This window comes from Massilia sp. DWR3-1-1 (genome assembly GCF_049898325.1).
In the GTDB taxonomy this organism is placed as follows: domain Bacteria; phylum Pseudomonadota; class Gammaproteobacteria; order Burkholderiales; family Burkholderiaceae_D; genus JAFCUW01.
The window spans coordinates 1-114,323 of sequence record NZ_JAFCXL010000009.1 but is presented as its reverse complement, the minus strand read 5'-3'; the positions used below and the strand labels follow the sequence as shown (position 1 = coordinate 114,323).

At 65.7% G+C, this 114,323-nt stretch carries 99 protein-coding genes (1 of these 99 running past the window's edge); 43 read left to right on the top strand and 56 right to left on the bottom strand.

Features of this window, described 5'->3' with window-relative positions:
• Positions 1–7, bottom strand: the 5' portion of a protein-coding gene (cspE, locus tag ACP7EY_RS11615) for a transcription antiterminator/RNA stability regulator CspE (protein WP_426193824.1). The gene continues 197 nt to the left of window position 1, outside the view; only the first 7 of its 204 coding nucleotides appear in the window; the start codon lies at positions 5–7; its stop codon lies beyond the left edge, outside the window.
• A 322-nt stretch (positions 8–329) separates the two neighbouring features.
• Here cspE and clpS point away from each other — a divergent pair, with 322 nt between their 5' ends.
• Positions 330–632: an ATP-dependent Clp protease adapter ClpS gene (clpS, locus tag ACP7EY_RS11610; protein WP_073217831.1), complete on the top strand. Its 303-nt coding sequence runs from the start codon at positions 330–332 to the stop codon at positions 630–632.
• Positions 629–2,932, top strand: a complete 2,304-nt coding sequence (gene clpA / locus ACP7EY_RS11605; RefSeq protein ID WP_426193616.1) for an ATP-dependent Clp protease ATP-binding subunit ClpA — start codon at positions 629–631, stop codon at positions 2,930–2,932. Before clpS ends, clpA begins: the two co-directional genes overlap by 4 nt.
• Before the next feature lie 84 nt (positions 2,933–3,016).
• On the opposite strand, the gene ACP7EY_RS11600 is transcribed toward clpA, so the two are convergent.
• From ACP7EY_RS11600 to prpR, 4 genes are all read right to left on the bottom strand, one after another.
• Positions 3,017–3,718 (bottom strand): anti-sigma factor, encoded by a 702-nt coding sequence (locus ACP7EY_RS11600; protein WP_426193614.1) that lies wholly within the window; start codon positions 3,716–3,718, stop codon positions 3,017–3,019.
• Positions 3,715–4,281, bottom strand: coding sequence for a sigma-70 family RNA polymerase sigma factor (locus ACP7EY_RS11595; RefSeq protein WP_426193612.1), 567 nt, complete (start codon positions 4,279–4,281; stop codon positions 3,715–3,717). Before ACP7EY_RS11595 ends, ACP7EY_RS11600 begins: the two co-directional genes overlap by 4 nt.
• A gap of 86 nt (positions 4,282–4,367) precedes the next feature.
• Positions 4,368–4,940, bottom strand: a complete 573-nt coding sequence (locus ACP7EY_RS11590) for a DUF3455 domain-containing protein (protein WP_426193610.1) — start codon at positions 4,938–4,940, stop codon at positions 4,368–4,370.
• Positions 4,941–5,039: 99 nt separating this feature from the next.
• The gene (gene prpR, locus ACP7EY_RS11585) at positions 5,040–6,656 is read right to left on the bottom strand and encodes a propionate catabolism operon regulatory protein PrpR (RefSeq protein ID WP_426193608.1); all 1,617 of its coding nucleotides are present in this window, start codon (positions 6,654–6,656) and stop codon (positions 5,040–5,042) included.
• 227 nt (positions 6,657–6,883) lie between these two features.
• Between prpR and prpB the strand changes: the two genes are divergently transcribed.
• The 5 genes from prpB (at position 6,884) to ACP7EY_RS11560 (ending at position 15,864) form a co-directional block, all read left to right on the top strand.
• Positions 6,884–7,768, top strand: coding sequence for a methylisocitrate lyase (gene prpB, locus ACP7EY_RS11580; RefSeq protein ID WP_426193606.1), 885 nt, complete (start codon positions 6,884–6,886; stop codon positions 7,766–7,768).
• 39 nt (positions 7,769–7,807) lie between these two features.
• Positions 7,808–8,974 carry a bifunctional 2-methylcitrate synthase/citrate synthase gene (gene prpC, locus ACP7EY_RS11575; protein ID WP_426193604.1) on the top strand — a complete coding sequence of 389 codons (1,167 nt, stop codon included), beginning with the start codon at positions 7,808–7,810 and terminating at the stop codon, positions 8,972–8,974.
• A gap of 30 nt (positions 8,975–9,004) precedes the next feature.
• Positions 9,005–11,605 (top strand): Fe/S-dependent 2-methylisocitrate dehydratase AcnD, encoded by a 2,601-nt coding sequence (gene acnD / locus ACP7EY_RS11570; RefSeq protein ID WP_426193822.1) that lies wholly within the window; start codon positions 9,005–9,007, stop codon positions 11,603–11,605.
• A gap of 2 nt (positions 11,606–11,607) precedes the next feature.
• Positions 11,608–12,810, top strand: coding sequence for a 2-methylaconitate cis-trans isomerase PrpF (gene prpF, locus ACP7EY_RS11565; RefSeq protein ID WP_426193602.1), 1,203 nt, complete (start codon positions 11,608–11,610; stop codon positions 12,808–12,810).
• A gap of 147 nt (positions 12,811–12,957) precedes the next feature.
• Positions 12,958–15,864: an EAL domain-containing protein gene (locus ACP7EY_RS11560; protein ID WP_426193600.1), complete on the top strand. Its 2,907-nt coding sequence runs from the start codon at positions 12,958–12,960 to the stop codon at positions 15,862–15,864.
• Here ACP7EY_RS11560 and xth read toward each other — a convergent pair.
• Positions 15,845–16,609 (bottom strand): exodeoxyribonuclease III, encoded by a 765-nt coding sequence (gene xth / locus ACP7EY_RS11555; protein WP_426193598.1) that lies wholly within the window; start codon positions 16,607–16,609, stop codon positions 15,845–15,847. The two genes, ACP7EY_RS11560 and xth, sit on opposite strands and share 20 nt — an antisense overlap.
• Positions 16,610–17,080: 471 nt before the next feature.
• Between xth and ACP7EY_RS11550 the strand changes: the two genes are divergently transcribed.
• The 4 genes from ACP7EY_RS11550 to ACP7EY_RS11535 all read left to right on the top strand — a co-directional run bounded on the left by ACP7EY_RS11550 (position 17,081) and on the right by ACP7EY_RS11535 (position 18,654).
• Entirely contained in the window at positions 17,081–17,383 is a 303-nt protein-coding gene (locus ACP7EY_RS11550; protein ID WP_426193596.1) for a hypothetical protein, read from the top strand.
• Entirely contained in the window at positions 17,383–17,586 is a 204-nt protein-coding gene (locus ACP7EY_RS11545; protein WP_426193594.1) for a DUF1653 domain-containing protein, read from the top strand. Before ACP7EY_RS11550 ends, ACP7EY_RS11545 begins: the two co-directional genes overlap by 1 nt.
• 44 nt (positions 17,587–17,630) lie before the next feature.
• The gene (locus tag ACP7EY_RS11540) at positions 17,631–18,107 is read left to right on the top strand and encodes a CreA family protein (protein ID WP_426193592.1); all 477 of its coding nucleotides are present in this window, start codon (positions 17,631–17,633) and stop codon (positions 18,105–18,107) included.
• A gap of 94 nt (positions 18,108–18,201) precedes the next feature.
• A complete protein-coding gene (locus ACP7EY_RS11535; protein ID WP_426193590.1) occupies positions 18,202–18,654 on the top strand; it encodes a hypothetical protein in 453 nt (150 codons plus the stop codon).
• An 80-nt stretch (positions 18,655–18,734) separates the two neighbouring features.
• Here ACP7EY_RS11535 and ACP7EY_RS11530 read toward each other — a convergent pair whose 3' ends face one another.
• A complete protein-coding gene (locus ACP7EY_RS11530) occupies positions 18,735–20,231 on the bottom strand; it encodes a leucyl aminopeptidase (RefSeq protein ID WP_426193588.1) in 1,497 nt (498 codons plus the stop codon).
• Between the two features lie 87 nt (positions 20,232–20,318).
• Here ACP7EY_RS11530 and lptF point away from each other — a divergent pair, with 87 nt between their 5' ends.
• The 4 genes from lptF to ACP7EY_RS11510 all read left to right on the top strand — a co-directional run bounded on the left by lptF (position 20,319) and on the right by ACP7EY_RS11510 (position 23,594).
• On the top strand, positions 20,319–21,434 hold the full coding sequence (gene lptF / locus ACP7EY_RS11525) for an LPS export ABC transporter permease LptF (protein ID WP_426193586.1): 1,116 nt from the start codon (positions 20,319–20,321) through the stop codon (positions 21,432–21,434).
• Complete coding sequence (gene lptG / locus ACP7EY_RS11520) at positions 21,431–22,597, top strand: LPS export ABC transporter permease LptG (RefSeq protein ID WP_426193584.1); 1,167 nt, start codon at positions 21,431–21,433, stop codon at positions 22,595–22,597. The genes lptF and lptG overlap by 4 nt, the downstream gene beginning before the upstream one ends.
• Positions 22,597–22,968: a sirohydrochlorin chelatase gene (locus ACP7EY_RS11515; protein ID WP_426193582.1), complete on the top strand. Its 372-nt coding sequence runs from the start codon at positions 22,597–22,599 to the stop codon at positions 22,966–22,968. The genes lptG and ACP7EY_RS11515 overlap by 1 nt, the downstream gene beginning before the upstream one ends.
• A gap of 137 nt (positions 22,969–23,105) precedes the next feature.
• Complete coding sequence (locus ACP7EY_RS11510; protein ID WP_426193580.1) at positions 23,106–23,594, top strand: hypothetical protein; 489 nt, start codon at positions 23,106–23,108, stop codon at positions 23,592–23,594.
• On the opposite strand, the gene cobA is transcribed toward ACP7EY_RS11510, so the two are convergent.
• From cobA to ACP7EY_RS11480, 6 genes are all read right to left on the bottom strand, one after another.
• The gene (gene cobA, locus ACP7EY_RS11505; protein WP_426193578.1) at positions 23,583–24,326 is read right to left on the bottom strand and encodes a uroporphyrinogen-III C-methyltransferase; all 744 of its coding nucleotides are present in this window, start codon (positions 24,324–24,326) and stop codon (positions 23,583–23,585) included. The genes ACP7EY_RS11510 and cobA overlap by 12 nt on opposite strands.
• 9 nt (positions 24,327–24,335) lie before the next feature.
• Complete coding sequence (locus ACP7EY_RS11500; protein WP_426193576.1) at positions 24,336–25,679, bottom strand: sulfate adenylyltransferase subunit 1; 1,344 nt, start codon at positions 25,677–25,679, stop codon at positions 24,336–24,338.
• A complete protein-coding gene (gene cysD, locus ACP7EY_RS11495; RefSeq protein ID WP_426193820.1) occupies positions 25,679–26,590 on the bottom strand; it encodes a sulfate adenylyltransferase subunit CysD in 912 nt (303 codons plus the stop codon). The genes ACP7EY_RS11500 and cysD overlap by 1 nt, the downstream gene beginning before the upstream one ends.
• A gap of 70 nt (positions 26,591–26,660) precedes the next feature.
• On the bottom strand, positions 26,661–27,377 hold the full coding sequence (locus ACP7EY_RS11490) for a phosphoadenylyl-sulfate reductase (RefSeq protein ID WP_426193574.1): 717 nt from the start codon (positions 27,375–27,377) through the stop codon (positions 26,661–26,663).
• Positions 27,378–27,384: 7 nt separating this feature from the next.
• A complete protein-coding gene (locus ACP7EY_RS11485) occupies positions 27,385–27,942 on the bottom strand; it encodes a DUF934 domain-containing protein (RefSeq protein WP_426193572.1) in 558 nt (185 codons plus the stop codon).
• Positions 27,935–29,620, bottom strand: a complete 1,686-nt coding sequence (locus tag ACP7EY_RS11480) for a nitrite/sulfite reductase (protein ID WP_426193570.1) — start codon at positions 29,618–29,620, stop codon at positions 27,935–27,937. The genes ACP7EY_RS11485 and ACP7EY_RS11480 overlap by 8 nt, the downstream gene beginning before the upstream one ends.
• A 204-nt stretch (positions 29,621–29,824) precedes the next feature.
• Between ACP7EY_RS11480 and ACP7EY_RS11475 the strand changes: the two genes are divergently transcribed.
• Both ACP7EY_RS11475 and ACP7EY_RS11470 read left to right on the top strand, forming a co-directional pair.
• Positions 29,825–30,766, top strand: a complete 942-nt coding sequence (locus ACP7EY_RS11475; RefSeq protein ID WP_426193568.1) for a CysB family HTH-type transcriptional regulator — start codon at positions 29,825–29,827, stop codon at positions 30,764–30,766.
• A 12-nt stretch (positions 30,767–30,778) separates the two neighbouring features.
• Complete coding sequence (locus ACP7EY_RS11470) at positions 30,779–31,429, top strand: class I SAM-dependent methyltransferase (protein WP_426193566.1); 651 nt, start codon at positions 30,779–30,781, stop codon at positions 31,427–31,429.
• Between the two features lie 28 nt (positions 31,430–31,457).
• Here the strand turns inward: ACP7EY_RS11470 and ACP7EY_RS11465 are convergent, their stop codons facing one another.
• The 6 genes from ACP7EY_RS11465 to ACP7EY_RS11440 form a co-directional block, all read right to left on the bottom strand.
• Positions 31,458–32,495, bottom strand: a complete 1,038-nt coding sequence (locus tag ACP7EY_RS11465) for a porin (RefSeq protein ID WP_426193564.1) — start codon at positions 32,493–32,495, stop codon at positions 31,458–31,460.
• A 123-nt stretch (positions 32,496–32,618) separates the two neighbouring features.
• Positions 32,619–33,758 carry a sensor histidine kinase gene (locus ACP7EY_RS11460; RefSeq protein ID WP_426193562.1) on the bottom strand — a complete coding sequence of 380 codons (1,140 nt, stop codon included), beginning with the start codon at positions 33,756–33,758 and terminating at the stop codon, positions 32,619–32,621.
• 121 nt (positions 33,759–33,879) lie between these two features.
• Positions 33,880–34,641: a LytR/AlgR family response regulator transcription factor gene (locus tag ACP7EY_RS11455; RefSeq protein WP_426193560.1), complete on the bottom strand. Its 762-nt coding sequence runs from the start codon at positions 34,639–34,641 to the stop codon at positions 33,880–33,882.
• Between the two features lie 63 nt (positions 34,642–34,704).
• A complete protein-coding gene (locus tag ACP7EY_RS11450; protein ID WP_426193558.1) occupies positions 34,705–36,081 on the bottom strand; it encodes a sensor histidine kinase in 1,377 nt (458 codons plus the stop codon).
• A gap of 236 nt (positions 36,082–36,317) precedes the next feature.
• Complete coding sequence (locus ACP7EY_RS11445) at positions 36,318–37,583, bottom strand: nitronate monooxygenase (RefSeq protein WP_426193556.1); 1,266 nt, start codon at positions 37,581–37,583, stop codon at positions 36,318–36,320.
• A 162-nt stretch (positions 37,584–37,745) separates the two neighbouring features.
• Complete coding sequence (locus tag ACP7EY_RS11440) at positions 37,746–38,231, bottom strand: YajQ family cyclic di-GMP-binding protein (protein WP_426193554.1); 486 nt, start codon at positions 38,229–38,231, stop codon at positions 37,746–37,748.
• 136 nt (positions 38,232–38,367) lie between these two features.
• Here ACP7EY_RS11440 and murB point away from each other — a divergent pair, with 136 nt between their 5' ends.
• A complete protein-coding gene (gene murB, locus ACP7EY_RS11435) occupies positions 38,368–39,399 on the top strand; it encodes a UDP-N-acetylmuramate dehydrogenase (protein ID WP_426193552.1) in 1,032 nt (343 codons plus the stop codon).
• Positions 39,400–39,442: 43 nt separating this feature from the next.
• Here murB and ACP7EY_RS11430 read toward each other — a convergent pair whose 3' ends face one another.
• The 15 genes from ACP7EY_RS11430 to ACP7EY_RS11360 all read right to left on the bottom strand — a co-directional run bounded on the left by ACP7EY_RS11430 (position 39,443) and on the right by ACP7EY_RS11360 (position 55,611).
• Positions 39,443–40,462, bottom strand: a complete 1,020-nt coding sequence (locus ACP7EY_RS11430) for a diguanylate cyclase (RefSeq protein ID WP_426193550.1) — start codon at positions 40,460–40,462, stop codon at positions 39,443–39,445.
• Positions 40,463–40,532: 70 nt separating this feature from the next.
• The gene (gene cheB / locus ACP7EY_RS11425) at positions 40,533–41,552 is read right to left on the bottom strand and encodes a chemotaxis-specific protein-glutamate methyltransferase CheB (protein ID WP_426193548.1); all 1,020 of its coding nucleotides are present in this window, start codon (positions 41,550–41,552) and stop codon (positions 40,533–40,535) included.
• Entirely contained in the window at positions 41,549–43,759 is a 2,211-nt protein-coding gene (locus ACP7EY_RS11420) for a hybrid sensor histidine kinase/response regulator (RefSeq protein ID WP_426193546.1), read from the bottom strand. Before ACP7EY_RS11420 ends, cheB begins: the two co-directional genes overlap by 4 nt.
• Positions 43,756–44,436 carry a chemotaxis protein CheW gene (locus ACP7EY_RS11415; RefSeq protein ID WP_426193544.1) on the bottom strand — a complete coding sequence of 227 codons (681 nt, stop codon included), beginning with the start codon at positions 44,434–44,436 and terminating at the stop codon, positions 43,756–43,758. The genes ACP7EY_RS11420 and ACP7EY_RS11415 overlap by 4 nt, the downstream gene beginning before the upstream one ends.
• On the bottom strand, positions 44,433–45,737 hold the full coding sequence (locus tag ACP7EY_RS11410) for a CheR family methyltransferase (protein ID WP_426193542.1): 1,305 nt from the start codon (positions 45,735–45,737) through the stop codon (positions 44,433–44,435). Before ACP7EY_RS11410 ends, ACP7EY_RS11415 begins: the two co-directional genes overlap by 4 nt.
• Positions 45,734–46,207 carry a chemotaxis protein CheW gene (locus ACP7EY_RS11405; RefSeq protein WP_426193540.1) on the bottom strand — a complete coding sequence of 158 codons (474 nt, stop codon included), beginning with the start codon at positions 46,205–46,207 and terminating at the stop codon, positions 45,734–45,736. Before ACP7EY_RS11405 ends, ACP7EY_RS11410 begins: the two co-directional genes overlap by 4 nt.
• A gap of 4 nt (positions 46,208–46,211) precedes the next feature.
• Entirely contained in the window at positions 46,212–48,026 is a 1,815-nt protein-coding gene (locus ACP7EY_RS11400; protein WP_426193538.1) for a methyl-accepting chemotaxis protein, read from the bottom strand.
• A 143-nt stretch (positions 48,027–48,169) separates the two neighbouring features.
• Entirely contained in the window at positions 48,170–49,402 is a 1,233-nt protein-coding gene (locus ACP7EY_RS11395) for an argininosuccinate synthase (protein ID WP_426193536.1), read from the bottom strand.
• 33 nt (positions 49,403–49,435) lie between these two features.
• Entirely contained in the window at positions 49,436–50,371 is a 936-nt protein-coding gene (argF, locus tag ACP7EY_RS11390; RefSeq protein ID WP_426193534.1) for an ornithine carbamoyltransferase, read from the bottom strand.
• 248 nt (positions 50,372–50,619) lie between these two features.
• Positions 50,620–51,198 carry a PEP-CTERM sorting domain-containing protein gene (locus ACP7EY_RS11385; RefSeq protein WP_426193532.1) on the bottom strand — a complete coding sequence of 193 codons (579 nt, stop codon included), beginning with the start codon at positions 51,196–51,198 and terminating at the stop codon, positions 50,620–50,622.
• Between the two features lie 262 nt (positions 51,199–51,460).
• A complete protein-coding gene (locus tag ACP7EY_RS11380; protein ID WP_426193530.1) occupies positions 51,461–52,330 on the bottom strand; it encodes a hypothetical protein in 870 nt (289 codons plus the stop codon).
• On the bottom strand, positions 52,327–53,031 hold the full coding sequence (locus ACP7EY_RS11375) for a tetratricopeptide repeat protein (RefSeq protein ID WP_426193528.1): 705 nt from the start codon (positions 53,029–53,031) through the stop codon (positions 52,327–52,329). Before ACP7EY_RS11375 ends, ACP7EY_RS11380 begins: the two co-directional genes overlap by 4 nt.
• An 80-nt stretch (positions 53,032–53,111) precedes the next feature.
• The gene (gene rsgA, locus ACP7EY_RS11370; protein WP_426193526.1) at positions 53,112–54,020 is read right to left on the bottom strand and encodes a ribosome small subunit-dependent GTPase A; all 909 of its coding nucleotides are present in this window, start codon (positions 54,018–54,020) and stop codon (positions 53,112–53,114) included.
• The gene (locus tag ACP7EY_RS11365) at positions 54,017–54,358 is read right to left on the bottom strand and encodes a 4a-hydroxytetrahydrobiopterin dehydratase (RefSeq protein WP_426193524.1); all 342 of its coding nucleotides are present in this window, start codon (positions 54,356–54,358) and stop codon (positions 54,017–54,019) included. Before ACP7EY_RS11365 ends, rsgA begins: the two co-directional genes overlap by 4 nt.
• Positions 54,355–55,611, bottom strand: coding sequence for a M48 family metallopeptidase (locus ACP7EY_RS11360; protein WP_426193522.1), 1,257 nt, complete (start codon positions 55,609–55,611; stop codon positions 54,355–54,357). Before ACP7EY_RS11360 ends, ACP7EY_RS11365 begins: the two co-directional genes overlap by 4 nt.
• 47 nt (positions 55,612–55,658) lie before the next feature.
• Here ACP7EY_RS11360 and orn point away from each other — a divergent pair, with 47 nt between their 5' ends.
• Together orn and ACP7EY_RS11350 are read left to right on the top strand one after the other, a co-directional pair.
• Positions 55,659–56,240 (top strand): oligoribonuclease, encoded by a 582-nt coding sequence (gene orn, locus ACP7EY_RS11355; RefSeq protein ID WP_426193520.1) that lies wholly within the window; start codon positions 55,659–55,661, stop codon positions 56,238–56,240.
• A gap of 79 nt (positions 56,241–56,319) precedes the next feature.
• Positions 56,320–56,493 (top strand): hypothetical protein, encoded by a 174-nt coding sequence (locus ACP7EY_RS11350; protein ID WP_426193518.1) that lies wholly within the window; start codon positions 56,320–56,322, stop codon positions 56,491–56,493.
• A 52-nt stretch (positions 56,494–56,545) separates the two neighbouring features.
• Here the strand turns inward: ACP7EY_RS11350 and ACP7EY_RS11345 are convergent, their stop codons facing one another.
• The 5 genes from ACP7EY_RS11345 to ACP7EY_RS11325 form a co-directional block, all read right to left on the bottom strand.
• Positions 56,546–57,493, bottom strand: a complete 948-nt coding sequence (locus ACP7EY_RS11345; RefSeq protein ID WP_426193516.1) for an MBL fold metallo-hydrolase — start codon at positions 57,491–57,493, stop codon at positions 56,546–56,548.
• Between the two features lie 82 nt (positions 57,494–57,575).
• Entirely contained in the window at positions 57,576–58,451 is an 876-nt protein-coding gene (locus ACP7EY_RS11340; RefSeq protein WP_426193514.1) for a peptidase, read from the bottom strand.
• Positions 58,452–58,484: 33 nt separating this feature from the next.
• Positions 58,485–59,297, bottom strand: a complete 813-nt coding sequence (locus ACP7EY_RS11335) for a transglutaminase family protein (RefSeq protein WP_426193513.1) — start codon at positions 59,295–59,297, stop codon at positions 58,485–58,487.
• A gap of 2 nt (positions 59,298–59,299) precedes the next feature.
• On the bottom strand, positions 59,300–60,235 hold the full coding sequence (locus ACP7EY_RS11330; RefSeq protein WP_426193511.1) for an alpha-E domain-containing protein: 936 nt from the start codon (positions 60,233–60,235) through the stop codon (positions 59,300–59,302).
• Entirely contained in the window at positions 60,229–61,641 is a 1,413-nt protein-coding gene (locus ACP7EY_RS11325) for a circularly permuted type 2 ATP-grasp protein (RefSeq protein ID WP_426193818.1), read from the bottom strand. The genes ACP7EY_RS11330 and ACP7EY_RS11325 overlap by 7 nt, the downstream gene beginning before the upstream one ends.
• A gap of 247 nt (positions 61,642–61,888) precedes the next feature.
• On the opposite strand from ACP7EY_RS11325, the gene ACP7EY_RS11320 reads away from it, so the two are divergent.
• Positions 61,889–63,106, top strand: a complete 1,218-nt coding sequence (locus ACP7EY_RS11320) for an HPP family protein (protein ID WP_426193509.1) — start codon at positions 61,889–61,891, stop codon at positions 63,104–63,106.
• A 4-nt stretch (positions 63,107–63,110) separates the two neighbouring features.
• Here ACP7EY_RS11320 and nhaA read toward each other — a convergent pair whose 3' ends face one another.
• The 4 genes from nhaA to ACP7EY_RS11300 form a co-directional block, all read right to left on the bottom strand.
• On the bottom strand, positions 63,111–64,301 hold the full coding sequence (nhaA, locus tag ACP7EY_RS11315; RefSeq protein ID WP_426193507.1) for a Na+/H+ antiporter NhaA: 1,191 nt from the start codon (positions 64,299–64,301) through the stop codon (positions 63,111–63,113).
• Positions 64,302–64,408: 107 nt separating this feature from the next.
• Positions 64,409–65,386, bottom strand: a complete 978-nt coding sequence (locus ACP7EY_RS11310; protein ID WP_426193505.1) for a DUF535 family protein — start codon at positions 65,384–65,386, stop codon at positions 64,409–64,411.
• Between the two features lie 262 nt (positions 65,387–65,648).
• Positions 65,649–67,166, bottom strand: coding sequence for a helicase HerA-like C-terminal domain-containing protein (locus ACP7EY_RS11305; RefSeq protein ID WP_426193503.1), 1,518 nt, complete (start codon positions 67,164–67,166; stop codon positions 65,649–65,651).
• A gap of 28 nt (positions 67,167–67,194) precedes the next feature.
• Complete coding sequence (locus ACP7EY_RS11300; protein WP_426193501.1) at positions 67,195–67,911, bottom strand: UPF0149 family protein; 717 nt, start codon at positions 67,909–67,911, stop codon at positions 67,195–67,197.
• Between the two features lie 86 nt (positions 67,912–67,997).
• On the opposite strand from ACP7EY_RS11300, the gene ACP7EY_RS11295 reads away from it, so the two are divergent.
• From ACP7EY_RS11295 to ACP7EY_RS11280, 4 genes are all read left to right on the top strand, one after another.
• Positions 67,998–69,005 (top strand): serine/threonine protein kinase, encoded by a 1,008-nt coding sequence (locus tag ACP7EY_RS11295; RefSeq protein WP_426193499.1) that lies wholly within the window; start codon positions 67,998–68,000, stop codon positions 69,003–69,005.
• A 68-nt stretch (positions 69,006–69,073) separates the two neighbouring features.
• Positions 69,074–71,209 carry a putative bifunctional diguanylate cyclase/phosphodiesterase gene (locus ACP7EY_RS11290; RefSeq protein ID WP_426193497.1) on the top strand — a complete coding sequence of 712 codons (2,136 nt, stop codon included), beginning with the start codon at positions 69,074–69,076 and terminating at the stop codon, positions 71,207–71,209.
• 162 nt (positions 71,210–71,371) lie between these two features.
• Positions 71,372–73,663 (top strand): hypothetical protein, encoded by a 2,292-nt coding sequence (locus ACP7EY_RS11285; RefSeq protein ID WP_426193495.1) that lies wholly within the window; start codon positions 71,372–71,374, stop codon positions 73,661–73,663.
• Between the two features lie 161 nt (positions 73,664–73,824).
• Positions 73,825–74,592 carry a substrate-binding periplasmic protein gene (locus tag ACP7EY_RS11280; protein WP_426193493.1) on the top strand — a complete coding sequence of 256 codons (768 nt, stop codon included), beginning with the start codon at positions 73,825–73,827 and terminating at the stop codon, positions 74,590–74,592.
• Positions 74,593–74,613: 21 nt separating this feature from the next.
• On the opposite strand, the gene ACP7EY_RS11275 is transcribed toward ACP7EY_RS11280, so the two are convergent.
• Complete coding sequence (locus ACP7EY_RS11275; RefSeq protein WP_426193491.1) at positions 74,614–75,657, bottom strand: DUF475 domain-containing protein; 1,044 nt, start codon at positions 75,655–75,657, stop codon at positions 74,614–74,616.
• A gap of 155 nt (positions 75,658–75,812) precedes the next feature.
• Between ACP7EY_RS11275 and ACP7EY_RS11270 the strand changes: the two genes are divergently transcribed.
• The 3 genes from ACP7EY_RS11270 (at position 75,813) to ACP7EY_RS11260 (ending at position 80,853) form a co-directional block, all read left to right on the top strand.
• Entirely contained in the window at positions 75,813–76,235 is a 423-nt protein-coding gene (locus tag ACP7EY_RS11270) for a divergent PAP2 family protein (RefSeq protein WP_426193489.1), read from the top strand.
• A gap of 237 nt (positions 76,236–76,472) precedes the next feature.
• Entirely contained in the window at positions 76,473–77,621 is a 1,149-nt protein-coding gene (locus ACP7EY_RS11265) for an efflux RND transporter periplasmic adaptor subunit (RefSeq protein WP_426193487.1), read from the top strand.
• Between the two features lies 1 nt (position 77,622).
• Positions 77,623–80,853 carry an efflux RND transporter permease subunit gene (locus ACP7EY_RS11260; RefSeq protein WP_426193485.1) on the top strand — a complete coding sequence of 1,077 codons (3,231 nt, stop codon included), beginning with the start codon at positions 77,623–77,625 and terminating at the stop codon, positions 80,851–80,853.
• A gap of 682 nt (positions 80,854–81,535) precedes the next feature.
• Here the strand turns inward: ACP7EY_RS11260 and ACP7EY_RS11255 are convergent.
• From ACP7EY_RS11255 to ACP7EY_RS11240, 4 genes are all read right to left on the bottom strand, one after another.
• Entirely contained in the window at positions 81,536–81,964 is a 429-nt protein-coding gene (locus ACP7EY_RS11255; protein ID WP_426193483.1) for a hypothetical protein, read from the bottom strand.
• A gap of 399 nt (positions 81,965–82,363) precedes the next feature.
• Complete coding sequence (locus ACP7EY_RS11250; RefSeq protein ID WP_426193481.1) at positions 82,364–83,128, bottom strand: histidine phosphatase family protein; 765 nt, start codon at positions 83,126–83,128, stop codon at positions 82,364–82,366.
• Between the two features lie 80 nt (positions 83,129–83,208).
• Positions 83,209–84,609, bottom strand: a complete 1,401-nt coding sequence (locus ACP7EY_RS11245) for an L-cystine transporter (RefSeq protein WP_426193479.1) — start codon at positions 84,607–84,609, stop codon at positions 83,209–83,211.
• Between the two features lie 106 nt (positions 84,610–84,715).
• Positions 84,716–85,225: an arsinothricin resistance N-acetyltransferase ArsN1 family B gene (locus tag ACP7EY_RS11240; protein ID WP_426193477.1), complete on the bottom strand. Its 510-nt coding sequence runs from the start codon at positions 85,223–85,225 to the stop codon at positions 84,716–84,718.
• Between the two features lie 399 nt (positions 85,226–85,624).
• Here ACP7EY_RS11240 and ACP7EY_RS11235 point away from each other — a divergent pair, with 399 nt between their 5' ends.
• The 6 genes from ACP7EY_RS11235 (at position 85,625) to ACP7EY_RS11210 (ending at position 91,808) form a co-directional block, all read left to right on the top strand.
• Positions 85,625–87,538, top strand: a complete 1,914-nt coding sequence (locus tag ACP7EY_RS11235; protein WP_426193475.1) for a PKD domain-containing protein — start codon at positions 85,625–85,627, stop codon at positions 87,536–87,538.
• 189 nt (positions 87,539–87,727) lie between these two features.
• Complete coding sequence (locus ACP7EY_RS11230) at positions 87,728–88,150, top strand: hypothetical protein (protein ID WP_426193473.1); 423 nt, start codon at positions 87,728–87,730, stop codon at positions 88,148–88,150.
• 72 nt (positions 88,151–88,222) lie between these two features.
• Positions 88,223–89,173, top strand: a complete 951-nt coding sequence (locus ACP7EY_RS11225) for a hypothetical protein (protein ID WP_426193816.1) — start codon at positions 88,223–88,225, stop codon at positions 89,171–89,173.
• Between the two features lie 75 nt (positions 89,174–89,248).
• Positions 89,249–89,770 carry a hypothetical protein gene (locus ACP7EY_RS11220; RefSeq protein WP_426193471.1) on the top strand — a complete coding sequence of 174 codons (522 nt, stop codon included), beginning with the start codon at positions 89,249–89,251 and terminating at the stop codon, positions 89,768–89,770.
• Positions 89,771–89,878: 108 nt separating this feature from the next.
• On the top strand, positions 89,879–90,502 hold the full coding sequence (locus ACP7EY_RS11215; protein WP_426193469.1) for a glutathione S-transferase family protein: 624 nt from the start codon (positions 89,879–89,881) through the stop codon (positions 90,500–90,502).
• Between the two features lie 160 nt (positions 90,503–90,662).
• Positions 90,663–91,808, top strand: coding sequence for a dienelactone hydrolase family protein (locus tag ACP7EY_RS11210; protein ID WP_426193467.1), 1,146 nt, complete (start codon positions 90,663–90,665; stop codon positions 91,806–91,808).
• A 22-nt stretch (positions 91,809–91,830) separates the two neighbouring features.
• On the opposite strand, the gene ACP7EY_RS11205 is transcribed toward ACP7EY_RS11210, so the two are convergent.
• Together ACP7EY_RS11205 and kdgD are read right to left on the bottom strand one after the other, a co-directional pair.
• Positions 91,831–93,414 carry an aldehyde dehydrogenase (NADP(+)) gene (locus ACP7EY_RS11205; RefSeq protein ID WP_426193465.1) on the bottom strand — a complete coding sequence of 528 codons (1,584 nt, stop codon included), beginning with the start codon at positions 93,412–93,414 and terminating at the stop codon, positions 91,831–91,833.
• A 70-nt stretch (positions 93,415–93,484) separates the two neighbouring features.
• The gene (gene kdgD, locus ACP7EY_RS11200; RefSeq protein WP_426193463.1) at positions 93,485–94,399 is read right to left on the bottom strand and encodes a 5-dehydro-4-deoxyglucarate dehydratase; all 915 of its coding nucleotides are present in this window, start codon (positions 94,397–94,399) and stop codon (positions 93,485–93,487) included.
• Positions 94,400–94,671: 272 nt separating this feature from the next.
• On the opposite strand from kdgD, the gene ACP7EY_RS11195 reads away from it, so the two are divergent.
• Positions 94,672–96,078, top strand: a complete 1,407-nt coding sequence (locus tag ACP7EY_RS11195; protein ID WP_426193461.1) for an MFS transporter — start codon at positions 94,672–94,674, stop codon at positions 96,076–96,078.
• 667 nt (positions 96,079–96,745) lie between these two features.
• Here ACP7EY_RS11195 and ACP7EY_RS11190 read toward each other — a convergent pair.
• On the bottom strand, positions 96,746–99,451 hold the full coding sequence (locus ACP7EY_RS11190; RefSeq protein ID WP_426193459.1) for a TonB-dependent receptor: 2,706 nt from the start codon (positions 99,449–99,451) through the stop codon (positions 96,746–96,748).
• Positions 99,452–99,872: 421 nt separating this feature from the next.
• Here ACP7EY_RS11190 and ACP7EY_RS11185 point away from each other — a divergent pair, with 421 nt between their 5' ends.
• The 3 genes from ACP7EY_RS11185 to ACP7EY_RS11175 all read left to right on the top strand — a co-directional run bounded on the left by ACP7EY_RS11185 (position 99,873) and on the right by ACP7EY_RS11175 (position 102,877).
• Entirely contained in the window at positions 99,873–100,637 is a 765-nt protein-coding gene (locus ACP7EY_RS11185; RefSeq protein ID WP_426193814.1) for an aldolase/citrate lyase family protein, read from the top strand.
• Between the two features lie 68 nt (positions 100,638–100,705).
• The gene (locus ACP7EY_RS11180; protein ID WP_426193457.1) at positions 100,706–101,602 is read left to right on the top strand and encodes a 2-hydroxy-3-oxopropionate reductase; all 897 of its coding nucleotides are present in this window, start codon (positions 100,706–100,708) and stop codon (positions 101,600–101,602) included.
• Positions 101,603–101,617: 15 nt separating this feature from the next.
• Positions 101,618–102,877 carry a glycerate kinase type-2 family protein gene (locus tag ACP7EY_RS11175; protein ID WP_426193455.1) on the top strand — a complete coding sequence of 420 codons (1,260 nt, stop codon included), beginning with the start codon at positions 101,618–101,620 and terminating at the stop codon, positions 102,875–102,877.
• Positions 102,878–102,892: 15 nt separating this feature from the next.
• On the opposite strand, the gene ACP7EY_RS11170 is transcribed toward ACP7EY_RS11175, so the two are convergent.
• A complete protein-coding gene (locus ACP7EY_RS11170) occupies positions 102,893–103,642 on the bottom strand; it encodes a FadR/GntR family transcriptional regulator (RefSeq protein ID WP_426193453.1) in 750 nt (249 codons plus the stop codon).
• A 135-nt stretch (positions 103,643–103,777) separates the two neighbouring features.
• On the opposite strand from ACP7EY_RS11170, the gene ACP7EY_RS11165 reads away from it, so the two are divergent.
• The 3 genes from ACP7EY_RS11165 (at position 103,778) to ACP7EY_RS11155 (ending at position 106,116) form a co-directional block, all read left to right on the top strand.
• A complete protein-coding gene (locus ACP7EY_RS11165) occupies positions 103,778–104,698 on the top strand; it encodes an SMP-30/gluconolactonase/LRE family protein (RefSeq protein WP_426193451.1) in 921 nt (306 codons plus the stop codon).
• Positions 104,699–105,589, top strand: coding sequence for an aldose 1-epimerase (locus tag ACP7EY_RS11160; RefSeq protein WP_426193449.1), 891 nt, complete (start codon positions 104,699–104,701; stop codon positions 105,587–105,589).
• 134 nt (positions 105,590–105,723) lie between these two features.
• Complete coding sequence (locus ACP7EY_RS11155; protein ID WP_426193447.1) at positions 105,724–106,116, top strand: hypothetical protein; 393 nt, start codon at positions 105,724–105,726, stop codon at positions 106,114–106,116.
• Positions 106,117–106,146: 30 nt separating this feature from the next.
• Here the strand turns inward: ACP7EY_RS11155 and ACP7EY_RS11150 are convergent, their stop codons facing one another.
• The 4 genes from ACP7EY_RS11150 to ACP7EY_RS11135 all read right to left on the bottom strand — a co-directional run bounded on the left by ACP7EY_RS11150 (position 106,147) and on the right by ACP7EY_RS11135 (position 111,425).
• Complete coding sequence (locus ACP7EY_RS11150) at positions 106,147–107,367, bottom strand: DUF4861 family protein (protein ID WP_426193445.1); 1,221 nt, start codon at positions 107,365–107,367, stop codon at positions 106,147–106,149.
• Positions 107,368–107,396: 29 nt separating this feature from the next.
• Positions 107,397–109,250, bottom strand: a complete 1,854-nt coding sequence (locus ACP7EY_RS11145) for a glycoside hydrolase family 28 protein (RefSeq protein ID WP_426193443.1) — start codon at positions 109,248–109,250, stop codon at positions 107,397–107,399.
• An 18-nt stretch (positions 109,251–109,268) separates the two neighbouring features.
• A complete protein-coding gene (locus ACP7EY_RS11140) occupies positions 109,269–110,579 on the bottom strand; it encodes a glycoside hydrolase family 28 protein (RefSeq protein ID WP_426193441.1) in 1,311 nt (436 codons plus the stop codon).
• Positions 110,580–110,723: 144 nt separating this feature from the next.
• On the bottom strand, positions 110,724–111,425 hold the full coding sequence (locus tag ACP7EY_RS11135) for a FadR/GntR family transcriptional regulator (protein ID WP_426193438.1): 702 nt from the start codon (positions 111,423–111,425) through the stop codon (positions 110,724–110,726).
• Between the two features lie 290 nt (positions 111,426–111,715).
• On the opposite strand from ACP7EY_RS11135, the gene garD reads away from it, so the two are divergent.
• On the top strand, positions 111,716–113,284 hold the full coding sequence (gene garD / locus ACP7EY_RS11130; RefSeq protein ID WP_426193436.1) for a galactarate dehydratase: 1,569 nt from the start codon (positions 111,716–111,718) through the stop codon (positions 113,282–113,284).
• 41 nt (positions 113,285–113,325) lie between these two features.
• Complete coding sequence (locus ACP7EY_RS11125; protein ID WP_426193434.1) at positions 113,326–114,153, top strand: NAD-dependent epimerase/dehydratase family protein; 828 nt, start codon at positions 113,326–113,328, stop codon at positions 114,151–114,153.
• The last annotated feature ends 170 nt before the right edge of the window (positions 114,154–114,323 follow it).

The following is a 114,323-nucleotide window of genomic DNA, read 5'->3' as shown; positions in this document are numbered from 1 at the left end:
TTGCCATAAAAAGAACTTTCAAAAAAAACCAATCACACGAGCCATCAAGCAAGAAGCTTCTTGCCCCCTCCTCAGCCTGCTCACTTCTTATCAACCAGACCATTTGCGGACAAGTCGATATCTGCATTGTTGGCGGAATGACTATTGAAGTCAAGCCCTTTTAAATTGCGCTTGTTACTTTCGCCATATGAGTCTGAAATCCAACTCTTGTTTTATGCAAAGAGGTCGCCATCTGCGCTTCAGGCGGAAAACGCGTAAGATGGAAAACATGTATAAAAGTGCTGCAGTTCATGCGGCGCGACCTGAGTGAAAGCATTAGAATAAAGCGTATGGCAACCAAGCAAGATACCGAGCAATTACTGGAGCGGCAGGTCGTCAAGCCCCCGCCGCTGTACCAGGTGGCATTGTTGAACGATGACTACACGCCGATGGAGTTCGTTGTGGCCGTCATTCAAGAGTACTTCAACAAGGATCGGGAAACGGCTACGCAGATCATGCTTTCCGTTCACCGTCATGGCAAAGGCGTGTGCGGTGTGTTTTCCAAAGATATCGCGTGTACCAAAGTGGAGTTTGTATTAACGCATGCACGCAAGGCAGGTCACCCCCTGCAGTGTGTGATGGAGGAAGTATGATTGCGCAGGAATTGGAAGTCTCTCTACACATGGCGTTTGTCGAAGCACGGCAAGCACGGCATGAATTCATCACCGTTGAGCATTTGCTGCTGGCGCTGCTGGACAACCCATCGGCCGCCGAAGTCTTGCGCGCCTGTGCGGTCAACATCGACGATCTGCGCAAAACGCTGACCAACTTTATTGGCGATAACACCCCGACCGTGCCTGGCACGGGCGAGGTCGATACCCAGCCCACGCTGGGATTCCAGCGGGTGATCCAGCGCGCCATCATGCACGTTCAGTCGGCATCGAACGGCAAGAAGGAAGTGACGGGCGCGAACGTGCTCGTGGCCATCTTCGGCGAGAAGGATTCGCACGCGGTGTACTACCTGCACCAGCAGGGCGTCACCCGCCTCGACGTGGTCAACTTCATTTCGCACGGCGTGCGCAAGGACCAGCAGGCCGACGCCGCCAAGACCTCGGAAGGGGTGGAGGAGGCGCAGGTCGAGGGCCAGCCGAAGGAAAGCCCGCTCGACCAGTTCACGCTGAACCTGAACAAGGCTGCCGCCGAGGGCAAGATCGATCCCCTCATCGGCCGCGAGGAAGAAGTCGACCGGGTCATCCAGATCCTGTGCCGTCGCCGCAAGAACAATCCCCTGCTCGTCGGTGAAGCGGGCGTGGGCAAGACCGCCATCGCCGAGGGCCTGGCCTGGCGCATCACCCAGGAAGACGTGCCGGAAATCCTGCAGAACGCCGTCGTGTTTTCACTCGACATGGGCGCGCTGCTGGCCGGCACCAAGTACCGCGGCGACTTCGAGCAGCGCCTCAAGGCCGTCCTCAAGCAGTTGAAGGACACCCCGAACGGCATCCTGTTCATCGATGAAATCCACACCATCATCGGGGCCGGTTCCGCCTCCGGTGGCACGCTCGACGCGTCGAACCTGTTGAAGCCGGCGCTGGCCAATGGCCAGTTGAAATGCATCGGCGCGACCACGTTCACGGAATACCGCGGCGTGTTCGAGAAAGATCACGCCCTGTCGCGGCGCTTCCAGAAGGTCGACGTCAACGAGCCGACGGTCGAACAGACCATCCAGATCCTGCGCGGCCTGAAGTCGCGCTTCGAAGAGCATCATGGCGTCAAGTATTCGGCGTCGGCACTGACCACGGCGGCTGAACTGGCGGCGCGCTTCATCAACGACCGCCATTTGCCCGACAAGGCCATCGACGTCATCGACGAAGCGGGTGCAGCCCAGCGCGTGCTGCCCAAGTCGAAGCAGAAGAAAACCATCGGCAAGGCGGAAATCGAGGAAATCATCGCCAAGATCGCCCGCATCCCACCGCAGACGGTCAACCAGGACGACCGCAGCAAGCTGCAGACCATCGACCGCGATCTGCGCAACGTGGTGTTCGGCCAGGACCCGGCCATCGATGCGCTGTCGTCGGCCATCAAGATGGCGCGCGCCGGCCTGGGCAAGCAGGACAAGCCGATCGGCTCCTTCCTGTTCTCCGGTCCGACGGGCGTGGGCAAGACCGAGGTGGCCAAGCAGTTGGCCTTCATCCTCGGCATCGAGCTGATCCGCTTCGACATGTCGGAGTACATGGAGCGTCACGCGGTGTCGCGCCTGATCGGTGCGCCTCCCGGTTACGTCGGCTTCGACCAGGGCGGTCTGCTGACCGAGGCGATCACCAAGAAGCCGCACGCGGTGCTGCTGCTGGACGAAATTGAAAAAGCCCACCCGGACATTTTCAACATCCTGCTGCAGGTGATGGACCACGGTACCCTGACGGACAACAACGGCCGCAAGGCGGATTTCCGCAACGTGATCATCATCATGACCACCAATGCGGGCGCCGAAAGCCTGACCAAGCGTTCGATGGGCTTTACGGACTCGAAAGCGGCGGGCGACGAAATGGCCGATATCAAGCGGATGTTCACGCCTGAGTTCCGCAACCGGATCGATGCCACCATCAGCTTCCGCGCGCTCGACGAGGAAATCATCCTGCGCGTGGTCGACAAGTTCCTCATGCAGCTGGAAGAACAGCTGCACGAGAAAAAAGTCGAGGCCATCTTCACCGAGAAACTGCGCAAGTTCCTTGGCAAGAAAGGATTCGATCCGCAGATGGGTGCCCGGCCGATGGCGCGCCTGATCCAGGACATGATCCGCAAGGCGCTGGCCGACGAACTGCTGTTCGGCCGCCTGATCAACGGCGGCAAGATCGTCGTCGATCTGAACGAGAAAGATGAAGTGCTGATCGAGTTCCCGGAAGGCGACTCACTGCCGCCACCGACCTTGCCGCCTGAAACGGTCGAGATCGAATAAACGCTCGCGCGCAGTAAAAAACCCGCCAGGTACGCCACTGGCGGGTTTTTTTCGTTCAGGCGCGCTCGATTACAAGGCGTTCGATTACATCACTTTGACGGCGCGGCCGATGAACTGGATCGGTCCCGTTGGCTTGTTCAGGGGCGAGCCGTTGACCGGTTCGAGCGTCAGTTCAAACAACTGGTTCGGCTGGATATTCGGCAGCGCATCGAGCGGGATGGTGATGGTCTGGCCCGGCTTGACCAGGCCCAGCGACACCGGGCCGCCCCAGCCGTCGGCCTTGGTCCAGAACTGCAGCGATTTATTGGCCGGGACGGCGGCGGCGTTCAGGGGCACCAGGCTCAGTTCGCGCGAGGCGCTCGCCTGCACCACGTAGCCGGGCGCCTTGTCCTGCGGCGCCACCAGCACCACCATGTACTGGGGCTTGTCGGCGCCGCCCGGCATGCGCCCGGCCAGGCTGACGGCCAGCACCGCCGTGGCCAGCATCGAGCCGGCGGTGAGCATGCGCCACATGCCCAGGCTGTCCCACATGGGGCGCTTGTGCACCAGCGGCGGCGCCGTGCTGTCCGCGATGCGCCGCCACAGCTGCGCCGACGGCGTCACCGGCGCCACCAGCGCCGTCAGGGGCAGCAGGTCCGCTTCCCACTGCTGGACGGCCAGCCGCAGGGCGGGATCGAGCCGCAGGCGCCGGTCGACGTCGGCTTTCGCCGCCGGCGACAGGGTGCCCAGCACGTACTCGCCCGCTTCGGCGTGCAGCGGGTCGGATGGGGACGATACAGGACTCATGACAGGCACACTTTCAAGGAAGCCAGGCTGCGCTTGATCCACGATTTGACGGTGCCCATGGGGGCATCGACGCGGGCGGCGATTTCGCTGTGCGACAAGCCGTCGACATACGCATGGAGCAGGCAGTTGCGGCGCACCGGCTCGAGCTGCTCGAGGCACAGGCCGATCTGGCCGGGCGTCGAGGCAAAGGCGAAGCTGTCGCTGACCTCGGCCCAGTGCGCCATCGAAGCGCGGGCGTCGATGGCGGCGGCGGCATCGTCGTCGACCGTCACTTCGCGTGCGGCATTGCGCACCGCGTTCAGTGCCAGGTGGCGGGTGATGGTGTAGATCCAGCCGCGCGCCGCGCCGCGCAAGGGGTCGTAGCTGGCGGCACCGGTCCACACCTTGATGAAGGCGTCGTGGACAATGTCCTCGGCCAGCGCGGCGTCGACGACGATGCGCCGGGCCACGCCCAGCAGCCGGGCGCCTTCCTGGTCGTACAGGCGGCGCAGGGCCGACTGGTCGCCGCTGGCGCAGGCATTGAGGGCGGCTTCATAATCGAATGCGTCGGCGAGGTCGGGCACAGGCAGTCCGTCAAAAATGGCTAGGAGATTCTCGAAGGAATCCTAGCATAAATTGCTGGCCCGACAACGCACAGTAAATACGATGGTTACATCGCTTTCCAGAAGATGTAATCGGCCTGGTAGTTCACCACCGTGCGCTGTCCGCGCGTGTCGGCGCTGCAGCCGCTGGCGGGGGCGGCGCCGCCCTGCAGGGCCACGCGCTGGATGTAGGTGGTGCCCAGCATGGCGCCGGCGCCGCTGGCGGGGTTGGCGGGGTTGACGGGGTTGACCTTAACCAGCTGGAACGGGATATTGCCCGGACCGGAAGGGGCCACCGCCAGTTGCGTGCCGCTGACCTTGGAGCCGTCGGCCGCCTGCCAGGTTGCCGGTGGGCCGTAATAGGTGCCGACGGCCTTGCCGGCGCGGTCGGCCAGGGTGGCCTTGGGGCCGACGAAGGTCCACTCGAGCTGGCCCGGCATGGCGGCCTTGTCCTTGCATTCGTAGGTCAGTTCGCCCGTGGCGCGGGTTTCCATGGCGACGACGTTACCGGCCGGGACCTTGATGCTGTCGGGCAGGCTGTCCTGCGAATAGCGGCTGGCGGGCGTCATGGTGCTGCAGGCCGACAGCATGGTGGCGGCGGCGGCGAGGGCGAGCAGGGATGGCAGGCGGGCTTGGGTCATGGCGTTATCCTTGTAGAGGTCAGTGCGGGCGCCTTGTGCGCCGCTATGAGTACTACCCGGGGCCGATGCGATCGGATGCAGGGGGCGGAAAATAAATTTTCAGCCTGTCATCCGCGCCGCCTGCCTGAGCCTGCGCCACAAGGTCGTGCGGCTGATGCCCAGGTAGGCCGCCGCCTCGTCGCGCCGGCCCTCGAAGCGCGCCAGCACCTCGTGCACCGAGGGCGTCGCTGCGGTCGCCGCCGCCGCTGTCGACGGCGGCGCCGCGCGGCCCAGTTCCGGCGCCACCTTGAGCACGAAGGCCTGGGTCAGCGCCTGCAGCGGTTCGGCCGCCAGGTACAGCGCCAGGCGCTCGGTGACGTTGCGCAGTTCGCGCACGTTGCCGGGCCAGTCGTAGCGTTCGAGCAGGCCGGCACAGGCCTGGATTTCCGCGTGCAGATTGGGGTGGGGGCGCGCGCCCAGCGCCGCTAGGGCATGCTTGAGCGACCATTCGGCCAGCGGCGCCACGTCGACGGCACGCGCGCGCAGGGGCGCCAGCGGCAGGCGCAGCACCGCCAGCCGGTAATACAGGTCGGCGCGAAAGCGCCCGTCGCGCACGCGCGCCGCCAGGTCGCAGTGGGTGGCGCTGATCACCCGCACCGTCACCGGGATGGGGCGGGTGCCGCCCACCCGCACCACTTCGCGCTCTTCGAGCACGCGCAGCAGGCGCGTTTGCAGGGGCAGCGGCATTTCGCCGATTTCATCCAAAAACAGGGTGCCGTGATTGGCCGCCTCGAACAGGCCCGCATGGCCGCCCCGGCGCGCGCCCGTGAACGCCCCTTCCTCGTGGCCGAACAGTTCGGACTCGAGCAGCGACTCGGTCAGCGCGCCGCAGTTGACGGCCACGAAGGGGCGGTTGTCGCCCCGGCCGCGCGGGCTTTCGCGGTGGATCGCCTGCGCCGCCAGTTCCTTGCCGGTGCCCGTCTCGCCCTCAATCAGCACGGTGGCCGGCGAGCGGGCGAACAGCACCACCGCCTGGCGCAACTGCTCCATGGCGGCCGATTCGCCCTTCAAATCGTTCAGGCCGTGGCGCGCCCGCAAGGTGTCGGCCAGCACCGTGCGCCGGCCGCGGCGGGCGTCGGCGGCCGTCTGCCGCGCCAGTTCGAGGGCGTCGTCGAAAGCCTGGCGGATCGAGGCGGCTGAATAGACGAATACGCCCGTCAGGCCGGCTTCCTCGGCCAGGTCGGTGATCAGGCCTGCGCCGACGATGGCGGTGACCCCTTCGGCCTTGAGTTCGCGAATGCGGTCGCGCGCATCCTGTTCCGTCACGTAGGTGCGCTGCGCGATGGTGGCGCCGAAGGTCTCGGCAAAGCCGGCCAGCGCCGCCAGCGGCGCCTGGTAGCTGATCACGCCGATGCGCTCGGCCCCTTTGCGCGCACGCGCCAGCGCCTCCATCATGTCGTAGCCGCTGGCGCGCGCCACCACCACGGGCGCCGACAAGCGTCCCTTCAGGTAGGCCGCGTTCGAGCCGGCGGCGATCACCACGTCGCAGCGTTCGCTGGCCATGCGTTCGCGGATGTGGCGCACGGCGTCGTCGAAACCGAGCTTGATCGGCTCGATCGTGGCCAGGTGGTCGTACTCGAGCGTGATGTCGCGGAACAGGTCGGACAGGCGCGAGACCGACACGGTCCAGATGACGGGGCGGTCGAGGTCGTCGGTGGCGGGGGCGGCATAGGGCATGGGTCGATTGTACGCCGTCGTGTTTCATGTTTCAATTTAAATGAAACTGAAACGAACTATGCAACATCGGGGCAGGCTGCCCGTGCTTGCCAGCCGTGCCTTGGCGCTTGATTTTAAAGGGTATTATGAAGCGCGCAGGGTGCGGGTCCCGCCGCCGCCGCCTGGCACGGCGCTTGCAATACAAGGGTACTGCAGTCCCATGCACCACCGAACCGAGGAGAAACCCGATGAGAGAATCCCGAGGCGCCATGTTCCGCCGCGCCGTTGCCGAAGAGTCGCCACTGCAAGTGGTCGGCACCATCACCGCCTACACCGCCCGCATGGCCGAGCAATCGGGCTACCGCGCCATCTACCTCTCGGGCGGCGGCGTGGCCGCCAATTCGCTCGGCTTTCCGGACCTGGGCATCAGCACCCTCGACGACGTCATCACCGACGCCCAGCGCATCACCGACACCTGCTCGCTGCCGATCCTGGTCGACATCGACACCGGCTGGGGCGGCGCCTTCAACATCGCCCGCACCATCCGCCACATGATCCGCGCCGACGTCGCCGCCGTGCACATGGAAGACCAGGTCTCGGCCAAGCGCTGCGGCCACCGGCCCGGCAAGGAAGTCGTCAGCACCGGCGAAATGGTCGACCGCATCAAGGCGGCCGTCGACGCCCGCCACGACGAGAGCTTCGTCATCATGGCGCGCACCGATGCGCTGGCCGTGGAAGGCCTCAACGCCGCCATCGACCGCGCCTGCGCCTACGTGGAAGCGGGTGCCGACATGATCTTCCCGGAAGCGATCAACCAGCTCGAGCAGTACAGCCAGGTGCGCGCGGCCGTCAAGGTGCCGATCCTGGCCAACCTCACCGAGTTTGGCGCCACCCCCCTGTTCACGCTCGACGAGCTGCGCGCCCACAACGTCGACATCGCCCTGTACTGCTGCGGCGCCTACCGCGCCATGAACGCGGCCGCGCTTAATTTCTACAAGACCCTGCGCGCCGAGGGCACCCAGAAAAGCGTGGTGCCGACCATGCAGAGCCGGATGGACCTGTACGACTACCTCGGCTACCACGAGTACGAGCAAAAGCTCGACGCCCTGTTCGCCCAGGGCAAAGAAAAATAAGCACCGCATTCTAATAATCGCCTTCAGGAGACCGCCAGCATGACCGAGACCACCGCCGCAAAAGACCCCGTCGCCTTCAAACCGAAGAAATCCGTCGCCCTGTCCGGCGTCACCGCCGGCAACACGGCGCTGTGCTCGGTCGGCAAGACGGGCAACGACCTGCACTACCGCGGTTACGACATCCTCGATGTCGCCACCTCCAGCGAGTTCGAGGAAATCGCCTACCTGCTGGTGCACGGCAAGCTGCCCAACCGCGCCGAACTGGCGGCCTATAAAACCAAGCTGAAAGGCCTGCGCGGCCTGCCGCAGTCGGTCAAGGCGGCGCTCGAAGCCTTGCCCGCCGCCGCCCACCCGATGGACGTGATGCGCACCGGCTGCTCGGTGCTCGGCTGCACCCTGCCCGAGAAGGACGACCACAACGTGCCCGGCGCGCGCGACATCGCCGACCGCCTGATGGCCTCGTTCGGCTCGATGCTGCTGTACTGGTACCACTTCAGCCACAACGGCAAGCGCATCGATGTCGTCACCGACGACGACTCGATCGGCGGCCACTTCCTGCACCTGCTGCACGGTGAAAAACCGTCGGCCGCCTGGGTCAAGGCGATGCACACCTCGCTGATCCTGTACGCCGAGCACGAGTTCAATGCCTCCACCTTCACCGCCCGCGTCATCGCCGGCACCGGCTCGGACATCCATTCGGCCATCACCGGCGCCATCGGCGCGCTGCGCGGCCCGAAACACGGCGGCGCCAACGAAGTGGCGCTGGAAATCCAGGAACGCTACGAAAGCCCGGACGAAGCCGAGGCGGACATCCGCCGCCGCGTCGAGAACAAGGAAGTGGTGATCGGCTTCGGCCACCCCGTCTACACCGTGTCGGACCCGCGCAACGTGGTGATCAAGGAAGTGGCGCGCGAACTGTCCCTTGAGGCCGGGTCGACCAAGATGTTCGACATCGCCGAGCGCCTCGAAACGGTGATGTGGGATGTCAAAAAAATGTTCCCCAACCTGGACTGGTTCTCCGCCGTGTCGTACCACGTGATGGGCGTGCCGACGGCGATGTTCACGCCGCTGTTCGTCATCTCGCGTACCTCCGGCTGGTCGGCCCACGTGATCGAGCAGCGCATCGACAACAAGATCATCCGCCCCAGCGCCAATTACGTCGGCCCGGAAGATCTGGCGTTCGTGCCGCTGGCCGATCGCACCTGAGAAACACAACCCACAGTGGCAGACAATATGATGAACACGACGCACCGCAAACCCTTGCCCGGCACCTCGCTGGATTATTTCGACGCGCGCGAGGCGGTCGACGCCATCGAAGCGGGCGCCTACGACAAGCTGCCGTACACCTCGCGGGTACTGGCTGAAAACCTGGTGCGCCGCTGCCATCCCGACACCCTGGCCGCCTCGCTGCGCCAGCTCGTCGAACGCCGCCAGGACCTCGATTTTCCGTGGTTTCCGGCGCGTGTGGTCTGCCACGACATTCTCGGCCAGACCGCGCTGGTCGACCTGGCCGGCCTGCGCGACGCCATCGCCGCGCAGGGGGGCGATCCGACCCTGGTCAACCCGGTCGTTCCCACCCAGCTGGTGGTGGACCATTCGCTGGCGGTCGAATGCGGCGGCTTCGATCCCGATGCCTTCGCCAAGAACCGCGCCATCGAGGACCGCCGCAACGAAGACCGCTTCGATTTCATCGAGTGGACCAAGAAAGCGTTTAAAAACGTCGACGTGATCCCGCCCGGTAACGGCATCCTGCACCAGATTAACCTCGAGCGCATGAGTCCCGTGATCCAGGCCGATACCCGGCTCGGCGTGGCCTACCCGGACACCCTGGTGGGGACCGACTCACACACGCCGATGGTCGATGCGCTCGGCGTGCTCGCCATCGGCGTGGGCGGCCTGGAAGCGGAAAGCGTGATGCTGGGGCGCGCGTCGTGGATGCGCCTGCCCGACATCATCGGCGTCGAACTGACCGGCAAGGCTGCCCCCGGCATCACCGCCACCGACATCGTGCTGGCGCTCACCGAGTTCCTGCGCAATGCCAAGGTGGTCTCGTCCTACCTCGAGTTTTTCGGTGCCGGCGCGGCCAGCCTGACGCTGGGCGACCGCGCCACCATCGCCAACATGGCGCCCGAATTCGGCTCCACCGCGGCGATGTTTTATATCGACGAACAGACCATCAAGTACCTGAAGCTGACGGGCCGCGAAGACGACACCGTCAAGCTGGTGGAAAACTACGCGCGCACCACCGGCCTGTGGGCCGACAGCCTGGTCAGCGCCGTGTATGAGCGCGTGATCAGCTTCGACCTGTCGAGCGTGGTGCGCAATATCGCCGGGCCGTCCAATCCGCACAAGCGGGTGCCGACGTCCGAGCTGGCAGCGCGCGGCATTGCCGGCGTGGTGGAAAACGAAGCGGGCCGCATGCCCGACGGCGCCGTCATCATCGCCGCCATCACCAGCTGCACCAACACCAACAACCCGCGCAACATGATCGCCGCCGGCCTGATCGCCCGCAACGCCAACCGCCTCGGCCTGCTGCGCAAGCCGTGGGTGAAGTCCTCGCTGGCGCCCGGCTCGAAAACCGTCGCCCTGTACCTGGAAGAAGCGGGCCTGATGACGGAGCTCGAAACGCTGGGCTTCGGCGTCGTCGCCTTTGCCTGCACCACCTGCAACGGTATGTCGGGCGCGCTCGACCCCGTCATCGAGCAGGAGATCATCGCGCGCGACCTGTACTCGACCGCCGTCCTGTCGGGCAACCGCAATTTCGACGGCCGCATCCACCCCTACGCCAAGCAGGCCTTTCTCGCCTCGCCGCCGCTGGTGGTGGCGTATGCGATCGCCGGCACGATCCGCTTCGACATCGAAAAAGACGTGCTGGGCCTGGCCCCCGACGGCCGCCCGGTCCGCCTGGCCGACATCTGGCCGGCCGACGAGGAGATCGATGCCATCGTCGCCGCCAGCGTCAAGCCGGAGCAGTTCCGCAAGGTCTACATCCCGATGTTCGCCAGGCAGCCTGATGACGGTCTCAAGGTCAGCCCCCTGTACGACTGGCGTCCCCAGACCACCTATATCCGCCGTCCGCCGTACTGGGAAGGCGCGCTGGCCGGCGTGCGCAGCCTTTCCGGCATGCGCCCGCTGGCGGTCCTGGGCGACAACATCACCACCGACCACCTGTCGCCGTCGAACGCCATCATGCTCGATTCGGCCGCCGGCGAGTACCTGGCGAAAATGGGCCTGCCGGAAGAAGATTTCAATTCCTACGCCACCCACCGGGGCGACCACCTGACGGCGCAGCGCGCCACCTTCGCCAACCCGACCCTCAAGAACGAGATGGTGATCGAGGACGGCAAGGTCAAGGCGGGCTCGCTCACCCGCATCGAGCCGGACGGCGTCGTCACGCGCATGTGGGAAGCCATCGAAACCTACATGGAGCGCAAGCAGCCCCTGATCATCATCGCCGGCGCCGATTACGGCCAGGGTTCTTCGCGCGACTGGGCGGCCAAGGGCGTGCGCCTGGCGGGCGTCGAGGCGATCGTCGCCGAGGGCTTCGAACGCATCCACCGCACCAACCTGGTCGGCATGGGCGTGCTGCCGCTCGAATTCAAGCGCGGCACCGACCGCAAGACGCTGGGCATCGACGGCAGCGAAACCTACGACGTCATCGGCGAGCGCCTGCCGCGCGCCGACCTGACCCTGATCATCACCCGCAAGAACGGCGACGTCGAGCAGGTGGCCGTCACCTGCCGCCTCGACACGGCCGAAGAGGTGTCGATCTACGAAGCGGGTGGCGTGCTGCAGCGCTTTGCCCAGGATTTCCTCGAATCGACGAAAGCGGCCTGACCATGAACGATTCCACCCGATTCGCCCCGCAAATCAAGGTCCCCGCCACGTACATGCGGGGCGGCACCAGCAAGGGGGTGTTTTTCAGGCTGGCCGACCTGCCGGCGGCGGCGCAAGTGGCGGGCGCCGCCCGCGACGCGCTGCTGCTGCGCGTGATCGGCAGTCCCGACCCGTATGCGAAACAGATCGACGGCATGGGCGGCGCCACCTCGAGCACCAGCAAGACGGTGATCGTGGGGCCGGCCACGCGGCCCGACCATGACGTCGACTACCTGTTCGGCCAGGTGGCGATCGACGCCCCCTTCGTCGACTGGAGCGGCAACTGCGGCAACCTGTCGGCGGCGGTGGGCCCGTTCGCCATTGCCGCCGGCATGGTCGCCGCCGCGCGCCTGCCGCGCGACGGCATGGCCACCATCCGCATCTGGCAGGCCAACATCGGCAAGACCATCATCGCCCATGTGCCGATGACCGATGGCCAGGTGCAGGAGACGGGCGACTTCGAACTCGACGGCGTCACCTTCGCCGCCGCCGAAGTGCAGCTCGAGTTCCTCGATCCGGCCGCCGAGGAAGAGGGCGGTGGCGGCGCCATGTTCCCGACCGGGAACCTGGTCGACACGCTCGAGGTGCCCGGCGTGGGCAGCTTCCCCGCCACCATGATCAACGCCGGCATCCCCACCATTTTTGTCAACGCCGCCGACATCGGCTATACGGGCAGCGAACTGCAGGACGCCATCAACGGCGACCCGGCGGCGCTGGCCCGTTTCGAGACCATCCGCGCCCATGGCGCCCTGCGCATGGGCCTGATCAAGCACCTCGATGAAGCGGTGCGCCGCCAGCACACGCCGAAGGTGGCCTTCGTGGCGCCGCCGGCGGCCTACACCGCCTCGAGCGGCAAGCCGGTGGCCGCCGCCGACATCGACCTCCTCGTGCGCGCCCTGTCGATGGGCAAGCTGCACCACGCGATGATGGGCACGGCGGCCGTCGCCATCGGCACCGCCGCCGCCATTCCCGGCACCCTGGTCAACCTGGCCGCCGGCGGCGGCGCCCGCACGGCGGTGCGCTTCGGCCATCCCTCGGGCACCTTGCGGGTGGGCGCGGAAGCACTCCTGCAGGACGGCGCCTGGTGCGTGAAAAAAGCCATCATGAGCCGCAGTGCGCGCGTGCTGATGGAAGGAACGGTGCGGGTGCCGGGCGTGGCTGCGTAAGATTTTTTGCTGCAACGCATGTTGTTTCCCAGTGCCATCATCGGCATTGGGCGCGGGCGCGATTTCAATTTTCTGGCGTAGCGGCAAGCATCGGTTTATCATCGTCCCAAGAGTGGCCCATCCGGAAGCCGCCGCATGACGAGACACATGGATCGACTCAACCCCCAGCCGGCGGCGCTTGCGGCAGCATTGGCGCTGCTCGGCGCGCCCGCCTGCGCCTGCGACGGCGATGGCCTGATCATCGCCACCAATCCCGCGCTGGAACAGCTGCTGGGCGCCGGCCTTATCGGCCGCCCCCTGCTGGCGTTTTTTCGTGGCGCCAGCCGGGCCAGCGGCGCGGCCATGCTGCGCCAGGCCGTCAGCGTGGCCGGCGAGGGCAGGGCCACGCTCGGCGCGGGCGTGGGCGAGGTGGCGGTGCACCTGTTCGCCAAGCCGCTGGCGGTCGCCGCCGGCGGCCCCGGCTTTACCATGGTGCTGACCGACATCGGCCATTTCGAGCGCAGCCAGGCCGCCTTGCGCCAGAGCCTGCTCGAACAGAAGGCGATCCTCGACAATGCCTCGGTGGGCATCCTGTTCAGCAAGGGCGGCATCATGATGTCGTGCAACCCCCGCTTTGCCGAGATGTTCGGCTACAGCCAAGGCGCCATAAGGGGCCAGCCGGCCGCCATGCTGTTCCTCTCGGCCGAGGATTACCGCGCGTTGGGCGCCGTCGCCGGCCCCCTGCTGGGCAAGGGCCTGCCCTACGAATGCCCCGAGCACCAGTTCGTGCGGGGCGACGGCGCGCTGTTCTGGTGCCGTATCCGCGCCAAGGTGCTCGACACCGACCGCAGCCAGGACGGCACCATCTGGATTCTCGAGGACGTCACCGAGTCGCGCCAGACCCTGATCGAGGTGCAGGCCATCATGACGAACGCCTCGATCAGCATCCTGTTTACCAAGAACCGCGTGGTCACCCGCTATAACCGCGGTTTCGCCCAGATGTTCGGCTACGGGGCCGAGGAGGCGCTCGGTTTGCCGGGGCGCGCGCTCTATCCCAGCGACGCCGTCTACGCGATGGTGGGCGAAGCGGCCTGGCCGCTGCTGTCGGCGGCGCTGCCGTTCCAGACCGACGTGACGATGCAGCGCAAGGATGGCAGCGTGCTGTGGGCGCAGTTGATCGCCTACGTCGTCAATCCCGACGACCCTGCCGCCGGCACCATCTGGATCATTGAAGACCGCACCGACCACAAGCGCGCCGAAGAAGCGCTGCGCAACACCCTGCTGGAAAACCAGGCCATCCTCGACAGCGCGGTGCTGGGCATTTCCGTGGTCGAACACGGCTACAACCTGCGCAGCAACGCCAAGATGGAGGAGCTGTTCGGCTACGGGCCGGGGGCGATGGACGGCTTGTCGGTGCGCGCCCTGTATCCCGATCTGGCGGCCTGGCAGCGCGCCCGCATCGAGACGGGCCGCGATTTTGCGGCAGGCCGGGTGAGCACCTGCGAAATCGAACTGGTGCGCAAGGACGGCACCCTGTTCTGGGCCAGGCTGTCGGGCCGGCCGTTCGACCTGGCGCGCCCGCGCGACCGCTCGGTATGGCTGATCGATGACGTGACTGCCCGCCGCGAGGCGGCCGACAGCGTGCGCCGCGCGCGCGACGGGCTCGAATTGCGGGTCCAGGAACGCACCGCCGAACTGGCCGGCGCCAATGCCCTGCTGCAGGCGGAAATCGTCGAGCGGCGCCAGGCCGAGGCACGCATTCACCACATGGCCTACCACGACAGCCTGACGGGCCTGCCCAATCGCGCCCTGCTGAGCGACCGCCTCGAGCGCGCCATGCTCGGCGCCGCGCGCGGCGAGCGCCAGCTGGCGGTGATGTTCCTCGACCTGGACCGCTTCAAGACCATCAACGATTCGCTGGGCCACCAGACGGGCGACCATCTGCTCAAGGAGGTCGCCAGCCGCCTGTGCGGGGCGGTGCGCGCCAGCGACACCGTGGCGCGCCTCGGTGGCGATGAATTTGTCGTGCTGGTGCCGGGCCTGCGCGGCAGCATCGAAACGGTCAGCGTGGCCGAAAAAATCATCGAGGCACTCGACACCCCGTTTTCCGTCGAGGGACGGCTGCTGCACATCACGCCGTCGATCGGCATCTGCCTGTACCCGGACGATGGGGCCGACGTCGATACCCTGATGCGCCATGCCGACGCGGCCATGTATCACGCCAAGGCGAGCGGGCGCAACAATTACCAGTTTTTCACGCAGACGATGAACCAGGCGGCGGCCCAGCACTTCGAGCTGGAAAGCAGCTTGCGCTTCGCGCTGGCGCAGGAACAGTTCGCGCTGTTTTATCAGCCCATCGTCGATACCGGCACGCGCCGCCTGCAGTCGCTCGAGGTGCTGCTGCGCTGGCGCCGCCCCGATAGCACGCTGGTGCTGCCCGACCGCTTCATTCCCATCCTCGAAGAAAATGGCCTGATCGTGCCGGTGGGCGAATGGGTGATGCGGCGCGCCTGCGAGCAAAGCATGGCCTGGCAGGGCGCCGGGCTGGCGGCCGTGCCGCTGGCGCTGAACCTGTCGCCGCGCCAGTTCATGCACCGCGGCCTGATCGAGTCGATCCGCCGCACCCTCGACGCCACCGGCATCGACCCGGCCCTGATCGAATTCGAGATCACCGAAACGGCCTTGATGCAGCACGGCGAACAGACGCTGGAGATCCTCGGCCAGATCAACGCGATGGGCATCCGCCTGTCGATCGACGACTTCGGCACCGGTTACTCAAGCCTGGCCTACCTCAAGCGCTTCCCCGTGCGCAAGCTCAAGATCGACCGCGCCTTCATCAAGGAACTCGAAACGAGCGCGGAAGACCGCGCCATCGTCGGCGCCATCATCGCCCTGTCGAACAGCCTGCAACTGGCGGTGGTGGCCGAAGGGGTGGAGACGGAAGGGCAGTTCGCCCTGCTGGCCCAGGTCGGCTGCACGTATGCCCAGGGTTACCTGTTTTCCCCGCCGGCGCCGGCGGCCAGCGTGCCAGCCCTGCTGGGGCCGCTTGCGTTCGTCAATCGAGCGTTGCCGTGACGGGCGCGTGATCGGACGGCTGCTCCCAGGTGCGTGGTTCGCGGTCGATGGCGCAGGCGGTGCAGCGCACCGCCAGTGGGGCCGACAGCAGGATGTGATCGATGCGCAGGCCGCGGTTGCGGCGAAAGCCCAGCATGCGGTAATCCCACCAGCTATAGGACTTGTCGGGCTGCTCGAACAGGCGGAAGGCGTCGCGCAGGCCCAGCGCCGTCAGCGCCGTCAGGGCGCCCCGTTCGGCGTCGGAACAGTGGATCTGGCCGGCCCATTCGACGGGATCGTGGACGTCGCGGTCTTCCGGGGCGATGTTGTAGTCGCCCAGGATGGCCAGCTGGGGGTGGCAGGCCATCTCCTCGGCCAGCCACTCGCGCAGCGCCGCCAGCCAGCTCAATTTATAGGCATATTTCTCGGAATCGACTGCCTGGCCGTTCGGCACGTAGGCGCAGATGATGCGCACCCCATCGACGGTGGCGGCGATGATGCGCTGCTGGGGATCGTCGAAGCGGGGATTGTTTCTGACCACGTCCACCAGCGGCAGGCGCGACAGGATGGCCACACCGTTATAGGTTTTCTGGCCGCTGAACACCACCTGGTAGCCGGCGTCGTTGATGGCGTCGATGGGAAATTTGTCGTCCGTCAGTTTTGTCTCTTGCAGGCACAAGACATCGACCGGATGCGCCGCCAGCCACTGCAGGAGATGCGGCAGCCGGACTTTCAGGGAATTGACATTCCACGTTGCTATTTTCATGGGAGGGTGGAGAATAAAAGGAATGAAAGGGGACGGACCGGGCGAAAAATCCCCGCTAAAACAGATGAGTACGCCAGAGGGCGACCAACAACGACATCGTGCAATAACAGCAGCTCGCGAAAAAAACTGTTGTCTTTATGTTCCTCCCGGGCGCAATCTGTGGCAAATTGTAACAAACCAGCGACAAGGGCTTCAAATTAGCCTATTGTTACTGAGAGGGTATCAAATATTGCATAGTTACAACGCGCGGTGTAGCATTGCTATGGTGAAAAACGCGTCGCCCTCGGGGGCGTGTCGTTTGGATCATAACAACAGAACACGACGGTGGAGCGAATAGTTGTTGAAATTCCTCCAAGAGATGATACTATTGGGAAATGTTGTATTTCTCATAGTGTGAAACGCAGACAGAGCGTGTAAAGGATAAAAATGCGCAGTGCATTCGAGGCATGGGCACAACGTGACGGGCACATTGTGCGTCGCCGTGAGGACAAGCCCGAGGAATACCTGGTGTTTGAAACGCAACGCCGCTGGGTGATCTGGCAGGCTGCGCTGGCCCATGGCAAGACCGCCGCCGCCGCCCAAAAGCCCGCTGCCGTCAAGCCTGCCAAGGAAATCCAGGCTGACGAGGCCGCCATGCGGAACCGCGTTCTCAACGAGGTGCTCGACGCCTTCAGCGACCTCGACGACGCGGCCGGCATCGAAGCGGCCTTGCGCGTCATCCAGAACCTGAAGAAAAAGCAGAAAGCGCTGGCGGAACAAAAAGCCGAAAGCTGATGCCGTCTGGTACTGGTCGTTACAGGCACTATAAAGGCGGACTCTACGAGTTCGTCTGCATCGCCACGCTTGAGTCGGACCTGTCCCCCATGGTGGTGTACCGTGCGGCCGACGGCACCACCTGGATCCGTCCTGAATCGGTGTTCTTCGAGACCGTGCTGGTCGACGGCGTGGCAGTACCCCGGTTTGCACCGGTGGCATGATGACAACGAGGCCCGCACGGGCCTTTTTCTTTTTCGAGGATACTATGCGCACTGTTTTTGCCGCCAGCCTGGCCATCGCCGCCAGCCTGGCCCTGTCGTCGGCGTCTGCCGAAACCGTCGGCGCGGTCGATACCGCGTTCAAGCTGATCGGCCCCGATCACAAGGTCGTGGTCGAAGTGTTCGACGACCCGAAGGTGGCCGGCGTGAGCTGCTACCTGTCGCGCGCCAAGACGGGCGGCATCAAGGGCGCCATCGGCCTGGCCGAAGACAAGGCCGAGTCGTCGGTCGCCTGCCGCCAGGTGGGGCCCTTGAGTTTTCCGGGCAAGGTGCCCAAGCAGGAAGAAGTGTTCAGCGAGCGGGCCTCGATATTCTTCAAGCACGTGCGCGTGGTGCGGATGGTCGACCCCAAGCGCAACGCCTTGATTTATCTCGTCTATTCGGACCGCCTGATCGACGGCAGCCCGAAAAACAGCGTCACCGCCGTGCCCGTGCCGGGCAATCAGCCGATTCCCCTGAACTAACACCCTCATGATCGAACGCATGCTGCCGTAAACAAGGTACAGCAAGCCGGCGGGCACCTCGTCCGCCGGCTCGCTTCCGACCAGGAATGACATCATGCGTTCGACCATCCACCGCGCTGCCTTGTGCACGGCCTGCCTGCTGCTGGCCGGTTGCGCCACCATCACCGACTCGTCCCAGCAGGAAATCGAAGTGCGCAGCGTGCTCGATCACCGCGAGGTGGGCGGCATCGGCTGCGTACTGTCGAACAAGAACGGCCGCTGGTTCGTCAACACGCCGGGACGGGTGCTCATCCGCAAGAGCAATGACAATCTCAATGTCGACTGCGGCAAGGCGGGCGTGGGCAGTTCGGTCGAGGCGGTGGCCTCGCAATACGGCTACGGCAAGATGATCGGCAATGCCGTCATCAGCGGCGGCCTCGGCTATTATCTGGACCGCCGCTCGGGCGCCGGCTTTGATTATCCGGCCGTGGTCACCATCCTCATGCATGCCGACAAGGATGCCGCCGACATGGCCAGGGTGACGGAAACCGGCAGCGCGATCTATTGAGGTGCGCCGTCCAGACGTAAAAAAGGCGGATCCGCGGATCCGCCTTTTTGCTTTCTACACTGCGCGCGCGGGGTCGAAACTTATGCGCGGTTGAGCAGGAAGTTCGACAGCAGCGCCACCGGACGACCGGTGGCGCCCTTGGCGCCGCCCGACTTCCAGGCGGTGCCGGCGATGTCGAGGTGGGCCCAGGCGTAACTGCGGGTGAAGTTTTCCAGGAAGGCGGCGGCGGTGCAGCTGGCGCCGCCCGGGCTGCCGATATTGCCCAGGTCGGCAAAGTTCGATTTCAGCTGGTCGTTGTACAGCTCGCCGATCGGCAGGCGCCAGGCGGTGTCGCCCGCCTGCTTGCCGGCGTCGAGCAGTTCCTGCGCCAGGTGGTTGCCGGCGTCGTCGTCGCGCGCGAACAGGCCGCTGTTGTGGTGGCCCAGGGCGACGATGCAGGCGCCCGTCAGGGTGGCGATGTCGACCACGGCGGCGGGATTGAAGCGCTCGGCGTAGGTGAGGGCGTCGCACAGCACCAGGCGGCCTTCGGCGTCGGTGTTGAGCACTTCGATGGTCAGTCCGGCCATCGAGGTGACGATGTCGCCCGGCTTGGTGGCGCGGCCCGACGGCATGTTTTCGCAGGCGGCAATGATGCCCACCACGTTCATGGCCAGGCCCATTTCACCGATCGCGCGGAAGGTGCCCAGGACCGAGGCGGCGCCGCACATGTCGTACTTCATTTCATCCATGCCGGGGCCGGCCTTGAGCGAAATGCCGCCCGTATCGAAGGTGATGCCCTTGCCGACCAAAACCACCGGGGCGTCGCTTTTCTTGCCACCCATGTGTTTGAGGACGATGAACTTGGGCGGCTCTTCGCTGCCGGCGCTGACCGACAGGAAGCTGCACATCTTGAGCGCTTCGAGCTGCTTGCGCTCGAGGATCTCGACGTCGAATTTATAGTCCTTGGCCAGCTTCCTGGCCGTGTTGGCCAGGTAGGTGGGGGTGCAGACGTTGGCCGACAGGTTGCCCAGTTCCTTCGTCAGGTCCATGCCGCGGGCGATCGCCTGGGCCTGGGCCAGCGACTGCCTGGTGCGGGCGTCGACGAAGTCGGCGGCCAGGGTGAGTTTCTTGACGCCGCTGCGCTCCGGGTCTTTCCTGCTTTTCTGGCCGTCGGTGCGGAACTGCGCCTCGTGGGCGGCGGTGACGATGCAGCCGATTGCCCAGGCCTGGTCGCGGCCTTTCACATCGGTCATGGGAAATGCGATAATGGCGTCGTTTGAACCGAGCTGGCCGAAGCACTTGAGGGTCGCGTGCACGGCACTGGCGAAGTTTTTCTCGCTGACGGCGTCAGCGCTGCCCATGCCCACCAGCAGCACGCGCGCCGCCGTGATCCCGGCCACGCCGCGCAGCAGCAAGGTCGAACCGGCCTTGCCGCTGATGTCGCCGGACTTGAGCGCCGCGCTGATATCGCCATGCTGATCGAGGGCGCTGGCCGCTGCCGACAGTTTTTTATTTTCGTACACCGCCACTGCGACACAGCCGGTTTTTGCCGACAGGATGGGGTTCTTGGTGTCGTATGCTTTTATGCTAAAGTCCATTGGATTCTCCGTTTCGTTTGTGACGCGCACTGCTCAACCTGTGATTATATCTGCCGAATGATTTTCCAACGCGCCCTTCGACGGGAAATGGCCAGTTCCGCTGGCGCCACCTTCACGGTGCTGTTCTCGATTTTCGTCACCTGGACGCTGATCTCGATCCTGGGCCGCGCCGCCGGCGGCAAGGTCGCATCGAGCGACGTGGTGGCCCTGATTGTGTTTTACGTCATCGGCAACCTACCCACCATCATCATTCTGACGGGGTTTATCGCCGTGCTGGCCGTCGTCACGCGCAGTTACCGTGATTCCGAGATGGTGGTGTGGTTCGCCTCCGGCCAGTCGCTGGCGCGCTGGATCTGGCCCGTCATGTCGTTCGGCCTGCCGCTGGTGCTGCTCACGGGCGTGCTCAGTTTCGTCGCCGCGCCGTGGGCCAAAATGAAAAGCAATGAATTCGTGCAGCGCTTTGAAAAGCGCGAAGACCTCAAAAAAGTCGCGCCCGGCCAGTTTCGCGAGTCCGCCGGCAGCAACCGCGTGTTCTTCGTCGAGGGCGGCGCCAATGCCGCCAGCAACAACGCCGTGCAGAATGTCTTCGTCAACACCGTCGAGGGCGGCATCAACACGGTGGTGGTGGCCAAGGAAGGCGTGATCGAGTCGGACGGCAAGGGCGGCCAGTTCCTGGTGCTCAAAAACGGCCGCCGCTACCAGGGCACGCCGGGCCAGGCCGATTTCCAGACCATGGAGTTTGGCCGCTACAGCATGCGCGTGGCCACCAAGGTACCCGTGCTGGGCGCCGACGTGCCGGTCGATAACCTGTCGACGGCGGCGCTGCTGCTGGTGCCGAACCGCTACACGCGCGCCGAACTGTTGTGGCGCATCGCGCCCCCCGTCATGTGCGTGCTGCTGATGCTGCTGGCCATCCCGCTGGGCTTCGTCAACCCGCGCGCCGGCAGTTCCGTCAACCTGATCCTGGCAGTATTGATCTTCTTCACCTACAGCAACCTCGTCAAGCTCACGGAAGCGAGCGTCAAGCAGGAGAAGATGCAGTTCGCGATGGCCTGGTGGCCCGTGCACCTGATGGTGCTGCTGGCAGCGGTGGGCCTGTTCGCCTGGCGCCTGAACGTCAATCACCGCTATCACCCGCTGGTGTTGCTGGCCGCGTTCAAACGCCGCCGCGCCTGCGCCCGCAAGGCCGAGGTGATCGCATGAAAATCCTGCAGCGCTACTTTGCCGTCAACATCATGCAGGCGGTGTTTTTTGTCATGCTCGCCCTGCTGGCGCTGACCGCCTTCATGGACCTGACGGCCGAATTGCCGGCCGTCGGCCAGGGCGGTTACCTGATCCAGCATGCCTTCCTGTACGTGGGCTTGCTGCTGCCGGGCCACGTGTACGAAGTGATGCCGGTGGCGGCCCTGATCGGCACCATTTATGCCATGTCGCAGTTCGCCGCCAGCTCCGAATTTACCATCATGCGGGCCTCGTCCATGTCGACCCGCCAGGCGATGGGCATGGTGTTTCGGATCGGCATCGTATTCGTGGTGATTGCCTTCTTCTTCGGTGAAGTGGTCACCCCGCGCAGCGCGCCGCTGGCGGAAAAAATCAAGCTCAGTGCCAAGGGCGCCACCTTGTCGCAGGCATTTCGTTCCGGCATGTGGACCAAGGACGTCGTGCACGCGAGCGGCACCACCGGCGCCGTGACGGGCTCGCGCTTTTTCAACGCGCGCCAGTTCAAACCGGACGGCCAGTTGATCGATGTCAAGCTGTACGAGTTCGACACCCGCATGCAGATGCGCTCGCTGGTGACGGCGGCCAGTGCCACCTTCGAAGGCAACAACACCTGGCGCCTGGCCGACGTGACGCAAACGCGCTTCGTCAACGGCCGCGACCTGGCCGGCGCCGCCCCGGCGGCCGCCGGCGTGCTGGGGCAGGACGGTAACACCGTTTCCACGCGCAAGCTGGCCAGCCTGGAGCTGGTGTCGGAAGTGACGCCGAAAATCCTGTCCGTGTCGTCGGCCGACCCGGACCGCATGTCAGCCAGCGAGCTGGCCGTCTACACCCGCCACCTGGCCGACAACAAGCAGGAAAACGACCGCTTCAAGATCGCTTTCTGGAAAAAGCTGTTCGACCCGCTGGCGATTTTCGTGCTGATGGCGCTGGCCTTGCCGTTCGCCTATCTGCAAAGCCGCAGCGGCGGCGTCAGCCTGAAAATTTTCATCGGCATCATGATCGGCGTGAGCTTCCTGCTGGTCAATACCCTGTTTTCCCATCTGGGCATGCTCACCACCTGGCCGCCCGTGATCACCGCGCTGGCCCCCAGCATCTTGTATCTGCTGCTGGCGCTGGGCGCCTTGTGGCGCGTGGAGCGACATTAATGCATACGAACAAATCCCTGGTCCTGTTTGCCCACGGCGCCCGCGCCGCTTCCTGGGCCGCGCCGTTTGAAAAACTGCGCGATGCCACCGCCGCCCGCGTGCCGGACGTGGCCGTGACGCTGGCCTTCCTCGAACTGATGGAGCCGCGCCTGCCGGCCGAGGCGGCGCGCCTGGCCGCCGCCGGCGTCGACGAGATGACCATCGTCCCCGTGTTCCTGGGGCAGGGCGGCCATCTGCTGCGCGACCTGCCCTTGCTGGTCGAGCAGTTGCGGCTGGACCACCCGGGCATGGCGATCAAGGTGGCGGGCGCCGTCGGCGAAGACCCTGGCGTGCTCGAGGCCATGACGCGCTATTGCCTCTCGGCCATTTAAGCGCCGCATCGGCCGTTCACTGCGCAGCCTTTGCGCTGCGTCATATGCCAGATGCGCGTGCGCCTTTGACAGGGGCACCACCCGCGCCCAGACTTGACAGAGCCGCGCGCTTCGCCGGCGTCACTGTCAATCCGGCCATGTTCCTCGATTTTTCCAAGCTCCTGTTCCTGACCCTGACCGAACTGCTGCGGCGGGCCTGGCTGGGCTTCAAGCATCACATGCCATACACGGCCAATGTGCTGCTGTTGCCGGCCGCGCTGGCCGAGGCCAGTTGCGCGCGCCGGCTCGAACGCATGGTGCGGCGCCTGAACGCCATGGGCGCCAAGATCGACCTCGTGCGCGCCGAGCTGCGCAGCGGACGCAATGTCGACCTCATCGAAAGCGACCGCAATTTTCGCCACATGCTGGGCGTCGTCAAAACCGATATGGGGCTGTTGCAGCGCGAAGCGGCCGCCTGGCAACACGACCGCAGCGCCACCATCGCCAGCGCCCGCCTGGGCGCCGCCTTGAGCGCCGTGGCCAGGGTCAGCGAGCGCCTTCATGGCACGGCCGATGTGTTGTTGTGGGAACTGGCGGAGCGCGACCGCCTGCGCGGCGGGCGCCCCACGGCAGATTCAGGCTTGTAGGGGCGCCGCCCCGCCGTGCTGCGTCTCGCGCAGTCGCAAGGCTTCACCGATCATCACCAGCACGGGGCCGTGGGCCATCTCCAGCCCCTGCGCCAGCTCGTGCAGGTCCATGCGCATGATGCGCTGCTCGGCCCGGCTGCAGTTTTCCACCACCACCACCGGCGTGTTGTCTGCCCGTCCGCCCGCCAGCAGGCGGCGCGCCGTGGCAATGGCTTCGCGCCCGCCCATGTACTGCACCAGGGTGTCGGCGTCGGGCGTGACGGGCATGGGGTCGGCGTGTTCGGGCGCCGTGCTCGAGGTAAAAAACGCCACGCTGCGGGCGATGCCGCGGCGTGTCAGCGGTTGCTGGGCGGCGGCGGCGGCGGCCAGCGCGGTGGTGATGCCGGGCACGATTTCGACGGCAATGCCCGCTTCTTCGAGCGCGCGCAATTCCTCATCGGCACGGCCGAACAGCATCGGGTCGCCGCCCTTCAAGCGCACCACCAGGGCAAATTTGCTGGCGCATTCGACCAACTGCGCATTGATCCAGTCCTGCCGCGCCGACTGCTTGCCACAGCGCTTGCCCACGTCGATCAATTGCGCGCGCGGGCACAGTGCCAGCATGTCCGGCGCCACCAGGGCATCGTGCAACACCACGTCCGCCTGCGCGAGCAGGCGTGCGCCGCGCACGGTGATCAGGTCCTGGGCGCCGGGGCCGGCGCCCACCAGGAAGACTTTGCCAAGGCCAGTCATTGACCCGCCTCAGGCGTCCAGGCGGATCATGCCGGCGGCGACCGTCTGGTGCGTCACTTCATCGATCAGGATGAAGGCGCCGGTGGCGCGGATGGCGTCATAGGCGTCGGCCGCCAGCGGCTGCTGCACGGTCAGGGCGATGCGGGCGATGTCGTTCAACTTCAAGCCGGCGGCGGGGTCGAGATCGGCCCGGCGCTGCTGGGTGTTGATGTCGAGGATGCTGTCGACCCTGGTCACTTTGGCCGCGCTCTGGCGGGTGCCGTGCTTGATCCAGTATTTGCGGCGCAGGTCGAGCGGCTCGTCGGCCATCCAGCAGACGTCGGCGCTCACTTGCTTGAGCAGGGTGGCGGGGCGGTCGGCGCTGGCGAGCATGTCGCCGCGCGAAATGTCGAGATATTGATCGAGCAGCAGCGTCACCGACTGGCCCACCACGGCCGACGCATGCGAGCCGTCAAAGGTGAGAATGTCCTTGACGGTGGCCGCCCGGCCCGATGGCTGCACCACCAGATGGTCGCCGACGCTGACCTTGCCCGCTTCGATGCGGCCCATGTAGCCGCGGAAGTCGTTCGCCTCGTGGCCGTTGTGGCGCGCCACCAGTTGCACGGGAAAGCGGAACGGCGCGTGGTGCGACGCTTCCTGCACGGGCAGCGCTTCGAGCAGGGAAATCAGGGTGGGGCCGTCGTACCAGGCCATGTTCGTGCTGGGCGCGACGACGTTATCGCCCGACAGGGCCGACAGGGGAATCGGCGTGACGTCCTTCAGGCCCAGGCTGGCGGCAAACTCGCCGTAGGCCTTGACGATGCGGTCGTACACGGCTTGATCGTAGTTCACCAGGTCCATCTTGTTGACGGCGACGATGACGTGCTCGATCTGCAGCAGGTGGGCCAGGGTCGAGTGGCGCTTGGTCTGGATCAGCAGATCGACGCCGCCGTCCTCGCGCAGCTTCACTTTCGACACGTCGATCAGGATGATGACGGCGTCGGCGGTGGAGGCGCCCGTGACCATATTGCGCGTGTACTGCTCGTGGCCGGGGGTGTCGGCGATGATGAACTTGCGCTTGGGGGTGGCGAAGTAGCGGTAGGCGACATCGATGGTGATGCCCTGTTCGCGCTCGGCTTCCAGGCCGTCCGTCAGCAGCGACAGGTCGACGGCGTCGCCGACGGTGCGCTTGTGCTTCGAGCGCGACATGGCGTCGAGCTGGTCGGCGAAAATGCCCTTGCTGTCGAACAGCAGGCGGCCGATCAGGGTGCTCTTGCCGTCGTCGACGGAGCCGGCCGTGATGAAGCGCAGCAGGCCCGCGCTGGCGGCGTCGATGGCGGTGTGCGGGGTCAGTGTATCGAGAAGCGCGTTCATCAGAAGTATCCTGCTTTCTTACGTTTTTCCATCGAGGCTTCGGAGGTCTGGTCGTCCATCCGGGTGGCGCCCCGCTCGGTGATCTGGGTGATGGCCGTTTCGGCGATGATCGCTTCGACCGTCGATGCATCCGACGAGACGGGGCAGGTGCACGAAATGTCGCCCACGGTGCGAAAGCGCACCACCTGGGTTTCGACGGTTTCGCCTTCGCGCGGGGGCGTCAGGTCGGTCAGCGGCACCAGCAGGCCGTTGCGGGGAATCACCTGGCGCTCGTGGGCGAAATAAATCGGCGGCAGTTCGAGTTGTTCGCGCTGGATGTACAGCCACACATCGAGCTCGGTCCAGTTCGAAATGGGGAACACGCGCATGTTCTCGCCCGGGTGCACGCGGGTGTTATACAGGTCCCACAATTCGGGGCGCTGGGCTTTCGGGTCCCACTGGCCGAATTCGTCGCGGAACGAGAAGATGCGTTCCTTGGCGCGGGCCTTTTCCTCGTCGCGGCGGGCGCCGCCGATGCAGGCGTCGAAGCCGTGTTCGGCGATCGTCTCGAGCAGCGTGACTGCCTGGGCCGCGTTGCGCGAGTCGGTGGCGGGATGGCGCAGGCGCACCGTGCCCTTGCGGATCGATTCCTCGACCGAGCCGACGATCAGGCGCTCGCCCAGTTCGGCCACGCGCTTGTCGCGGAAGGTGATGACCTCCGCAAAATTGTGGCCCGTGTCGATGTGCACCAGGGGGAAGGGGAATTTACCGGGCCGGAAGGCTTTTTCGGCCAGGCGCAACAGCACCACCGAGTCTTTCCCGCCCGAGAACAGCAGGGCGGGATTGGCGCATTCGGCGGCCACTTCGCGCAGGATGTGGATGGCTTCGGACTCGAGCGCGTCGAGGTGGCGCGCGTTGATGTCGGTGCGCATTTGCGAGGCGCGCGCGGTGTCGTGCAGTGTGTTCATGGAGTACCTTGGTGCGGGTGGCTGGAGAGGGAGCTCAGGCCGCCACGGATTTTACGCGGATCAGTTTGCCGTCGACCATGTGCAGGCCGCATTCCTTCTGGTCGGGATTTTCCCACCACCAGCGGCCGGCGCGCACGTCTTCGCCCGCCTCGACGGCGCGCGTGCAGGGCGCGCAGCCGATCGACGGGAAGCCCTGGTCGTGCAGGGCGTTGTACGGCACCTCGTTGGCGCGCAGGTAGTCCCAGACGTCCTGTTCGCTCCAGTCGGCCAGCGGGTTGAACTTGACCATGCCGTGCGCGGGATCGTCTTCCTGCACCGCCAGTTCGGCGCGCGTGCTCGACTGGGCGCGCCGCTGCCCCGTCACCCAGGCGCGCTGGCCGGCCCGCGCGCGGCCCAGCGGCTCGACCTTGCGGATGCGGCAGCACTCGCGGCGCATCTCGACGCTGTTATAGAAGGCGTTCAGGCCATTGGCGGCGACGTAGTCGGCCACCGCCTGCGCCTGCGGGTGATAGACGGCGATGTTGTAGCCGTAGCGGGCGCGCACGGCGTCGATCACCGCCACCGTTTCGGGATTGAGGCGTCCCGTGTCGAGCGAAAAAATGGTGATCGGCAGGCCCGCCCTTAAAATCAGGTCGGTCAGCACCATGTCTTCGGCGGCCAGGCTCGAGGCGAACACCGCGGGCGAAAAATCGGCGGCAATGCGGGCCAGGGTGGCACCGGTGGCGGCGAGGAGGGAGGTTAAATCGCGCATGCGGGCCTCAGATGCCGTAGCCGACATCAGGCGTGTCGCCCTGCACCGTGCGCTCGGCGCGGCGGAACAGGGGCAGCGGCTGATCGACCGAGGCCTGGTAGGTTTCGGAAAAATCGGTCAGGCCCTTGACGGCATCGTCGATGCTGCGATCGGGCCGCGTGGCGTAAGCGTCGAAGCCCACCCGATGCATCGAAAACAGCTGGTCGCGCAGGACGTCACCGATGGCGCGCAGCTCGCCCGTGTAGGCCAGGCGCTTGCGCAGATTGAAGGCGATCGAATAGCCGCGGCCATCGGTGAACTTGGGGAAGTCGACGGCGACGACGTCAAAGCGCTCGAGCTGGCCCTTGAGCACTTCCGGGCGCTCGTCGGCGCCGAACCACACGCCAAGCTCGGCGCGCGCGGCCAGCGTGGCCGCCTGCGCCAGCCACACGGCCAGCGGCACGATGAGCTTGCCCTCAGGGACCGGTACCGACTCGGCCGTCTGGCCTTCGTCCAGGCGCAGCACCTGCCAGTCGTCGGCGACGACGCTACGGCCCTTGATGATACGTTCGTGATGCTCAAGCATAGTGGTCTTCTCCAACGAGGCCGCCCTTGTCAATCGGGGTGGCGTAGACGAATTCTTTAAAGGGGGCGATGCCCAGGCGCTGCGCCGTTTCGGCGAAGCGTTCGCCTTCGAAGCGCTCGCGCACATACACCTGCAGCAGGCGGCCGATCACTTCGGGCATTTGCTGGCTCGAGAACGACGGCCCGATGATCTTGCCGATGGCCGCTGCGTTGCCCTGGGCGCCGCCGATCGACACCTGGTAGAACTCGCTGCCATCCTTGTCGACCCCCAGCACGCCGATCGAGCCCACGTGGTGGTGGCCGCAGGCGTTGATGCAGCCGGAGATATTGAGTTCGATCTCGCCGATATCGTGCTGGAAGTCGAGGTTGTCGAAGCGCTCGGCGATGGCGGCGGCGATCGGCAGCGACTTGGCGTTGGCCAGCGAGCAGAAGTCGCCGCCCGGGCAGCAGATCATGTCGGTGAGCAGGCCGATATTCGGCGTGGCCAGGCCCTTGGCCTTCACCAGCGTCCACAGTTCGTACAGGCGCGCCTGTTCGACGTCGGCCAGCACCAGGTTCTGTTCGTGCGTGACGCGCAGTTCGCCGAAGCTGAACTGGTCGGCCATGTCGGCCACGAAGTCCATCTGCGCGGCGGTGGCGTCGCCCGGCGGCACGCCGGTTTTTTTCAGCGACAGGATGACGGCGGCGTAGCCCGGTCGCTTGTGCGGGTGCACATTGCGCGACAACCAGTTGGCGAACGCTTTTTCCGGATGCGCCACCAGCGGATCGATCGCGGCCAGCGCCTTGTAGGCGGGCGGCGCGAAGTAGGCGGCCACGCGCGCCAGTTCTTCCTCGGTGAGGGTTTCGGCGCTGTCTTTCAGGTCGAGCCATTCGGCTTCCACCTGGCGGGTGAATTCTTCCACGCCCAGCGCTTTGAGCAGGATCTTGATGCGCGCCTTATACTTGTTGTCGCGGCGGCCGTACTGGTTGTACACGCGCATGACCGCTTCCGTGTACGTCAGCAGGTGCTGCCACGGCAGGAAGTCGCGGATCACGCTGCCCAGGATGGGGGTGCGGCCCATGCCGCCGCCGGCCATGAACTTGAAGCCGATCTCGCCTTGCGCATTCTTCACCACCGTCAGGCCGATGTCGTGCACGGCGATCGCCGCGCGGTCCTCGACGGCGCCGTTGATGGCCACCTTGAACTTGCGCGGCAGGGCGATGAACTCGGGGTGGAAGGTCGACCATTGGCGCATGATTTCCGCGAACGGACGGGGATCGATGATCTCGTCGCTGGCCACGCCGGCAAATTCGTCGGAGGTGACGTTGCGGATGCAGTTGCCGGAGGTCTGGATGGCGTGCATTTCGACCGAGGCCAGGTGGGTCAGGATGTCGGGCGTCTGCTCCAGTTCGATCCAGTTGAACTGGATGTTCTGGCGCGTGGTGAAGTGGCCGTAACCGCGGTCGTAGTCGCGCGCGATGGTGGCGAACATGCGCATCTGCTGCGACGACAGCAGGCCATACGGCACCGCGACGCGCAGCATGTAGGCGTGGCGCTGCATGTACAGGCCGTTTTGCAGGCGCAGCGGCACGAACTCGGCCTCGGTCAGTTCGTCGCCGAGGCGGCGGCGCACCTGGTCGCGATACTGGGCGATGCGCTCGCGTACGATAAGATGGTCAAACTGGTCGTAACGGTACATAAATCATCCTGAAAGAGGAACCACTGCGAGATGCCCGGGTACTGGGCGCCCCAAACTAAGCAAGATGATAAATAAAATCCAGCTTATTCCAAAGGACTGAGAATTTATTTGCTTATATTCGTATCCGGCATAAGCATTCTTATAAAATGCACTTGGTCCGGTCCGCTCATCCAAACCGGGTGAAATCATTCTAAAAAAATAATCATGAATCTTCATCAACTGCGTTTTGTCCGCGAGGCCGTGCGCCAGAATTTCAACCTGACCGATGCGGCCAAGTCGCTGTTCACCTCGCAACCGGGGGTGTCGAAAGCCATCATCGAGCTGGAAGAAGAGCTGGGCGTGGACATTTTTACCCGCCACGGCAAGCGCGTGCGGGGCCTGACCGAGCCGGGCCGGCTGGTGCTGGAGTCGGTCGAGCTGATCATGCAGGAAATCGACAGCCTCAAGCGCATCGGCAAGGAATACGCGGCCCAGGACAGCGGCAGTTTTACCATTGCCACTACGCACACCCAGGCCCGCTACATCCTGCCCAGGGTGGTGCAGGCCTTCATGCAAAAGTACCCGAAGGTGCGCCTGTCCCTGCTGCAGGGAAATCCCCGCCAGATTGCCGACATGGTCAAGAGCGACCAGGCCGACCTGGCCATCGCCACCGAGTCGATCGCCAACATCGACGGCCTGATCACCCTGCCGTGCTACCAGTGGGAGCACGTGGTGGTGGTGCCGCCCGACCATCCCCTGCTGGGCTCGAAGACGGTGTCGCTGGAAGAAATTGCCAGTTACCCCCTGATCACCTATGATTCGGCCTTCGCCGGACGCAACAAGATCGACCACGCCTTCAGCCTGCGCGGTTTGAAACCGGACGTGCTGCTCGAAGCGATCGACGCCGATGTCATCAAGACCTATGTGGAACTGGGCATGGGACTGGGCATCATCGCCGGCATGGCCTTCGATCCCGAACGGGACAAAAACCTGCGCGCCATTCCTGTTGGCCACCTGTTCGGCACCAATGTGTCGCGCGTGGCGGTCAAGCAGGGCGCTTATTTGCGCAGCTACATTTATACTTTCATCGAATTGCTGGCGCCCACACTGAACCGCAAGATGGTCGAGTCGGCCATGAACGGCGCCAAGGAAACCTACGAGCTGTAAGCTCTCTTTAATATGATCACTGAACAATCCGCCCTGTATTACGCCAAGAGTGCCACCGAGCACGACGCCATCTATGCCATGCCTGAACGCGAGGACGACCTCGACGCGATGATCGACAAGGTCGCCGAGGTGCTCGACGGCCACATCGTCCTCGAACTGGCCTGCGGCACGGGCTTCTGGACCGAGGTGCTGGCCACCTCGGCCGCCTCGGTGGTCGCGCTCGACATCAACAGCGAAATGCTGGCGCTGGCGCAGGCGCGTGGTTTGCCTGCCGACAAGGTCAGCTGGCGCCAGGGCGATGCCTTCGACCTGCCCGACGACCTGGGCGAATTTACCGCCGTATTCATCGGCTTCTGGTGGTCGCACGTCAAGCGTAATCAACAAGAGAAATTTTTGGCGCAACTGCGTGCCCGGTTCGGCAAGGACACCCTGCTGGTGCTGCTCGACGACGTGTATGTGGAGGGCATCAGCCCGACGGTGGCGCGCACCGATTTGGAAGGCAATACGTTTAAAATTGAAACAGCGCCCGATGGCGGGCGCTATGAGATTCCCAAGACCTATCCGTCGGACAGTTCCTTGCGGAAGCGGCTGGCGAACGCGACGCGTGAGATCCGCATCACGCGCCTGGAATACTTCTGGCTGCTTAGCTGCCGCCTGAAGTAATCATGGGCAGCGAGCGCTGCCCATTTTCTTAGAACGCGTGACGCAGGCCCACGGTGAACGCCGACGGGTCGCTGCCTGGCGCCGTGCCTGGAGGCGTGACGTTCGTGCTCGACGAGTTCAGGGCGAACAAGGCGGTGTTGTTGTTGTCCATCTTGGCGTACGAGGCGTACAGATTGGTGCGCTTCGACAGGTTGTAGGTGTACGCCACTGCCACTGCGTTGCCCTTGGCGCCGCCCGCTTCGACCTTGTTCTGCTGGTAGGTCACGAAGAACTTGTTGGCCGCCATGGTGTAGCTGCCGCCCAGGTTGTACTGCTGGAACTTGTTGTTCGCGCCCGTCGGGTCGGCCACCAGGTAGCCACCCTTGACTTCGAAGTCGCCGAATTTGTAGGCGGCGCCGAAGGCCATTTCCTTGTCGTTGCCGATGGCCAGGCGACTGTATTCATGGTAACCCAGACCCAGGTACAGGCCGCCATTGGCGTACTGTCCGGCGATGCCGCGCAGGTTCAGGCTGTCGGCGGTGACGGGCACGGTCGGCGAGACTTGCTCACCGGCGCTGTAGGCGGCCAGCACGGAGAAACCGCTGTAGGCAGGGCTCTTGTAGTTGACCGAGTTCGACAGGCGACGGGTCAGGCGACCGGTCGAGCCGAAGGCCGACAGATTCGAACCGTAGAAGCCCTGGCCGAACGGATCGCTGGCAGCGGCGACGGCGGCGATGGGCGAGTACTCACGACCCAGGGTGACGGTGCCGTAGGCGCTTTCCAGGCCCACCACGGAGCGACGGCCGAACAGGGCGCTGTCGCCCACGCCGGTGTCGAGCGCGTAGCCGGCTTCGAGGTTATAGATCGCTTTCAAACCACCACCGAGATCTTCCGAACCGCGGAAACCGAAACGGCTGCTTGACTGGCTGCCCGAATTGAGTTGCAGCGTCTTCTTGCCGTTCGGCGCGCCCGTGTCTTCCTTCGACAGGGCGGCATCTAACACGCCGTAGATGGTGACGTTCGATTGGGCGGCGGCGAGCAGCGGGGCAGCCGCGAGGACAGCGATTGCCAGGCGTTTGAATTGCATGTGGATCTCCAGGTTGACGTGCCGGTGGGTTCACCATGAACCCCCCTGATCGACCGAGATAGTAGCCAGACAGTATGTCCGGTTGATGACACGAAAGAATTTCTGTTGCAACAAACATACAGTTCAATCGGTGCGCACCAGCAGGGGCACGACGATATCGATGCGGGTTCCATGGGGCTCGTCGCTGTTGATGCTGATGTCGCCGTGCATGTCGAGTACCCGTTCGCGCATGCCCACCAGGCCCAGCGAGGCAGCCTTGTCGAGGTCGCCCGGCTGGATGCCGCTGCCGTCGTCGCGCACCGTCAGCAGCACTTCGCCGTCGATGCGGTACAAGGTAATGGTGACGTTGGCGGCGTGGGCGTGGCGGGCGATGTTGGTCAGTGCTTCCTGGACGATGCGAAAGATCGCCGTGCTGGCCGAGTCGCCCAGGCGCAGTTCGGCTTCGTCGGCGTACAGGGCGCAGGCGATGCCGTAGCGCTCGACGAACTCGTCGCGCAAGCCCTGCAGGGCGAAGAACAGGCCACCCTCGTCGAGCGAGCGGGGGCGCAGGTTGGTGGCGATCCGGCGCAGCGAGGTGATGGCGGTGAGCAGGTTTTGCTCCATGCCGTCGATCAGGCGCACGCGGTCGGGCGCCTTGCCGCCGTTGACGTTGCGCAGCAACACCAGGTCCATGCGCAAGGTGGCCAGCAATTGGCCCAGGTCGTCGTGCAATTCGCGCGCGATGTGGGCGCGCTCCTGTTCGCGGATGGTTTGCAGCGCGCTTGAGAGCTGGCGCAACTGGGTGTGCGAGCGCGTCAGCTTTTCGTGGACTTCCTGGCGGTCGGTGACGTCGCGCAAGATGATGGTGTGAATGGCCGCGCCGTCTTCCATCACGGTGGAGGCCGAGCCTTCGATGGGAAAGACGGTGCCGTCGGCGCGGATGCCGGACATGGCGTAATCGGTGGCGCGCCGGCCGACCCGGCCCGTGTCGCCGAAATACGGCGGCGGCCCGTCGGCGTTGACGGGCAGGGGGGTCAGGTAGCGCGCCAGCGGGGCGCCCCGCATGGTCGCGACGGTGCTGGCGAACATGGCCGCCGCCGCCGGATTGGCCACCAGGATGGTGTTGGCGTCGTCGGTGGAGATGATCGCTTCGGCCGCGTGGGCAATGATGTCGTTGCCGTAATCGGGTGCCCCCATGCGACGGGCGCGGCGCCCGAAGGCGTAGCCGGCAGCGGCACCGAGACCGACGCCGAGCAGCAAAGCAGGAGGGGGAAGGCGTAACATGGTGCGGCCGCCATGGAGGACAGAAACCCCCATTCTTGGCGCGCCGCAGATTGGGCGTTTGACAATTCGCAGTGCCGGCGCAGGGCGTGCCGGGAACTTGATATTGAACTGTCTGTCCCGCTTACATTTGCTTGAACAGGTGCAAAAAGCTGCGGCTGACCTCGAGCTTGTCCGATTTCCCCTTGATCATCACCAGGTGGCGACCCCGCAAATCGCGCGTGACCCCTTCGATGGCGTTGACGTTGACCAGGGTGGCGCGGTGGATCTGCCAGAACAGGGCGGGGTCGAGTTCTTCGGCCAGGTCGCGCACGGGCTTGCGGATGAGCGCTTCGAACTTGTCGGTCTGCACGCAGGTGTATTTTTCGTCGGAGCGGAAAAACAGGATGTCTTCGACGGGAATCATGCGCAGATCCTGGCCGATGCTCGCCTGTATCCATTGCAGGTAGGCCGGTTTCGGCGCCGCCATTTTTTCCGCCAGCTGCGACAGCATCTGGGTGACGCTGTCGTTGACCAGCGCCTTCGGCTGACCCAGCCGCTCTTTCAGGCGCTCGACGGTGACCTGCAGGCGCTCCTGCTCGGGCGGCTTGAGGACGTAATCGACGGCGCCCCGCTCGAACGCCTCGACGGCGTACTGGTCGTAGGCGGTGACGAACACGATGCTGCTCTGGTTGCCGATCTGGCGCGCCGCTTCCATGCCGTTGGTGCCGGGCATGCGGATGTCGAGAAAGGTCAGGTCCGGTTTGAGCTGGCGCACCAGCTCGACGGCCTCTTCGCCGTTCTTGGCTTCGCCGATGATGTCGAGCTCGGGCCAGACCTCTCCCAGTCGCATGCGCAACTGGTCGCGCATTAATCGTTCATCATCAGCAATAATTGCAGTAGGCATGGTGGTCTTGTCGAAGTCGTTATCGGATCAGAAGCTATGCCGATTATTCAACACAACGGCGGTTTAAGCAATGCCCTGGCGCGATACGTGGTAGGGCACTTCGACGGTGGCGATCACGCCGCTGGGGCTGTTGGCGGCGATGTGCAACTGGCCCTGTGCGCCGTGCAGCAGTTTCAGGCGCTCGCGGATGGTGGGCAGGCCCAGCCCCGTGCCATCGCTGGGCACCACGCCGAAGCCGACGCCGTCATCGGTGACGATCACGCGCAACTTGTCCCCCTTGACTTCCGCCACCACGGACAGGCGTCCCCCTTCGCTCTTGCATTCGAGGCCGTGCTTGATGGCGTTCTCGACCATCGATTGCAGCATCATGGGCGGAAATTCGGCGCTGCGCAGTGCGTCGGGAATCTGCAGGTCCACCGTCAGTCGTTCTTCCATGCGCATTTTCAGCAGGTTCAGGTAGGACGTGACCATGTCGACTTCGCGCCCCAGGTTGGTCACCACGGCGTTGTCGCGCATCTGCGGCAGCACCGCGCGCAGGTACTGGATCAGGCTGCGCTGCATGGCCGAGGCGCGCGGCGGGTCGGTCTGGATCAGGTATTCGACGGAGGCAAGGGTGTTGAACAGGAAATGCGGCTCCACCTGCGCCTGCATCATCTGCATCTTCGCTTCCGACAATTGGCGCTGCATCGACTCGCGCTCGGCCGCCGCATTGGCCGTCTGCGTCAGCGCTTCGGCGCGCTTCTTGTCGCCCACCAGCGCCTTCATGGCAAACAGGGCCAGCACCAGCAGGGTGACGAAGCTCTTGAACCAGGTCGAGGCTTGCTTGTGGTAGCGCGACACCTTGGCCTCGGCGGCATCGTCAACGGCCTCCTCGATGGCCTTCGACAATTCCTCGCCGATCTGGGGCGGCAGGGCAATATGTACTTCGTCGCTGGCGAGCGACTTGGCGGCCGTGGCCGCTTCGGTGGCGGCCTTGGCAGCGGCGCGGGCCGCCCGCGCCACCTGCCTGGCCGACTGCGGCGTTGCCGGCACTGCCGGCGTTTCTGGTGTTTCTGGTGTTTCTGGAGTTTCTGGCGCTGCAGGCGCCTCGGGCGCCTCGGGCGCTTCCGCTGCGGCAGGGGCCTCGGGCGCTTCCGGCACGACCGCCGCGCCCCGCTTGGCCTTGCTGCGAGGATTGAAGCGGATGCCGCTGTCGTCGATGACGATATTCGCTTCCGGCTCTTTCCTCGATTTCTTGTCGGAGCGCACGACGATTTCTTCGCCGCTGCTGGAAAACAGTTCGTCCTGCAAGATTTTGCCGGCGATCAGAGCGAGCGCGGCGAACAGGAAGAACTTCCACCATGACAATTGGCTGATCCAGGTCGCGGTGGCGTCGAACAGGCGGTGCAGCGCTCCGAAGAGGCTGGCCAGGGGAGGGGGCAAGGGGCGCCGAGATTGCATGGTGGTCCGTTCGTCAAAAAGGCGGCAGGCTGGGGCAACGCACCAGTGTACGCGGCGCGCTCGCCGTCTGCCGCATGGTCGCCGGGGCTATTGGTATGGTGCAACTGTAGCGCCGCCGCGTGCCGCCTGTGGCCGCCGTGCGACAGGCTGCCGGATCGGCGCACCAGGGCGCAAAATCGCGCGCTGTAAAACAAACAGCCACGGCGAACCGTGGCTGTCGTGCATCACGCGCCCGCTCAGGCGGCGACGATCTCTTGTTTTTCAGGCAAAGCGATCTGGTGGTCGACGCTGAACTGGTAATCCTTGAACACGTGCTCGGCGCTGAGGATCTGGTAGCTGCCGTCGGCCAGTTTGTGGGTCGTGTCCTTCAGGCGCGAGGTGGTCTGGCCGCAAGTCCAGCAATTAAAATTGCGCATGTGCGTGCACAGGCAGGTCTTGTCCATCACCACGATGTGCTTGGTGTCGGGATTGGCCAGCACTTCGCGGTTGTACGAATTGATGTACGAACAGTTGCCCGTGGCGTCGAGCAGGTAGCCGTACGATTCGCAGCCGGGACGGATGCCCGAGCCGATCGCTGGCGTGCTCTTGAGCATGCGCATCGGGTAGCCGGTGGGCGAAATGCCGTTGACGATGATGTCGTCGTCGGTGGCGCGCACGTATTCCTGCTTGACGCTGTCGGGCAGGCCGCACTCGTGCGTCATGGTGAAACGGGTGGCCACCTGCACGCCACCGGCGCCTTTTTCCAGGAATTCCACCGCATCGGTGCCGGTGAACACGCCGCCGGCGGCGATCAGGGGAATCGTCAGCCCTTCGGCTTTCAGGAAGGCATGGATCTCGTCCATGATGGTGTGCAGGTCGTAATTGGCCCAGTCCAGGCCGAAGCCCAGGTGGCCGCCCGCCAGCGGACCTTCGACGATGATGTAGTCGGGCGCCCGGTCCAGCTTCGACACCTTGCGCAGGAACAGTTGCAAGGCGCGCACGGACGAGACGATGATGCCCAGCTGGGCGTCGCGGAAGCGCGGGTGGTCGGCGATCAGCGCAAACGAGCCCAGGTGCAGGCCGGCCGACATGGTGATGCCGTCGATGCCGGCGTCGAGCGCGGCCGTCAGGCGCGTGCGCAAGGTTTCCTTGGGCGAATTCATCGTCAGCTTTTCCATGCAGTTGACGAAGACCAGGCCATCGCCCCGCTTCGCTTCCATGGTCGCGCCCACGTGCAACATGGTGGCCTCGGCCAGGCGGGCCAGGTCGAACTGCACCACCGCCTTGTCCATATTGTTGATGTTGAACTTGTAGGTCTTGGTCTTTTCCTTGACGAAGCTGGTGTCGAATTTGCGATCCGACACGTCCTGCACCATCGCATCGGAAATATGGCCGATCCCGCCCAGGCGGGCCGCTTCCAGCGCCAGTTCCGAGGTCGAAATGTCCACGCCCATCCCGCCGATCATGATGGGAACATATTCCTTGTTGCCCAGTCGCAGGCGGAAATCATCAACACGTTTCATTGCTATCCTTAAAACACCAGTTTTACTAACCGCAGTCACATACCGCCGCTTTGCGCACGCTCAATTCTACCTGAAGCCTTATACCGATTCGCTCCCTGCATCTACGTGAAAAAGCCGCCGCCGGATTCAATCGGACGGCGGCCAGGGCGTGCACCGCGCATTTTAATCGCGGAAGTTATTGAATTCGAGGGGCAGATCCGGCACATCCTTCTTGAGCATGGCCATGGCCGCCTGCAGGTCGTCGCGCTTGGCGCCGGTGACGCGCACGGCGTCGCCCTGGATGCTTGCCTGCACCTTCATCTTGCTGTCCTTGATGACGCGGACGATTTTTTTTGCGTCGTCCGTCTCGATGCCGTTCTTGACCTTGATGACCTGCTTGACCTTGTCGCCGCCGATTTTCTCGATCTTGCCGTCTTCGAGGAAGCGCACGTCGACCTTGCGCTTGCCCAGTTTGTTGACGAGCACGTCGCGCACCTGGTCGAGCTGAAACTCGGCGTCGGCGTAGGCAGTCAGTTCGTGTTCTTTTTGCTCGACCTTGGCCGAGCTTCCCTTGAAGTCGAAGCGGGTGGTGATTTCCTTGTTCGATTGCTCGACCGCGTTCTTGACTTCGACCATGTCTGCTTCGCAGACGACGTCAAATGATGGCATGGTGTTCCTTGTAGGTAGTGATGCTCAATGCCGATATTTTAACGGACATCGGGCCTGCGCCCTAATCCGTGATGGTCGTTTTCGCCTGAAACGCCCTTGTTTGCCTTTATAATCGCCGCAAAACTCTCTCGCCGCCATGCATCCCGACCTCACCATCCTGACCGACTTTTCCCTGCGCGCCTGCAATACCTTCGGCATCGACGCCACCGCCAGCCACTATGTGCGCGTCACCAGCGTCGACGTGCTGCGGGCGGCGCTGGCCGACCCGGTGCTGGCGCGCCTGCCGCGCCTGTTGCTGGGGGGCGGCAGCAACATCGTCCTGACGGGCGACTTTCACGGCCTGGTGCTGCACATGGCGATCGACGGCACGCAATTGCTCGACGCCGGGGACGCCGGCGTGCGCCTGGTGCGCGCCGGCGCCGGCCAGTCCTGGCACGGCCTGGTCGAAGCGACCCTGGCGCAGGATCTGGGCGGGCTGGAAAACCTGGCCCTGATCCCCGGCACGGTGGGGGCGGCGCCGATCCAGAACATCGGCGCCTACGGCGTCGAGCTCAAGGACGTGTTCCACAGCGCCAGCGTGTTCGACTGCGCCAGCGGACAGGTGCGCACCATGACGGCCGCAGATTGCCGCTTCGGCTACCGCGACAGCGTCTTCAAGCAGGCCGACGGCGCCGCCCTGATCGTGCTCGATGTGACGTTCGCGCTGCCGCTCGCGTGGACGCCCACGCTGGGCTACGCCGAGCTCGCCAGTGCCGTGCGCGAGGCGGGCCTGGACGCGCCCAGCGCGCGCCAGGTGGCCGACCTGGTGATCGCCATCCGCCGCCGCAAGCTGCCCGATCCGGCCGTGATCGGCAATGCCGGCAGCTTCTTTAAAAATCCCGTGGTGTCGGGCGCGCGTTGCGCGGCGATCCTGGCCGCCCACCCGGGCCTGGTGCACCATGCCCAGCCGGATGGCAGCGAAAAGCTGGCGGCCGGCTGGCTGATCGACCAGGGCGGCTGGAAGGGCCGCAGCATGGGCGCGGCGGGCGTGTATGCGAAGCAGGCGCTGGTGCTTGTCAACCGGGGCGGCGCCACCGGCGCCGAGGTGCTGGCGCTGGCGCGGGCGATCACGGCCGATGTGGCCGCGCGCTACGGGGTGGCGCTCGAAACCGAGCCGGTGTTCGTCTAAACGGGGCGCCTGATTCAACGCGGCGCCCAATTAAACGCGGCGCCTAATCCGCGGGCGCGCACACCACGCGGTTGCGCCCCTGGTGCTTGGCCGCGTACACGGCCCGGTCGGCCGCTCCCGTCAACGCGGTCGGCGAACTGTCCTTCGACGGGATGCGGCTGGCCACGCCGATCGACATGGTGACGATGCCGGCGGCGGCGCCCGGGTTGTCGATGGCCAGCCCTTCGAGCTGGGCGCGGCAGGCTTCGGCCACCCGTTCGGCGCCGGCCAGGTCGGTATCGGGCAGGATGATGGTGAATTCCTCGCCGCCGTAGCGGGCTACCAGGTCGGCCGGGCGCTTCAACTGGGCGGTCAGGATGGCGGCGAATTTTTTCAGGCACAAGTCGCCGGCCAGGTGGCCGAAGGTGTCGTTGTAAGCCTTGAAGGCATAGACATCGCACATCAACAGGGCCAGCGGCTTCTGGTCGCGCTGGCCGCGCTGCCACTCCGAGCGCATCACTTCGTCGAAGCGGCGGCGGTTGGCGATGCCGGTCAGGCTGTCCAGGGCCGCCAGCTTTTGCAGCTCGATGTTGGCGTCGGCCAGGTTTTTCTGGCTGGCGCGCAGGAACGCGAAGGCCTCGTCGCGCTGCAGGCGCGAGATGTGAGCGGCCGAGTGGTAGCGGATGCGCGCCAGCAGTTCCAGGCGGTCGGGCAGCTTGACGACGTAATCGTTGGCGCCGACGGCGAAGCTGTGCGCCTTGAGCTTGGCGTCGTCCTTGGCCGACAACACGATCACCGGCACCTGCGCCAGTACCTTGTCGTCACGGTAATCGCGGATCAGGGTGAACCCGTCCACCTCCGGCATCACCAGGTCCTGCAGGATCACGGTCGGCTGCAACTGGTGCGCGGTGCGGATCGCCGCCGCCGGGTCGGTCACGTAATGAAACTCGATGTCGGCCTGATCGGCGAGCATGCGGCGGATCGCTTCGACGATGATCAACTGGTCGTCGACCAGCAGCACGCGCACCTTGAACTGCGTGACGCTTTGCTCATCGGCAGAAAGTTGGAAGGCGGCGGTGGTCATGGCGGAACGTTTTTCATGGTGAGCAGCGGGATAAAGTCGGTCGTAATGGGGAGCATGCAAAGTATGCGTTTCAAAGCGCGCGCACGCCCACGCGATTGCGCAGGGCCACGCCGATCTGGTCAAGCGGCAGGATGCGTTCGGCGGCGCCCAGTTCGGCTGCCGCGCGCGGCATGCCGTACACGGCGCTGCTGGCCTGGTCCTGGGCGATGGTGTGCTTGCCGGCCTGGCGCATGGCCAGCAAGCCGGCGGCGCCGTCGCGTCCCATCCCGGTGAGCAGCACGCCGGTGGCGTCGCCGCTGAAATGGCGCGCCACGCAGTGGAAAAAAACATCGACGGACGGGCGGTAGGCGTAGTCGCTGGGGCTCGCATCGTAGTGCAAACGCAGCCTGGCGTCCATCACCAGGTGGTCATTCGTGCGCGCCACCAGCACCACCCCCGCTTCGAGCGCATCGCCCGCTTCGGCCGGGCGCACCGGCATGCTGATCTGTTCGCCCAGCCAGCGGGCGAACGGCCCGGCGAAATTGGCGTCGATGTGCTGCACCACCACGATGGCGGTGGCGGGCGCTGGCGTCCACCCGGCCAGCACCCTGGCCACCGCGCCGGGGCCGCCGGTGGAGGCGCCGATCGCCAGCAGGTGCCTGACGGCGCCGCGCGCGGCCGGCTCGGCGGCGCTGGCGGCGGCCGGCTCGCCGGCGCTGACCCGCAGCAGCTTGCCGATGGTCTTGATTTTCGCCAGCAGCTCGCTGTCGCCGGCGCCGCCGGCGCCCAGCAGGGCCGGGGTGGCGGTGACGTCTATGGCGCCGGCGCCCATCGCGCGAAACACCTGCCCGACGTTGTCGCGCGGCTGGGCGGTGACGATCAGGATGGCGCACGGCGCGTGTTGCATGATCAGCCGGGTCGCTTCGACGCCATCCATTTCCGGCATCACCAGGTCCATCAGCACCAGGTCGGGCCGCGCTTCCTGGCACAGGCGCACGGCGTCGGCGCCGCCGCGCGCCATCCACAGCACATCGTGGTCGCGGCTGGCGGCGACCACCCGGCGCAGCGCTTCGGCCGCCATCGCGCTGTCGTTGACGATGCCGATTTTCATGCGCCGCTCGCGCCGATCAGGTCGAGCACCGCGTCGAGCAGGGTCTCGTCATGGAAGCTGCCCTTGGTCAGATAGTAGTCGGCGCCGGCGGTCAGGCCGCGCGCGCGGTCTTCCGGCCGGTCCTTGTACGACACGATCATCACCGGCAGCTTGTGCAGGTGGATGTCCTGGCGAATCAGGGTGACCAGTTCGATACCGTCCATGCGCGGCATGTCGACGTCGGTGATGACCAGGTCGTAGTGGCCGCTCCTGACCACGTTCCAGCCGTCGATGCCGTCGATAGCCAGGTCGACCTGGTAGCCGCGCGAGAGCAGCAGCTTGCGCTCCATCTCGCGCACCGTCAGCGAGTCGTCCACCACCAGCACCCGCCTGGTGGCAAGCTGCGCCAGCTCGCCAGCCCCGGACAGCTGGTGCAGCTCGCCCTCGCCGAGCAGCTTGTCGATCGATACGAGCAGGTCGGCGGTGTCGAGAATGAGTACCGGGGCGCCGTCATCGAGCAGGGCGGCCGAGGCGATGTCGCGCAGCTTGCCGAACAGTGGATCGATCGGCTGCACCGCCAGGCTTTGCTCGCCGCGAATGGCATCGAACACCAGCGCATAGCGGCGCGCGGCGCTGCCGATCACTACCACCGCCAGCTCACCGGCGGTCGGTGCCAACTGGCCCAGTTCGAGCAACTGGGCGGCCGACACCAGGCCCAGGTGCTCGCCATCGAGCTCGAAAAACTGCTTGTTTTCCAGCGTGTGCAGCGCCGCCGGCGCCAGCTTGAGGACGCGCTCGACCTTGACGATGGGGATGGCGTAGGCCTCGCCCTGGATGTCGAGCACCAGCGAGCGCACGATCGACTGGCTCAGCGGCAGGGTGATCGAGGTGCGCATGCCGCGCCCTGCCTCCGTCTCGAGCCGCACGCTGCCGTTTTGCGCGCGGATCGCCTGCTGCACGATGTCGAGTCCGACGCCGCGGCCGGAGATGGCGCTGGTGGTTTGCTTGAGGCTGAAGGCGGGCAGGAACAGGAACTCGAGCAGTTCGGCCGCCGACATGGCCGCCGCCATCGCCGTGCTGGCCAGTTTGCGCTGCACGATGGTGGCGCGGATGCGTTCGAGATCGACGCCGGCGCCGTCGTCGCTGATAACGATCGACAGCATGCCGTTGCGATGATGCGCTTCGAGACGGATCGCGCCGGCGGCCGGCTTGCCGGCGATCAGGCGCTGGGCCGGCGTTTCAATGCCATGATCGACGGCATTGCGCAGCATGTGATTGAGCGGGCTTTCGATGCGCGCCAGGATGTCGCGGTCGACCAGGGTGTCTTCACCCTCGATGACGAGGCTGGCCTGCTTGCCCAGGCTGCGCGCCAGGTCGCGCACCATGCGGGCGAACATGTGCACGCCGTCGCGCAGCGGCCGCATGCGCAGCGCCAGCACTTCGTCGAGCAGCTGGTTCGACACGCTCAGCGCGCGCCGCTCGTGGTCATCGAGATCGCTCATGTGCTCGTGCAGCGCCTGCTTGAGCGGATCGGCTTTTTGCAGGGCCAGCGCGGATTGTTCGATCAGGGTGGGGTCGCCGCCCCGCAGCACCGCCTCGTGCAGCTGTTCGAGCGTCTTGAACAGGCTCCACTGCCCGCGCTTGAAGCGCTGCAGCGCGGCCAGCGAGGGCGTGAGCTGGTGGGCGTTGATGCGCGTCTGGCTGGCCAGCGCCAACAGCGCGTCGAAATTGTGCCCGGCGGCGCGGGCGGCGGGATCGGCGTCGGGCCGCGCCGGCGCCGGCGCCAGCGCCTGGACCGGCGCCGCGGCGGGCGCCTCCGGCAGCGCGCCGATGCCGGCCAGCGCAACCATGACGGCGCTGATGCGGCTGGTGTTTTCCGCCAGCCAGGCCGGCATGGCCGGCGCGTCCAAGGTGGCCAGCTGGACGATCAGGTCGACCCCGCCCAGCAGCACGTCAACCCGGGCCGAGGTCAGTTGCAGCACGCCGTTCTGGGCATCGACGAAGGCGTCTTCCATGCCGTGCGCCAGCTGCACCACGACGTCGAGGCCGACGATGGCGGCGGCGCCCTTGATCGAATGGGCCGCCCGTATCAGCGCCTCGACGGTGGCGCCGCTGCCGCCGCCCGCCTCGATCGTGAGCAGGCCGTCGGTGAGCGTGCGCGCCTGCGCGTTCGCTTCCATGCGGAACAGGTCGAGCATGGAGCATTGGCTCAGGTCGTCCTGGCTCATCGCAACAACCTGTTCAGCTGGTGGCCCAGCAGGTCGACGTCGAGCAGCCCGACCCGCATGTTCTCGACCGGCAGTACCCCCAGCAGCAGCCGTTCGAGTCCCTTGTTGACGGTGGCCGGGGGGGGCGCCAGCTCGTCCTGGCGGTAACGGGCGATCCCGTGCAGCTCGGCCACCCGCATGGCCAGGCGCTGGCCGTCGTGGCGCAGCACCAGCAGGCGCGCGAACACGTGGCGGCCGGCGCTGGCCGGATCGACGCCGCCAGCGTCGCCATCGATTCCCAGCACGGCGTCGAGCGCCATCCACGGCGTGAGCGTGCCGCCCACATTGACGATGCCGAGCAGGCCGGCGCGGGCGCGGTGCGGCAGCCTGTGGCCGCTGACAACGGGGGCGACGGCGTCGATGCTGGCGGCCGGCAGCGCCAGCCACTCGCGGCCCAGCCGGAACACCAGCGCGGCCTGCTCGAAGGCGCCGCCGTGCGCGGCCGGCTGGCGAAAATGCGCGGCCCAGCCGGCGCGGTAGGCGGCATCGACGGGGCGCTGCAGGTTGCGCTGGGCGGCGTCCGCATACACGGGGCAATTGCGGCAGTGGACCAGCGGCGCCAGTGCGGCGCAACTGTGGTCGCCGTTGACGCCGATGCGGTTCCAGCAGTCGACGATGGCGGGATGCGCGCTCGTCACGGCGTGCCTTTGTGCGCCTGCTGGCGCTGGAACACGCGGGCGGCGCGCTGGCGCAGCACGGCGGCGCGGGCGGCGTGCCCGCCAAGTTCGGACAACAGCGCCAGGCGGCACAGCGCTTCGTAGTGATCGGGTTGCAGGTACACGCAGCGGCGCCAGTAATCATCGGCGGCGCTGCTGTTCCGCTCGATGTCCGCGACCAGCCCCAGCAGATAATAGGCATCGGCGGCATGCTGGTCGGCCAGGCCCGGCGCTGCGCTGTCGAGCAGCGCCTGGCAACTGGTGGTGGCGCCCCGGTAGTCGCCCGCGTCGGCCTGGCGCCGGGCCTGGGCCAGCAGCGCTGCCACCGGCGCCAGCGTGGCCGGCGCGGTCACTGGCGCGCGCGCGGGCGGCGGCGCACGGCGCGGCGGCACGCCGGCGCGCGCGCGCCCGGCCGGCGCCTCGGCCGATGCCGTCAAAGGCGCAGGCGCGGGCGCCGATTTTTGCAGGGCGAACGCGCCCGGCAGGCGCAGCGGCATGAAACCGTTGGCGCAGAACGCCGGCACCTCGGCGTAACCGCCCAGCAGCATGCCGTCGTCGGCCAGCAGGGTGCGCAGCACGGCCGCCGCCGCGCTGGCGGTGGTGGCGTCGAAGTAGATCAGCAGGTTGCGGCAAAAAATCACATCGTAGCGGCCGGCGCTGGCGGCGGCGTCGATGGTCAGGATGTTCGCCTGCACGAACGTGACCTGATCGCGCAAGGCGGCGTCGATCTGGTAGCCATTGCCGGCGACGCTGAAGTGGCGTTCGCGAAAGCCCAGCGCGTGGCCGCGGAAGGCGTTCCTGGTGTACCAGCCGACGCGCGCCCGCGCCAGCGCCACGCTCGACAAGTCCATCGCATCGATGCGGCAGGCATCGGCCGCAATCCCGGCCTCGCTCAGCGCCATCGCCATGGTGTACGGTTCCTCGCCACCGGCGCAGGGTAGCGACAGGATGCGCACCTGGCGCTGCGGGCGCTGCGCCAGGCGCGCCTTGACGAAGGTGGCGGCGGCGACGAAGGCGTCGGGATCGCGGTACATCCACGATTCGGGCACCACCACCAGTTCGATCAGGGCGGCCAGTTCGGGCCCCGTCAGGTGGTCGAGATAATCGCCAACGCCGGCGCCGTCGAAGACGTCGGGCACGCCGCGCGCGGCCAGCCGTTCGCGCACCGCCCGTTCGGCCGCCGCTTCGCTCACCTGCAGGCCGCAGGCCTGCTGCAGCAGCGCGCGCGCACGCGCGCCGTTCGATGGCGCGGTGCCGGGGTGCGCGATGGCGGCGGCGTTCACGGCGTCGCCTGCGCCGCCTGCGCCGCCTGCGCCGCCGGGGTGCGCGCAAACAGCAGCGCGCGCACCGCCGGCGCGAGCAGGGCGTCCACGTCGATCAGCTGCAGCGAGGCCGCCACCTGGCCCAGAAACGGCGCGCCGTCGATGCCGGCGTCGAGCAGCAGCGCCGCGTCGATGGTGTCGATGCCGGTGACGTGTTCGACCAGCAGCCCGAGCTGGCGCGGCTGGTCGCCGCCGGTGGGGTAGTCGATCAGCACGATGCGCGAATCGAGCCAGACCTGCTCGGCCGGCATCCCGGCCAGGCGGGCGATGTCGAGCACCGGCACCGGCACGCCGTGCAGGTCCATCAGGCCGGCGACGAAGTCGGGCGCGCCTGGAATGAGCTTCAGGGCCATCGCCGGCAGCACCCGTGCCACCGATCGCAGCGGCAAGCCGTAGCGATCGGCCCCGATCGTAAACGCCAGCACTTTCATGATCTTAACTATTGACCGAGAAGGTGGCCACCGACGATTGCAGGTCGCCGGCGGCGTACTGCAACTGGTGCACCGCTTCGCTGGTGGCCTTGAGCGATTCGACGGTTTGCTGGGTGGCGTCGTTCAGCTGCAGCATGGTGTCGGAAATTTGCGAGGCGCCCACCGCCTGCGACTGCATCCCCTGCAGCACCAGGTCGAATTGCGGGGCCAGCTTCTGCACCTGGTCCATCACCGACGAGAGCTGCTCCGCCACCTGGCGCACTTCGCCCACGCTGCGGCGGATTTCTTCGGAAAATTTGTCCATCCCCATCACCGAGGCCGACACCGCCGACTGCATCTCCTTGAGCATCTGGTCGATGTCCCAGGTCGACACCGAGGTCTGGTCGGCCAGCCGGCGAATTTCGGTGGCGACGACGGAGAAGCCGCGGCCGGCGTCGCCCGCTTTTTCCGCCTCGATGGCGGCGTTGAGCGAGAGGATGTTGGTCTGGTCGGCCACCTTGGTGATGGTAATGAGCACGCCATTGATGTTGCTGGCCTTTTCCGACAGCGCCGCCAGCTTGGCGTTGATCGAATCAGTCGCCGCGACCATCTGCTGCATGGTCTGGTCCATGCGGCGCAGGTTGGTCTGCGCGTCGGCGGTGGCGCTGGTGGTGTAATCGGCCACGGCGGTGGCTTCTTCCATGGTGCGCAGCAGCTGGGTGGTGTTGGCGGAGATTTCCCGCGTCGTTGACAGGATCTCGACGCTGGTCTGGGCCTGCTCGATGCCGGTCGCTTCCTGCTGCTTGGCCGAGGCGGCGATTTCGGTGGCCGAGGTGGTCACCTGGATGCCCGCCTTCTGCACATTGTTGAGCAGGCCGCGCAGGTTGTCGAACATGCGCTTCAAGCCATTGCCCAGTAAACCGATGGCATCGCTGCCTTCCACCGTCACGCTGCCGGTCAGGTCGCCCGAAGCCGCCTTCGACACCACGTCGAGCAGCGCATCGACCTTGGCGCGCAGCACATTGGTCGCCTCGAGTTCCTTGGCCTGGCTGTCCTGGATGGCCTGCGCCATGCGGTTAAATTCCGTCGCCACCTTGCCCAGTTCATCCTGCGACAGCACGGCCACGCGCGCCGATTGCTCGCCGCCGGCGATGCGGCCGACCGCGTCGGTCAGGGCATTGAGGGGCTTGAGCAGGGCATGGACCAGCAGGTAGCCGATCAGGGCCGTCAGGGCCAGGCAAAACGCGCCGCCCACCGACAGCAGCAGGAACATCGACTCCTGCAGGCTGGCCGATTCGCCCTTGCGGCGCTCGAGCAGGCGCGCTTCCTCGTCGCCCATTTCACCGATCAAGGCGCGGATATCGGCCACGGTGCGGCTGCCGTTCAAGACATCGGCGGCGCTGGCGGGCTGCTGACTGACGCCCACCGTCTTGTTCAATTCGCGGCGCTTGAGGATCAGCGGTTCGATCACTTTGCCGATCCAGTCGTTCATCATCGGTTCGAGGCGATTCAGGCGCGCCTGCTGGGCGGGGTTGTCCAGCGTGAGCGTGCGCAGGCGCGACAGGTGGGCGCGCGCCGCGCTTTCTTCCTTGCTGATTGGCTCGACCAGGCTTTCATTGCCGGTCAGCATGAAGCCACGCGTGGCCGTTTGCACCTGCAGCACGGCGATGGTGATCCGGTCAGTCTCCAGCAGCACTTCCAGCGTGTGGCGGTCCCAGGTGTTGGCCGCCGACAGCTTCGAGAAGTTGCTGTACGCAAGGATCAGCAGGATCAGAAACAGGGCGGCGATGGCGCCCAGACCCACGGTGATCCTGGTTTTGATACTGAGGTCTGTAAACATGGGTGGGTTCTCCGTGCTGCTAAGTTGATCGCAGTCAATGTACCATTTTGTGGAATGCGGAGGGGGTGATTTCACCAATCCTGCAATCATGACAAGCATGAAAAAAGCCGCCCGCAGGCGGCTTTTGCTAGCTGCGATGGGGCTTACTGGCCGCGTTTTGCGCGCGCCTTGGCGGCGATGCGCATGCGCAGGGCATTGAGCTTGATGAAGCCGCCCGCATCGGCCTGGTTGTAGGCGCCGCCGTCTTCGTCGAAGGTGGCGATGTTCATGTCGAACAGGGAATCGGTTTTCGAATCGCGCGAGACGACGATGACGTTGCCCTTGTACAGTTTCATGCGCACCCAGCCGTTGACGGTGGCCTGGGTATGATCGATCAGGGTCTGGATGGCGACGCGCTCGGGCGACCACCAGTAGCCGTTGTAGATCATCGAGGCGTAACGGGGCATCAGGTCATCCTTCAAGTGCGCCACTTCGCGGTCGAGGGTGATCGATTCGATGGCGCGGTGACCCTTGAGCATGATGGTGCCGCCCGGGGTTTCGTAGCAGCCGCGCGACTTCATGCCGACGTAGCGGTTTTCCACCAGGTCGAGGCGGCCGATGCCGTGCTTGCCGCCCAGGCGGTTCAGTTCGGTCAGTACCACGGCCGGCGTCATGCGCACGCCATTGATGGCGACGATGTCGCCCCGCTCGTATTCGAGGTCCAGGTATTCGGCCGCGTCGGGCGCGTTCTCCGGGCTGACCGACCAGCGCCACATCGACTCTTCCGCTTCCGCGCTGGGGTTTTCCAGGTGGCGGCCTTCAAAGGAGATATGCAGCAGGTTGGCGTCCATCGAGTAGGGCGCGCCGCCGTTCTTGTGCTTCATGTCGACGGCGATGCCGGCGTCTTCCGCGTATTGCAGCAGTTTTTCGCGCGACAGCAGGTCCCATTCGCGCCACGGGGCGATGATCTTGACGTCCGGTTTCAGGGCGTAGGCGCCCAGTTCGAAGCGCACCTGGTCGTTGCCCTTGCCGGTGGCGCCGTGCGAGATGGCGTCGGCGCCCGTTTCGTTGGCGATTTCAATGAGGCGCTTGGCGATGAGCGGGCGGGCGATCGAGGTGCCCAGCAGGTATTCGCCTTCGTACACGGTGTTGGCGCGGAACATGGGAAAGACGAAATCGCGCACGAATTCTTCGCGCACATCGTCGATATAGATGTTTTCCGGCTTGATGCCGAACTTGATCGCCTTGGCGCGCGCCGGCTCGAGCTCTTCGCCCTGGCCCAGGTCGGCGGTGAAGGTGACGATTTCGCAGCCGTAGTGGTCTTGCAGCCATTTGAGAATGACGGAGGTGTCGAGGCCGCCCGAGTAGGCGAGGACGACTTTTTTGATATCGCTCATGGTGATTTCCAGTGATTACAAATTCGGTTAAAACTATGCTTCGGCAACTTTGCCCAGCAGCAGGTATTCGATCAGCGCCTTTTGCACGTGCAGGCGGTTTTCCGCCTCGTCCCACACCACCGACTGGGGACCGTCGATGACGTCGGCGGCCACTTCCTCGCCCCGGTGGGCGGGCAGGCAGTGCATGAACAGGGCGTCGGCGGTGGCGCGCGCCATCTTGGCGGCGTCGACGATGAAGCCGTCAAAGGCCTTGAGGCGCTCGGCGTTTTCCTTTTCGTAGCCCATGCTGGTCCACACATCGGTGGTGACCAGGTGCGCGCCTTCGCAGGCGTCGGCGGGATTGGCAAACTGGGTGAAACGGGACGTCGACACCTGCGCCATGTCGATGTCGTAGCCGGGCGGGGTCGACACGTTCAAATGAAAGCCGAACACTTCGGCCGCCTGCAGCCACGAGTACAGCATGTTGTTGGCGTCGCCGATCCACGTCACCGTCTTGCCGGCGATGGAGCCGCGCTGTTCGACAAACGTGAAAATGTCGGCCAGTACCTGGCAGGGATGGTGTTCATTGGTCAGGCCATTGATCACCGGCACGCGCGAATTGGCGGCAAAGCGCTCGATGATGTCCTGGCCGAAGGTGCGCACCATGATGATGTCGCACATCCGGCTCATCACCTGGCCGGCGTCTTCCACCGGCTCGCCGCGGCCCAACTGGCTGTCGCGGGTGTTGAGGTAGATGGCGGCGCCGCCCAGCTGGTGCATGCCGGCCTCGAAGGACAGGCGGGTGCGGGTCGAGCTTTTCTCGAACACCATCACCAGGGTGCGGTCGATCAGGGGATGATAAATCTCGTAATTCTTGAATTTTCGCTTGATCACGATGGCGCGCGCGATGACGTGCTCGAATTCGGCCAGGGTGAAATCGGAGAATTGCAGGAAATGCTTGATGGGCGTGGCGAGCTTTGCGGTAGGCATACGAGGGCAACTTTGAGAGCGGCTAGCTGCTAATTATAGGCGATAGTATGTTTTTGTGGAAACTCGATTCCGCCACCAGTTGTATGGACAAGTGCTGCGCCGAGGCGCCTCGTCCATCAGGCAATCTTAGACCAAAAAGGCTGAAAGCCAACAGCGGCGCGCTTGACACGCGCAATCTGGCCTGACAAAGGAAAAGGCCCGCACCTGCCGGTACGGGCCCTTCATTTGGACGCGCGCGTCGCGGCGTATCAGGCGCGGCGGCGGGCGAGCAGGCAGCCAGCCAGACCCAGCCCCAACAATGCCAGCGAACCGGGTTCAGGCACCACGCCCGACTGGTAAGAAATCGTCGTGTCCGCGAATTCGGTGGTGTCCAGGTTATTGACTTGGCTGCTGAAGCTGAACAGGACCGCCAGCTTGCCATCGACGATCAGATTCTTGAAGCTGGCCAGGGCGATCGTGGCGGTGCCGACGTGGGTGGCGGCCAGCTGGGTGCCGACATCATTGCTGGTGTCGGTGATGGTGTCATCCGTCAAGTTGTTGTTCAGCCAGTTGCCGAAGGAATAGCCGTCAATGCTGACGGTCGCATACTCGCTGGCCTGGTCAAGATCGGCCCGCAGGCGGAAAGTGACGGTCAGATCCGACACGGCGTTCACATCGAGGCCGCTGAAATTGAGCGTCAGATTTTTCAGGGGCGAGGCACTCGCACCCGTCGTATCCCAATTGGTCGACGACTGCGTGACAGTGACCAGGGCAGCCGACGCGGTCACAGGCGCAAACACGGTAGTGGAGAAGATAAGGGCAGTGGCCGCCAGGACTTTATTTAGCATGATGATCTCGGGAAAGTGAAAAAATAACAGATGATTTCATAGAGCAATTACCATGCCTGAAATGCAAGTTATTGATCTGCATGGAAATATGATGATCCATGAGAGCCCCATGTAAAATTTTCCGACAGCAGAGCACCGCTAATGCAGTGGACGCCCGCAGTCGGGAACGCGTTCATCCGTGTAACTTGCGGCCTGGGCGAAGTTGGACGGCACGGCCCGCCATCGGTCATCCGGTGGAGGCCGTCGCTTCCTTGTCGAGCGCCTATTTTCTTGAGGCAGCGTAGTTTTCGAACAGTTCGTTCATCGTCTCTTCGCTCGGCGGATGGTCGAAAATCTGCCGTGCCGTCATGCCGCTCTTGTCGAGAAGCACAGCGAGCCGAAGATGAAAGCCCCGATATAAACCGCTTTGGGGGAAATCCATCGTCGGGCTCTTCATTCGGAACAGACGATAGTTGTCGTCGAAATCAAAGTCATTCCCCTTGCCCACATAATCGGCGTAGCCTTCCATCAACCAAAGCGGATACCGAATACTGACCAGTCGCCCAAACTGGCGCGCCACGATAATATGCGCCGCCTCGTGGGCAATGAAATAAGACAGTGGCCGCCGAGCGGCGTCTGCAAGGGCGCCGCCGCCCGGCGCAATGAGACGGTTCGCGCCAATGTCAGAAGCGCGAACATAAATATTGCGTGTCAATAGGGTGTCGGCATCGGCGCCTACCTGGTCGCTGAAGTGCTGACCGTACAGCCATAGCCGCCATGAGGCATTGCAGAAGAAAATTTTGTACCGGGCGTTTTTGTCCTGCAAATCGGATTTGTCGAGTCGTCGGCTGACGTCGTCGAGTACCTGATTGATCTGGAGTGGAATCGGTTTGTCCGACCAGATGTCAAAGTTTTTATAGACAATATGATGGGCAAACATCGGTTCAGGAAACGCGCTCACGCCGACATAGACGAGCAAAACCAGGGCAACCGCGCTCAACAAATATTTGAGTATTTTGAATAAGAATTTCATGTCTGTGCAGGAAGTCAGGTTCAAGCATGCTGCCGCGAGGCGACGCTGATGGTCACGCCTGGCCGGCCCAATGCGCAGCGCGCCGAGCGGGAACAACCCCGCCCCACGGCGCTCGCTCACTTGATGCTTGCTTGCTTGATCCGTGACTGCACATACCCGAGTTCAGCCAGTGCCGCCTTGTCAGCGGCATTGAGCGCCAGGCATTGCTGGTAAACGGCCTCGGCCTCGCCCAGGCGTCCAAGTTCGACGAGGACATAGCCCTTGCCCCGCAGCGCCTCCCCCAATTCACTGACCTTGCTTTCCGGTGGCGAGAAATCCTGCGCCATCTGCGCGGCAGTTTCGTACTTGACCAGGGCGTCGTTCCATTGTTTTTCGCGACGGGACAGACTGGCCAGTTCGACGACGTAGTGGGCATTCTTGGGGGACATGGCAATGGCTTTGTCGAGCGACGCGCGGGCCGGCGCAATGCGGCCCAGATCGATGAGGCCGTAGGCCCTGAGAAAATAGGCGTCACACCATGGCGTCCCGATCACGACCGCCGCTTTCTTGTCCGCTGCCGCCTGCATCAGGTAGAGCAGGCTCTCCGGTGCACTGCGGGCGCAGTAGGTGGCTTTTGTCCCTGCCGGATAGATTGCCTCGTACGACGCGATGACCTTGTCAAAAAACTGTTCGATCGCCTCGGCGGGGCGCCGCTCCCGCAGTAACTTTGCCCCGGCGTGCAGGATTTGATTCTGCCTGAGATCATTTTCTCGCACCGTCACCGTCGCTTGGTCGGGGGCGTCCGCCAGGGCGGGGACGGCCTGGGACAGCAGTAAACCCATGGCAAACACAACTCGTAACTGCATGATGCTTATCCCCTGCAAATGTCGGCCGTTCTCATTGAACGGTGAAAGATTAACATTTAATAAAGGGTTTGTGCCGATTCATGCAAGAGTTGACCATATAACTGGTGGCGGAATTTGGCGATTTTGCCTTCTGCCACTGCCGCCAGGATGGCGCACTGGGGCTCGATCAGGTGGCGGCAGTTGTAAAACTTGCAGCCGCCCAGGTAGGGCGTGAATTCGACGAAGGCCCGTTCGAGCATGCCTTCGCTTAAATGGTACAGGCCGAATTCCTGGAAGCCGGGCGAATCGATGATCGTCGATGGCGCCGTCGCGCCGTCGATGTGCAGATCGTAGAGGCGGGTAAACGTCGTCGTGTGCTTGCCCGTGTCGAGGGCGGCGGAAATTTCCCGCACGGCGATGTCGGCGTCCGGCACCAGCAGGTTGATCAGCGAGGACTTGCCCATGCCCGACTGGCCGATGAAAATCGACGATTGCCCCGCCAGCAGGGGCAGCAGGGTGGCCACCGCCTCGTCGGGACGGGTGCGGGCCGACACCTCGTGCAGGGGGTAACCCAGCGAGGTGTACATCTCGAGCCGCTGGCGCGCCTTGTCGAGCGAGCCGACGACGTCGGTCTTGTTGAGGATCAGGTGGGCGTCGATGCCGGCCGCTTCGGCCGCCACCAGCGAGCGAGATATCAGGTCGTCGGCAAAGCCCGGTTCGGTGGCGACGACGATGAACAGGCGCGTCAGGTTGGCGGCCAGCAGCTTCGATTTGTACTGGTCGGAGCGGTACAGCAGCGTCTTGCGCTCGACCATCGATTCGATCACGGCCTGGTCATCGGAGGTCATTTTCAGCAGGACGACGTCGCCCACGGCGATATTGGTTTTCTTGCCGCGGGTGACGCATTGCAGCTTGCGCCCATCGACCTCGGCCAGGTAGTGGCGGCCGTGGGCGGCGATGATGATGCCACTGAGGGGGGCGCTCACGGGGTGTTGCCGGGCAGGCCGGTCTGGTAGATGGCATCGGCGCGGGCCGCGCAAATAAAGTCGTTGAGCGAGAGGGCGTTGCCGGTGGAGTGGGTGGTAAAACCCAGCTCGCAGGAAGTAAAGGTCATGGTCAGCAGTGGGTGATGGTTTTGTTGTTCGACCATGTCGGAGATGGCGTTGACGAAGTCGAGGCTGGCCTGCCAGTTGGGAAAGCGGTAGCGCCGCCGCAGCATGCCGTCGGCAATCGTCCAGGCCGGTACCTGGTCGAGCAGGGCAACGATGGTCGCCTCGTCGAGGGCGGCGGCGCCGTCGCGGCAGTGGTGTTCGGCCAGCGTCATGGGGTCACCAGGTTCAGTTGGGCAATGCGCACCGAGGCGGGCGGGTGCGAATCGTAGAACGCCGAGTGCAGGGGATCGGGCGTGAGCGTGGAGGCATTGTCTTCGTACATCTTCACCAGTGCCGACACCAGGTCGGCCGCATTGGCATGGGTGGCGGCGAAGGCGTCCGCTTCGAATTCGTGCTTGCGCGAGCTGATCGAGGTCAGCGGCGAAAACACGAACGTAAACACGGGCAGCACCAGCATGAACAGGATCAGCGCCATGGCGTTGCTCGACAGGATGGGATCGACCCCCAGGCCCTGGTAGAACCAGGCCTGGTCTTTCAGGTAGCCTAGCAGGGCCAGCAAGGCCAGCGACAGGGCGAACATGGCGGCGATGCGCTTGACGATGTGTTTCAGTTTGAAGTGGCCCAGCTCGTGCGCCAGCACCGCTTCGATTTCCGGCGGCGCCAGGCGCTCGAGCAGGGTGTCGAAGAAGACGATGCGTTTATTCGCGCCGAAACCGGAAAAATAGGCGTTGCCGTGGGCGCTGCGCTTGGAGCCGTCCATCACGAACAAGCCTTTCGAGGCGAAGCCCACGCGCGTCATCAAGCCTTCGATGCGTTCTTTCAGGCTGGCGTCCTCCAGTGGGCTGAATTTATTGAACAGCGGTGCGATCACGGTGGGGAACAGCACCATCATCAGCAACTGGAAGCCGCTCCAGACGAACCAGGCGTACAGCCACCACAGATCACCGGTCTGGTCCATCAGCGTGAGCACCACCCAGGCCAGCGGCAGGCCGATGGCGGCGCCCAGCAGGCTGCCCTTGAGCAGGTCGGCGAACCACAGCCGCGCCGTCATCTTGTTGAAGCCGAAGCGCTGATCGAGGACGAACTGGCGGTACAGATCGAAGGGCAGGTCGAGCAGGCCGGAGATGACGGCGAACGCCACCAGCAGGGCCAGCTGGCCCGTCATGCCGAAGCCGGCGATGGGCGCGAGCTGGATGGCCAGCCATTGCAAGCCGCCCAGCAAAGTAAAGCCGATCAGCACGACGCTGGAAAACAACAGCGCATACAGGCCGAAACGGGTCTTGGCGACCGTGTAGTCGGCCGCCTTCTGGTGCGCCGCCAGCGGGATGCGGCTGGCAAATTCGGCCGGCACGGCGGCCCGGTGCGCCAGCACGTGGCGAATGTGGCGATTCGACAGCCAGAAGCGCAGGACCAGGGTCAGGATGAAGAAAGCAATAAACAAAACCGAAAACGCGAGTGAATACATTCTGTGCCTGTGAGAAAATGCAGGATTGATTAGGCCAAGAGAGAATTATGTCACAAGCGACTGAAACCACCGCCACCGCCCCGGCCCGTCCGAATGAAATGAACCTGATCTGGGTCGACCTGGAAATGACGGGCCTGGAGCCGGACACGGACCGCATCATCGAGGTGGCGGTCGTCGTCACCGACATGCACTTGAACACCATCGCCGAAGGCCCCGTGTTCGCCATCCACCAGTCCGACGAAACGCTCGACAAGATGGACGCCTGGAACAAGGGCACCCACGGCCGCAGCGGCCTGATCGACCGGGTGCGCGCTTCCACCGTCAGCGAAGCGCAGGCCGAAGCCGAACTGATCGCCTGGCTGCGCCAGTATGTCCCGAACGGCAAGTCGCCCATGTGTGGCAACACCATTTGCCAGGACCGCCGTTTCATGGCGCGCACCATGCCCAAGCTCGAGTCGTTCTTCCACTACCGCAATCTGGATGTGTCGACCCTGAAAGAGCTGTGCCGCCGCTGGAAGCCGGAGCTGGTCAGTGGTTTTAAAAAGCACCAGAAGCACACGGCGCTGGCCGACATCATCGAGTCGATCGAAGAACTCAAGTACTACCGCGAGCACTTCATCAAGCTTTGATCGCCCTTGTGTGGTGTGGCGAACGGTGCGGCGCGCGGGGCGGGAGTAGGCTGGGTTTTTAAACCGACCGGAGACCGTCATGAGCAAAACCACCACCGATGCCCGCGAAAAAATGCAGCGCGAAGCACAGCAGGCCCAGCAGGAAGCCGCCATGAACCAGCAGAAGGCCGAAGCTGAAGAAGTGGCCGGTCGGCACATACAGGATGGCCAGAAAGATCACAAGGGCGCCGACAAGGGCCCGCGCGGTCAGTAACGGGGCAATCAAGGCGGGGTGGCCGGCAGCGCCGCTCACCCCGTCGTTACTCTCAGTGAATTTGCGTAAAATTCACCGGTACGTAGGCGTAGCCTTTCCCCTCTTTGCGCAGGTGGCCCAGGCCGGGAAACGCCAGGTGGGCGCCACCGATCAGGTAGCCGGCGCGCGCGGCGGCGTCAAATGCCTGGTGGCGCTCTGCCAGCGCTTCCTTCGGCGCACTGTCAAAATCGATCGTCACTGCCGGATGCGCCATCTGCACATCGGCCACGTGGACCAGGTCGCCAATCAGCACCAGCTTTTGTCCCTTGCTCTCGACCACGTAGGTGGCGTGGCCCGGGGTGTGGCCCTTGCCCGCGTGCGTGCTGATCCCGGGCACCAGTTCGACATTGCCCTCGAAGGGCTTGAACTTGCCGGCGGCGACGTAGGGATTCAAGGCGGCCATCGCACCCTTGAAATAATCGGCCTTGGCGGGCGCTTTGGCCATGTTGTCGGCACTGAGCCAGTAATCGGCTTCCTGTTTTTGTGCGCGCACGATGGCGTTGGGGAAGGCGCTCTGGCCATTGAGCAGCAAGCCGCCCACGTGGTCGGGGTGCATGTGGGTGATGTAGATTTCGTCGATCTGCTCGGGCGCGTAGCCGGCCGCTTTCAGGTTGGCGGCGAATTTGCCCAGGTTGGGGCCGAACAGGCCGGCCGCGCCCGTGTCGACCAGCACCAGTTTGCTGCCCGTGTTGATCAGGAAGGCGTTGAACGAGGTCTCCAGCGGCGACGCGATGAAATTTTTCTTCAGCGCGGCGCCGATGTCGGCTTTGCTGATCCCTTGCAGCAGGGTGTCGACGGGCAGGGCGGTGCTGCCGTCGTTGATGGCGGTGACTTCGAACTCGCCCAGCATCATGCGGTAAAAAGCGGGGGCGTTGGTCTTGAGCTGCGGCGCGGCGGCAAACGATGTTGCATGGGCCAGCACGGTGGCGGCGGCCAGGCTGGCCAGGGCGAGACGTTTCATGGGCTTCCTCGAGGTGAATGGACGATCAGACAAGATGGTCGATCGTACATCAACGGTGGAAAGCCTGCCGTGCCCCCCCCAATTACGCGGGCGGCCCGCCGAATTGCTGCGCCACCGACTGCAGGGGCGGCGCCGCGGCGCTGGCCTGGTCCAGGTGGGCCGGCAAGGGTACCCGCAGCGGCGGCACCTTGCCGTTGGCGGCGCACAGGACGTTGTCGGTGGTGCCTGGGGCGGCATCCCAGACGGGATCGTCGATGCTTTCGAATACGGCCTTGAGCTGCGCCCCCCAGCTCGAGCGCAGCATCTGGAAATACTGGTTGCGCTCGTCGATGGTGGTGAAGCGGGTGACGGCCAGGCTGTCGGCTTCGTACACCAGCAGGTCGAGCGGCAAGCCCACCGAGATGTTCGAGCGCAGCGTCGAATCCATCGAAATGAGGGCGCACTTGGCCGCTTCGTCCAGCCCCGTCTGCGGGGTGATGACGCGGTCGAGGATGGGCTTGCCATACTTCGACTCGCCGATCTGGAAATACGTGGTCTGGTCGTGCGATTCGATGAAATTGCCGGCCGAGTAGATTTGGAACAGGCGGCAACGCTCGCCCTTGATCTGGCCGCCGAAGATGATGCCGATGTTAAATTCGACGCCGAATTCGGCCAGCGCCTGCGCATCGCGCTTGTGGATCTCGCGCACGGCGTCGCCGACGATGCGGGCAGCCGTCAGCATGCTCGTGGCGTTCCACACACTCACCCCATCGGCGCCCACGTAGGCGGCGACGTGCTCGCGCACCGACTGCGAGATCGACAAATTGCCCGATGTCATGAGGACCATCACCCGCTCGCCCGGATGTTCAAACACGTTCATCTTGCGGAAGGTGCCGACCTGGTCCACGCCGGCGTTGGTGCGGGAATCGGACAGAAAGACCAGTCCGGCGTCGAGGCGCATGCCTGTACAGTACGTCATGATGGCGGCATTTTCTTCGTCAAAACGCCTATTTTACACGGGGACGATCTGCACGTTGACGGCCATGGTCTCTTCGCCGGCCCCGCGCCGGCTGCCCCGCACGGGCGCCGCCGACACGTAGTCGCGCCCGATCGCCAGGCGGCAATAGGCATCCGTCATCAGGCGCGCATGGGTGACATCGATGCTGATCCAGCCTTCAAAGCCGGCATCGTGCACCCAGGCGTCGACCCAGGCATGGCTGGCGGCGTGGCCGCTGCTGCCCGGATCGATATAGCCGGACACATAGCGCGCCGGCACGCCCATGGCGTGGCAACAGGCCAGAAACAGGTGGGCGTGGTCCTGGCACACGCCGGCCCCTTGCAGCAGGGCGTCGTGGGCGGTGGTGTCGACGCTGGTGGCGCCCGTCACGTAGGCGATGCTGGCGCGGATGCGCTCGGCCAGCGCCAGCATGGCGCCCGTGCTGGCGCGCCCCTCGCGCACCTCGGCCAGGCTGGCGCTGGCATACTCGCTGATCTGGCCGGTCGGCATGGTCAGGCGGGTCGGCACGGTAAACACCAGCGGCGAGAGCGGTTCGCTGTTGTGCAGGCGGCCACCGTCAAGCAGGGTGGTGTGCACGATGCCCTCGGCGACGATGGCGACCAGGCGGTGCGGCTCGTTGAGGGTGAGCATGTGCGAGCGGTTGCCGTAGGCGTCCGTGTAGGCGTTGACGGCGCCGGGCGCCTGCAGATTCCAGGTCAGCACGTTTTGCTGCGCTTCCAGGCGGGGCGTGACGTGCAGTTGCTGGATGCTGTAAGCCTGGCTGGCGGCGTAGCGGTAGATGGTTTCGTGGCGGATCGACAGTTTCATGGTCAGCTTCCCAGTGGCACGAGAAAATCGCGGCTGACCAGCCGGCCCAGGACATCGATGTTTTCCAGGAAAGTGGTCAGGCTGTCGTGCAGGCCCGCTTGCAAGATGTCCTCGATGCGGGTGAATTTGAGTTCCGCGTGCAGCTTGCCGGCCAGCCGTTCCGTGTCGGCCGAGACGTCGTTGCGCACGGCGCGCAGGTTTTCCAGCACCTGTTCCATCGAAAACAGCAGCGAGCGGGGCATGTCCGGGTGCAGCATCAGCAATTCGGCCACCCGCTCGCGGGTGATGACGTCGCGGTAGACCTTGCGGTAGATCTCGAAGCCCGACACCGAGCGCAGCAGCGCCGCCCAGTAATAAAAATCGCGCTGCGACGACGCATCGGCGGCGCCGTGGTACTTGACGTCGAGAATGCGGGCGGTGTTGTCGGCCCGTTCCAGGAAGGTGCCCAGGCGAATGAAGTACATCGCTTCGTCCTTGAGCATGGTGCCCAGCGTGACCCCGCGCGAGAGGTGCGAGCGGTACTTGACCCACTCGAAAAAGGCGCTGGGATCGTTCTCCAGGCCGCCCGGCGCCAGTTGCTTGGGCATGTCGAGCCAGGTGGCGTTGGTGGTTTCCCACACCTCGGTGGTGAGCGTGCCGCGCACCGCGCGGGCATTGTCGCGCGCCCCTTTCAGGCAGGCGGCGATGGAGGACGGGTTCGACGGGTCGCGCACCATGAAGTCGAGCACATCGGCCTGGTTGCAGATGCCCTTGCGGTTGGCAAACTCTTCTTCCAGTTCGGAGATGCCCAGCATGGCGCGCCAGCCCGCTTCGCTGTCTTCCTGCGACTGCGGCAGCATCGACGTTTGCACGGCCACGTCGAGCATGCGGGCGGTGTTTTCGGCGCGCTCGGTGTAGCGCGCCATCCAGTACAGGTGATCGGCGGTGCGGCTTAGCATGGTTGCTCCAGAATCCAGGTGTCCTTGGTGCCGCCGCCCTGCGAAGAATTGACCACCAGCGAGCCTTCCTCGAGGGCGACGCGGGTCAGGCCGCCCGGCACCATCGAAATGGTTTTGCCGGACAGGACGAAGGGGCGCAGGTCGATGTGGCGCGGGGCGATGCCGTTTTCGACATAGGTGGGGCAGGCCGACAGCGCCAGCGTGGGCTGGGCGATATAGCCGTCCGGCTTGGCTTTGAGGCGGCGCCGGAAATCGTCGATCTGGGCGCTCGAGGCGGCCGGGCCGATCAGCATGCCGTAACCGCCGGCGCCGTGCACTTCCTTGACCACCAGCTTGTCCAGGTTCGCCAGCGTGTATTCGAGGTCGGCCGGTTTCCTGCACTGGTAGGTGGGGACGTTGTTCAAGATCGGCTCTTCCGACAGATAGAATTTGATCATGTCCGGCACGAAGGGGTAGATCGACTTGTCGTCGGCCACCCCGGTGCCGATGGCGTTGGCCAGCGTGACGCGGCCGGCCCGGTACACCGACAGCAGGCCGGGCACGCCCAGGCTGGAGTCGGAGCGGAACGCCAGCGGATCGAGGTAATCGTCGTCGATGCGGCGGTAGATCACGTCGACCCGTTTCGGCCCGCGGATGGTGCGCATGTAGACGGCGTTGTCGTTGACATACAAATCTTTGCCTTCGACCAGTTCGACCCCCATTTGCTGGGCCAGGAAAGCGTGCTCGAAATAGGCCGAATTGTGGATGCCGGGCGTGAGCACCACCACGGTGGGATCGTTGCCGCCGTTGGGGGCGACCGAGCGCAGGTTGTCGAGCAGCAGGTCCGGATAGTGATCGACCGGCGCGATGCGGTTGCGGGCGAACAGTTCGGGAAACAGCCGCATCATCATCTTGCGGTCTTCCAGCATGTAGGACACGCCCGAGGGCACGCGCAGATTGTCTTCCAGCACATAAAACTCGCCCTCGCCCGCGCGCACGATGTCGACGCCGGCGATGTGGGCGTAAATGTCGGAGGCGACGGCGATGCCCTGCATTTCCGGGCGGTACTGGGCGTTCTGGTAAATCTGCGCGGCCGGAATCAGGCCCGCCTTGATGATGTCCTGGCCGTGATAGATATCATGGACGAACATGTTCAGGGCCTTGACGCGCTGCACCAGGCCCGTTTGCAGGTGCGCCCATTCGTGCGCGGGAATGATGCGAGGAATCGTGTCGAAGGGAATCAGGCGCTCGGTGCCGGCATCGTCGCCGTAGACGGCGAAGGTGATGCCGACCCGGCGGAAGGTCAGATCGGCTTCGGCCCGCTTGCGCTCGATCTGTTCGGGCGTCTGGCGCGCCAGCCACTGGTCGAACTCGCGGTAGTGCTCGCGCACGGCGCGGTCGCCCTGGCCGTCGCCGTGGGCATGCATCTCGTCGAAGATACGTGGTGCAAGGTGCATGAGATCTCCTGGATGGGTAGGGGATGCCGAGTGCGTGCCGCGCTCAGGCAGTAGTTATCAGGCAATATATATCAAGAACCGTGCCAATGGATCCCCCGCGCGTGCGCGTCTTGCAAACAGTTTTCGCACTATTTTGGTGAGCGCCATCCCCGATATGGTGTAATAAGCGACTTTTGGTGGACGGGGATGGGTGATGGCGGAGCAGGCGGGCAAGCAAGTGCGCAACAAAGGACACTCCTGGCTGGGCTTGTTCCTGCCGCGGCCGAACACGGCAAGCCGCACCGAACAGGTGCGTGCCGGCGCCGGCGCGCTGCTGGGCTTGTTGGTGACGGCGCTGCTGACCCCCTTCGTCGTCGGCGCGCTGGTGGCCGACAGCAGCGCCATGGCCTTTCTCATCGCGCCGATGGGGGCCTCGGCCGTGCTGCTGTTCGGGGTGCCCGCCAGCCCGCTGGCGCAGCCGTGGTCCGTGTTCGGTGGCAATGTCGTCTCGGCCATCGTGGGCGTGACGGTGGCGCGCTTGGTGGGCGACCCCGTGCTGGCCGCGCCGCTGGCCGCCGGCGCCGCCATCGTCTGCATGTTCTTGCTGCGCTGCCTGCATCCGCCGGGCGGGGCGGTGGCGCTGACGGCCGTGCTGGCCGGGCCTGCCGTGCATGCGGCCGGCTACCAGTTCGCCTTCGTCCAGGTGGCGCTCAACAGCGCGTTGATGGTGCTGGCGGCGCTGGCCTACAACAATCTGACGGGGCGCCGTTATCCCCATTCGCAGCAGTCGGGCCTGCAGCCGGCGCACGCCACCGGCGACCCGGTCCCCACCAGCCGGGTGGGCTTCGCGCCCGCCGACCTCGACGCCGTGCTGCAACGCTATGGCCAGGTGCTCGACGTCAGCCGCGATGACCTGGAAAACATTATCCTGGCCACCGAGATGCAGGCCTATGAACGGCGCTTCGGCGTCATCACCTGCGGCGCCATCATGTCGAAGGATGCCGTCACGGTGGAATTTGGCAGCACCCTGCTGGAAGCGTGGCAACTGCTGCGCCAGCACCGTCTGCACGCCTTGCCGGTGCTGAACAAGGCGCGGCGGGTGATCGGCGTGGTGGCGCAAAGCGACTTCCTGCGCCACGCCGAGCTCGACCACTACAGCGATTTCGGCGCCCGCCTGCGGCGCTTCCTGCTGCCCTACGATGGCAGCCATTCGGACAAGCCGGAGGTGGTCGGGCAGATCATGACGGCCAGGCCGCTGACGGCGCGCACGGACACGCCCATCGTCGAGCTGGTGCCGCTGATGGCCAATGCCGGCTTGCACCATATTGCCGTGATCGACGGTGAAGACCGCTTCGCCGGCATGGTCAGCCAGTTGGACTTGCTGGCGGCCCTGTACGAGAGCCGCCTGAACGAGCCGGCGCCTCTGGCCAGCGCTTCTTGGCACCTACCGGGATAGGTTCTTACTGATCGCTCGTCGTCGCCGGCGTGGCAAATTTGAGCCACAGGAAGCCGGCCACGCCGGCCGTGAGCGAGGCCACCAGGATGGCGATCTTCGACGCCGTCACCGCCTCGGCCTGGCCGGGGAAGGCCAGGTTGGTGACGAAGATCGACATGGTAAAGCCGATCCCGCCCAGCATGCCAGCGCCCAGCACGTGGCGCCAGGACAGTTCGGCCGGCTTGCTGCACAGGCCGCTGGCGACGGCCGCCATGCTAAAGAGCACGATGCCCAGCGGTTTGCCGAGCACCAGCCCGGCGAAGATGCCCAGGCTGTTTGGCGCGCCCAGCTGGGCGGCCCAGCCGGCGCCCAGGACGATGCCGGTGTTGGCCAGCGCGAAGACTGGCAGGATCAGGAAGGCTGTCGGCAGGTGCAGAACGTGCTCGAGGCGGTGCGATGGCGACTCGCGGTCGTCCTGGCGCGCGGAAAAGGGAATGGCGAACGCCAGCAGCACGCCGGCGATGGTGGCGTGGATGCCCGACTTGAGCATGAGGAACCACATCAGCGCGCCGCCCACCAGGTAGGGCGTGAGCGCCATCACGCGGCCGACACGGTTCAGGCCCAGCAGGACGGCGAACACGGCCAGCGCGCCGGCCAGGTAGGCCAGCGAAAAACTGCTGGTATAGAAAATGGCGATGACGATGATGGCGCCCAGGTCGTCGATCACCGCCAGTGCCGTGAGGAAAATTTTCAGGGAAGCGGGCACGCCCTTGCCCAGCAGGGCCAGCACGCCAAGCGCGAAGGCGATATCGGTGGCCATCGGAATGCCCATGCCGGCCTGGGTGGGGCTGCCCCCGTTCAGGCCGTAGTGGATGAGCGCCGGCACGCCGATGCCGCCCACCGCGGCGACGATGGGCAGCAGCGCATTGCGCAGGTCCGACAATTCGCCGTTGTACAGTTCGCGCTCGAGTTCGAGGCCGATCATCAGGAAGAAGATGGCCATCAGGCCGTCGTTGATCCAGTGTTCCACCGACATGCCGGCCAGGTTCATCTGCCAGAACGCCAGGTAAGACGCGCTGGCGGGCGAGTTGGCCAGCAGCAGCGAGACCACGGTACAGGCGATCAGCACGATGCCGCCGGACTTGTTGGAGGCGAAAAAGCGCTGGAAGGTGGCGGACAGGCCGCGCGAGGGAAAGACGGAAGAGGGGAGATGCATGGGCACGCCTAAACTGCGTGGCGGCCCGACCGACGCTGTTCCTGCGACACACGGCGTGTGCGCACCCAAACCCCAGTATAACCTGCCGGGCGCCGCGCCCGCCCGCTTTACGCCGTGCGGCGCAGATGCGACGTTGGCGGCGCGATGCCGGCCGCGGACGGCGCCAGCCGCAGCGCAGTGAGCGCCCGCTGCGAGCGGCGCACCTGGGCGTCGATGTCGGCGACGGCAACCTTGATCATCTCGTGGCGCTTCTTCGCTTCCGAGCGCTTCTTCGAGGCGATCTCGGTCACATCGAGCGCTGGCAGGGCTTCGCAGGCCAGGCGGAAATCGCCGTCGGCGTGGCACCTTGCGCCCAGTTCGCGCCACAGGGTGTCGTAGTCCGCATGGACTTTCCCCTTGCGCATCGAGGTGGTGACGACGCGGTTGGCATTGCCGACCAGTAGCAGATGGCTGCAGCCTTGCTCGTGGCCGAACTGGCGCACCACCCGCATCAACAGGTTTTTCGGGCGCATGCCGTGCAGGGCGCGGGTGGCGGCGCGCACGCCATCCTGGGCGCCGGGGCCGGGGGTGCCTTGCAGGCAGCCCACGCCGAGCGCCTTGCCCGCGCCGTCGCGCACGAAACTGCACGCGACTGAATAGAGCAGGCGGTCCTCGTGCATCAGCTGAAAAATCAGCTCGCCCTCGCGCGAGAGCACGCCGCCGGCGCGCAGTTCGATGCGGTAGTTCTCGCCTTCGCCATCCTTGACCTGCAACTGGCACATGGTCACCGGCGCCGCCGCCGCGCGCGCCACCAGCGGCGCCAGGCCGCGCTCGATGACCGTCCGGTAATGGGTCTGGAGGGCGTCGAGGCGCTCGTCGCAGCCCAGCCGGGTGCTCAGGTACTGGCGGTAGATCTTGTTGATCAGGCGCGGGCAACTGGGCAGCATCTGGGCGAACAGGGGATCGGAATTGAGCAGGGCGAGCCAGTGGGCCGTCTGGCGCCGGAACAGCACGGCGCGCGAGACCAGCTTGAACGATTCCCGCAGCAATTTGAAACCGCGCAATTCGGTGCGCAACCCGGAACAAAGAGAAATAGATGCTTGCATGAGGCGGCTCGGTGGAGTGCCGGCACAACGGGGCCGCGGGCGCGTGGCGCCCGGTAGCGGCTGTGGAATCGGCAAACGAGCGCGGCGAAGTGGCGCAGAAACCTGGCACAGGGCGGGTCCGCCCGAGGTGGGGGGCGGGAGCACACGGGCCAGGGTTAATATTGACGAAAGCTTATCGTCAACTTCATCATGTATCGAAATGTAACAGCTGTCAATACCGTGGGGAATTTATAGTTTCTGCCTGCAACGAAACGCTAGCGCTCTACCGTTTTTTCAGCAGCGATCCCAGCACACCGCGTATCAGTTCGCGCCCCATCTGCGAGCCGATGCTGCGCGCGGCCGACTTGACCATCGCCTGCACGGGCGAGTCGCGCTTGCCGGGGGCGCTGGCGCCGAACAGGTCGCCGATCAGGCCGCCCAGGCCGCCGCCGCTGTCGGCCGGCGCTGGCGGCGCGCTCTCGGCGGCGGGCAGCGGCGGCGCGGCCGGTGCAGCCGGCGCCACCCGCCGGGTCAGTATTTCATGGGCCGACTGGCGATCGATGGCCGTTTCGTACACCCCGGCCACGAGCGAGCCGGCGATCACCGCCTGGCGACTGGCCGGGTCGATGGGGCCGATGCGCGAGGCGGGCGGCAGGATGTAAGCGCGCTCGACGATGTTGGGACGACCTTGTTCGTCGAGGAAGGAGACCAGCGCTTCGCCCACGCCCAGTTCGGTGATCACCGCCGCCGTATCGAGCGCCGGATTGGGGCGGAAGGTGTCGGCGGCCGCCTTGACGGCCTTCTGGTCGCGCGGCGTGTAGGCGCGCAGGGCGTGCTGGACGCGGTTGCCCAGTTGCCCCAGCACGGAGTCGGGAATGTCGAGCGGATTCTGGGTGACGAAATACACGCCCACCCCTTTCGAGCGGATCAGCCGCACCACCTGTTCAATCTTGTCGAGCAGCGCCTTGGGGGCGTCGTCGAACAGCAGGTGCGCCTCATCGAAGAAGAACACCAGTTTCGGCTGCTCCAGGTCGCCCACTTCGGGCAAGTGCTCGAACAGTTCCGACAGCAGCCACAGCAAAAACACGGCGTACAGCCGCGGTGAATTCATCAGCTTGTCGGCGGCGAGGATGTTGACCATCCCGCGGCCGGCGGCGTCGGTTTGCAGCAGGTCGTCGATATTGAGCATGGGCTCACCGAAGAAATGCGTGCCCCCTTGCTCTTCGATGCCGATCATGCTGCGCTGGATGGCGCCGATGCTGGCCGCCGAGATATTGCCGTAACTGGTGCGATATTCGCCGGCGTGGTCGCCCACGTGCTGCAGCAGGGTGCGCAAGTCTTTGCTGTCGAGCAGCAGCCAGCCCTGGTCGTCGGCGATCCGGAACGCCACCTGCAACACCCCTTCCTGGGTGTCGTTCAGATTGAGCATGCGTGCCAGCAGCAGGGGCCCGAGGTCGGACACGGTGGCGCGCACGGGGTGACCCTGCTCGCCGAACACGTCCCAGAACGTGACGGGGCAGGCCGCCCATTGCGGTGCTTCGACTTTCATCCTGGCCAGGCGCTCGGCCATTTTTGCCGACGGCGCCCCGGGCGCCGCCAGGCCCGACAGGTCGCCCTTGATGTCGGCCATGAACACCGGCACGCCGATATCGGACAGCGCCTGCGCCATCACCTGCAGGGTGACGGTCTTGCCGGTGCCGGTGGCGCCGGTGATGCAGCCATGGCGGTTGGCCAGGTTCGACAGCAGGCCGAACGCCTGGTCACGTTCGCTGCTGGTGGCAATCGGCAACAGTTTCGACACGGGCGCTCCCTGCGGTGGTGGTGGAAGATCAGGCCGGTTCGGGCGCGTCCGCCGGGGCGCCGTCGGCGCCGCAGCATTTCTTGAATTTCTTGCCGCTGCCGCAAGGGCAGTCGTCGTTGCGGCCCACTTTCGGCTCTTCGCGCTTGATCGTCTGCACGCCCGACTTGCGCAGGGGCAGCCAGAATTTGTAGATGGCCGGCAAGTTCGCCTCGATTTCCAGCGCCAGCTTGTGGCCCTTGACGGGATCGTCGACTTCCTTCAGTTCGGACTCTTCGATCTCGTCGGCGCCCAGCAGGTACAGCGGGCGCATCAGCGGCGCCAGGTCGGACGAATCGATCGCATCCCACGAGCCGGGGCGCAATTCGAGTCCTTCCCAGAAGCCCCAGCACCACGCTTCGGCGTCGATCAGGGTCTGGCCTTCGTGCTCGTGCTCGACGAACAGGGGCTCGAATTCTTTCGGCGCGACTTCGAACGTCACCGCCACTTCGTTCATGAAGCGCATGATCAGCTCGAAAATGCGGTCGGCTTCCTTCTTGTTTTTCCAGGTCGGCTCGCTGGCGCCGTCTTCGCCCCAGACTTTCGGCAGCCACTCGGTGGGCATGATGGCTTCGGGACCGATCGCGATGGCCGTCAGGAAACCGTGCAGGGTGTCCATCGTCATGGCGTCGTCGGAGCTGCGGTCCGACAGCAGGAACTGGTCGAGTTCGTCGAATTCTTTGTCTGACAGGGGCTGATCGTATTGCATGGTGGCGACTTTCTTGAAGTGAGTACGACAGTTTAACGTGTCTTGCGTCGCGCGCGGCGGCAATCTGTCGGGCGTACAATGCGCCCATGAATCCAGACGACGACGTTTCCTCCGCTCCCCCCCACCCATTTTCCGCGCTGGGCCCCGACTGCGTGCTCGACGCCCTCGACAGCATCGGCCTGCACGGCGATGGCCGCCTGCTGGCCCTGAACAGCTACGAGAACCGGGTCTACCAGGTGGGCCGGGAAGAGGGCGGCCCGGTGGTGGTGAAGTTTTACCGGCCCGACCGCTGGAGCGACGCCGCCATCCTCGAGGAGCACGGCTTCGTGGCCGAACTGGTCGAACGGGAAATTCCCGTGGTGGCCGCCAGCACCCTCGAGGGACGCACCCTGCACAGCTTTGGCGGCTTCAAGTTTGCCGTGTTTCCCTGCCGCGGCGGGCGCGCGCCGGAACTGGGCGACGCCAGCGTGCGCGAGTGGATCGGCCGCTTCATCGGCCGCATCCACGCCGTCGGCGCCCTCAAGCAGTTCACCGAGCGGCCCGCGCTGACCCCGGCCACCTTCGGCGCCGCGCCGCGCGCCTACCTGCTCGAGCACGGTTTCATTCCGCCCGAGTTGTTGCCGGCCTGGACCAGCGTGGTCGACCAGGCCCTGGCCGGCGTGGCCCACTGTTATGACCGGGCCGGCCCGCCAGCGCTGATCCGCCTGCACGGCGACTGCCACGTCGGCAACATCATGTGGACCGACGCCGGCCCCCATTTCGTCGACTTCGACGACAGCCGCAGCGGTCCCGCCGTGCAGGACTTGTGGATGCTGCTGTCGGGCGAGCGGGCCGAACGTTCGGCGCAGATGGCCGACATCCTCGCCGGCTACGAAGACTTCGCCGACTTCGACGCGCGCCAGCTGCACCTGGTCGAAGCGCTGCGCACCCTGCGCCTGCTGCATTATTCGGCCTGGCTGGCGATGCGCTGGGACGATCCGGCCTTCCCCGTGGCCTTTCCGTGGTTTAACACCCAGCGCTACTGGCAGGACCGCATCCTCGAACTGCGCGAGCAGGTGGCACTGATGGACGAGGGACCGCTGTGGCAAAGCTGACGATGGCGTTTTCCGGAACTTAAACGCCTGGCCGCCGGTCCAAGCAAGTGTGCGAAGACGGAGCCGTTATGAAACCAATCGAGGACGACTGCAAGACCGGTCTGCTGACTTTCATGAAATCCCATCATGCGGTCATTCTTGACCAGTGGGAGCGCTTTGCCGGCAGCATTCCCGCTGCGCGCAAGCTCGACAGCATCGCCTTGCGTGACCACGCACTGGGCATGCTCAACGCCATCGAGTCCGACCTCGAGGTCGCGCAGACCCCTCTTGAACAGGCGGAAAAATCGAAGGGGCACGCGCCGCAAGCCCGGCAGGACAGCCCGGCCACGCTGCACGGCGCCGACCGCGTGCTGGCCGGCTTCACCGTCATCGACACCATCTCCGAGTTCCGCGCCCTGCGCGCCAGCGTGCTGGCACTCTGGAATCCGAATGGCGACCGTGCCGCGGCGTTCGCCAGCAGCGAGCTGACCCGCTTTCACGAAGCCATCGACCAGGCCCTGACCGAATCGATCAGGCGCTTCGCGCTCGACAAGGAAGAATACACGCGCCGCTTCGACACCCTGTTGTCGTCCTCGCCAGATTTCCACTACATCGTCAGCGTCGATGGCGATATTCTTTACGTCAATGTGGCCCTGTGCCGCCAGGTGGGCGTGCCGCAGGAAAAATTCATCGGCGCGCGTGTGCAAGACCTGTTTCCCGCGCAGGCGCAGCGCATCTTGTCCGAACTGCGCAAGGTGGTTGCCACGCGCGAACCGCTGCGCGCCGAGGCGCAGCTGCCCGGCGCCGACGGCGCGCCGGTCAGCTATCGCTATGTGCTGCTGCCCGTCGTAAATAGCCTGGGGGGGATCGATGCAATTTCCGGGACGGCACGCAATATTTCCGAACTGAAGGCATCCGAAGAAGTCGTTCACCGCAACGCCTACTACGACGGCCTCACGCAATTGCCCAACCGGGCACTGTTCCACGACCGCCTCGCACAGGATCTCAAGCATGCGGCGCGCACGGCCCATCCGCTGGCCCTGCTGTATATCGATCTCGACGGCTTCAAGGAAGTCAACGACCGTTCCGGCCACGCGGCGGGCGACGAACTGCTCAAGGAAAGCGCGCGCCGCCTCAGCGCCTGCGTGCGCAGCAGCGACACCGTCGCCCGCATCGGCGGTGACGAATTCACGGTGGTGCTCAGCGAAATCAACGATCTCTTGCACATCGAAATCCTGGCGCAAAGCATCCTCGACGAGCTGGTCAAGCCATTTTCGATCGGCGAATCGGTGTATTTTATTTCCGGCAGCATGGGCATCACCGTCTATCCCCAGGACGGCCAGACCCCCGGCGAACTGCTGGGCAATGCCGATCAGGCCATGTACGTGGCCAAGCAGGCGGGGCGCAACCGCTTCAGTTTCTTCACCGCGCAAATGCGCGATTCGGCATGGGCGCGCCTGAAAATCATCGACGAACTGCGCGCCGCGCTGTCCCTGCACCAGCTCGAAGTGTATTACCAGCCCATCGTCGATCTCGCCAGCGGGGCCATCGTCAAGGCCGAAGCGCTGCTGCGCTGGCAGCACCCGCAAGACGGTCTGGTGTTGCCCGATGCCTTTATCGGACTGGCCGAGCAGACGGGCCTGATCGGCGAAATCGGCTCCTGGGTGTTCGCTGACGCGCTCGAGCATGCGCGCCTCTGGACTGCGCTGCTGGGCCGCCCGTTCCAGGTCAGTGTCAATAAATCGCCCGTCGAGTTCATGAACCTGGCCCGGATGAAAAATTGGGACAGCGACCTGGCCATGCTGCAGCCGGGGGGCAACCAGATTGCCGTCGAGATCACCGAAGGCTTGCTGCTCAACGATTCGCGGGCCATTCATGATCGCCTGGCCCTGCTGCGGGGCGCCGGCGTGCAATTTACCATCGACGACTTCGGCATCGGCTATTCGTCGATGTCCTATCTCAAAAAATTCAAGGTCGACTTTCTCAAGATCGACCAGTCCTTCGTCAAGGACATGCTGCACGGCGCCGACAGTGGCGTGTTCGCCGAAACCATCATCGTCATGGCCCACAAGCTGGGCCTGAAGGTCATCGCCGAAGGGGTGGAAACGCCCGAGCAGCGCGACATGCTCAAGGCCATGGGCTGCGACTACGCCCAGGGTTTCCTGTTTTCGGCGGCGACGCCGGCCGCGCGCTTCACCGACATGCTCACGGCAGGGGGGGGCTGAGATGCCAGGTGCGCCGTCGGCCATGCCATTTCACCATTGAAACGGCAAACTGGCGGGCTTTCCCCCCCATGCTCCCGTTAAGCGGGCGCGACATTGCGCTCCATAATGGTGTATGTTTTCCGCATTGGAAGACGTAGACACGATGACCTTGCGAGAACGACCATGGAACTGCAACCGCCGCCGCACGATGACACCCACCTGAGCATCGATCTGCCCTCAGGCGCGCGCCCGCTCGCCGTCGTTGCCGCCGCTGTCGTCTCGCCGGAGCGGGCCCAGTCCGAAATGCGCGCCATCCACGCCGGCATCGCCCGCGTCGAAGCCGAAGCGAAGGCCTCGTGCGCCGCCGAAAGCCGGGCCCACGCCGAAGCGCGCGCGCGCTCGCTGGCCGAGGAACGCGCCGCCATGGACGCCGCCGCCGCCGCCGCCGCACTCGACCATGCCCAGGCCTCGGAAGAAGCCATCGAAGCCAATCGCGACCGCCTGGAAACCTTGCGCGCCGCCGCCCAGGCCAGCACCGAGCGCCTCGAAGCGGTGCGCCAGGAAACGGCCGAGTTGCGTGCCCGCGTGGAAGCGGACACCCGCATCAAGCTGGCCGCCGAAGCGCGCGCCCGCTTTGAAGAAGAAGCACGCCGCCGCGCCGCCCAGCAAAGCGAGGTCGACGCGGCAATGGCGCTGGAAGCCGAGCGCGCCGCCCACGACCTCGAACAACACACGGAGCAAGCCCGCCTGCAGGCGGTGGAGCGGGTCGCCGCCGTGCACGCGGCCCGGGAAGAAGTGCTGCACATCGCCAGCGCCGACGCCCGCATGACGATCCTGGCGCGCGAGCGCGAGCGGCAGGCGCGCGGCGCGCGCCAGACCGCCGAGCTGCTGGCCGAGGCGGAAGCCGAAGCGCTCGAGCTGACCGTGCAGCGTGAAAAAGCCGACCAGGTGGCGCTGGCCTCCGCCTTCGCCCGCGCCATGGCCGAGGCGCGCGCACTCGAAGAAGCACGCGCGCTGGCCCACGTCGAGCAGGAGCGCGAAGCGATCGCCCTGGCGCAGGCCGAGTCGGAGCGGATGGCGGCGAAATCGATCCACCTGCGCCTGCAGACGGAAAAGGAACTGCGCGACGCCGCCGTCCACCGCGAGCGGCTCGAACAAAAGGCCGCCGCCGGCGCCGAAGCGCGCCGCCAGGCTGAAGCGCGCATCATGACCGCCACCGAAGGGCGCATCGAAGTCGACCGCAAGCTGCGCGAGGTGGCGCTGGGACGCGCGCTGGCCGAGGAAGAGGCCGGTATCGAGGTGCAGGCGCGTATCCAGGCCGAAAGCGCCGCCGCCGATGCGGCGCGCGAGCGCGCCGAGGCCGACCGCCTGGCCAGCGCCGCCGCCGCCGAACAGGTTTTACAGGAACAGCGTGCACGCGCGCTGGCGCTCGAGCAGGCCGCCCTGCACGAGCAGGCCGCCGGCGCCCGGCGCGACGCCAACGGCGCCGCCGAAGCCGAGCGCGACGCCGTCGCTGCCCGCGCCGCCGACGCTGCCAGCGCCAGCGCCGCCGCCGCCGTCGCGGCCGAGTTGGCGCAGGAACTGGCCCAGGCCGAAGCGGCCCGCCTGCTTGCCGAGCAGGGCGCCGTGGCCGCGCTGCAGGAAAAAATCGCCGCCGAACTGGCCCTGACGGCGGCCGCCGAGGCCCGCACCCTGGCCCAGCAAGCGCAGGCGGCATCGCTGCGCCAGACGGCCGAGGCCGAGCAGGCTGCGCTCGCGGCGCAACTGGCGGCCACGCAGGCAACGCACGAGCTGGCCGAGCAGGCGGCGCTGGCGGCGGCCCATCAGCAAAGCGAGCACGACGCCATTGCCGCCCGCCTGCAGGCGGCGGCCGCGCTGGTCGAGCTGCAGGCCGAACGCGTCGGCGTCGAACAGGCGCAGGCGGCGCTGGCGCTGGCCGAGCAGGAACGCGCCGCACTGGCGCTGGCACAGGCGAGCCAGTTGCTGGGCGCCCAGCGCGACGCCAGCGTGGCGAGCGCGCAGGCGCAGGCGGCATTGGCCCAGCGCATCGCGGTGGAAGAAGCGAGCGCCAGCGCCAGCGCCGCCTGCGCCGCCGCCGAAGTGGAAAAGCTGGCGCTGGCACGCGACGTGCTGGCAGCCGAAGAAGCGGCCAGCGAGGCGATGGCCGACAAGGTGGCGGCCCAGCGCCTGCTGCTCGAGAGCGCGAAGAACCACGCGGCGCTGCAACGCAAGGTGGCGCTGACCACCCAGGCGATGGCCGACTCGAAGCAGCAACTGGTCGACCTGGAGACCTCGCGCCTGGCGGCCGATCGCCGCTCGCTGGCAGCGTCCGGCGAGGCGGTGGCCCAGCGCGTGGCCGAAGCGCACCAGCGGGTGGCCTCGGAACACATGACGCGTGAGGTGCTGGGGCGTTTGCTGACCCAGCAGTCGAACCCGGCGGACCTGTCGACGCCAGCCGCACCGCCGGCCCCGTAAGCCCGGTGGCGGGTCCGGACCTGTCAACCAGGGCGGGTCCGGAAGATACAATTGCTCACGCCTTGGCAAGCGCTTTCGTGGCAGACTGTAGCCGTTTTGGCCTATTCTCCTGGCCTGGACAAACGCGTACTATCCTCCTGTCCCCCCGTTTGCGTTGCTACATGCCATTTCAAAAACGTCTGTTTGTCCTTGTCGCCGCCTGCCTCAATGCGTGCGGGGCGCTGGCGGCTGGCCAGTCGGCCGCCAATGGGGCCACCACCGAGGCCGGCAAGGAACTGGTGGTGCTGGTCGATACCGCCACCGAGATGCCGATGTCGCGCTTCGACCATTTCACCATCGTCGAGGGGATCCACAAGGATGTGGGCGAGGCGCTGGCGCAGGGGCTGGGGAAAAAAGTGCGGTTTCTGGCCCTGCCCAGGAAGCGCATCACGCTGGCGCTCGAAAAAGGCGAGGCCGATGTGTTGTGCGGTTATCAGCCGGCCTGGCTGCCGGGCAAATTCAGCTGGAGCCAGCCGTTCATGACCCAGGTCGAAGTGGTGCTGACCGACCGCGGCGCGGTGCGCCCGCCCGTCATTGGCGCGCTCGCCAGCCAGCCCATCGGCACCGTGTTCGGCTACCGCTATCCGCAGCTCGAACAGCAGCTCGAGGACGCGTTCGTGCGCGCCGATGCGCCCAGCGTCGAACTGAACCTGGCCAAGCTGGCGGCCGGCCGCCTCCATCACATGTCGGCCATTCAAAGCTGGTTCGATTTCCGCCAGCGCCACGGCGTCGTCAGGGTGGCCCTGCATCCGCCGCTGGTGATCGCCACCCACCAGACCCGCTGCGCCTTGTCGCTGCACTCGCGCATCAGTCCCCGTGAGCTCGACCGCGCCTTGCAAAAGCTGGTGGTCGACGGCACCATGGGCGCCATCGAAGCGCGTTATCGCTAACGGCGCGGGGCCGCCGCCACCTCAGGAAGCGGCCAGCGCCGCCTGGCTCTTGCGGTAGCGGATCGACGACCACAGCGAGACGGCAATGAAGGCCACCCCGGACAGGCCGGTGAACCATTCGGGGATCTCGTAGCCGATGCTGGCGAACATGATGATCGCCAGGATGCCGATGGCATAGTGGGCGCCGTGTTCGAGGAACACGAATTCATCGAGCGTGCCCTTGTAGACCAGGTAGACCGTCATCGAGCGCACGAACATGGCGCCGATCGCCAGGCCCAGCATGATGATGACGACGTCGTTGGTGATGGCAAAGGCGCCGATCACGCCGTCGAAGCTGAACGAGGCGTCCAGCACTTCCAGGTAGAGGAAGCCGCCGATGCTGCCTTGCGCGACCAGTTTGCCCACGGCCGGATCGTTGCTCTCTTCGCTTTCCAGCAAGCCGCTGATCCAGTCGACCCCCACGTAGACCAGCACACCGACCACGCCGGCCGTCAGCACGGCCAGCTTGCGCGCTTCGGGCACGAGCGTCATGCCGAAGAACACCGCCGCCATGGTCAGCAGGATGGCCAGGCCTTCGGTGCCGTACTGGCCGATTTTTTCTTCGATCCAGCCCAGCCAGTGCAGCTCTTTTTCTTCATCGAACAGGAAATTGAGGAACACCAGCATCAGGAAGGCACCGCCAAAGGCCGACACTTCCGCGTGGTGGGCGGTGAGGTTGCGCGCGTATTCGGCAGGGGTGTTGATGGCCATGTTCCAGACATCGACCAGGCCCAGGCCCGTGGCCACCGATACAATTACCAGCGGAAACAGCAAGCGCATGCCGAACACGGCCACCAGGATGCCCACGGTGAGGAACAGTTTGCGCCAGAAGGCGTTCCAGTTGCGCAGGACGGTGGCATTGACCACGGCGTTGTCGAACGACAGCGACACTTCCAGCACGCCCAGCACGGCGGTGATCCACAGCGCCTGCAGCAGGCCGGCGGTGCCGCCGTGCGCGTAGCCCCACCAGCCGGCCAGCGCCATCAATACCACGGTAACGATGAGGGAAATTCTAAAATGTTGCATATTTAACTTTCTTTGTACTATTGGTGAAAACGCCACAATGGGCACGAGTTTAACGCGAACTGGGCCGCCCCGGGATTCTCGATGTCGCCGCCGCCCCGGCGTTCTGCGATAATCGCGCTCGGCACTCTGGCCGCGCACCATTTCGTGGAACTTCGATGGACATCACTTATCTCGTCACCCCCCTCGTCACCTGGCTGGTGGTTGGCCCCGTCAAGTTTCTCATCACCAGCGTGCGCCAGCGCCGCCTGGCGTTCGACCTGGTCGGCAATGGCGGCTTTCCCAGCAATCACAGCGCGGTGGTGACGGCGATGGCGACCCTGATTGCCCTGCGCGAGGGCATAGCCGATCCCGCTTTCGGCGTGGCCGTCACCCTGTGTTTCATCGTCATGATCGACGCCAACAGCCTGCGCCAGCACGTGGGCCGCCAGGCCGCCGCCATCAACCGCCTGGGCGGCGCCGGTCCCGGCGTCAAGCCCCTGCGTGAACGGATGGGCCATACCCTGGTGGAAATTGGCGGCGGCATCGCCACCGGCATGCTGGTGGCGCTGGCCATCAACGCCATTTCCCGCCAGTTTTAAGCGCCGGACCTGCGGGGGCCGATGCAATGTTGATGCGTCTCAACAACGCAAAATGCATTTCATCGGCCCCATATGCATTTCGTGCCCCGATTTCGTCGTTCCGAAACACGCCGATTGACCCGCCGCGGCTGCTATCGGATACTTCGACGCTGCCGTCCTGCTGTTCGCATGGTTGACGGCATGCCCCCATTTTGTGCTACCCCTGTTTTGCTCTACCACTTCATCCGGAGACTTTCAATGCTGCGACAAACCCTGCTCGTCCTCGCCATGGCCAGCGCCCTGGCCGCCTGTGGCAAAGGGGGCAAAGATCCCAAGGCCGACGCCGCCAAGCCCGTCACCCTGCGCATCGCCACCGAGGACCTGATTGCCGTGTCGAGCAACGCGCTGGTGTCCGGCCCCGTCATTACCGGCTCCGTGCAACCGGAGCGCAAGGCGGACCTGCGCGCCGAAGTGTCGGCGGTGGTGTTGCAGGTATTGAAAGAAAACGGCGAGCCCGTCAAAAAAGGCGACATCCTCGTCAAGCTCGACGAGACTTCGATCCGCGACAGCCTGGGCTCGTCGGAGGCGTCCTCGGTCGCCGCCGGCCAGTCGCTGGCGCAGACCGAGCGCCAGCTCGAGCGCCTGAAAACCCTGCGTGCCTCGGGCATGACCTCGATGCAGGCGCTCGATGACGCCGAAATGCGCCGCAACGCCGCCCAGAGCGAACTGGCGGGCGCGCGCGCGCGCGCCGTGCAGGCGCGCCAGCAGTTGCAGCGCACGCTCGTGCGCGCGCCTTTCGACGGCGTGGTGAGCGACCGCAAGGTATCGGCTGGCGACACCGCCGCCATCGGCAAGGAATTGCTCAAGGTGATAGACCCGACCAGCATGCGCTTCGAAGGCCGCGTCTCGGCCGACCGGATTGCTGCCGTCAAGGTGGGCCAGCCGGTGAGCTTTCGCGTCAACGGTTACGCTGAGCAGGAGTTCCAGGGCGTGGTGAAACGCATCGACCCGTCGGCCAATGACGTCACCCGCCAGGTCGAAGTGCTGGTTGGCTTCGTCAACAATATCCAGCCGAAGGTGGCGGGGCTGTACGGCGAAGGGCGCATCGATTCGGACGTCAAGTCCGCCCTGATGCTGCCGGAAGCCTCGCTCGTCAAGGCGGGCGACAAGTTTTATGTCTGGCGCCTGAAGGACAAGACCATCAGCAAGGTGATGCTCGAGATGGGCCTGCGCGACCCCCGCACGGGCAACTATGAAGTGAAAAAAGGCCTGGCCACGGGCGACGTGGTGCTGCGCTCGCCCAGCTCGACCTTCAAGGACGGCCAGGCGGTGGAGCTGATGGCGCCGAAACTGGCCACCGCCGCCCCCGGCGTGCCGGCCGCGCCCGCCGTCGCCCAGGGGAAATAATATGTTCCTCTCCGACTTCAGTATCAAGCGGCCCATCCCCACGATCGTGCTGATCCTGGCGATGATGTGCCTGGGCCTGCTGGCCCTGAAAAAGCTGCGCGTGAACCAGAACCCGGACGTCGACATCCCTTTGATCGTGGTGACGGTGCCGTATCCGGGTGCCTCGCCCGACACGGTCGAGCGTGAAATCATCAACCGCCTCGAAAAATCGATGCAGAGCATCACCGGCGTCACCAAGGTCAATTCCTCGGCCAGCGAAGGCAGCGCGCAGATCTGGATGGAATTTAATTTCAGCCGCAACCTGATCGAAGCGTCCGACGACGTGCGCAACGCCATCGCCGCGGTGCGTTACAAAATGCCGACCGAGATGCGCGAACCGATCCTGCGCCGGCTCGATCCGTCCGCGCAGCCGATCATGACGCTGGCGCTGTCGTCGACCTCGCAAAGCCACTCGGAAATTTCGCGCCTGGCCGAAGACCAGCTGGCCGACCGCTTCCGCGGCATCGATGGCGTCTCCACCGTCACCGTCAATGGCGCCCTCAAGCGCGAACTGTCGGTGCTGCTGCGCGCGGAAAAACTGCGCGAATACAATGTTTCGGTCAGCGACGTCACCACCGCCTTGCGCAACCAGAACACCAACGCCCCCGTCGGCAAGGTGCGCGGCAGCCTCGACGAGAAGAGCATCCGCCTGGTCGGGCGCATCGAGCGGCCGGAAGACTTCCAGCAGATCGTCGTCAAGCGGCGCGGCGAAGAAATCGTCCGCCTGGCCCAGGTGGCTGAAATTCGCGACGGCTTTGCCGACATCGACAGCCTGTCGATCCGCAGCGGCAAGGCCAACGTGGGCATCCAGATCGCCCGTTCACGCGACGCCTCGACCGTGTCGATCGCCGTCAAGGTGCGCCAGATGGTCAAGGACATCGAAAAGGAACTGCCGGCCGGCACCCGCATTGAAATTACCCGCGACGGCGGCGACGAATCGCAGCGCAGTCTCAACAACGTCATCGAATCGCTGGTGCTGGGCGCGGTGCTGACCATTTTTGTGGTGTACGCCTTTCTGAACTCGTGGCGCTCGACGCTGATCACGGCGATGTCGTTGCCGACCTCCGTCATCGCCGCCTTCATTGCCGTCTGGCTGTGCGGCTTCACGCTCAACTTCATGACCTTGCTGGGCCTGTCGCTGGCGATCGGCGTGCTCATCGACGATGCCATCGTGGTGCGGGAAAACATCGTGCGGCACATGCAGATGGGTTCGGACCGGCGCAAGGCGGCGCTCGAAGGCACCGCCGAAATCGGCATGGCGGTCGCTGCCACCACCTTCTCCATCATCGCCGTGTTCATCCCCGTGGCCTTCATGCCGGGCGTGTCGGGCGAGTGGTTCCGGCCGTTCGCGCTGACGGTGGCCTGCTCCGTCATCGTTTCGCTGGGCATTTCGTTCACGCTCGACCCGATGCTGTCGGCGTACTGGGGCGACCCACCGGATCACCACACGGCGCCGAAGACGGGTATCAGCCGCGTGCTGGGCCGCTTCAACGACTGGTTCGACCACCAGGCCGACCGCTATGGCCGGGTGGTGAAGTGGGCCTTGCACCACCGCCTCGTCATGCGCGTGCTGGCGCTGGCCAGTTTTGCCGGCGCCATTTACCTGGGCTTCGCCCACGTGGGCTCGAGCTTCCTGCCGGCGGCCGATTCGGGCAACCTGATCATCAATGTGCGCTCGCCGGCCTCGTCGTCGGTCGAATACTCGCGTTTAAAAGTGGAAAAAGCGGCGGAGCTGGCGCGCACCATCAAGGAAACCAAGGAAACCAATTCGACCATCAACGTCGGTGGTGGCCGCGTGTACGTCGACATCGGCAAGCGCGCCGAGCGCAAGCGCAGCGCCAAGCAGATCGCCGTCGAGCTGCGCGAGAAGGTGGCCACCCTGGTGGGCGCCGAATTCGTCGTGCAGGACGATTTGAACAATGGTGGCCAGAAACCGGTGCAGATCGATTTCACGGGACCGGATTCGCGCAAGCTGCTGGAAATCACCCAGGCCTACATGGAAAAACTGCGCCTGGTGCCCGGTGCGGTCGATGTCGGCCTGTCCCAGCAAGACCCGAAAAACGAGCTGCAGATCGACATGAACCGGGGCCTGGCCAACTCGATGGGCATCTCCGTCAACGACGCCGCGCAAGCCTTGCGGGTCTCGTTCGCCGGCGTCGAAGTGGGCGACTGGGTCGATCCGACGGGAGAGACGCGCGATGTCGCCGTGCGCCTGCACCCCGACGACCGGGTCAATGCGGAAAACATCGAGCGCCTGCCGATTGCCGTCACCGGCACCCAGCAGATGGTACCGCTCGACCAGATCGCCAAGATCACCATGGGCAAGGGGCCGTCCGGCATCGATCACACCGATGGCAAGCGCACCATCACGGTGTCGGCCAATGCCCAGGGCCGCTCGCCGGGTGACGTCACCAAGGATGCCATCAAGCTGGCCGAGGGCTTCGACTATCCGCCCGGCTACGGCTTGAAGCTGGGCGGCGCCGGCCAGGATCAGAACGAACTGTTCACGGAAATGCTGATCGCCCTGCTGTCGGGCATTGGCCTGATGTACCTGATCCTGGTGATGCAGTTCGGCTCGTTCACGGCGCCGTTTGCCGTCATGATGTCGCTGCCCCTGTCGCTGATCGGCGTCGTGCTGGCGCTGCTGGTGACCAATAACACCCTCAACCTGATGAGTTTTATCGGCATCATCATGCTGATGGGCCTGGTCGCCAAGAACGCCATCTTGCTGCTCGACGCGGCCAGGAAACGGGAAGCGGACGGCTTTGACCGCGAAGAAGCGCTGATGGACGCGGGCCGCATGCGCCTGCGGCCCATCCTGATGACCACCTTCGCCCTGATCGCCGGCATGATCCCGGTGGCGCTGGGCCTGGGCGAGGGCGGCGAATTCTACCGTCCGCTGGCGATCGCCATCATCGGCGGCACCATCACCTCGACCATCCTGACCCTGCTGGTGGTGCCGACCTTTTATTACAGCATTGAGTCGGCGCGCGACCGCATGTTCGCCAAGACGCGCCGGCGCATGCAGCGTTACAACGTGGTCATTGCCTTGCTGCTCACGCTGATCGAAATCGTGCTGACGCTGCTGCTGATCCGCTTTGTTTTCCGGGGCATCGTCTGGCTGGTCCGCTTTGCCATGGGCGGCCGGCGGGGCGGTCCCGTCAATCCGGCGGTGGTGCTGGAGAAGCACTAAGTCAGGCGGGCGCCGGTGTCGCCCGCATGGGGCGGCCGGCGCGTTGGCGCGGCATTAAGTCGGTGAATTTGCCGCAGGCTTGTCTGGCAATCGTGGCAATGGCAGGAAGCAGATTGGCCAGGCAAGTACGCCAGTCACGGAAGGCAGTCGTTCAAGCCAGTCGTTCAAGCCAGTCACGCTAGCCACGGAGCCAAGCTACTCAGGCAAGCCACTCAGGCACGCCACTCAGCCAGGCTAATCAGCCAAGCTAATCAGCGAAGCTAATCAGCCAAGCCACTCAGCAAAGCCATGCAGCCGGGGCCAGTTCAAGTGAACTGGCCCCGGTTTTTTTATACGCAAAGGCAACGCAATCTTGCCGATCGATTCATTTGACGACTGAGGCCTTGCTTGCCGCGCCCGCCAAAAAATGGGCCGATCACGAGGACCGGCCCCTCTCACGACAAGCCGCGGCAACCACGGTCGCGAACAACACCCGTCAGCGCGGCGTCATTTGTTGACCCGGACTGCGCCGAACGCTGCCGCGGTACGACGGAATGCGCAAGAAAAGGCATTGGCCGCGAAGGACCAGAGTCTCTGCCAAATTAGCTTGGCAACCTGGCAACCAAGCAACCAAGCAACCAAGCAACCAAGCAACCAAGCAACCAAGCAAGCAAGCAAGCAAGCAAGCTCGCGGTCCGATAGCTTAGCGGCCGCTGCCGCTGCTACTGTTGCCCGTGGTGGTGCCGCTGGTGCCGCTGCTGCCGCTGCTGCCACTGGTGCCGCTGCTGCCGCTGCTGCCACTGGTGCCGCTGCCGCCCGGCGTGGTGGCCGGCGGCGTGGTGACGGGCGGTGTGCTCGTGCCCGGCGTGGTCGTGCCGGGGTCGTTGCCAGTACCGGTGCCAGTACCGGTGCCGCCCGTACCGCTGGTGCCGCCCGTACCGCTGGTGCCGCCCGTGCCGCTGGCGCCGGTGGTGTCGCTGCCCGGCGCAGGGGTGGTGGGGGAGGGGGTGGTGGCGGTGCCGGCGCCCGGTTCGACCGGGGTGGTGCTGTCGGTACGCCGACAGCCACCCAGCATGGCGGCGAGCACGGCGGCGCTCAGGATGACTTTACTTGCACGGCTGATGGTTTTCATGATTCACTCCTCGTTCACGTCGATCTTGTACCGCTGCCGCATGCGCGGGCATGCAAACAATGCGTCGGCGTGCGAATGCACGTCAAAGCCGTGTGGCAGCGGCGTCATGTCAGTCCCGCGATGAGCCTGACCCAGCGCTTTGCCAGGCAGGGGAGCAACGCAGCGAGAAACGCGGCCCCGTTCAGTGCACGAATTCGACTGTACTAATTAGACTGGCAAGATCTGGCCTGGTTCGGCCAAAACACCGCATCCGGTCGCTTTCTGCGAACTTAAATTTGTGGCTTGATAATGATCAAACGGGCGCGTGATCAGGACGGCTGAAGCGGGGTGCCGGCCCCCCGGAGGCTGGTGCGGACGGCACTGGCGAGCCGCCCGGCCGGGCAGATGGGCCGGGGCGGCCTACGCTTTCGGCGCAATGGGCACATCCTGGGAGACGGTGATCGGGGTGCCGGCCGCTTCCAGCGGGGCGACAAAATTGAGCTGGTCGAGCACCAGCTTGCCGTGCTTGCCGGCGGCCGGATCGAAACGGTACGAGGTGACCGAGCAATTGGGCACGTCGCCGCGGCGGTCATAGTCGAGGATGGTCGCCTCGTCGAGCCGCTCGAACAGGTAGCGCAGGCAGTTGACGGTGACCTGGTGGCCGACGATGAGCACGCGTTCCTGGGCATACTCGCGGGTGATGGTGTCGAGCACGCTGCGCAGGCGCAGGATGACGTCGCACCAGCTTTCGCCGCCCGGCGGACGGAAATAGAATTTCCCCACGTGCTGGCGCTGCCGGTACAGCTCCGGGTAGCGCTGGGCGATGCCGTGCAGGGTCAGGCCGTCGAGGATGCCGAATTCTTTCTCACGCAGGCGCTCGTCGACGGCGGCCGCGATCAGGCTGTCGGGGTCGATGCCGGCCTTGATGAGCTGCGCCGTGGCGGCCGCGCGTACATACGGCGAGTGCAGCACCACGGTCGGCTGCTCGTGGACGGGCAGGGCGGCGAACCAGCCGGCCAGCGCCTGCGCCTGCCGCTCCCCCAGCGCCGACAGGGGCACATCGACGTCGCGCTGGGCGATGTCGATCACGGTGTCATGGGCCGCCTCGGCCTCTTCGCGCGCCACGTTGCCGGCGCTTTGACCATGGCGCACCAGCCAGATTTGTTGCGGCCACTTTTGCTGCATCGACGCCCCACCGGTTTCATGATCAATACGGCATCATAGACGGACGGGGCGGGTCGTCAGCGCACGTTAGTGCACGTCAATCACGACACCAGTTGTTCGCTGTCGAGCTCGACTTCAGCGGGGTTGTTAAACACGGCCATGTCGGTCTGCCCCATCAGCCGGCTGGTGATGGTGCCGGCGGTGATCGAGCCGCTCACGTTGAGGGCCGTGCGGCCCATGTCGATCAGCGGTTCGATCGAAATGAGCAGGCCGGCCAGCGCCACCGGCAGGTTCATTGCCGACAGCACGATCAGCGCGGCGAAGGTGGCGCCGCCACCGACGCCGGCCACGCCGACCGAGCCGATGGTGATCACGCCCACCAGTTGGGCGATGAAGGGCAGCGTAAACGGATCGATGCCGACGGTGGGCGCGATCATCACCGCCAGCATGGCCGGATAGATGCCGGCGCAGCCGTTCTGGCCGATGGTGGCGCCGAACGAGGCGGCGAAATTGGCGATTCCTTCGGGGGTGCCCAGGCGCCCCGTCTGCGTGTGCACGCTCATCGGGATGGCGCCGGCGCTGCTGCGCGAGGTGAACGCGAACGCCAGCACGGGAAAGATTTTTTGCACGTAGCGGCGCGGATTGAGGCCGACCGCGGCGATCAGCACCAGGTGCACGCAGAACATCAGCAGCAGGGCGCTGTAGGAGGCGGCCACAAAGCTGATCAGCTTGAGGATGTCGGCAATGCTCGATTCCGACACCACCTGCGTCATCAGGGCGAACACGCCGTACGGCGTCAGGCGCAGCACCAGCGTGACCATGCGCATGACGATGGCGTGCGCGACCTTGACGAAGTTGGCGAAGGCGTCGAAGATTTCCGGCTTCTTGACGGCGACGCCGGTGGCCGAGACGCCGACGAAAATCGAGAACAGCACCACCGCGATGGTCGAGGTCTTGCGGGCGCCCGTCATGTCGAGGAAGGGATTGGCGGGGATGAAGCTGAGGATCATCGACGGCAGCGAGATGGCGTTGGCGTCGGGCAGCTTGCCCTGCAAATAAGTGCCGCGCGCCAGTTCGGCCGCGCTCGAGGTCAGTCCCACCGCCGTCAGGCTGAACAGCTTGGCCATCAACACGCCGATCAAGGCCGCCACCATGGTGGTGGCCATCAGCGTGCCGATGGTCATCACGCTGATCTTGCCCAGCGCGGTGGCGTCCTTGAGCTTGATGATGGCGGAAATGATCGACACCATGATCAGCGGCATGATGATCATCTGCAGCAGCTTGACGTAGCCGCTGCCGACGATATTGAGGTAGGGGCCGGTGGCCGCCACCTCGGGCGAGGTGGCGCCGTAGAGGGCCTGGATGGCGCCGCCGAGCAGCACTCCCACTCCCATGCCCGTAAATACGCGGGTGCTGAATGACAGCTGGGCCGCTTGCATGCGGTACAGCGCGAAGCAGACGGCCAGGGCCACCGCGAGGTTGATGATCAGCGGAAAATTCATGGATTCCTTCCAGGTCACAGGGGCCGCATATTGCAGCGCATCATTGTATTTTATACAGTATTCGATGCCATTGCAGCCCCGCCGACAATTTTCCCGCCCGCAGCCCCTACAGCCTCAGTTGCCAGTAGGTGACGTCGCGCCAGGCGCCGAACTTGAAGCCCACTTCCTGAAAATGGGCGACTTTTTCGAAGCCGAATTTTTCATGCAGGGCAATGCTGGCAGCGTTGGGCAGGGCGATGCCGCCGATGGCCAGGTGGCAGCCGGCCTGCTGCAGGCGCGCCAGCAGGGCGCGGTACAAGGCCGAGCCCACGCCCCGGCCGGCCGCCGCCGGCGCCAGGTACACCGAGGTCTCCACCGAGTGACGATACGCGTGGCGCTGGCGCCAGCGGGTGGCGTAGGCGTAGCCGAGCACCACGCCGTCCGCGTGCGCCACCAGCCACGGCAGGCCGGCCCCGTGCACCTCGGCGATCCGCTGCGCCATGGCGTCGGCGCTGACGGCGCTGTCCTCGAAACTGATGGTCGAGTCCAGCACGAAGGGGTTGTAGATCGCCGCGATGGCGGCGGCGTCGGCGGCGCCGGCCTCGCGCAGCGCGCATGGTGGTTCGCAAGAATGCATGCTCAGCCTTCACATTGACGGGCCCTGCCCGGACCGCCTTATTAGACGTCACGCGCGGGGCGCTTGCAATACCCCGCGTCGCGTATTTTTCGGGACCAATGTCGGGTTGGAAAAGTATATTTTTTCTGACCCGGAACCTTTGCGGCGCAACCCCACTCTGATCTGATTCTTCGCAAACGTCCGCATGAGTCCAGCGTTCGTGCACGCTGCCGGTGGGGCCATCATGGAGCCATCGCACCTCACCCGTCTGTCCCGGTTTTTATTGCATTCACGGCCAAATCACCCGTTCACCATGAGGGAGTCCTTTCGATGTATACCAGCCATAATCAAGTAAATCGCGTAAATAAAATAAATCGTTTTCTGACGCCGCGGCGCAGCCTTGCCGCTCTGGCCACCATCGTGGCCGGCGCCACGCTGGCCGTGCAGGTCGCGCCGGTGCGCGCGCAGGGCGGCGTGGCCGCCGCTGCCACCACTGCCGCCGCCGCCGCCGTGCGCTACCGGGTCGTCAACCTGGGGCCGGGCAGCCTGACGCGGCTGCCCGTGATCAACGCCAGCGGCCAGGTGGCGTTCTCACTGTACGACGCGGGGCTGCCGCTGGCCTGGTTTTTCGATGGCAAGCGGGTGCTTGGGCTGGGCACCCTGGGCGGATCGAGCGCCTACGCCAGCGGCATCAACGACCGCGGCCAGGTGACCGGTTTCTCCACCCGCGACGACGGCGCGGTGCCCCGCTACGGCGCGTTCCGCTGGTCCGCCGCCAGCGGCATGCTCGACCTGGGCACCTTCGACGGTGGCAATGCGGAAGGCTCGGCCATCAACCATCTGGGCGAGGTGGTGGGCAATGCCGGCGGCGCGCTGCGCCCGGTGCGCGCGTTCCGCTGGAACGCCACCAGCGGCCTGGAAGATCTGGGCACCTTGTCGACCGACCTGTCGGCCGCGCTGGCGCTCAACGACAGCGGGCTGGTGGCGGGCTTTTCCAACGCCGCCGATGGCTTCGCCCATTCCTTCGTCTGGACCAGGAGCGGCGGCATCGAGGATATCGGCACGCTCGGTGGCTTGTTTTCCTATCCGCAGGCGGTCGGCGCGCGTGGCGAGGTGGCCGGCTATTCCGACACGCCGGCGGGCCGCTATCACGCCTATTTCTGGACCCGTGCCGCTGGCATGCGCGACCTGGGCACCCTCAATGGCACCGAATCGTTTGTGCTGGCCATGAGCCGGCAAGCGCAGATCGCCGGCGTCATCAACCTCGACTCCGGCTACCAGCGGGCGATCTCCTGGACGGCGTCGACCGGCATGCTCGACCTGGGCACCCTCGGCGGCTCCGGCTCACGGGCCGCGTCGGTCAACAACCAGGGCCAGGTGGTCGGCTGGGCGCACGATTCCCGCCAGGCCATGCGGGCGTTCACCTGGACGCGCGCGCAAGGACTGGCCGATCTGAACGCCCGCCTGGTCAATGCGCCCGCCGGGTTGGTGCTCGAATCGGCCGAAGCGGTTGCCGACAATGGCACCATCGTCGCCAGTTCGAACGCCGGTCTGGTGCTGCTGCGCCCCCTCGGCCAGGCCACCCTGGGGGCGCCCGTGGTCGGCCCCATCCAGGCGCCCGCGCTGGTGCGTGCCGGCGCCGCCGCCACCCTGCGCGTGGCGTTCAACGATATCGACACCCGTGACAGCCACCGCGTCACCCTCGACTGGGGCGACGCCACCCTGGAAACGGCGCTGGTGACCGAGCGGGGCGTCGCCGGCAGCGCCAGCGCCACCCACCGCTACCGCGAGCCTGGGGTCTACGGCATCACCGCCCGGGTCATCGACAGCGCCGGCAACACCACCACGGTGCGGCGCGACGTCGTCGTCGAAGGCGCCAGCCAGCGCGCCGCCGGTAGCGGCCGCGTGCTCGCGCCGCTGGGCGCCGACCGCCACGCGCCGGACCAGGCCGGGGTGGCCACGTTCAGCTTCGTCGCGCCCGCTGCGCAGGCAGGCTCCGGCCAGCTCAGTTTCACCACCACGCGACTGCTGTTTCGCAGCGACAGCATGAGCGCGACCAGTGCAACTGGTGCAACTGGTGCGACGGGCGCCGCCCGGGGCGGCCAGCAACTGAGCGAACTGAGCGGCGTTGGCAGGCTCAACGGCAAGCACGGTTACCGCTACACCCTGGTGGTGGCCGCCGCCCCGGCCGGCGGGCAGGGCACGTTCAGTCTGCGGATCTGGCACAGCGATCCCGTCAGCGGGGCCGACGTCGTCGACTTCGACAACGCCCGGACCTCCGCCGCGGCGCACGCGACCGCCGTGACGGAGGGCGCTATCGCGGTGGCGCCATAAAGGAGCAGCGCCCGTTCGTGCGGCGCACCGATCGACGGGCAGGGGTGCAGCAGGCCCGTCGATTGATGTGCGCCGTCGATCCGTTCATTCGCCATTGCGTCGAAAAATAAGGGAGTCATCGCGATGCCTGCCATTGTTACCTGCTCCGCCTATGTCGGGCATCTCAGGCGTCTCAGGCGCCTCGCCGCAGTGCTCGCTGGCGCCGGCCTGTCATGTTGGGTCCCGCATGCCGCCGCACAGGCGGCGTCGACGGCCGCTGCCAGTGCGGCGCCGGCGCGCTACCGCGTCGTCAACATCTATCCTCCCGCCAGCGGCGGGGTACCGCTCATCAATGCCGGCGGCGACGTGGCCTTCTCCGTATTCGACGGCTACCCGCAGGTGGAAAGCGCCTGGTTCTTCGACGGCAGCCGCACCCGCCCGATGGGGGGGCTGGGCGGCCCCGAGACGCGCGTGAGCGCCATCAACGACAAGGGCCAGGTAACGGGCTACGCGGCCACTGCCGACCAGCGCGTGTTTGCCTACCGCTGGTCGCCTGCCACCGGCATGCAGAGCCTGGGAGCACTCGACGGCGTTTCATCGCTCGGCCTGGGCATTAAGAACCTATCCCGGTAGGTCGGAGTCGCTGCTTGCGCGCCTGGCAACCGATGGCGGCGTTGCTCGTCTTCGCATGGATCGCCATGCGTCATCCTCGCGCCTTGCCCTCGGCTGCCATGCATCGCAATCCGCTTCCCCCTACCTACCGGGATAGGTTCTAACAACAAGGGCGACGTGGTGGGCATGACGAGCCTGCCGCAAGGCCTCTGGTGGCATGCGTTTCGCTGGACTGCGGCCGCTGGCATGGAAGACCTTGGCACCTTGTCCGACGCCTCGGTGGCGGTGGCCATCAACGACAATGGCGTCGTCACGGGCCATTCCGGCACGGCCGACGGCCACGGACATTCCTTCGTCTGGACGCGCGCCGGCGGCATGGTCGATATCGGCACCCTCGGTGGTGGCACCGAATCGTTCCCTGTCGCCGTGGGGCCGCTCGGTGAAGCGATCGGCTATTCCATCGCCACGCTGCCGCCCGATTACTACCAGCGCGCCTACCGGTGGACGGCGGCGGGCGGCATGCGCGATCTCGGCGCGCTCAGCGGCGTGGAATCGTACCCGCTGGCCGTCAGCAAGAAATCGCACATCGTCGGCGTGGTCGACTGGAGCGACCAGTCCCAGCACGGGTTTTCGTGGACCGTCCAGCGCGGCATGGTCGACCTTGGCAGCCTGGCAGGGGGCAATAGTGCTGCCTTGCACGTCAACATCCAGGATCAGATCGTCGGCGACGCCGTCGACCAGGATGGCAATCCACGCGCGGTCATCTGGGCGCCCGGGCAGGCCATCGCCGATCTCAACAAGCGCCTCGTCAACGCCCCGGCCGGCATGGTGATCGAAGTGGCCACTGGTATTGCCGACAATGGCGTCATCGTCGCCGAATCGAACGCCGGCACCGTCGTGCTGCGTCCGCTTGGCGAGGCCATCATCGATGCGCCCGTGGTCGGACCGATCGCGGCCCCCGCCTTGGGCCGCGTCGGCAGCGCCATTGCCAGCAAGCTCGCCTTCACCGACGCCAACCCGAGCGACCTTCATCACGTCAGCTGAGACTGGGGCGACGCCACCCTGGAACAGGGCCTGGTCGGCGAACGTGGCGGCGTCGGCAGCGCGTCGGGCCTGCACGTGTATCGCGCCGCGGGCGACTACACCATCGTCGCCAGGGTCAGCGATAGTGCCGGCAAGGTCACCACCATGCGGCGCAGCATTGTGGTACAGGATGCCAGCGGCAATGTCGCTGCCGGCAGCGGCAGGCTGATGTCGCCGGCGGGCGCCAACCGCTTGCTGCCCCATCACGCGGGGCCGGCCAGCTTCAGCTTTATCGGCCCGGCCGCGCAAGGCGCCGCTGGTACGCTGCAGTTCGCCACCGCCGGGCTGGCCTTTCGCGGTACCGGCATGCGCGTGCTGCCGGCAGCGCAAGGCATGCGGCGCCTGACGGGCGAAGGGCTGTTGAACGGCAAGCGCGGCTATCAGGTTCGCTTGACGGTGAGCGCTGGCAGTGGCGGGGCCGCCGATCGATTGGGCCTGCGCATCTGGCACAGCGATCCGGTGAGCAAAGCGGTGATTGTCGACTATGACAACGAGGCGGCCGGCGGCGGTCGGCAAGGCGTGCAACTGACGGAGGGCGCCATCGCCGCCGCGCCTTGATGGCGCGTCGGCGGCGCGTCGGTGGCGCTCCGGTGGCGGCGGATTTTTCCCGAGACAGCGCGCGCGCGAACTTGTAGTATACGGTTCACCATCCACCCGGAGTCGCCCATGAATCGCCATGTCACCCTGTACTACGCCCCCCAGTCGCGTGCCTTGGGCGCGCTGGCCCTGCTCGAGGAACTCGGTGCCGATTACGATTTGCGGGTGCTGAATCTGAAAACAGGCGAGCAGCGCCGTCCCGATTTTCTCGCCATCAATCCGCTGGGCAAGGTGCCCACCGTCGTGCACGAAGGCGTGGTGATCACCGAGCAGCCGGCTGTCTATCAATACCTGGCTGAACTGTATCCGGAAGCGGGCCTGTCGCCCGCGCCCGGCACCGCCCTGCGCGGCCCTTATCTGCGCTGGCTGGCATTTTATGGCAGCAGCTTCGAGCCGGCCCTGCTCGACAAGGCCCTGCAGCATCCGCCCGCCTCGCCCGTCATGGTGCCGTACGGCGACTACGACAGCACCATCAAGGTGCTCACCGAGCAGCTCGAGAAGGGCCCCTACCTGCTCGGTGAGACCATTAGCGCCGCCGACATTTTATGGGGCGTGGCGCTGGCCTGGACGGTGGCCTTCAAGATGGTGCCGGACACCCCGCGCATCCGCGCCTACATCGAACGCATCGACGCGCGGCCCGCCGTCCAACGGGCACGGGCGAAAGAGGCCGCACTCATTGCGAATCACAGCTGAGCGTTCCACGCGCTGCGGGGGCGCGCACTTGACGGGCGGGGCAGTCCCTGACGCCGGCCCTGCGAAATGCATCGCCTGGCCGGCCGCGCAATCAATGTCACCGGCCGCTGGATTCTCATGGTAAAACACGGGCTCAGCACAACCTGGACCCGAGCCACTAATGCATCTTCGCCCTTTGCTTGTTTGCGCCCTGCTGGGCGCCGCCGGTGCCGCCTTCGCCCAGGCCGATCCTCCAGCTACGGGCGTGCTGGACAACATGCCCGTGTTCGCGCCTGCGCTCAAGGGCAAGCTGGGGTTTCCCATGGCATGGACGGCGCAGGTGAGAGATCTGCCGGCGTGGCGCGCGGCGGGGCGGGCAAAAGTGTGGGAGCTGAGCTTGCAGGGCGCCGACACGGCGCCGTTTGCGCCCCGGGTGCTCGCCGAAATCGACCGTGGCAGCTATGTCGCGCGCAAGGTCGCCTTCAACCTCACGGCCGACAGCCGGGTGCTTGGCCTGCTGCTGGTGCCAAAAGGGAAGGGGCCATTTCCGGCCGCCTTGATGTTGCACGATCACGGCGCACGCTTTGACATCGGCAAGGAAAAACTCATCGAGCCGTGGGGCGACGAGGCCCGCCTGGCCTCAGCCCGGGCCTGGTCGAAAAAATATTTTTCCGGCCGTTTTCCCGGCGACGCCCTGGCGCAACGCGGTTACGTCGTGCTGGCCGTCGACGCGCTCGGCTGGGGCGACCGCGGACCACTGACGGCCGAGTCCCAGCAAGCGCTGGCGGCGAACAGTTTTAACCTGGGCAGCTCGCTGGCGGGCATCATGGCGCTGGAAGACACGCGCGCGGCCGACTTCCTCGCCGCGCAGCCGGAGGTGGCGCGTGGCAAGGTCGCCGCGGTCGGCTTTTCGATGGGGGGCTTTCGCGCCTGGCAAGTGGCGGCGCTGTCGGACGCCATCTCGGCGTTCGTGGTGGTGAACTGGATGGCGACGACGGACGGCCTGATGGTGGCCGGTAACAACCAGCTCAAGGGTGGCTCGGCGTGGCATATGCTGCACCCGGGCCTGCTACGCTACCTCGATTTTCCCGATGTCGCCAGCCTTGCCGCGCCCAAGCCGGCCCTGTTCTTCGCTGGCGAACAGGACGGCTTGTTTCCGGCCGCCTCCGCGCAGGCGGCGTTCGCCCGCATGGGCAAGGTGTGGGCCGCCTGGAAGGCGGCCGACCGCTTCGAGGCGCGCATGCTGCCGGGCGGCCACGAGTTCACGCAGCCGGCCCAGGACGCGGCCTACGACTGGCTGGACCGGCAGGGCCAGCGCGCCCGCTGAGGCGCGCCGGCCCTGGCTGGCATCAGCCCTGCGCCAGTTCGCCGTCGCGCACGCGCCACAGGCCCAGCGGGTTAGCATCCTGCAACGCCGCCGGCAGCAGGTAGGCGGGCAAGTCCTGGTAGCAGACGGGGCGCAGGAAGCGGTCGATCGCGCCGGCGCCCACCGAGGTGCTGCGGCTGTCCGAGGTGGCCGGGAACGGGCCGCCATGGACCATCGCGTGCGCCACTTCGACCCCGGTCGGAAAACCATTGATCAGGATGCGGCCGGCTTTGCGCTCAAGCACGGGCAGCAGGGCCAGCGCCGCGTCGCGGTCGTTTTCCGTCAAGAACATGGTCGCCGTCAGCTGGCCGTCGAGGTATTCGGCGACCTGGGCGAACTGGCCGATGTCGCTGCAGCTGATGATCAGCGAGGCGGCGCCGAAAATCTCGTCTTCCAGCACCGGGTTGGCCAGGAAGTGGTCGGCGTCGGTCTGGAACAGGGCGGCCTGGCCGGCGCAGGCGGTGGCGCCTGCCTGGCCGCGCGCCAGCAGCGTCACGCCAGGCTGCTGGCCCAGCTTCTCCACGCCGTCGCTGAAGGCGCTGTGGATGCCGGGGGTGAGCATGGTGGTACCGGTCTTGCCCTGCAGCGCGGTCACGGCGGCGTCGCGGAACTGGCTCAACGCCGCCCCTTCGACGGCGATCACCAGGCCGGGATTGGTGCAGAACTGCCCGGAGCCGAGCGTGAGCGAATCGACGAAGCCGCTGCCGATTTTCGCGGCGCCCTGGGCCAGCGCGTCCGGCAGCAGGAACATCGGGTTGATGCTGCTCATCTCCGCGTACACGGGGATCGGTTCGGCGCGCGCGGCGGCGGCGCGCACCAGTGCCAAGCCGCCCTGGCGCGAGCCGGTAAAGCCCACTGCCTTGACTGCAGGGTGGCTGACCAGGGCCTGGCCGATGGTGCGGCCGTCACCGTGCAGCATGGAAAACACGCCATCGGGCAAACCGCAACTGGCCACCGCCGCCTGCACGGCGCGGCCCACCAGTTCGGAGGTGCCGGGATGGGCGCCGTGCGCCTTCACCACCACCGGGCAGCCGGCCGCCAGTGCGGAGGCGGTGTCGCCGCCGGCCACCGAGAACGCCAGCGGGAAATTGCTGGCGCCGAAAACGACGACGGGGCCCAGCGCGATTTTGCGCAGGCGCAGGTCGGGCCGGGGCGGGGTGCGCTCGGGCAGGGCCGCGTCGAGCGTGGCACCGAGCCAGCGGCCGTCGCGCACCACCTTGGCGAACAGGCGCAGCTGGCCGACCGTACGGCCGCGCTCGCCTTCGAGGCGCGCTTGCGGCAAGCCCGATTCCTGCATGGCGCGCTCGATGAGCACGGGGCCCAGGTCGAGGATGTTCTGCGCGACCTGCTCGAGGAAGGCGGCGCGCGCCTGCGGCGTGGTGTCGCGGAAGGTGTCGAAGGCCTGCTGCGCCAGCGTGCAGGCGCGCTCGACGTCGTCGATCACGGCGGTGCCGAAGGCCGGCTCGATGGACAGACCGGTGGCAGGGTCGATGGCGTTGAAGGGGGTGGCGCTGCCGTAGTGCGCGTTGGCGCCGATGAGCAGTTGGCCGTTGATGGTCGTGGTCAAGATAATTCTCCTGTTGCAGATGTGAGGACGGCGCGCCCCTGGCGCGCCGTGGTACATGGAGCCGCTTGGCTTATTGGGGGCCGAGCGACTTGATCAGTGCGTCCAGCTGTTCGCATTCTTGCGCATTCAGGTCGATCAGCGGCGTGCGCACCGGGCCGGCGGTATGGCCCACCAGGGTGGCGCCGGCCTTGACGATGCTCACGGCGTAGCCGGCTTTCTTGTTGCGGATGTCCAGGTAGGGCAGGAAGAAATCGTCGATCAGGCGGTTCGTCGTGACATGGTCGTCGGTGCGGATTGCCTCGTAGAATTCGATCGCCGTCTTGGGGATGAAGTTGAACACGGCCGACGAATACACGGGCACGCCCAGCGCCTTGTAGGCGGCGGCATACACTTCCGCCGTTGGCAGGCCGCCCAGGTAGGTGAAGCGGTCGCCCAGTTTGCGGCGAATCGTGACCATGGTTTCGATCTCGCCCACGCCGTCCTTGAAGCCGATCAGGTTCGGGCAGCGGTCGGCCAGTTGCAGCAGCGAGTTGGCGTTGAGTTTGCAAACGTTGCGGTTATAGATGACGACGCCGAATTGTACCGATTTGCAGACGGCGACGATATGCTCGACCAGGCCATCCTGGCTCGCTTCCGTCAGATAATGGGGCATCAGCAGGATGCCGTGGGCGCCCAGGCGCTCGGCTTCCTGGGCATACGCGATCGCGGTGCGGGTCGGGCCGCCGGCGCCGGCCAGGATCGGCACCTTGCCGCGGCACGTTTCGACGGCCACCTTGACCACCGCAGTGTAATCCTCGGGCGTGAGGGAGAAGAACTCGCCGGTGCCGCCAGCGACGAACAGGGCGGTAGCGCCATACGGCGCCAGCCACTCGAGGCGGTCAGCGTAGGTGCTGGCGACAAAATCGCCCTGCGCGTCGAAGTCGGTGATGGGGAAGGACAGCAGGCCGGAGGAGAGGATCTGTTTGAGGTCTTGGGGCGTAAACATGTGAGCATCACCATTGTGTTGTGGGAGAAAACGATGACGCCCGCGAAGGCACCCACCGCTGTTATCAGTCATCGTATAACATGGGCGAAAGATGCGCAAGCGCTACGCGGCGTTTAGTCCATGTGGTCAAGTGTGATTAATTCAGACAGACGGATTGCTATTTCTAAAAACCGTCTCTATACTCGCCCTACACGTTGTAGGATGACCGATGACGACCCGATCACTATCGTCGTCCGCACCGAAAAAATATAAGCATAACGGAGAGACACGAGATGAATCAGCAACAGATCGGGAAGTACCGATGGACGGTGTGCGCCATGCTGTTTTTTGCCACCACCGTCAACTATCTGGACCGGCAGGTGCTCAGCCTGCTCGCGCCCGACTTGTCCAGGCAATTTGGCTGGACCAACAGCGACTACGCCAACATCACCGCCGTATTCCAGTTCGTGTATGCGATCTCGATGCTGTTCGCCGGCCGCATCGTCGACCGGCTCGGCACCAAGCACGCCTTCATCCTGGCCATCACGGTGTGGTCGATCGGCGCCATCGTGCATGCCTGCGCGATCCCCATGGGTGCTGGCCTGAATGCCGTGCTGGGCGCGGTGGGCATCGCGGCGGTGCCGGTATCGGTGGCCGGCTTCATGATCGCCCGGGCCATTCTGGCCATCGGTGAAGCGGGCAACTTTCCTGCGGCAATCAAAGCCACCGCCGAGTATTTTCCGAAACGGGAGCGCTCGTTTGCGACCGGCATTTTCAATTCGGGCGCCAACATCGGCGCCGTGCTGGCGCCCATCAGCGTGCCCTGGATCGCGGCGCAATGGGGCTGGCAAATGGCCTTCATCGCCATCGGCGGGATCGGCTTCCTGTGGATGGGCATGTGGCAGTTTCTCTACGAAAAGCCGGAACAGCAGAAGCGCCTGAGCAGCGCCGAACTGGCCTACATCAACAGCGACGTCGTCGTGGCGCCCGCCACCGAACAAGTGGCCGCCCCTTCGGCACGCCGCCTGAGCTGGGTCGAACTGCTCGCCTATCGCCAGACCTGGGCATTCGCCTTCGGCAAATTCATGACCGACGGGGTCTGGTGGTTCTTCCTGTTCTGGCTGCCGAAGTACCTGCACGCCCAATATGGGATGGAGAAAACCGCCATCATGGTGCCGCTGGCCGTGTTGTACAGCATGACCATGGTGGGCAGCATCGGCGGTGGCTGGTTGCCGACCTGGTTCATCAACAAGGGCGCCTCGCCGTACGACGGCCGCATGAAGGCCATGTTGCTCATCGCCGTGTTCCCGCTGGTGGTGCTGCTGGCCCAGCCGCTTGGCTATATCAGCGTGTGGGTGCCGGTGGTGCTGATCGGCATCGGCGCCTCCGCCCACCAGGCCTGGTCGTGCAACCTGTTCACCACCGTGTCCGATATGTTCCCCAAGAATTCGGTGGCCTCCGTGGTGGGCATCGGCGGCATGGCCGGCGGCCTGGGCGGCGTGCTCATTTCGAAAACCGGTGGCTGGGTATTCGATTATTACGGCGCGCTGGGCCAGATCCAGACCGGCTATACCATCATGTTCGCCGGGTGCGCGGTGGCCTATCTGCTGGCCTGGTGCGTGATGAAAGCGCTGGTGCCGACGCACTCGGAGATCGAAGCACCGGGCCCGGATTTCACGGTACCTGCTACCGCCAGGTAAGCCTGCGGCGCAGTCCCGCCACAGCCGTTCAGCGTCAAGCTGAACGGCTTTTTTTCGTCTGCATCGGGGCGCTCTGGCGCCCGCATCGTGGCCATGACAACACAGCCGTGCAGGCGCGCCTTTGCGCTCGGTTTGCTGCGGGTGAAATGCAAGCGCCCGCTCCCGCGTTGCGGCGCTGGTATGCCGGTATCGATGCGTTTGCCGCAGGCACCCCTGGGCTGGCCACGGGCCCATCAGCCGAAGCGGCCTGAGCTGGCGCCGCCGTGCGGCCCAGGGTCGGGGCACGCGCAAGCCGGTCGATCCTGGCCATGCCTGGTAGCGCTTGCTACGGCAATTGACAGGGCGCCATGGGTCCGGCTCGCGGTCGGGCAGGTCGCCAGCGACGGCTTGCCAGGGACGTGTCGCTGGGAAAATTCAACAGGCAACGGTGAAAGCGCCGGGCCTTCGCTACAGGCACGGTACGGCCGCAGCCAGCGTAGCAAGGGGGGGGGGGGCTGCGTCAGTCGAAGAAGGGGGGGAGCGAAAAACTTAAAACGGAAAGCGGAAAGCGGAAAAAGAAAAGCGGATAAAGAAAAGCAGAAAAAGAAAAGCGGACGGGTCGCGCCGGACCGTCCGCTGGCCGGCATCGCGCGCGTGGCGCGATGCCGGGTCAATCACCGTACGGCCATCAGAAGTCGTAGGTCAGGCGCAGGTTGAAGGCGCGGCCGACGGGGCTGGCGGCGCTGCTCAGGTAGCCGTACGTGTAGCCACTGTGGTTCGTCACGGGCGGCTTGGCGTCGAGCAGGTTGGTCACGCCGGCGACAATCACGATGTGCTTGATGCCCTTGTAGGTGCCCGTCAGGTTCCACACCTTGTACGGCTCGATGTCGCGGAAGTACTGCGCCGCCACCAGGTTTTGGTCATGGTAGCCCGAGTTGTAGTTCTGGGTCAGCTGCGCGCCCAGGTCGCCGTTGTTCCATTGCAGTTTGAGCGTGTGCTTCCAGCGGAAGGTGATGATCGGCAGGCTGCTGGTGGTGCCGTTGCTGGCCAGGCCGAAGCGACCGACGTTCGACACGTATTCGCTGTCTTTTTCCAGTTGGTTGTCGAACTGGGTCAGGTAGGTGCCGTCGAGCTGGATCTTGAAGTCACCCGCCGCGCTGCGGGGGAACGCAAAGGCGCCGGAGACGTCAAAACCAGCTGCCTTCTGGCCGCCCAGATTCATCGTGGTGTTCTTGATGTAGTTCAGGGTGCCGTCGGCATTGCGCACGAAGAAGGACGCATATTTGACGGGGTCCATGAAGTACACCTGCTCCGGCAGATTGGCCAGCATGTCCGTCATGCGGATGTTCCAGTAATCGACCGACACGGTGAGGTTCTTGCTTGGTTCAAACACGGCGCCCAGCGTGAAGCCCTTCGACTTTTCCGGCACCAGTTCGGCGTTGCTGCCGGTCTGCTTGGGCAGGGCCACGTTGCACACTGCCGATGCCACGTAACCGGGCAGGGCCTTGCCGCTGCCGACAACGGCTGGCGTCGCGCTTGGGCACAGTATCGGATCGTCCCACTTGGCGCTGGTGGTGCCGGTGGCGCCCGGCAGACGGTAACCATAGCGGTCGAACAGCGTCGGTGCGCGGAAGCCCGTGTTGGCCGAGCCGCGGAACATCAGGGTCTTCATCGGCTCGTAGCGGAAGCTTGCCTTTGGATTGATGGTGTTGCCGAAGTCGCTGAAATGGTCGTCGCGCACGGCCAGGTTCAGGTCGAGCGTCTTGGTGATGGGAATATCGAGCTCGGCAAACAGCGCGGCGACGTTGCGGGCGCCCTCGCCGTGCGACGGGCTGGAGTTGGCGTAGGTGACGCTCGAGGTGATGCCCAGCTTGGTGTCTTCCGTGGTGTCGCGGTGGAAGTCGGCACCGACCGCCAGCGACAGCGGGCCGCCGGCCAGTTCCATCAGCGCGCGGCTGGCCGTCACGTCGACGCCGGCAAAGGTGCTCTTCGAGCTGCGGTTCTTGACGCCGTCGACGCCAATCGATTTCAGGTAGGACAGGCCGGCCGCGTCCTGCAGGCCGAAGGGATTGAGCGTTCCGTTGGCCAGGCCGGTGATCAGGCCGGGGCCGCTGACATAGCCGGAGTCATAGTAGTTTTCGCGCGTGCTGCTGCCGTAGACGAGGCCGGCCTTGTAGTCCCAGTTGCCGATGCGGCCGTCGTCGCTGATGGCCAGGCGCTGGTTGACCTGCACGTCCTTGGTGACGGCCAGGCCGAGGTCGGCCACGCTCCAGGTGACGATCAGCGGTTCGCCTTTCAGACCGGCCACGGCAGGCACGCCGCCACTGGCGCCCGGGTACCATTTGCTGGTCGCCGGCACGGTGGCGCTGACGCCGTTCGCGGCCAGGCTGGTGCTCGGATTCTTGGTGCCAAGGATGTATTCCTGGCCGCGCACGAAATCGACGGACATGGTGTGATCGTCGGAGAATTTCTTGGTGCCGCGCGCATAGAACGTCACCTGCTGATTGCCGTACAGGGCGGTGCCGTATTCATTGGCGTCGAGGATGCAAGTGCTCTTGGCGCCCTGGATCGAATACGGCGCGGCGCAGCCGCGGCTGTAGTACGGGTTCTGCGCGGTCTTGTTGGCGCTGGTGGTGAAGTTGGCCGGCATCGCATAGCCGCCGCTGCCCAGGGTGGGCGCGCGGCCGATGCTGGTGAGCAGTTCGTTGGTGCTCAGTTCGGCGCGGTCCTTAGAGGCCAGCTTGCTGCGGCGGTGGCCGTCGATGGTGGCGTACAGGTTCCAGCCGTCGGTGGCCAGGTTGCCCTTGCCGAAGGTGAAGGTGGCGCGCTGCTCGTCGCCGCCGCCTTTTTTCTCCGGCTGGATGTACTGCGCCGTCAGCGAGGCGCCTTCGTACGAGCTCTTGGTGATGAAGTTGACCACGCCGCCGATCGCGTCGGAACCGTAGATCGACGACGCGCCGTCGCGCAGGATCTCGACACGCGACAGTGCGCTCATGGGAATCACGTCAAGGTTGGCGTAGCCGTCGGCGATGGCCTCATTGGCCAGGCGGCGCCCGTTGAGCAGCACCAGGGTGCGGTTCACGCCCAGGCCGCGCAAGTTGATGTTGGTGCCCGAGCCGGCGTTCGACGGCGCCAGCGAGGCCGATTGCGGCAATGCCATCATGACGTCGGCCAGCGTGGTCATGCCGCGCTGGGCGAATTCCTCGGCCTTGATGGTCGATACGGGCAGTGCCGCTTCGCTGGCGAGTCGCTTGATGCTCGAACCGGTCACTTCGACCCGTTGCATCGGCGCGTCGGCTTGTTGGGCGGCAGCCTGGTTCATCATCGTGAGCACCGCGAGGGTGATCGAGGTGAGGACCAATCTGGACTGCGCGAAATGGGGGTGCGGTTTCATTACATTGTCTCCTGCTGATTATAAATAGGTGGGAATTCGCCTGCCTCTTGTAGGGCGGCTGTGTCGGGGCACCTCGCGTACCCCGCGCCACTGTGACGAAGGCCGGCAGATGCTCTGCGGCCGAGGTCATAGGTGGTCATTTATTCCAACGCTGCTGCTGACTGCAAAAAAGCAACAAGCTGAGCAGAGTTTATGTCATACGATGTCCTATCACAAGCGTTCTCTGCGACCAAGCGCTGTTTTTGCCACAACTGGCAAAAATCTTCGTATCAGCGGTTGTCTTTACAGCCCGATGTTGATAGTATTAAGAGGTATGACGACTGACAACCAGTGTCCATTGCCGCTTGCCGCTGCCGCTTGCACTGCATTTCCCCCATCGTTCTGAGGAGACCTGACCGTGACCTTGCCCATGCCCGTACTCATGCCCATCAATCATTTCAAGCGCGCCATCGGCGCCGGCACGTTGCAGCTGGGGCTGTGGTCCGGCCTGTCCAGCAACGTCACCGTCGAGGTACTGGCCAACGCGGGCTTCGACTGGCTGCTGCTCGACACCGAGCATTCCCCGAACGAGCTGCCGATGGTGCACGCGCAACTGCAGGCGATCAGCCGCGGCGCCACCCATCCCATCGTGCGCCCGCCTTGGAACGACAGCGTGACCATCAAGCGCTACCTCGACCTTGGGGTGCAGACGCTGCTCATTCCATTTGTCCAGGATGCCGCCGAGGCGCAGGCGGCGGTCGCGGCGACGCGCTATCCGCCGCGCGGCGTGCGTGGCTACGCGGCAGCGGCACGCGCCTCCGACTTCGGCCGGGTCAAGGACTATCCGGCGCTGTGCGAGGAGCAGCTGTGCGTGCTGCTGCAGGTGGAGACCCCGCTGGCGCTGTCGAACATCGAATCGATCGGCGCGGTCGACGGCGTCGACGGCATCTTCATCGGGCCTGGCGACCTGGCCGCGTCGATGGGGCATATCGGCCAGACCACCCACCCGGAGGTGGTGGCGGCCATCGAAGACGCGGTGCGCCGCATCCGCGCCTGCGGCAAACCGGTCGGCATCCTGGTCGGCGATGAAAAGCTCACCCGCCACTACATGGCCATCGGCTGCACCTTCGTCGCCGTCGGCAGCGACGTCGGCGTCCTTGCGCGCGGCGCCGAAGCGCTGGCCGCCAGATTCAGGCCGGTGGCCTGAGCGGCCCTGGCTCAAATCATTCACGCATTCAAACCATTCAACACGTTCCAACATCAGGAGAGCGCATCATGAGTAAAGTGGGATTCATTGGCCTTGGCATCATGGGCGCACCGATGGCCGCCAACATCGTCAACGGCGGCCACCAGTTGTTCGCGCATGACCACAAGCCGCTACCGGCGCAACTGGCGGCGCTGGGCGTGGTCGCCTGCGCCTCGGGCGAGGAAGTGGCGCGCCAGGCCGACATCATCATCATCATGGTGCCCGACACCCCGCACGTCGCCTCGGTGCTGTTCGATCAGGGCGGGGTGGCGCAGGGCCTGGCCGCCGGCAAGATCGTCGTCGACATGAGCTCGATCTCGCCCATCGAAACGAAGCAGTTTGCCGCGCGCATCAACGCGCTCGGCTGCGACTACCTCGACGCCCCCGTCTCGGGCGGGGAAGTGGGCGCCAAGGCGGCCAGCCTGACCATCATGGTCGGCGGCCCGCAGGCGGCGTTCGACGCCGTCAAGCCCGTGTTCGAGTTAATGGGCAAGAACATCACGCTGGTCGGCGCCAACGGCGACGGCCAGACCACCAAGGTGGCCAACCAGATCATTGTCGCCCTCAATATCGAGGCGGTCGGCGAAGCGCTGCTGTTCGCCTCGCGGATGGGGGCCGATCCGGCCAAGGTACGGCAGGCGCTGATGGGCGGTTTTGCCGCCTCGCGCATCCTCGAGGTGCACGGCGAGCGCATGATCAAGCGCACCTTCGCGCCCGGCTTTCGCATCGAGCTGCACCAGAAAGACCTGAATTTGGCCCTGTCGTGCGCGCGCCAGGTCGGCGTGTCGCTGCCCAATACCGCCACCGCGCAGGAACTGTTCAACAGCTGCGCCGCCCATGGCGGCAAGGCGTGGGACCATTCGGCGCTGGTGCGCGCGCTCGAGCTGATGGCGAATTACGACATCGGCGCGCCGGTGCCGGAATAACTTGTGGAGATCGCCATGATTGATCCACCGAAGCTGCTGCGGCAAATGTTCGATGCCGCCGTCGCCGCGGCGCAGCCGTCGCGCTGCCTGCCGCCGCACCTGCCGGCCGCGCCGCGCGGGCGCACCATCGTCATCGGCGCCGGCAAGGCCTCGGCCGAGATGGCGCGCGCGCTCGAGCAGCACTGGCCGGGCGAACTGGCCGGCCTGGTCGTCACGCGCTATGGCTACGCGGTGCCGTGCGAGCGCATCGAGATCGTCGAAGCGGCCCACCCCGTGCCCGACCAGGCCGGCATGACGGCGGCCCGGCGCATCCTCGCGCTGGTGCAAGGCTTGAGCGCCGACGACCTGGTGATCTGCCTCATTTCCGGCGGCGGCTCGTCCCTGCTGGCGCTGCCGCTGGACGGCGTGACCCTGGCCGACAAGCAGGACCTCAACCGCGCGCTGCTCAAAAGCGGCGCCACCATCGGCGAAATGAACTGCGTGCGGCGCCACCTGTCGGCCGTCAAGGGCGGCCGCCTGGCCGCCGCCTGCCACCCGGCGCGCGTGCTCACACTGCTCATTTCCGACGTGCCGGGCGACGATCCGGCCGACATCGCCAGCGGCCCCACCAGCGCCGACCCCAGCACCTGCGCCGATGCCCTCGACATCCTGCAACGCTACGCCATCAGCGTGCCGCCCGCCATCCGCACATTGCTTGAGACGGGCGCCGGCGAATCGCTCAAGCCGGGCGACGCCCGCCTGGCCGGTAACGCCATTCGCATGATCGCCACGCCGCAGATGGCGCTCGAAGCGGCCGCCGCCGTCGCCCGCGCCGCGGGCGTTGCGGTCCACATCCTCGGCGACAGCATCGAGGGAGAAGCGCGCGAAGTGGGCATCGTCATGGCCGGCATCGCCCGCCAGGTGCGCACGCACCATCAACCGTTCACGCCGCCCTGCATCGTGCTCTCGGGCGGCGAAACCACCGTCACCGTGCGCGGCGACGGCCAGGGCGGGCGCAACGTCGAATTCCTGCTCTCTCTTGGCGTGGCCTTGAATGGCCTGGCGGGCGTGCACGCGATCGCCTGCGACACCGACGGCGTCGACGGCCAGGCAGACATCGCCGGCGCCCTGCTGGCCCCCGACACCCTGGCACGCGCCTGGGCGCTGGGCATCAAGCCGCGCGCCAGCCTGGCCAACAACGACGGCCACGGCTTCTTCCAGGCGCTGGGCGACTCCGTCGTGTGCGGGCCCACCCTCACCAACGTCAACGATTTCCGGGCAATCTATATCGGCTGACGGGGCGCGCGGGTTCTAGGGCAGCTTGCCCTCGATGAGTTCCTGCGCGCGCCGCAGGCGTTCGCGGCTGTTGCTCAGGTGGGTGCGCATGGCCGCGCGCGCCGACTCGGGGTCCTTGCGCGCGATCGCATTGAACAGGTCCTCGTGCTCGTGGATCACGCGCTCCATGTAGGCCGACGGCTCGTCCTGCGCCAGCTTGGCCGAGTTCACGCGCGAGCGGGGAATGATGTTCGTGCCCAGGTGGTTGAGGATGTCGTGGAAGTAGCGGTTGCCCGACGCCTGCGCGATCAGCAGGTGAAACTGCACGTCCGGCGCCACCGTTTCACTGCCATTGCGCGCGCAGGTCTGGAAGCTGTCGAGCGCGGCGCGCAGTTGCTGCAGTTGGGCGTCGCTGCGCCGGCTGGCGGCCAGGCCGGCCGCTTCGGTCTCGAGGCTGATGCGCAGTTCGAGGATGGCCAGCACGTCGCGCATCGTCACGACCGTGTTCGGATCGATGCCCAGCATGGCCGCCGGCGGCGGCTCAAGCACGAAGGTGCCGATGCCGTGGCGCGTCTCGACCATGGCGGCCGCCTGCATGTGCGAAATGGCTTCGCGCACCACGGTGCGGCTCACACCCAGGATGCGCATGAATTCGGCTTCGGTGGGCAGCTTGTCGCCCGGTTTGAGGGTCCCGTCGCGAATGGCGTCGGCAATGTAGGCCACCACCCCCTGGGCCAGGTTGCGGTGTTTTTTGGGGGGCGCGGAGGGCAGGGGTGTCGGGATCATGGAGTCGCTCGGAAAAGGAACTGTCGAGGGCAGTCGTTGCTATTTAAATGTGTGCTGATTATACTACTGCAATCGTTGTACGACGACCGATATCCTTCCATTGGCGCGCCGCGCCACCCACACTCAAAGGCAATCATGGCAACTCCATCAAGCTTCGGCGCAGCCGCGACCATCGACCGCGTCGGCGACATGGCCTGCGTGGTCGGCGAGAGTCCGTTGTGGTGCGCGCGCCGCGCCCTGTGGTACTGGGTCGATATCGCCGCCCGCGCGATCTGGCGCTTCGATGGCGCCACCGGCACGGCGCGCACATGGCAGTGTGCCGAAATGGTCGCCTGCATCGCCCTCGACGAGCAGGGCGACCTGATCGCCGGCATGGAAAGCGGGATCTTTCAGCTGCGCCTCGACGAAGCGAGCCAGGCAGTGGCGGCGACGCGCCTGGCCGCGCCCGCCGGGAGCATGGCCGGCATGCGCTTCAATGACGGCCGCTGCGACCGCCAGGGGCGCTTCTGGAGCGGCACCATGGCGCTCGATGCGACGCTGCCGCCCGCCAGCGGCAAGCTGTATCGCTACAGCGCCGGCGCGGGCATCTCGGCGCCCGTGGTCTCGGGCCTGGTCACGCAGAACGGGCTGGCCTGGTCGCCCGACGGGCGCACCATGTACCTGTCGGACTCGCACGCCTCGCGCCAACTGGTGTGGGCCTTCGATTACGATACCGCCAGCGGCACCCCCAGCGGCCAGCGCGTGTTCGTCGACATGAACGGGTACCCGGGCCGGCCCGACGGCGCCGCCATCGATGTCGATGGCTGCTACTGGACCTGTGCCAACGACGCCGGTCAGCTGCACCGCTTCACGCCCGAGGGCAAACTGGACCGCTCGATCACGCTGCCGCTGGCCAAGCCGAGCATGTGCAGTTTCGGCGGCGCCGACATGACAACCATGCTGGTCACCTCGATCAGCACCGGCGCGCCCGCCGGCGACCTGCTGGCCGGCGCCGTCCTGATGCTCGATGCGGGCGTGGCCGGCATGCCCGAGCAATGCTTCGGCGGCCACGCTTGAATGCGCACGGTCACGCTACGTAACGCTTTTCTTGGTGCCGAGATCGTGCCGGACATCGGCGGCGGCCTGGCGCGCCTCGATGCGCTGGGCGCGGCCGCGCCGGTCCCCGTGCTGCGCCCGCTGGCCGCTGCCACCGATGCTGGCAGCAGGCCGCGGCCGAACCAGCTGGCCTGCTTTCCACTGCTGCCGTGGTCGAACCGTCTGGCCGGCGGCTTCGCCTTCGACGGCCGCAGCTACCAGGTCGCCCCCAACCGTGACGGCGATCCTTACCCCATCCACGGCGACGGCTGGCTGCTGCCGTGGCAAGTCATCGAACAGGGGGAGACGGCCGTCTCGCTGCGGCTCGATCGCGCGGCCGGCGCGCCGTTTTCGTACGTGGCGCAGATGGACTATGCGCTGCATGACGCCACCCTCGCGATCACGCTCGAAGTGCAAAATACCGGCGCATGCGCGCTGCCGTTCGGCCTGGGCCTGCATCCGTGGATGCCACGCAGCGCCGGCGTGACGCTGCGCGCGCCCGCGCGCGAAGTCTGGCTGGGCGGCGCCGACAAATTGCCGGCCAGCGCCGTGCCGGTGCCGCCGGCGTGGTGCTTCGAGCATCACAGCCCCTTGCCGGCCAGCGCGATCGACAACGTGTTCGCCGGATGGGATGGCGGCGCCGACATCGCCTGGCCGGAGCGGGGCCTGCGCTTGCGCATCGAGGCCGACGCCGCCTATTACATTGTGTATGCGCCCGCTGGCGGCGATTTTTTTTGCTTCGAACCGGTCGACCACGTCATCAATGCCCACAACATGCCCGGCGGACCCGTGCACAACGGACTGACCGTGCTGGCGCCGGGACAGCGCCTGCGGCGCCAGTTCACCTTCAGCGTCGATCACAGCCCCGTCTGAGCGCTCGCCGGGTCGCGCGCCTGCCTGAATTTTGGTATTACCAGCTTGCCAAGGTGGTCAGGCCACATTAGAATCAACGGGCGACGTTGACGTCGCGCGGTGGCGCCATTCGATCCAACCAGCGGGAGACACTTTTGACAAGCAGGCAAATCGCATCGCGACTTTCGAGCGCGCGGCGTATCGACAAGCTGGGGGCGCTGGTCGCCGCGTTCGCGGCGCGCGATCTCGGCAATGCCGGCGTCGCCCTGTTGCTGGAATGCTCGCTGACGGCGGCGCGCAACTACCTCGCCGAACTGCTCGACGCAGGGGTGATCGATGCGCATCCCGTGCGCCAGGCCGCGGGCTGCCTGGACCGCACGCTGTATCGCCGTAGCGCCGATCCGCTGGCGGCAGGGGTCTTCCTTGCCGCACTGACCCGCGCCGACTGCGTGGCCGGCTGTTCCCCTGGCGCCGGCAGTGCGCCGGCGCGCCGCGATCCGCTGGTGGCGGCCTTGTTCGGCGCGCCGCGTCCATCGTCCGCATGCTGAACCAGGGGCGCCGGCGGCGCCCCGCTTGCCTCAGGGCGTGGCCGACAGGCTCACGCTGACGGGCGCGCGCACGCGCGCCGACTGCTGGGCGACGTAGCGCTGCCAGTCCTGCCGCGAGGTGATCTCATTCGACCCGCTCCAGGCGGCGCCCACGTAGTAACGCAGTGGCTGGCCGGCGCTCACGGGCGCGAGCATCAGGGCGTTTCTGGCGTCCTCCGCGTAGGCTGGCTGGCCCGCCGTCGGCACGATGATGGCGGTGCCGAAGGCGCCCTTCGAGCGCTGCTCGACCCACTGGATCAGCGCGCCGTCGCCTGCTGCCTGGTCGACCGTGATCGTCGGCGTCTGGCCCTTGTCGGACGGGGTCTTGTTGATGCCCACGGCCGCGGTCAGCTGCTGCGGCCCGGTGAACGAAAAGGTGCTCTCGACCTGGTCGAAATAATGGCCCGCGTCGACCGTGTAGCGCTTGACCTCGGACACCTTGACGCCGGCGGCGTCCCAGCTGTCGTAGCCCAGCTCGAAGATGGCCCGCACCGGGCCGTTGGCCAGCACTTTCCAGGTCCGGTAGTTCACGCCCACGTGCAGTGCGGCGCCGTCCCACACGCCGGTGCCGCCGTTGCCACGGCTGCCGCTGACGTTGTACATGTCGATGCCTTCGCCTTCGTCGTGGTGGTAGTGGTCATGGCCCTTGTTGTACCAGCGGTCGACGATCGGATACGGCACGCGCTTGAACCAGATATCCACCCCGCTCGAGACCAGCACCTCCTTGCCGGAGCCGGGCGCGGCCGGCGCGGCCAGCGCGCTGCCGTAGGTGCGATGGGCGACCTTGTCGTTTTCCCAGGCGAAGTCGTCGAGCCGTTCCGGCACGTAGCGGGCGAAGGCCTTGATGGGGAAGGGCGGCGACACCGTCGTGGTTTTCTCGATGGTGAAGGTGGCGCTCTTCTCGCCGGCGGCGAAATCGTGCTGGAAGAACAGCTCGCCGTAGGCCACGCCTTCGCCGCGCGGGTCTTTCACCAGCGGCGCGACGTTCGTCACCTGGTAGGGCAGCACGTGGCCAGCGGCGTCTTTCACGACGATCTGCTGGAGCAGCGCGCCGGGCAGGTGCAAGTTGACGCTGGACCAGGCGATCACGATCGTCTCGGCCGGGCGTGCCAGCTCGCCCGTGTTGCTGACGGCGACGGTGAGCTTGCCGGCGGCGTTGGCCAGGCAGCAGGCGCTGGCGGCGGCGGCGAATAGAATAGGGCGCAGTTTCATGGTGTTGCTTCCTGTAGGGGCGGCGTGATTCAAGCCGACAGCGTGCTGTTGTGCACGCGTCCGGCGATGGTGACGTTCTTCAGCGTCAGGCCCTTGACGTTATAAAGGTAGTAGGGCTGGGCGGCGTTGACGGGCGTGCCGAAATCGCAGTCGCTGATGGTGATGTCGTGCACGGGCAGGATGGCGGGCGCCGGTTGCGGGCCGTTGTAGTCGAAGGCGACGGGGCCCAGGATGACGATCGCCTGGTAGCACGAGACCTGCTTGCCGCCCTTGGTCACATTGCCCACGCGGACGTTCGAGATGTGCACATTCGATACCACGGGCGGGCGCGTGCGCACATTGTCGGCGCGCGGGGAGTAGTCGCAGTCGAAGGTGACGACGGCGCCGGCGGCGGCGGCCACGCTGCGCGTCGCAATGGGCGAACCGGGCAGGGACGCGTAGAACGAGGGGCTCGTTTGCACGCCGTTCGGGATCGATATATTGCGCACGTAGAAATTGCGCAGGTAGCCGCCGCGGTTCATATTCGTTTTCAGGCGGATCGCCGTATTGAGCGCATTGGTGGCCCAATGGACGTTCTCGAACACCAGGTCCTGGGCGAATACGTTCTGGATGCCGCCCGCCATTTCACTGCCCAGTGTTACCGCGCCATGGCCGCTATGCATGGTGCACTTCTGGATGACGATGTTCTGCGACGGCCCGTACTGGGTATCGAGGTCCTTGCCCGATTTGATGGCGATGCAGTCGTCGCCCGTATCGAAGGTGCATCCATCGACGAGCACGTAGTCGCACGATTCCGGATCGAAGCCGTCGCTGTTCGGCCCCAGGCTGTTGGCATAGACCTTGCGGATCACCAGGTTGCGGCAGTGGACCGGATGGTGCTGCCAGAACGGCGTGTTGGTGACCTGGTAGCCCTGCAGCAGCACGTTGGTGCAGCCGATCAGCTGGATCATCGGCGGGCGCAGGAAATGGCCCAGCCCGAACGCCCGGCGCGCCACCGGCACCCCCGCTTCGGACAGCGCCGGCAGGAAGTTCTCGTCGCAGCGCCAGGTCTCGCCCTCGCCCTGGATCAGCCGGCGCTGCGCGTCGTCCAGTTGGGGCGCGATGGCCGCCAGCGAGCTGGGATTGCGCGGGTTGGGGGTGCGCTGCGAGGGTTTGTTGGCGGTGAAATTCGGGGTGGTGTGCTGCGCCGCCGCGTCGATCGTCTTGTCCTTGCCCTTCCAGGTCCACCAGCAGTCCTTGCTGCCATCGAAGGGCATGCCACCCTGGCCATCGAGAATGCTGGTCCAGTCATCGCCCGTGAGCGCGATATTGTCCTGGCCGTGCGCATACACCATGGGCGAAAAATTCAGGCAGTCGTTGCTCTGCCAGCGCGACAGCACCAGCTTGCCGTTGGCGCCGCAATCGTAGTCGCCGTACCTGGCGTAGTCGGCCGGGTTGTTGCTGAAGTAGATGCGGGCGCCCGCCTGCAGGTGCACGTTGACGTTCGACAGCAGCACCAGCGGGCCGGCGCAATACCAGTCGCCGGCGGCGATCACCACGCGCCCGCCACCGGCCTGGTGGCAGGCGGCGATGGCGGCGGCGAACGCCGCGTAGCAGTCCTTCGACCCCGGCGCCGGCGTGGCGATGTCGGCCTGTTCGTCCGACGAGCGCCAGCCCTTGACCATCACCAGCTTGCACGGCGCGGCGCCGAAGTCGCTGGCCAGGTAGTCGACCTTGCGGAAGGAAACGGGCTTGGCCAGGCGGTCGATGATCGCCTGCGCCTGCAGCCATGGGTCGGGGGCGACATGGGCCGCCGCCAGTGCCGCCGGCGCCGCCGGCGCCAGCCCGGCCGCGCCCAGTGCCTGGATCAGGCCGCGGCGTTTCGTGTTGATGGTCTCTTGCATGGTGTCTGCCTTGTGGTTTTATTGTGGGGTGGTGAGGGGAGGCGGCGCTGGCGGGAAGGGCGTGAAGCGCGCGCTGCAGTCGATGCCCTGGACGCCGGGCGGATTGATTTGTCCCGGCTGGCCGTCGCCGCCGATGCGGGCGAACGCCAGTTGCACCTCGGGCGCGCCGGCGACGACGACGTCGCGCACGGTCAGCAGCAAGGGGCGCTGCTCGTCGTAGCCTTGCAGCAGCACCTTGCCGGGCGTGATGCTGTGCACGCGCTCCATCGTGATGCCCGCATACGAGGGGATCAGGGTGCCGGCCGGCTGCGGCTCGTAGTGGGTGCCGATGTAGATCGGCGCCTTGACGTCGCGCAGGCAGACGTTGCGGTAGACGATGTCGCGCACGTCGCCGCCGCGTGTGTCGTTGCTCTTGATGCGCAGGCCCGCGGTGGTGCCGTCCATGCTCAAGTCCTCGACCAGCACCTTGCGCACGCCGCCGTTGGTCTCGCTGCCGATCGACATGCCGTGGCCACTGTAAAAATGGTTGTGCAGGATCGAGATGTTCTCGGTGGGGCCGTTGTTGCCCGCCTTGATGGCGACGTTGTCGTCGCCGGTGCGGATGAAGCTGTGGGCAATGGTGACGTTGCGTGAGGAGATCGGGTCGATGCCGTCGGTGTTGCGGGCGTCGTGCGGGGTGTCGATGCGCACGCCCCAGGCGGTGAAGCCGTCGACCCGGTTGAGCGTGACGTGGAAGTTCGGTGAATTGCGCAGCGTGATGCGGTGCATGGTGAAGTCGCGCGAGCGGTTCACTTCGATCAGGCGCGGCACGTTCTGGCGGCCCTTCTCCTTTTGCGCGCGGCGCGCCAGCTGCCACCACGATTCGGTCTTGCCATCGACCAGGCGGCCGCCCTGGCCGTCGATCACGCCGTCTCCCATGATGCCGGCGCCGCTGGTGTCGTCGGCGCTGATCAGGGGGCGGCAGCCGCGGCCGTTGGTGTCGATCGTGCCGCAGCTGCCGGCGCCGCGGTCATAGACCCTGGCATCGCCGCTGGCGTACAGCGTGGCCCCGCCATCGATCACCAGCGTGACGCCGCTGGGCAGGCGCAGCGGACCACTGGTGAAGCGTCCCTGCGCATTGGCCGGCGCCAGGTGCAGCGCGTGCCCGGGCGCGCAGGCGTCGAGCGCGGCCTGGATGCGGGCGGCGTCGTCGCCACCGGCTGCCAGCGCCAGCGGCGCCAGCACCGCGCACGCCGGCGGCAGGCGCGGCTCGCTGACGGTGCGGCTATCCTGGGCGCCCGCGGCGGCGCACAGCGCCAGCGATGCCAGCGTGCAGATGCGAAGTTTCATGTCTGTGTCCCCTGTTATTGTCGGCAAAGCGGGTCCGGGGGACCCGCCTGGTGGCGCACCTCGCGTGCACCGTGCCGCTGTCGACGAAGGCCGCCCGAAGGGGCCGAGGTCGCAGGCGGGGCTTGCAAACGTCGTCTCTACAAACTAGCCCCGCGAAAAAGTGCGGGTGACGCGCTCGAGGTGGGCACGCATGGCGCGCTTGGCCTCGGCCGGGTCACGCGCGGCGATCGCCGCGACGATGCGGCGGTGATCGGCCAGCGTTTCGAGGCGCAGTTCTTCGGTCTGGAAATGCTCCTTGAGCTTGTGCCACAAGTGACCGCGCTGATCCCACAGGTAGCCCATCACGCCGACCAGCGCACTGTTGCCGGTGGCGCGCGCAATGGCCAGGTGGAAGTTGCGGTCGGCCTGCTCGTTGCTCGACTTGTCGGCGTGCTGGCGCTCCATCTCTTCGACCGCGCGCAAGATGGCGTCGACGGCGCTGTCGGTGGCCATGCGGGCGGCGATGGCGGCCACTTCGGCCTCGATCAGGCGGCGTGCCGACAGCACTTCGAACGGGCCGGGGCCCGCTTCGGCCAGGCTCGCCTCCAAGGTCGCCGCTTCGCTGACGTACACGCCGGAGCCGCTGCGCACCTCGACGACGCCGCCCAGTTCGAGCGCGAGCAGCGCTTCGCGCAGCGAGGCGCGGCTGACGCTGAGCTTGATCGACAGGTCGCGCTCGGACGGCAAGCGTTCGCCCGGCGCGATGCGCTCGTCGCGGATCATCTGCTGGATGCGGTCGGCAACGACGCGGTACAGGCGCGGTTCCTGGCTGACGGTCTCGTGGGGTGGCGAAATTTTCTTGTTCATGGCGGTGTGATCTTGTTGACGGTTATTGTAAAGTGGTTAGACCAATTTTTCAATGTGGACTAGCCAAATATTTTATTTGCTGGCATACTTGATTGGTCAGGCCTGGCGCCTATCCCAACAGGACGGGGGAAGCCGGAAGCGATGCATGGCAAGTGTGGGCAAGGCGCGAGGTGGCGGCATGGCGAGCCATGCAACGACGAGCAACGTAGCACACGCTTGTCAGGCGCGCTACCGGCGACTTCGCACTGCTGGGGCAGGCGCCAGGCATCAACCACGCCAAGGAAGGTACCATGACCACTGCGACGTCCAGCGCGCCCGCCCCGATTCCCCGTTACATCCGCATGCACGACAACGACAATGTGGCCATCGTCGTCAACGACGGCGGCCTGCCCGCCGGCGCCGTGTTTGCCGATGGTCTCACGCTGCGCGAAGCAGTCCCGCAGGGCCACAAGGTGGCGCTGACGGACATCGCCGCCGGCGCGCCGGTGTTGCGTTACAACGTCACCATCGGCGCCGCCGCGAAGGCGCTTGCAGCCGGTAGCTGGGTCGCCGAGGCCGAGGTACTGATGCCGCCGGCGCGTGGACTGGACCACCTTCCCGTGAGCACCCGCGCTCAGGAAGCGGTCGAACCACTGGCGGGCTACACCTTCCAGGGCTACCGCAACGCCGACGGCACCGTCGGCACCCGCAACATCCTGGCCATCACCACCACGGTGCAGTGCGTGGCCGGCGTCGTCGAGCATGCGGTGGCACGCATCAAGGCCGAGTTGCTGCCCAAGTATCCCAACGTGGACGACGTGGTCGGTCTCGAACACACCTACGGCTGTGGCGTGGCGATCGACGCGCCGGGCGCCGAGATCCCCATCCGCACCGTGCGCAACATCAGCCGCAACCCGAATTTCGGCGGCCAGGCGATGCTGGTGAGCCTTGGTTGCGAAAAGCTGCAACCGGCGCGCCTGTTCCCGAAAGGCGCCATCCCCATCGCCGGCAATGGCGGCGAGCCGTCCCACGTGTGCCTGCAGGACGAGGCGCATGTGGGCTTCATGTCGATGATCGCGTCGATCATGCAGACGGCCGAGCAGCAACTGGCCGTGCTCGACCTGCGCCGTCGCGAAACCTGTCCCGCCTCCGAGCTGATCGTCGGCATGCAGTGCGGCGGCAGCGACGCCTTCTCCGGCGTGACCGCCAACCCGGCGCTGGGCTTTGCCACGGATTTGCTGGTGCGGGCCGGCGCCACCGTGATGTTTTCGGAGACGACCGAAGTACGCGACGGCATCGACCAGCTGACCGCGCGCGCCGCCTCGCCCGCGGTGGCCGACGCGATGGTCGCGCAGATGGCCTGGTACGACAATTATCTCGAGCGGGGCGGCGTTGACCGCAGCGCCAACACCACGCCGGGCAACAAGAAGGGCGGCCTGTCGAACATCGTCGAAAAGGCCATGGGCTCGATCGTCAAGTCCGGCAGCATGGCCATCTCCGGCGTGCTGGCGCCCGGCGAGAAACTCAGCAGCAAGGGGCTGATCTACGCCGCCACCCCGGCCAGCGATTTCATTTGCGGCACCCTGCAACTGGCGGCCGGCATGAACCTGCACGTCTTTACGACGGGCCGCGGCACCCCGTACGGACTGGCCGCCGTGCCAGTGATCAAGGTGGCCACCCGCACCGCGCTGGCCACGCGCTGGCATGACCTGATGGACCTCGACGCCGGCCGCATCGCCAGCGGCGAGGCCAGCATCGCCGACGTCGGCTGGGACCTGTTCCACATGCTGCTCGACGTTGCCAGCGGCCGCAAGACCTGGGCCGAGCAGTGGAAGCTGCACAACGCGCTGGTGTTGTTCAACCCGGCGCCGGTGACCTGAGCTCCCACCCCAATTTACTCTCTCATCCATCATTGACGACCATGACCACACACACTATTGGCAAGCCCTTCAAACGCATTTTGCTCACCGGCGCCGCCGGCGGGCTGGGTACCGTGCTGCGCGAGCGCATCGGCGCCTGGGCCGACGTGGTGCGCCTGTCCGACCTGCGCACCGACAGCCTGGGCGCGGCCCGCGCCGGCGAGGAGATCGTCCAGTGCGACCTGGCCGACAAGGCCGCCGTGCTGGCGATGATGGACGGCGTCGACGTGGTGCTGCACTTCGGCGGCCTGTCGACCGAGTACGCGTTCGAGGACATCATGCAGGCGAACATCCTCGGCACGGCCAACCTGTACGAGGCGGTCGACAAGTGCGCCGTCAAGCGCGTGGTGTTTGCCAGCTCGAACCATGCGGTGGGCTTCTACCGCACCACCGACGTCATCGACGCCGACGCGCCGACCCGCCCCGACACCTTCTATGGCGTCAGCAAATGCTTCGGCGAGTCGCTGTCGCGCTATTACTACGACCGGATGGGCATCGAGACGGTGTGCGTGCGCATCGGTTCCTCGTTCCCCGAGCCGAAGAACCGCCGCATGATGACCACCTATTTCAGTTACGACGACCTGGTCGAACTGCTGCGCTGCTCGCTGTTCGCGCCGCGCGTGGGCCACACCATCGTGTTCGGCCAGTCCGACAACGCGGGCAGCTGGTGGGACAACACCAAGGCGGCCCACCTGGGCTTCAAGGCCAAGGACAGTTCGAGCCAGTTCGCTCACCTGTTCCCCGCCACCGCCGAGTATCCGGAGGCGGGCGACGTGACGACCATCTACCAGGGCGGCCCCTTCGTGCTGAACGGTCCGCAGTACAAGTAAGCGAAAACGGTAAATGCAAAAGGGCCGCGTGCGAACGCGGCCCTTTTTTTTAGGCGCTTTCACCGTTAGCTGTTGAGTTTCTTTCGAGCTCAAGCGCTGAAGTGACCGAGCGCCGCTGCGAGGAAGCGCTCGGCGTTGCCGATGCGGCGCAGGTCGATGGCCCAGCACCA

Excerpts from the sequence above, each read along its gene's own strand:
- clpS (WP_073217831.1), top strand. The coding sequence starts at position 330 with ATGGCAACCAAGCAAGATACCGAGCAATTACTGGAGCGGCAGGTCGTC.
- clpA (WP_426193616.1), top strand. The coding sequence starts at position 629 with ATGATTGCGCAGGAATTGGAAGTCTCTCTACACATGGCGTTTGTCGAA.
- ACP7EY_RS11600 (WP_426193614.1), bottom strand. The coding sequence starts at position 3,718 with ATGAGTCCTGTATCGTCCCCATCCGACCCGCTGCACGCCGAAGCGGGC.
- ACP7EY_RS11590 (WP_426193610.1), bottom strand. The coding sequence starts at position 4,940 with ATGACCCAAGCCCGCCTGCCATCCCTGCTCGCCCTCGCCGCCGCCGCC.
- prpR (WP_426193608.1), bottom strand. The coding sequence starts at position 6,656 with ATGCCCTATGCCGCCCCCGCCACCGACGACCTCGACCGCCCCGTCATC.
- prpB (WP_426193606.1), top strand. The coding sequence starts at position 6,884 with ATGAGAGAATCCCGAGGCGCCATGTTCCGCCGCGCCGTTGCCGAAGAG.
- prpC (WP_426193604.1), top strand. The coding sequence starts at position 7,808 with ATGACCGAGACCACCGCCGCAAAAGACCCCGTCGCCTTCAAACCGAAG.
- acnD (WP_426193822.1), top strand. The coding sequence starts at position 9,005 with ATGAACACGACGCACCGCAAACCCTTGCCCGGCACCTCGCTGGATTAT.
- prpF (WP_426193602.1), top strand. The coding sequence starts at position 11,608 with ATGAACGATTCCACCCGATTCGCCCCGCAAATCAAGGTCCCCGCCACG.
- ACP7EY_RS11560 (WP_426193600.1), top strand. The coding sequence starts at position 12,958 with ATGGATCGACTCAACCCCCAGCCGGCGGCGCTTGCGGCAGCATTGGCG.
- xth (WP_426193598.1), bottom strand. The coding sequence starts at position 16,609 with ATGAAAATAGCAACGTGGAATGTCAATTCCCTGAAAGTCCGGCTGCCG.
- ACP7EY_RS11545 (WP_426193594.1), top strand. The coding sequence starts at position 17,383 with ATGCCGTCTGGTACTGGTCGTTACAGGCACTATAAAGGCGGACTCTAC.
- ACP7EY_RS11540 (WP_426193592.1), top strand. The coding sequence starts at position 17,631 with ATGCGCACTGTTTTTGCCGCCAGCCTGGCCATCGCCGCCAGCCTGGCC.
- ACP7EY_RS11535 (WP_426193590.1), top strand. The coding sequence starts at position 18,202 with ATGCGTTCGACCATCCACCGCGCTGCCTTGTGCACGGCCTGCCTGCTG.
- ACP7EY_RS11530 (WP_426193588.1), bottom strand. The coding sequence starts at position 20,231 with ATGGACTTTAGCATAAAAGCATACGACACCAAGAACCCCATCCTGTCG.
- lptF (WP_426193586.1), top strand. The coding sequence starts at position 20,319 with ATGGCCAGTTCCGCTGGCGCCACCTTCACGGTGCTGTTCTCGATTTTC.
- lptG (WP_426193584.1), top strand. The coding sequence starts at position 21,431 with ATGAAAATCCTGCAGCGCTACTTTGCCGTCAACATCATGCAGGCGGTG.
- ACP7EY_RS11515 (WP_426193582.1), top strand. The coding sequence starts at position 22,597 with ATGCATACGAACAAATCCCTGGTCCTGTTTGCCCACGGCGCCCGCGCC.
- ACP7EY_RS11510 (WP_426193580.1), top strand. The coding sequence starts at position 23,106 with ATGTTCCTCGATTTTTCCAAGCTCCTGTTCCTGACCCTGACCGAACTG.
- cobA (WP_426193578.1), bottom strand. The coding sequence starts at position 24,326 with ATGACTGGCCTTGGCAAAGTCTTCCTGGTGGGCGCCGGCCCCGGCGCC.
- ACP7EY_RS11500 (WP_426193576.1), bottom strand. The coding sequence starts at position 25,679 with ATGAACGCGCTTCTCGATACACTGACCCCGCACACCGCCATCGACGCC.
- cysD (WP_426193820.1), bottom strand. The coding sequence starts at position 26,590 with ATGCGCACCGACATCAACGCGCGCCACCTCGACGCGCTCGAGTCCGAA.
- ACP7EY_RS11490 (WP_426193574.1), bottom strand. The coding sequence starts at position 27,377 with ATGCGCGATTTAACCTCCCTCCTCGCCGCCACCGGTGCCACCCTGGCC.
- ACP7EY_RS11485 (WP_426193572.1), bottom strand. The coding sequence starts at position 27,942 with ATGCTTGAGCATCACGAACGTATCATCAAGGGCCGTAGCGTCGTCGCC.
- ACP7EY_RS11480 (WP_426193570.1), bottom strand. The coding sequence starts at position 29,620 with ATGTACCGTTACGACCAGTTTGACCATCTTATCGTACGCGAGCGCATC.
- ACP7EY_RS11475 (WP_426193568.1), top strand. The coding sequence starts at position 29,825 with ATGAATCTTCATCAACTGCGTTTTGTCCGCGAGGCCGTGCGCCAGAAT.
- ACP7EY_RS11470 (WP_426193566.1), top strand. The coding sequence starts at position 30,779 with ATGATCACTGAACAATCCGCCCTGTATTACGCCAAGAGTGCCACCGAG.
- ACP7EY_RS11465 (WP_426193564.1), bottom strand. The coding sequence starts at position 32,495 with ATGCAATTCAAACGCCTGGCAATCGCTGTCCTCGCGGCTGCCCCGCTG.
- ACP7EY_RS11460 (WP_426193562.1), bottom strand. The coding sequence starts at position 33,758 with ATGTTACGCCTTCCCCCTCCTGCTTTGCTGCTCGGCGTCGGTCTCGGT.
- ACP7EY_RS11455 (WP_426193560.1), bottom strand. The coding sequence starts at position 34,641 with ATGCCTACTGCAATTATTGCTGATGATGAACGATTAATGCGCGACCAG.
- ACP7EY_RS11450 (WP_426193558.1), bottom strand. The coding sequence starts at position 36,081 with ATGCAATCTCGGCGCCCCTTGCCCCCTCCCCTGGCCAGCCTCTTCGGA.
- ACP7EY_RS11445 (WP_426193556.1), bottom strand. The coding sequence starts at position 37,583 with ATGAAACGTGTTGATGATTTCCGCCTGCGACTGGGCAACAAGGAATAT.
- ACP7EY_RS11440 (WP_426193554.1), bottom strand. The coding sequence starts at position 38,231 with ATGCCATCATTTGACGTCGTCTGCGAAGCAGACATGGTCGAAGTCAAG.
- murB (WP_426193552.1), top strand. The coding sequence starts at position 38,368 with ATGCATCCCGACCTCACCATCCTGACCGACTTTTCCCTGCGCGCCTGC.
- ACP7EY_RS11430 (WP_426193550.1), bottom strand. The coding sequence starts at position 40,462 with ATGACCACCGCCGCCTTCCAACTTTCTGCCGATGAGCAAAGCGTCACG.
- cheB (WP_426193548.1), bottom strand. The coding sequence starts at position 41,552 with ATGAAAATCGGCATCGTCAACGACAGCGCGATGGCGGCCGAAGCGCTG.
- ACP7EY_RS11420 (WP_426193546.1), bottom strand. The coding sequence starts at position 43,759 with ATGAGCCAGGACGACCTGAGCCAATGCTCCATGCTCGACCTGTTCCGC.
- ACP7EY_RS11405 (WP_426193540.1), bottom strand. The coding sequence starts at position 46,207 with ATGAAAGTGCTGGCGTTTACGATCGGGGCCGATCGCTACGGCTTGCCG.
- ACP7EY_RS11400 (WP_426193538.1), bottom strand. The coding sequence starts at position 48,026 with ATGTTTACAGACCTCAGTATCAAAACCAGGATCACCGTGGGTCTGGGC.
- ACP7EY_RS11395 (WP_426193536.1), bottom strand. The coding sequence starts at position 49,402 with ATGAGCGATATCAAAAAAGTCGTCCTCGCCTACTCGGGCGGCCTCGAC.
- argF (WP_426193534.1), bottom strand. The coding sequence starts at position 50,371 with ATGCCTACCGCAAAGCTCGCCACGCCCATCAAGCATTTCCTGCAATTC.
- ACP7EY_RS11385 (WP_426193532.1), bottom strand. The coding sequence starts at position 51,198 with ATGCTAAATAAAGTCCTGGCGGCCACTGCCCTTATCTTCTCCACTACC.
- ACP7EY_RS11375 (WP_426193528.1), bottom strand. The coding sequence starts at position 53,031 with ATGGGTTTACTGCTGTCCCAGGCCGTCCCCGCCCTGGCGGACGCCCCC.
- ACP7EY_RS11365 (WP_426193524.1), bottom strand. The coding sequence starts at position 54,358 with ATGACGCTGGCCGAACACCACTGCCGCGACGGCGCCGCCGCCCTCGAC.
- ACP7EY_RS11360 (WP_426193522.1), bottom strand. The coding sequence starts at position 55,611 with ATGTATTCACTCGCGTTTTCGGTTTTGTTTATTGCTTTCTTCATCCTG.
- orn (WP_426193520.1), top strand. The coding sequence starts at position 55,659 with ATGTCACAAGCGACTGAAACCACCGCCACCGCCCCGGCCCGTCCGAAT.
- ACP7EY_RS11350 (WP_426193518.1), top strand. The coding sequence starts at position 56,320 with ATGAGCAAAACCACCACCGATGCCCGCGAAAAAATGCAGCGCGAAGCA.
- ACP7EY_RS11345 (WP_426193516.1), bottom strand. The coding sequence starts at position 57,493 with ATGAAACGTCTCGCCCTGGCCAGCCTGGCCGCCGCCACCGTGCTGGCC.
- ACP7EY_RS11340 (WP_426193514.1), bottom strand. The coding sequence starts at position 58,451 with ATGACGTACTGTACAGGCATGCGCCTCGACGCCGGACTGGTCTTTCTG.
- ACP7EY_RS11335 (WP_426193513.1), bottom strand. The coding sequence starts at position 59,297 with ATGAAACTGTCGATCCGCCACGAAACCATCTACCGCTACGCCGCCAGC.
- ACP7EY_RS11330 (WP_426193511.1), bottom strand. The coding sequence starts at position 60,235 with ATGCTAAGCCGCACCGCCGATCACCTGTACTGGATGGCGCGCTACACC.
- ACP7EY_RS11325 (WP_426193818.1), bottom strand. The coding sequence starts at position 61,641 with ATGCATGCCCACGGCGACGGCCAGGGCGACCGCGCCGTGCGCGAGCAC.
- nhaA (WP_426193507.1), bottom strand. The coding sequence starts at position 64,301 with ATGCATCTCCCCTCTTCCGTCTTTCCCTCGCGCGGCCTGTCCGCCACC.
- ACP7EY_RS11310 (WP_426193505.1), bottom strand. The coding sequence starts at position 65,386 with ATGCAAGCATCTATTTCTCTTTGTTCCGGGTTGCGCACCGAATTGCGC.
- ACP7EY_RS11300 (WP_426193501.1), bottom strand. The coding sequence starts at position 67,911 with ATGCAATACGATCAGCCCCTGTCAGACAAAGAATTCGACGAACTCGAC.
- ACP7EY_RS11295 (WP_426193499.1), top strand. The coding sequence starts at position 67,998 with ATGAATCCAGACGACGACGTTTCCTCCGCTCCCCCCCACCCATTTTCC.
- ACP7EY_RS11290 (WP_426193497.1), top strand. The coding sequence starts at position 69,074 with ATGAAACCAATCGAGGACGACTGCAAGACCGGTCTGCTGACTTTCATG.
- ACP7EY_RS11285 (WP_426193495.1), top strand. The coding sequence starts at position 71,372 with ATGGAACTGCAACCGCCGCCGCACGATGACACCCACCTGAGCATCGAT.
- ACP7EY_RS11280 (WP_426193493.1), top strand. The coding sequence starts at position 73,825 with ATGCCATTTCAAAAACGTCTGTTTGTCCTTGTCGCCGCCTGCCTCAAT.
- ACP7EY_RS11275 (WP_426193491.1), bottom strand. The coding sequence starts at position 75,657 with ATGCAACATTTTAGAATTTCCCTCATCGTTACCGTGGTATTGATGGCG.
- ACP7EY_RS11270 (WP_426193489.1), top strand. The coding sequence starts at position 75,813 with ATGGACATCACTTATCTCGTCACCCCCCTCGTCACCTGGCTGGTGGTT.
- ACP7EY_RS11265 (WP_426193487.1), top strand. The coding sequence starts at position 76,473 with ATGCTGCGACAAACCCTGCTCGTCCTCGCCATGGCCAGCGCCCTGGCC.
- ACP7EY_RS11260 (WP_426193485.1), top strand. The coding sequence starts at position 77,623 with ATGTTCCTCTCCGACTTCAGTATCAAGCGGCCCATCCCCACGATCGTG.
- ACP7EY_RS11255 (WP_426193483.1), bottom strand. The coding sequence starts at position 81,964 with ATGAAAACCATCAGCCGTGCAAGTAAAGTCATCCTGAGCGCCGCCGTG.
- ACP7EY_RS11250 (WP_426193481.1), bottom strand. The coding sequence starts at position 83,128 with ATGCAGCAAAAGTGGCCGCAACAAATCTGGCTGGTGCGCCATGGTCAA.
- ACP7EY_RS11245 (WP_426193479.1), bottom strand. The coding sequence starts at position 84,609 with ATGAATTTTCCGCTGATCATCAACCTCGCGGTGGCCCTGGCCGTCTGC.
- ACP7EY_RS11240 (WP_426193477.1), bottom strand. The coding sequence starts at position 85,225 with ATGCATTCTTGCGAACCACCATGCGCGCTGCGCGAGGCCGGCGCCGCC.
- ACP7EY_RS11215 (WP_426193469.1), top strand. The coding sequence starts at position 89,879 with ATGAATCGCCATGTCACCCTGTACTACGCCCCCCAGTCGCGTGCCTTG.
- ACP7EY_RS11210 (WP_426193467.1), top strand. The coding sequence starts at position 90,663 with ATGCATCTTCGCCCTTTGCTTGTTTGCGCCCTGCTGGGCGCCGCCGGT.
- kdgD (WP_426193463.1), bottom strand. The coding sequence starts at position 94,399 with ATGTTTACGCCCCAAGACCTCAAACAGATCCTCTCCTCCGGCCTGCTG.
- ACP7EY_RS11195 (WP_426193461.1), top strand. The coding sequence starts at position 94,672 with ATGAATCAGCAACAGATCGGGAAGTACCGATGGACGGTGTGCGCCATG.
- ACP7EY_RS11190 (WP_426193459.1), bottom strand. The coding sequence starts at position 99,451 with ATGAAACCGCACCCCCATTTCGCGCAGTCCAGATTGGTCCTCACCTCG.
- ACP7EY_RS11185 (WP_426193814.1), top strand. The coding sequence starts at position 99,873 with ATGCCCATCAATCATTTCAAGCGCGCCATCGGCGCCGGCACGTTGCAG.
- ACP7EY_RS11180 (WP_426193457.1), top strand. The coding sequence starts at position 100,706 with ATGAGTAAAGTGGGATTCATTGGCCTTGGCATCATGGGCGCACCGATG.
- ACP7EY_RS11175 (WP_426193455.1), top strand. The coding sequence starts at position 101,618 with ATGATTGATCCACCGAAGCTGCTGCGGCAAATGTTCGATGCCGCCGTC.
- ACP7EY_RS11170 (WP_426193453.1), bottom strand. The coding sequence starts at position 103,642 with ATGATCCCGACACCCCTGCCCTCCGCGCCCCCCAAAAAACACCGCAAC.
- ACP7EY_RS11165 (WP_426193451.1), top strand. The coding sequence starts at position 103,778 with ATGGCAACTCCATCAAGCTTCGGCGCAGCCGCGACCATCGACCGCGTC.
- ACP7EY_RS11160 (WP_426193449.1), top strand. The coding sequence starts at position 104,699 with ATGCGCACGGTCACGCTACGTAACGCTTTTCTTGGTGCCGAGATCGTG.
- ACP7EY_RS11150 (WP_426193445.1), bottom strand. The coding sequence starts at position 107,367 with ATGAAACTGCGCCCTATTCTATTCGCCGCCGCCGCCAGCGCCTGCTGC.
- ACP7EY_RS11145 (WP_426193443.1), bottom strand. The coding sequence starts at position 109,250 with ATGCAAGAGACCATCAACACGAAACGCCGCGGCCTGATCCAGGCACTG.
- ACP7EY_RS11140 (WP_426193441.1), bottom strand. The coding sequence starts at position 110,579 with ATGAAACTTCGCATCTGCACGCTGGCATCGCTGGCGCTGTGCGCCGCC.
- ACP7EY_RS11135 (WP_426193438.1), bottom strand. The coding sequence starts at position 111,425 with ATGAACAAGAAAATTTCGCCACCCCACGAGACCGTCAGCCAGGAACCG.
- garD (WP_426193436.1), top strand. The coding sequence starts at position 111,716 with ATGACCACTGCGACGTCCAGCGCGCCCGCCCCGATTCCCCGTTACATC.
- ACP7EY_RS11125 (WP_426193434.1), top strand. The coding sequence starts at position 113,326 with ATGACCACACACACTATTGGCAAGCCCTTCAAACGCATTTTGCTCACC.